A 108,021-nucleotide genomic window follows, 5' to 3' on the forward strand; every position below is an offset into this window, starting at 1 on the left:
AAGCCATCGACCAGCGGCGGCACCTCCGATGGTCGGTTTATTGCCACCCTCGGCACCCAGGTGGTCGAGCTCGGCCCGGTCAACGCCACGATTCACCAGGTCGACGAGCGCGTACTGGCCAGTGATCTGGATGTGCTCACCGAAATCTATTATCAAACCCTGGTGAACCTGCTCGCATGAGCCTGACCTGCCCTATCTGCCAAGGTGCACTGAGCCTGGTTGAAAATGGCGTGGCCTGCCCGGCCAACCATCGTTTCGACCGTGCACGCCAGGGCTACCTGAACCTGTTGCCAGTGCAGCATAAAAACAGCCGCGACCCTGGCGACAATGCCGCCATGGTCGAAGCACGCCGGCGCTTCCTCGACGGCGGCCATTACGCACCATTGGCCAAGCGCCTGGCAGAGCTAGCAGCGAGCTATAACCCGAGCCGCTGGCTGGATATCGGTTGCGGCGAGGGCTACTACACCACGCAGCTTGCAGATGCCCTACCGCAAGCCGACGGCTACGCCCTGGACATCTCCCGCGAGGCGGTCAAGCGCGCCTGCAAACGTTCGCCCCAGCTGACCTGCCTGGTGGCGAGCATGGCCCGCGTACCGCTGAGTGATGCCAGCTGCCAGCTGCTCGCCAGTGTTTTCAGCCCGCTAGACTGGCAGGAAGCCAAACGCCTGCTCACCCCCGGCGGTGGCCTGCTGCGCATGGGCCCGACCCGCGAACACCTGATGCAGCTACGACAGAAGCTGTATGACGAAGTGCGTGACTACGATGATCAGAAACACCTGGAGCTGATCCCCGAAGGCATGCGCCTGGCCCACAGCGAAACCCTGACGTTCAACCTGCAATTGGATAGCAGTGAAGCCCGCGCCGACCTGCTGGCTATGACCCCACACGGCTGGCGCGCCAGTGCCGAACGCCGTGCGGCAGTCATTGCCGAACCGTGTGAAGTGACCGTTGCCATCCGCTACGACTGGATCGAGAAGCTATGACCATGCGCCAACCGGATATCGAGATTTACCTGAAAGACGCCGACCACAACGCTATCGGTGAGTGGCTGAGCAGCGCACTGGGCAGCTGCACGCCCTGGCAGCAGAAAGGCCAGACCTACAAATGCATGGCCGGCAACGTACCCATCACCTGGCTGCCCAAGGCAGTCGGCAAATGGCACAGCCTGTTCCTGGAAAGCGACGCCACCCCATGGGCCGATGACCTGGCTTGTGCTCAGGCCGCCTTCGCTGCGCTGAATGTCGAAGTACGCTGCGCACCGGGCGGCTGGCAGGAAGAAGAAAGTGACGAGCAAGCCGACCGCTGGATGCGCATCAGCGCCGATGGCGTTGAGGAAATTACCTGGCGCACCGCTTAACCGACCGCCGAAAACTACTGTACTCGGCTATTCAGCGCTGGAAGCAGCCTCAAAATGCTCATGTACAGACGTACACTCCGCTTTTTCGGCTACTTCCGCCTTGCCTAGCCATCGCTCGCTACGTTTTCAACGACCGGTTTATAGACGAGCATAAAAAACCCCGCCTAGGCGGGGTTTTGTTTAACCGGACGTTTACTTCTTGCCCAGTTTCTTCAACTCTTCATCACGCAGCTCGCGGCGCAAGATCTTGCCTACGTTGGTAGTCGGCAGCACATCGCGGAACTCGACAGCTTTCGGCACCTTGTAACCGGTGACGTTGGCACGCATGTGCTCCATGACCTGCTCTTTGCTCAGGGTTTCACCCGGCTTGACCACCACGAATATCTTGATCGCCTCGCCCGACTTCTCATCCGGCACACCAATCGCGGCGCATTGCAGCACGCCTGGCAGCGTGGCCAGCACGTCTTCCAGCTCGTTCGGATAGACGTTGAAGCCGGACACCAGAATCATGTCTTTCTTGCGGTCGACGATGCGCATGTAACCGTCTTCCTGGATCACCGCAATATCACCGGTCTTCAACCAGCCTTCGGCGTCGAGGATTTCGTCGGTGGCCTCCTGGCGCTGCCAGTAGCCCTTCATCACCTGCGGACCTTTCACACACAGCTCACCAATCGACCCCAGCGGCTGCTCGACACCTTCATCGTCGATCACCTTGCACACTGTCGAGGGAACCGGGATGCCAATGGTACCGATCTGGATATTGCTGAACGGGTTAACCGAGGCCACAGGGCTGGTTTCGGTCATACCGAAGCCTTCGCAGATCGAACAACCCGTGACCTGCTTCCAGCGCTCGGCGGTCGCCAGCTGCAGAGCCATACCACCGGAGAAGGTGGCCTTCAGGGTGGAGAAGTCCAGCTTGCGGAAGTCCTCGTTGTTGCACAGGGCAACGAACAAGGTGTTAAGACCGACAAAACCGGTGAACTTGTACTTGGCCAGGTCCTTGGTCATGGCTGGCAGATCACGCGGGTTGGTGATCAGCACGTTGTGCCCACCAATCAGCATCATCGCCATGCAATGGAAGGTGAATGCGTAGATGTGATACAGCGGCAACGGCGCGATCAGCACTTCACTGCCTTCGCTCATTTCCGCGCCCATCAGCGCTTTGACCTGCAGCATGTTGGCGATCAGGTTGCGATGGGTCAGCATCGCGCCCTTGGCCACGCCGGTGGTGCCACCGGTGTATTGCAGCACGGCGATATCGCCATTGTTCGGCGCGGCGTCCTTGGACGCCTGATCGCGGCCCTTGGCCATGGCGGCAGTGAACTTGACGGCGTTCGGCAGGCTATAGGCCGGCACCATTTTCTTCACGTGCTTAACCACGCTGTTAACCAGCAGGCGCTTGAGTGGCGACAGCATGTCACCGACTTCAGTGATGATGACCGTCTTGATTGCGGTTTTCGGCAGTACTTGCTCAACCAAATGAGCCATGTTGGCCAGGCTGACCAGGGCCTTGGCACCGGAGTCATTGAATTGGTGTTCCAGTTCGCGGGCGGTGTACAGCGGGTTGGTGTTGACCACCACCAAGCCGGCACGCAGGGCACCAAAGACCACTACTGGATACTGCAGCACGTTAGGCAGTTGCACGGCGATGCGGTCGCCGGGCTGCAGATCAGTGTTTTGCTGTAGGTAGGCGGCAAAGTTGCCGGACAACTCGTACAGCTCACCGTAGGTAATGGTTTTACCCATGTTGCTGAAAGCTGGCTTGTCGGCGAAACGTTGGCAGGACTCTTTCAGTACCGCCTGGATGTTCGGGTACTGGTCAGGATTGATTTCGGCAGCAATCCCAACGGGATACTTATCCTTCCAAAAGTTTTCGGTCATGGAAGCCCACTCCTCAGCAACAGCTTGATCTTCACCGCGCGTAGACGGTTGTTTATTGTAGATTTGCGTGTTTTCTGCGACTTGAACGGCAAAAAAATTGCCGGGAGCAATTTTTGACGTCGCACAGCGACGGCCTGAAAGGATGGTCACTATGGATGGCGGATCACAAAAAAGCCGCCCGAGAGTAGCAGCTTTGCCAAACAGCGACTAGCACCAATAAGCGCCGCAGCAGTCACAAAAGTGACCCGCGCTAACAATCTGGTCACCTTCGTGATTTCGCTGAAAGTAGCGGGCTATAGGCGTTGCGTAGGGCTTGCAGAGACTTCAGCGCAGCCGCAGTTGGTCTGCGGCATGCGCTGAAACAGTCACGGTCTTCAATCGATCAGGCGATATCGCGCAGCTCGCGACGCAGGATCTTGCCGACGGGGGTCATTGGCAGCGAATCACGGAAGACAATCTGCTTGGGCACCTTGTAGCCGGTGAAGTTTTCCTTGCAGTAGGCCTTCAGCTCATCGGCGCTGAGGCTGCTGTCGCGGGCCACGACGAACAGCTTGACCACTTCCCCGGACTTCTCGTCTGGCACGCCGATGGCCGCGCAGCTGGCGACTTTCGGGTGGGCCATGACCACATCTTCGATCTCGTTGGGGTACACGTTGAAACCGGAGACGATGATCATGTCCTTTTTGCGGTCGACAATACGCACGAAACCATCTGGGTCGATCACCGCCACGTCACCACTCTTGAACCAGCCCTCGGCGTCTAGCACCTCGGCGGTGGCTTCTTCGCGGTTCCAGTAGCCCTTCATCACTTGTGGGCCCTTGATGCACAGCTCGCCGCGCTCGCCCAGCGCTTGCTCAACGCCATCATCATCAATGACCTTGAACGCTGTGCCCGGCACCGGAATGCCTACCGTGCCCAGACGCGCCTGGTCGCCATAGGGATTGGTACTGGCCACCGGTGAGGTTTCGGTCAGGCCATAGCCTTCGGTCACGGGGCAGCCGGTCATCGCCTGCCAACGCTCAGCAGTGGCTTTGACCAGTGCTGTACCGCCTGAGTTAGTCAGCTTGAAATGAGAGAAGTCCAAGTTCTTGAACTCGGGGTTATCCATCAGCGCAACGAACAACGTGTTGAGCCCGAGCAATGCGGAGAACTGCCACTTGCCCAGCTCCTTGACGAAACCGGGGATATCACGCGGGTTGGTGATCAGCACGTTGTGGTTGCCATTGACCATCATGCACATGCAGTTCGCGGTAAACGCATAGATATGGTAGAGCGGCAGCGGCGCAATCATGATTTCCTGGCCCTGCTTCATCAGCGGGGTGCCATCGTTGCCCAGCTGCGACAGGCAGGCATCCACCTGCAGCATATTGGCCACCAGGTTGCCGTGGGTGAGCATCGCGCCCTTGGCCACGCCCGTAGTGCCGCCGGTGTATTGCAGCACTGCGATGTCTTCCTGGCCGACCTTGACCGGTTTCAGCGCGTTGCCATGACCCTGCTTGAGCACATCCTTGAACGACACCGCCTGCGGCAGGTGGTAGTCGGGCACCATCTTCTTGACCTTCTTCACCACGGTGTTGACCAGCCAGCCCTTGAGGCTTGGCAGCAGGTCGCCCATCTTGGCTTCGATCAGGTAGTCGATCTCGGTATCCGGCAGCACGTCCTGCACCAGCTTGCCGAACATGTTCAGGTACACCAGCGCGCGTACGCCGGCATCCTTGAACTGGTGACGCATCTCGCGGGCGGTGTACAACGGGTTGGTGTTGACCACAATCAGCCCGGCGCGCATGGCACCAAACACGGCAATCGGGTACTGCAGCACGTTGGGCATCTGCACGGCGATGCGGTCACCTGGTTGCAGGCCTGTGTGCTTTTGCAGGTAAGCGGCAAAGGCCGCCGAGAGCCGATCAAGCTCGGCATAGGTCAGGGTTACGCCCAGGTTGCTGAAAGCGGGCCGGTCAGCGAACTTCTTGCACGAGCGCTCGAACACCTCGATCACCGACTTGTAAGCACCCAGGTCGATGTCATTGGGGACGCCGGCCGGGCGTTTGTCGCTCCAGAAATCAGGCTGCATTATTTTTATCCTCTTGCCCTGAGATGGTCTGATCCGCGCTGCGGAGTTGGCTGGAAGTTAACAGCTAACGCCAAACAGGCAAATAGCCGGGCAGCTTCATTGACGCACTGAATCTTGCCGCTCTGTGTGGAACTATCCAGCTGCGCCACCTATAACCAATCTGCACCCTGCACTTGCGGCATACCATGCCTATCGTTCTATTCGCTGCGACACTGCTATTTCTCTTCGCGCAATTGGCGCAGGCCGAACCACAGCTGCGCATGGCTACCCTGGAATACCCGCCCTACAGCTCTGAACACCTGCCGGATGGCGGCAGCATTGTCGCCCTGACCCGCCGTGCCTTTGCCGTACGCGGCTATCCGGTGCAGATCGACTTTCTACCCTGGGCGCGCTGGCGCTGTGGCCCAAGGAGATCAATGAGGAAGGCCTACAGCCCTCACGCCCGCTGTTCTACAGCGAGCTGGGGTTGTTTATCCGCAACGACTACCCGCTGCAGTTCAGCCAACTACAGGAGCTGCGCGGCAAAACGCTGGGCATCCTGCGCGGTTATGGCTACCCCCAGCACCTTCTCGACGCAGGGCTGATACTCGAATACGCCGTGGACGACACCAGCAACCTGCGCAAACTCAATGCTCGGCGCTTCGACATGGTCCTGCTTGAGCGCATCGTCGGTAACCACCTGATCGCCAACGATGAGCAGCTACGCGGCAAGCTCAGCTGGCACGGCAATGTGCTGGAACGCATTCCGCTGCTGGTCGGCTTTGTCCCGGCCAAAGCCGGCGAGCCGGACTGGAGCGCAGTGTTTGAGCAGGGCCTGCGTGATCTGCACAGCAGCGGCGAATATATGCGGATACTGCGCAGCCATAACCCTTAAATTCGCGCGGACTTTGCGCCGCGCCGCGCGGGGTGCACAATGCGCAGCTTCTGCAGGCTTAAGGGATTCGCCATGCTCCACCAAGCGTTCTGGCTCAATAGCACCGATGCAGCGCCCCTCTTTGTCAACCGCTGGTACGCCGAACAGCCGCCGAAAGCGTTGCTGATGGTCGCTCACGGCATGGCCGAACACAGCGGACGCTATGCCCGCCTGGCTGAAGCGCTGGTGGCGCAGGGCTTTGAGCTATATGCACATGACCAGCGCGGGCATGGCAAGACGGCTGAACACGGCCTGCTCGGCCACTACGCCGACAGCAAAGGTTGGGAACTGGTGGTCAACGACCTGGCCAACCTCAACCACCATATGCGCCAGACTCACCCGCAAACCCCAATCTTTTTGCTCGGTCACAGCATGGGCAGCTACATCGCTCAGGCCTACCTGATGCAACGCAGCTGCAGCCTGCAGGGGGCGATTCTTTCTGGCTCCAACTACCAGCCTGTGGCGCTGTACCGCGTCGGCCAGCTGCTGGCGCGCTTCGAGCGCTGGCGACAAGGCCCGCAGGGGCGTAGCGCCCTGCTCGAATTTGCTTCGTTCGGTTCGTTCAACAAGACCTTCAAGCCCAATCGCACTGCCTTCGACTGGCTGAGCCGCGACCCACAGGAAGTCGATAAGTACATCAATGACCCGCTGTGCGGCTTCCGCTGCAGCAACCAGTTGTGGGTCGACCTGCTCGGCGGCCTGCAACAGATCACCCCACTGCACAGCCTGGCGCAGGTCGACAGCAGCCTGCCATTGCTGGTGATTGGCGGCGCCTGTGACCCGGTCAGTGACGGCCATCGTCAGCAAGACCTGGGCAATGCCCTGCAAGCTGCCGGCAACCCGCATGTGCAGGTAAAAATCTACCCGGACGCCCGTCATGAGCTGCTCAACGAAAGCAACCGCGACGAAGTGACCGCCTACATCATCGACTGGTTGCAACAAGCCCTTAGCCAACCGCGCCAGCGCCACCTCCAGAGCCAAGAGAGTCATCCATGAGCCAAAGCAGCAACACGCCCTACGACGTTCTTGAAGTAGGCCAGACCGCCAGCTACAGCAAAACCGTCAGCGAACGCGATATCCAGCTGTTTGCCGAGGTGTCCGGCGACCACAACCCGGTGCACCTGGATGCCGAATACGCCGCCACCACCATGTTCAAGGAGCGTATCGCCCACGGTATGTTCAGTGGCGCATTGATCAGCGCCGCCGTGGCCTGCGAACTGCCTGGCCCAGGCACCATCTACATCGGCCAGAGCATGCGCTTTACCGCACCGGTAAAACTCGGCGACACCCTGACTGTGCGCCTGGAAATTCTCGAAAAGCTGCCGAAATTCCGCGTACGCGTGGCCACTCGCGTGTTCAACCAGAACGATGAACTGGTGGTCGATGGCGAAGCAGAAATCCTCGCCCCGCGCAAAGCGCAGACCGTCGAGCTGACCAAGCTGCCGCCGATCACCATCGGCTAAGCTTGCGCCTTCAAGTCACCGCTGCCGACTGCGGCGGTGCACTGCCCTTCTACCTAATCGCGTCCGGGCAATCCGTTTCGGCGCTGCTGGAGATATTCATGTCCATGTACCAAACATCCATCCCAGTCTTCACCCGTCAGCTCAACAACCTGTCGACCATCCTCGGCATCGCCGCCGCCTACGCCGAAGAGAAGAAGATCGAGCAGAGCGTATTTCTCAACGCGCGCCTGGCTCCCGATATGTTCCCGCTGAGCCGTCAGGTGCAGATCGCCTGTGATGGCGCCAAGGCCGGCGCGGCACTGCTCGCGGAGGTGGAAGCACCGAGCCACGCCGACGACGAAACCAGCTTTGCCGAACTGCAAGCACGTATCGCCAAGACCTTGAGCTTTCTCGCCAGCCTAAATGCTGCGCAGATCGACGGCAGCGAGGCACGCACCGTAACCCTCAAGCGCCGCGACAAGGAAACCCACTTCCAGGGCCAGGCTTTCCTGCTTGACCACGTCATGCCGAACTTCTATTTCCACTACACGACCGCCTACGCCATCCTGCGCCACAACGGCGTGGCCATTGGCAAGCGTGACTTCCTCGGCACCCGCTAAGCCGACGACCGCTAGTCGGCCACGCGCACGCTGGCAGTCATTCCCGCACTAAGTAACAACCCCGGTGGCACATCCCGAAGCTTGATCCGCACCGGGATGCGCTGTGCCAGGCGCACCCAGTTGAAGGTCGGCTCGACATTGGCCAACAACTGGCCGTCTGGGCTGGCGTTGCGGTCGGTGATACCGCGACTGATGCTCTCCACCTCCCCCTCCAGCGGCTCACCCGCGCTCATCAACCAGACCTCGACCGGCGCACCGATGCGAATCTGCGGCAGCTTGGTTTCCTCGAAGTAGGCCTGCACGTAGAAGGATGCGTCATCCACCAGAGCCATCACGGGTTGCCCGGCACTGACGTAGTTGCCCTGAGCCAGGCGCAGGTTGGTGATCTGCCCAGCACGCGGTGCACGCAACTCGCTGCGCGCCAGATTGAGCTCAGCCAGACGCTCCATTGCCTGGGCCTCGCGGTACTGACCACGAGCAATCTGCGCAGTGATCTGTGCGTTCTCGCGGCTTTCCGCACTGATCGCCTGCGGCCCGAGACGGGCCCGGCGCGAAGCCTCATGCTCGCGCAAACGCAACTCCTGCTGGCGAGTCTCGGTCACGGCCCTGGCTTGCTGCAAAGCCGCCTCAAAGCGCTCTGGATCAATGCTCACGAGCAGATCACCACGCTTGACCTGCTGATTGTCCTTTACCGCCAGGGCCACCACTGCACCCGAAACATCCGGGGCAATGGTCACCACGTCGGCGCGAATCCGCGCATCACGGGTCCAGGGCGAATACAGGTAATGGCGCCATAACCAGGAACCGGCCAGCAACGCCAGCACAACCATGGCCAGGGTGACGCCGACGCGAATGGTCGAACGCATAGAGTTCCCTCCTCAATGTCCCAGCAGCGCCACAACAGCGGCCAGGACGCAAACAAACAAGGCACAGTCGAACAGCGCTTCGTGCCATATCCAGCGAGATAGCCCGGCTCGCTGCAAACCCAGGCGCAGCAAGCCCGTCAGGCACAGCGCCAACAATCCATAGATCAACATCGGACTGAGCAGAACCCCGCCCAGCGACCATTCACGCAATGCCATAATCATCTCCCTGCTGCAGGCACCAGTACCGCCAGCCGTTTTGCAGTTGCAGCAGCGCCGCCTGCGCCAGCCGCCGATCAATGCTTTGCGCCGACTCGCGCAGCGCCTGCAATAGCTGCGCGACAGCCGAGTCCAAGGCGTCAGCCTGTTCAGGCGCGGGCCCCAGCAGCAGGAGCTGCTCGAAACGGCGTAAAAACCGCTCCTCAGCCGCGCCCAGTGGTGAGTCAGCGGCGGCCAAGCAAGCACGCAGGTGCAGTAGTTCGTCGCCCAGATCTAGGCTGGCGATACCGTCGTCCCAGCGGCTACGCGCCGGACTCGGCAGCGCTGGGTAATGACGCGCCAATAGCAGCAAACGGTCGGCGATGCGTCCGCCAAACCAGTTCTCGGCACCGGAAAGACTCCGCCGGGTAAGGCGTGCGAGGTCGCCAAGGGTCGCCTTAAGTAAGCGCCGCCCGTGCCACACAGGATCGCGCAGACCGATCAGATGAAAGGCCATCACCGCACAGCCGACACCGATCAGCATGGCCTGCGCCTCATTGAAGAAGAAAGCGGCGTCATAGCGCATGCTGTTCTGCGGCGCACAGAGCACGATGAAATGCAGGCTGAAGGACGTCGCCGTCGCCCCCAGTGCCGGACTGGCCATGCCCAGCGCGGCGAAGAACAGCGGCACGCCGAGCGCCAGGCAAAGCATGGCAAAACTGCTGAGTTGCGGCAGCACGATCTGGCCGACGAAGAATCCCACGGGCAAGGCAACGAATATCCCGCGCAAAAACATCATGCCGATCTGCGCCGCATTTTCGCGGCTAGCGAACAGGCTGCAAACCACACTCGCGAGCAGCAAGGCGCCGCTGGCAGCGGTCCAGCCCGTGGCCAGCCAGAATGCCGACAGCGCGAGAAAAGTCAGTGCACTGCGCGCACCGTAGACCACAGCCGTCTGCCAGTCGCGGTGCCAGGACAGTGCAGACGGTGCATCGACCGGTGCCTCACCGCGCTCCACCGCACGCAGCGCCTGGCTGGCCATCTGCACACGCACTAAAAGCAGCGCTAGCCGTTCCAGGCAGAACTGCTGCTCGGCCGACAATTGCGGCTCATGGGCAGCCTCGCGCAGTTGCTCGATGAGTACCGACAAATCGTCAGGCAACTCGCCTTTCAGGCACTCGCGCACGGTCTCCAGCCAAGGCAGCAACGTACGGGCGGCATCCGCATCAAGCTGGCGCCATTGTCGCTCCACCCCGCGCGCCAGGCGCAACACACTGAGCAGATCACGGCTCAGTACGCGCAGCGCCAGCGCCCGCTGACGGCCGCGATCACCTTCGAACCAGGCGTGCTCACGTTGCGCATCCACCGCAACGATGCGCCCGAGCACCTCCAACAATCCCTGCCTGGCCGCCGTCTCGCCGCGCAACGCCTGATTTGCCGCCTTGATCCCCGCCTGCCAAGCAACCCGAGCTTGTTGCGCCAGCTGGCGTTCGACCCGCTGCGGCCAAAGCAGCGCACTAACTAGCGTGGCGCAGAGGATACCTAGGGATATTTCTGTGCAGCGCGCCACGGCCTGATCAAACACCGTCAGCGGCTGGTCGATTGCCGGCAGGCCGATGATCGCCACCGTGTAACCCGCCAAGACAAATGAGTAGGCCCATGCACTGCGCAACATGGTCGAGGCCGCCGTACACACACCCAACCACAGCGCCACGGCACCGAGAAATAGCCAGGGAGCCTGGGCAAACAGGCCCATCAGCAGCACCGCCATGACTGTGCCGATAAGCGTGCCAAGTAACCGTGCCAAGCCCTTCTGCACCACCATGCCGGACAGCGGCTGGGCGACGATAAAGGCGGTCATCAGCGCCCATTGCGGTTGTTCCAGACCGAAGCGCAAGGCGCACCAAAGCGCCAGACCACCGCCCAGCAGGGTCTTAATGGCGAACTGAACGGCATGGGGGCTAGGCGCAACAATGGCCAGCAGAGACGCGCGCATGGCGGTTACCGGTGAGTGCTCAATTAAACAGTAGCGGAATATCAATGGCGAGCCTGAGAGCAGGCTAACTATTAGCCTGCTAACAATAATCCATCCCCATCATGGACGCTATCCCATCGCTTGCCCATTAATTAAATATATGTTTAATTAATATCTATGACGACTACCAAACCTCAATCCCGTACTCCTGGCCGCCCAACTGGCGACTCCCCCTTACAACGCGAACGCCTGCTCGATATCGCCGTGCAAGCCTTTGCCCACGACGGGATCAAGGCCTCCAGCTTGCGCGCCATCGCTCAACAGGCTGGGGTTACCCCCGCGCTGGTCAACTATTACTTCGGCAATAAACCCAAGCTGCTCGAAGCCGTGGTCAAGGAACGCCTGGTGCCGCTACTGATGGGGCTTGCGCAGAACCTGCGCCAGGTTGGCGATGAACCCCTAGCGTTGGTCACCGGTTTTATCCAGGGCATGCGCCGCATCGTCCAGGACCACCCCTGGCTGCCGCCGCTGTGGGTGCGCGAGGTGCTGTGTGAAGGCGGCGGTCTGCGCGACATGCTGATGGGCCGCGTAGGCCCGCTGGTGGCGCAGATGCTGGCCGAGCGGTTCGCCAGCGCACAACGCCGCGGCGCGCTTAACCCCGACCTCGACCCACGCCTGATGGTGGTTTCACTGATCGGCCTGACTCTATTCCCCTATGCCGCCGCCCCAATTTGGCGCGGCCTGTTCACCGCCCCAGAGCTGGACGACGAGGCGTTGACCCGCCACACCATCGCCTTGCTTGAGCGCGGAATGGAGACGCCTCGTGTGCCTTGACCGTCAATTACTCACGTTATTAGTCGTGCTCTGTTCCGGCTGCGGTCAACAGACGCCCGAAAGCCTACCCGGCACCCTGGAATGGGACCGTATCGCTTTACCTGCCGAAGCGTCAGAACCCGTTCTGCGCTGGGCCGTGACCGAAGGCGAACAGGTCGCTGCAGGTGCTTTGCTCCTCGAACTCGACCCGCGCCGTCAGGACGCCCGCGTCGCCCAAGCGCAAGCCGAGGTCGAGCAATCAGCCGCGCGCCTGCGCGAACTGAGCAACGGCGCGCGCCTGGAGAGCATCGAAGCCGCTCAGGCCGTACTGGCACGCAGCCAGGCGCAACTGAACGAAGCCGAGCGCAACTTTCAACGCATCGCAGCCCTGCAGCGCAGGCGCATGGTGCCCATGGCCGAGTTGGACCTGGCCCGCGCCAGCCGCGACAGCGCCAGCGCCGATCGCAACAAGGCAAGCGCACAACTGCAGGAGCTGACCTCTGGCACCCGCCCAGAACAACTCGAACAAGCCAGTGCCACGCTAACTGGGGCCCGCGCGGCGCTGCTCCAGCAGCAGCTCAACCGCGAGCGCTTAAGCCTGCGTGCGCCGCGGGCCGGGCGGGTCGATTCGCTGCCATTCAAACCCGGTGATCAGCCACCCATGGGGGCCACTGTGGTCAGCCTGTTGAGCGGTGAGGCACCTTATGCGCGGCTGTACGTCGCGGCCTCGCAGCGCGCCACGCTGAACATCGACGATCGCCTGCTGGTGCATGTCGAAGGCATCGCCCAACCATTCCAGGGACATATCCGCAGCATCGCCAGCGAAGCCAGCTTTACCCCCTACTACGCCCTGGTGGGCGATGATGCCAGCCGCCTGAGCTATCGCGCCGAAGTGGTTCTGGAAGGCGCTGCGGCGCAGCAACTGCCTGCAGGCTTACCGCTGCACGCCGAGCGGCCCGACCATGCCCAGTAATGATGTGGTGATCCGCGCTGAAGGCCTCAGCAAGCGCTTCGGCGACCTGCTGGCGGTTGACCAGCTCAACCTGACAGTGCGCCGCGCCGAGGTGTTTGGTTTTCTCGGGCCCAATGGCTGCGGCAAGTCCACTACCATCCGCATGCTCTGCGGCCTGCTGCTGCCCAGCGCCGGGACCATCGAAGTGCTCGGCAGCCAGATCCCCCGCGATGCCGAGGCGCTGAAGCGGCGTATCGGCTATATGACGCAGAAATTCTCGCTGTATGAAGACCTGACTATCGGTGAAAACCTAGAGTTTCTCGCCACCATCCAGGGCCTGAATCGGCGCCAGGCGCGCCAGCGCATTGAGGAACTGCTTGAGCGTTACTGGCTGGCCGACCGCCGCCAGCAACTGGCTGGCACCCTCAGCGGCGGACAGAAGCAACGCCTGGCCCTGGCCGGCGCGGTGCTGCATAAGCCGGACTTGCTGCTCCTGGACGAACCGACCAGCGCCGTCGACCCACAGTCACGGCGCGAGTTCTGGGAATCGCTGTTCGAGCTGGCCGATGCCGGCACGACCCTACTGGTGTCCACCCACTACATGGATGAAGCCGAGCGCTGCACCCGCCTGGGCATCCTCGACGCCGGACGCCTAGTCGCCGACGGCAGTCCCAGCGAACTGATGGCGGCACTACCCGGCCAGCCCCTGCTGGTTGAATGCAGTCAGCCGCGCCAGGCGCAGAAAGCCCTGCAAGGCTTGCCTGGAATATTGGCGCTGACCCAGATCGGTGCCTCGCTGCGCGTGCTGACCACCCGCGACGCCGATACGAGTGGCGAGCCAAGCGAGCTGATTCGCCGGCACCTGGCCGCCGCTGGTATCAGCGCCCAGGTCGAAAGTACCACGGCAAACCTGGAGGATGTGTTCGTCAGCGCCACCCAGCGGCCCGCCCACAGCCCGGTACATACCAAGGAGCAGCCGGTATGAACCTGCGGCGCCTCGGTGCCATCGTGGTCAAGGAGCTGCGCCAGCTACGCCGCGACCGCCTAACGTTTGCCATGATCATCGGCATCCCGACCCTGCAACTGGTGCTGTTCGGTTATGCCATCAACATGGACGTACGCAACCTCGACGCCGCCGTGTTGGACCAGGCCAACACAGCGCGCTCACGTGAAGTGATCGCCGAGATGGGGGCCAGCCAGGTGCTCAACCTGCGCTACTCGTTAAGCACACAGAAGCAGCTGCAAGACCTGCTGCGCGAAGGCAAGATCAGCATCGCTCTAGTTGTCCCGGCGGACTTCGAAGCCCGTCTGGAGCGTGCCGACCGCCCGGCGCTGCAGCTAGTGGTCGATGGTTCCGACCAGGTGGTGCAGTCCGCGGCGCGCCAGCTGGCGGCATTCCCCTTACCAGGACGCAGCAGCGCCAGCCCGGCCGGGGTCGAAGTACTAAACCTTTACAACCCGCAGCGCCTCGCCCCGTTCAACACGGTGCCAGGGCTGATTGGGGTGATTTTGACCATGACCATGGTGATGTTCACCGCCATCGCCCTGGTACGCGAGCGCGAACGCGGCAATATGGAAATGCTGATCACCACGCCCATGTCGCCCTGGGAGCTGACCATAGGCAAGGTCTTGCCATTCGTTGGCATCGGCCTGATTCAGGCCAGCCTGGTGCTGCTACTCGGCAAACTGCTGTTTAACGTGCCGATGCGCGGCTCGCTGGCTGAACTGTACCTGGCGATTCTGGTGTTTATCTGCGCCAGCCTGGCCCTTGGCGTCCTGGTTTCGACCCTGGCACGTAGCCAGTTCCAGGCCATGCAGATGGCCTTCTTCAGCTTTCTGCCGCAGATCTTGCTGTCCGGCTTTATGTTCCCCTTCGCTGGCATGCCGAAAGCTGCTCAGTGGCTGGCGGAACTACTGCCGTTGACGCACTTCCTGCGTCTGGTACGCGGCATCATGCTGCGCGGCGCCGGACTCATCGAACTCTGGCCAGCATTGGCAGCCCTACTTCTGTTTACCCTACTAACGCTTAGCCTGGCCGTTACTCGGGTACACAAGCGCCTCGATTGAAGTCATTTAGATCAACTACAGCTGAGCCCAATGCCCATCCTGACGATGCGCTTGTAAGTGCGGCAACACCGCGGCCAACAACGGCTCCTTGAAGGCCTCCTGAAAGCGATGAGCCAGACCCGGAATCAAACGCAACTCGCTGCCTTTGATATGCGCCGCCACATGCACACCGTGCATCACTGGCAGCAGCGGATCAGCCGTACCATGCACCACCAGGGTCGGCACACGTAGGCGGTTGAGCAGCTCAACCCGGCTCGGCTCAGCCAGGATCGCCAGCAGCTGGCGCTGAACACCCTCCGGGTTGAAGGCGCGGTCGTAGGCGATCTGCGCCTGTTGCAGCAATAACTGCCGGTCATCGCTGACCGTGGGGCTGCCCAGTGCCGCCAGCAGGTCGGCCTGCTGTTCCAGGGCGACTGCACGGTTGGGCGCTTCACGTTTGGCCAGCAGGCTCAGCAGCGCGCTGCTTGGCGCTGGTAGGCCTTGGGCACCGGAGCTGGTCATGATCAAGGTCAGGCTCTGCACCCGTTCAGGCGCAAGGTCGGCCATATGCTGGGCAATCATCCCGCCCATGCTCGCCCCGAGTACGTGCACCTGATCCACCGCCAAGGCATCCAGCAGCCCCAGAGCATCACGGGCCATGTCACGCAAACCATAAGGCGCCGCCACCGACAGCCCCAGTCGATAGCGCAGCGCTTCATAAGTCAGATTGATAGCCGGAGGCGTGCCAGCCCAACTGCTCAGGCCGACATCACGGTTATCAAAGCGGATTACCCGAAAACCCTGCTGACACAGGCGTTCGACCACTTCATCCGGCCAGTGAATCAGTTGGCCGCCAAGGCCCATTACCAGCAGCAGCGCCGGATCACTGTCATGGCCAATGCTCTGATACGCCAGACGTACCTCACCCACGTCAGCCGTGTGCGTCGGCACCTGAACATCACACCGCTGCGCCGCAAAAACCGGCAGGCCGCACAACAGTGCAGCGAGAAGAATCAACCCACGCATAACATCACCCAGCCCCGGGACAGCAGAACGCAGCACCCCATTAAGACGCGAGTGTGATGATGTTTGTACGGGCGCGCTGCCACACAAGCGTGACAGTTTGATGAAGGGAGACGAGCGGTCTCCCGCTGCCACAACAAATGCGAGCTAAGCCCCTGCCACAGCCGATTAGGACAGTGGCAGAGTTTTAGCTGCGACTACCCAGCAATCAGGCCAGCTCGGTACGTAGCTGACGTGCGGCAGAGACCATATTGATCAACGCTGCCTCGGTCTCCGGCCAGGCGCGGGTTTTCAGGCCGCAGTCCGGGTTGACCCACAGCCGCTCGACGGGGATACGCTGAGCGGCCTTACGCAGCAAATTGACCATGTCGCTGCTGTCCGGCACCCGTGGCGAGTGGATGTCGTATACACCCGGGCCGATGTCGTTGGGGTAGTCGAAACGTTCGAAGGCCTCCAGCAACTCCATGTCCGAGCGCGAGGTCTCGATGGTGATGACGTCGGCATCCATGGCAGCAATGGACTCGATCACATCGTTGAACTCGCTGTAGCACATATGGGTGTGGATCTGCGTTTCGTCGCGCACGCCCGAGGCGCACAGGCGGAAGGCCTCGGTGGCCCAGTTCAGGTAACTCTGCCACTGCGCCTGACGCAGCGGCAGGCCTTCACGGAAGGCAGCTTCGTCGACCTGGATGATCTTGATGCCGGCCGTTTCCAGGTCCACCACTTCGTCACGAATCGCCAGGGCCAACTGACGCGCCTGCTGCTCGCGAGAGATATCATCACGCGGGAAGGACCACATCAGCATGGTCACCGGACCGGTCAGCATGCCCTTCATCACTTTTTTGGTGAGGGTTTGCGCATAGCCGATCCAAGCCACGGTCATGGCCTTGGGACGGCTCAGGTCACCATAGATCACCGCCGGTTTAACGCAGCGCGAACCATAGCTCTGCACCCAACCGAAACGGGTGAAGGCATAGCCGTCGAGTTGCTCGGCGAAGTACTCGACCATGTCATTGCGCTCAGCTTCGCCGTGCACCAGCACATCCAGGCCGAGGTTTTCCTGTACCTCGACGGCATGGCGGATCTCGCTGTGCATGGCCTCGGTGTATTCAACGGCAGACAGCTTGCCAGCCTTGAACGATTGGCGCGCCAGACGGATCGAAGCTGTCTGCGGGAACGAGCCGATGGTGGTCGTAGGGAATGCAGGCAACTGCAGACGCGCGCGCTGCTGCTCGATACGTGTGGCAAATGGCGATTGGCGCTGGCTGTCGGCGGCAGTAATCGCGGCCAGACGTGCCTGCACCGCGGGTTTGTGGATACGCGGCGATTGCGCGCGGCGGGCCTGCACGGCATTGCTGGCCGCCAATGCGGCTTGCACTCGGGCATCCTGCGGGTCATTCAGGGCCGTCGTCAGCAGCGCGACTTCCTCGCACTTCTGCACGGCGAAGGCCAGCCAGCTTTTCAGCTCGCTATCCAGTTTGTCTTCACGGTGCAGATCGACCGGACTGTGCAGCAGCGAGCAGCTCGGCGCCACCCACAGGCGCTCACCCAAGCGCTCCTGAGCCTGCTGCAGAATCTGCAGAACCGGCTGCAGATCAGTGCGCCAGACGTTACGGCCGTTGACCACACCCAGCGACAGCACCTTGTAGGCCGGCAGGCGGTCGAGAATGGTCGGGAACTGCTCGGGAGCACGCACCAGGTCGATATGCAGACCATCCACCGGCAGGCTCGCGGCCAGACCGAGGTTGTCCTCAAGGCCGGCGAAATAGGTGGCGATCAGCTTCTTGCCCGGTTCACGCTGCAGCAGGTTGTAGGCGCGTTCGAAGGCATTCTTCCAGGCTTGCGGCAGGTCCAGCACCAGAATCGGCTCATCGATCTGCACCCATTCCACACCCTGGGCGGCCAAGCGCTGCAAGATCTCGCCGTAGACCGGCAACAACCGCTCCAGCAGGTCGAGACGATCGAACTCGCTACCCTTGGCCTTGCCCAGCCACAGATAGGTCAACGGGCCGATCAACACCGGTTTGATGGTGTGGCCCAGGGCGTGCGCTTCCTCTACTTCATCAAACAGTTGCTCCCAGCTCAGCTGGAACTGCTGATCGGCCGTGAACTCGGGGACCAGGTAGTGGTAGTTGGTGTCGAACCATTTGGTTAGCTCTTGTGCAGACGCGGGCTGCGCATGCGCACCAGCGCAGCAGCTGTTGCCACTCGTGTTTGCAACGGCACCACGCGCCATGCCGAACAAGGTATCCAGGGTTGGCTTACCGTTTGCCGGGCGGAAACGCTCGGGGATGACGCCGAAAGTCAGCGAGTGGCTCAGCACCTGGTCGTACCAGGCGAAATCACCGACTGGCAGCAGGTCGATGCCGGCGTCCTTCTGCAGCTGCCAGTGAGCCGCGCGCAGCTCGCGGCCAACCGCCTGCAGGCCGGCTTCATCCAGCTCGCCCTTCCAGAAGGCCTCCAGGGCTTTTTTCAGTTCACGGTCGCGGCCGATACGCGGAAAACCAAGGGAATGGGACAGGGCCATGTCAGAACGCTCCAGCAGATAAACAAGATGGTGGCTATTCTCGGCACCGCCTCTGCTTGAGACAAACTCAATCTATTCGCCTTGAACTATAGTTTTACTCATGTTCTGCTAGCCCATATTTTGCGGGAGCCGACCATGCACTCGATGTGTTGTGCGGGCATTGCCCGCTCCTGCGTAAAGAAGATTTTCGAAATATCCTGGAGCCCGTCATGCTCGAATTACGCCACCTGAAAACCCTGCATGCCCTACGCGAAAGCGAAAGCCTGGTGGATGCCGCCGAGCGCCTGCACCTGACTCAATCGGCACTGTCTCACCAGTTCAAAGAGTTGGAAGAACGCTTGGGCATGCAGCTGTTTGTACGCAAGACCAAGCCGGTGCGTTTTACCAGCGCTGGCCTGCGCCTACTGCAACTGTCCGACACGGTATTGCCACTGTTGCGCGGTGCCGAGCGGGATCTGGCGCGCCTGGCCGGTGGCACTGCCGGACGTCTGCATATGGCCATCGAATGCCACAGCTGCTTCCAGTGGCTGATGCCGACCATCGACCAGTTCCGCGATGCCTGGCCGGAGGTGGAGCTGGACCTGGCCTCGGGCTTCTCCTTTGCCCCACTGCCAGCCTTGGCCCGTGGCGATCTGGACCTGGTGGTAACCAGCGATCCGCTGGAACTGGCCGGTATCACCTATGTGCCGCTGTTTACCTACGAAGCCATGCTGGCAGTGGCCAACCAGCACCCGCTGGCGAGCAAACCCAGCATCAAACCGCAGGACCTGGCCACAGAAACCCTGATCACCTACCCGGTGGAACGCGACCGCCTGGATATCTTCACCCGCTTCCTGGAACCAGCGGATGTTGAGCCCGCTCAGGTACGCACCTCCGAGTTGACGGTGATGATGATGCAGCTGGTGGCCAGCGGCCGTGGCGTTTGCGGCCTACCCAACTGGGCACTGCATGAATACAGCTCGCGCGGTTACGTAACAGCCAAGCGCCTGGGCGACAAAGGCCTGTTCGCCACCCTGTATGCCGGCATCCGTACCGATATGCTCGATGCGCCGTTTATGCGCGACTTCCTGCTAACGGCCAAGGACACCTCATTCGCCAACTTGGAAGGCGTCAGCGTGGCGCGCGGCTAAGCTTGTATATCCCGCCGCCTGAATATCGAGCACTGTATGCGCCGTTTGCTCACCACTCTGCTGCTCTGCGCCGGCCTCTGCCAGCCTGCACAAAGCCAGGAACAGATCCGCATCGCCATCGGCGAATGGCCACCCTTTATCGGTGAGGCGCTGCCGCACTATGGCGTGGTGCCGCAGTTGCTCAACGAAGCCTTCGCCACCCAAGGCGTGAGTGTGGAATATGGCTTCTTCCCCTGGAAGCGCGCCTACACGGAGGTCAAGAAAGGACGCTGGCAAGCCTCGGCCATCTGGGGCCGCACGCCTGAGCGCGAGGCCGACTGCCTGTTCTCGGCAGTGGTCTATCGCGATGAAGTGGTGCTGTTTTATCGCCGCGATAAGCCCATCAGCTGGGACGGCAGTCTAGCCGGGGCCGAGCAGCTCAACGGCCTGCGCATCGGCATTCCGCTGGGCTCGGCAAAGATGCCGGTACTGGAACAAGCCGAACAGCGCGGCTGGGTACAGTACGAGGCCAGCGGAGATGAGCTGATCAACCTGCGTAAGCTGGCCGCTGGACGCATCGATGCCGTGGATATCGTAAAAGGCTCAGGTAGCCATCTACTCAGCCAACTCAGCGCCAAGGAGCGCGCAAAACTGACCACCACGCAAAGCTACGAGACCTGGGACTACCACCTGATTTTCTCCCGCCGGCTACCTGAAAGTGAACGCTTGCAGCAGCTGTTCGACCAAGGCCTGCGTGAACTCAAGGACAGCGGCCGTTACGCGCAGATCTGGCATCAGTTCAACTCACCCATCGCCCCCTGACAGCCCTAGCAGGTTGTTGAAAAACGGCCTGCGCTGCCTTCCCCTAGACTTTCCAACGATCTACTGACGAGCCGAGCCCCGGCAAAGCCTGTTACATCTGCTGGCTTGCTCATCGTGACCAACAGTCATAGCATGACCACCGGTCACAGCCTTTGATAAATGCCCATGCGCTACCAAGATCAACTCTTTGAACAACGCGAGCACGCCCTCCTCGCCGCCGCCCGTCAGCTGTTTGCCGAGCAGCCCTGGGACCGCGTGACCATTGCCGAAGTGGCGATTGCCGCAGGCATCGGCAAAGGCACGGTGTACAAGCACTTCCCCAGCAAGGAAGCACTGTATGCACGCTTGGTACTCGACCTCAGCCGCGAAAATCTCTTGGAACTGCGCGAGCTGCATGCCGCCAGCCCAGCGCAGGATGCTATGCGCCGAGTGATCCGCCGCGCTTTCGAGCAGATGCTGGCCAATCCGATCCAGGCGCAACTATGCCTGCACTGCGATCGCCCAGAGTTTCAGGAACGCCTGGAAGCTCCGTACCGCCAGCAGTTCCTCGAGATCGAGTACGAATATCAGCTGTTTTTCGGCGACATGCTCAACGTCACCCTGAACAACCAGGCCCTTAGCCAGAGCGATTGTCAGAACCTGTTATGGGGCGTCGAGGCCTGCGTTAACGGGGTGATGGCGCGCATCGCCTCCGGTGGCTTCGCCCACTGGGCGGAGCCAATTGCCCTGGATGACTACTTCGCCCGCGTCACCGACTTCATCATTGCCGGCCTGTGCGCCCAGGCAACCGCCCTACTTGCCACCTCTAATAGTCACGAGTAACCGCCATGTTCACTCAGCTGTCCAAACGTCCCTGGTTGATCGCCATCGCCATCAGTCTATTGCTCGTGCTCTGGCTGCTCAGCGGCTCGCTGTTCAAGGCGCAGGAAACTGCCTCAGCCGATGCGCCTGCAGAGGTAAAGGGCCTGACCAAGGTTGAAGTGCAGTGGCTGGAAGCCAGCCCAATGCAGCGCCAGCATGTGGTACAGGGGCAGATCGAAGCCTGGCGACGGGTCGAGTTACGCTCGCAGATCAGTGGCACGGTGATTCGTCTGGATCAGGACAAGGGCAGCCCGGTCAAGCAAGGCCAACTGCTGCTCAGCCTGTCCACGGATAACCGCCCAGCCCAGGTGGCCAAGGGTGAGGCCGATGTACGTCAGCGCGCCGCCGATGCCAGCGCCGCCGACCGCCTGCGTGAACGCAACATGATTTCCACCAACGAGCTGATTCGCCTGCAGAGCGAGTTGGCCAAGGCCCGCGCCGAGCTGGACCTGGCGCGCATTCAGCTGGGCAATACACAAATCAGCGCGCCCTTTGCCGGGGTGTATGACCAGCGCATGGTCGAGCTCGGCGATTTTGTTCAGCCAGGGCAAAGCTTGCTGACCCTGGTCGACATCAGCCAGCTCAAGGTCAGCGCGCAGATCGCTCAGCAGGAAGTCACCCAGCTCAAGCTTGGTCAGCCGGTTAAGGTCGAACTACTCGACGGCCGCGAATTACAGGGTGAGCTGCATTTTATAGCCGCAGCCGCCGACCCCGGCTCACGCAGCTTCCGCATTGAGGTCAAGGTCGATAACCCGCAGGCCCTACGCCTGGCGGGTGCCAGCGCGACCCTGCATGTACAAACCGGCGAAGCCCTGGCCCATCGCCTGTCGCCTGCCTTGCTGAGCCTGGATAAAGCCGGCCGGCATGGCGTCAAGTGGGTCGATGACGAGCAAACGGTGCAGTTCACCCCGGTGCAGTTGATCAGCGTCGACAACCAGGGCGCCTGGGTCAGCGGCCTGCCGCACAAAGTGGCCTTGATTACCCTCGGCCAGGGCTTTGTCGAGCCGGGTCAGCAGGTGATCAGCCAGCTGGCCAAAGGGGGCAGCTGATATGCATAGCCTGATCGCTGCGGCGCTGGACCGTAGCCGCACCAGCCTGCTGGTCTTGCTGTTTCTGATGCTTGGGGGCATAGCAGCCTATTTCGCCATTCCCAAGGAAGCCAACCCGGACGTCAGCATTCCAATCATCTATGTATCGGTGAGCCTTGAAGGGATCAGCCCGGAAGACGCCGAACGCCTGCTAGTACGCCCCCTGGAACAGGAGCTGCGCAGCCTGGAAGGCGTCAAGGAAATGCGTTCCATGGCCAGCGAGGGCCATGCCTCGGTGACTCTGGAATTTGATGCCGGCTTCAACGCCAAGCTGGCACTGGCCGATGTACGTGAGAAGGTCGATACCGCCCGCAGCAAGCTGCCGGAAGAAGCCGATGAGCCCACGGTCAATGAGGTCAACGTGGCACTGTTTCCGGTGCTATCGATTGGCCTGTCCGGGCCAATTGCCGAAACCGAACTGGTGTACATCGCCCGTCGCCTGAAAGAGAACGTCGAAGGCATCGCCGAAGTACTGTCGGTTGAAATTGGTGGCGATCGCGAAGACCTGTTGGAAATCGTCGTCGACCCGCAGGTGCTCGACAGCTACGGCATCGATTACAACGAGCTGTTCAACCTGGTTAGCCGCAACAACCGCCTGGTCGCCGCCGGCAGCCTGGACACCGGCGCCGGGCGCATGAGCATGAAAGTGCCCGGGGTGATCGAAAATCTCGAAGACGTGCTGTCCATGCCGATCAAGGTAGTGGGCAACAGCGTGGTGACCTTCGGCGATGTCGCCACCATTCACCGCACCTTCAAGGACCCCACCGGCTACGCGCGGATCAATGGCCAGCCAGCGGTGGTGCTGGAGGTTTCCAAGCGCAGCGGCGCGAACATCATCGACACCATCGAGCAGGTCAAGGCGCTGATGGTCAAAGCCCAGCCGCTGCTGCCTGAGGGACTCAAGGTCAGCTACATCATGGATCAGTCGCAGCAGGTAAAAACCATGCTCAGCGACCTGCTCAACAACGTAATAACCGCCATCGTTCTGGTGCTGATTCTGGTGGTGGCGAGCATGGGCATGCGCTCGGCATTGCTGGTTGGGCTGACGATTCCGGGGGCTTTTCTGACGGGCATCCTGCTGATCTGGATGCTCGGTTTCACCCTCAACATCGTTGTGCTATTCAGCCTGATTCTGGTCGCCGGCATGCTGGTGGACGGCGCCATCGTGGTCTCCGAGCTGGCCGACCGCTACCTGCATCAGGGGCAAACGCCGCGCCAGGCCTGGGCCAACGCCGCCATGCGGATGGCCTGGCCGGTAATCGCGTCCACCGCCACCACCTTGGTGGTGTTCCTGCCGCTGCTGTTCTGGCCAGGCGTGGTCGGCCAGTTTATGAAATACCTGCCGGCCACGGTGATCGTCTGTCTGCTCGCCTCGTTGGCCATGGCCCTGGTGTTTCTGCCGGTACTTGGTGCGGTCACTGGCGGCCAACCGCTGCCGCAATCGACTCAGCCGGGCCGAGGTGCCGTGGGTTATCGCAAGCTGCTAGGCACCTTGCTGAAACGACCTGGCCTGACCTTGCTGGGTATTCTCGCGGTCATTGCGCTGATCTATACCGCCTACGGCCGCTTCAATCATGGCGTGGAATTCTTCCCCGAAACCGAGCCGGAAAGTGCGCAGATCTGGCTGCGTGCTCGTGGTGATTTATCAGTGCAGGAGAAGGACGCCCTACTGCAACAGGTGGAAAAACGCCTGCTCGGCATGAGCGAGGTTAAGGCGCTGTATGCTCGTTCCCTGGCACAGCCGGACGGCCAGCTCGGTGCAGATGTAATCGGCACCCTGCAATTCCAGTTCGTCGAATGGCACGATCGACGTTCGGCCAGCAAGATTCTCGCAGACATGAGCACGCGTACAGCCGACATCCCCGGCATTGTTCTGGAGTTCCGCAAACAGGAGGAAGGCCCGAGCAGCGGTAAACCACTCAAGCTGCAAATCAGCTCCCATGATTTCCAGCAGGCTGACCTGTATGTAGATACGCTGCGCGAAACCATGCAGCGCATTGGCGGCTTCAAGGATATTGAAGATGACCGCGCATTGCCGGGCATCGAGTGGCGGATCAAGGTCGACCGCGAAGCCGCCGCACGCTTCGGCGCCGATGTGCTGAGCGTGGGTAATGCGGTGCAGATGGTCACCAACGGTCTCAAGCTAGCGACTTATCGCCCAGAGGACGCCACCGACGAAGTCGATATCCGCGTGCGTCTGCCCGCCAACTGGCGCTCCCTCGACCAGCTCGGCCGCCTGACCCTGAATACACCGGCCGGGCAGATCCCGCTGAGCAACTTCGTCTCATTAGAGCAGGCACCCAAAGTCGGCACCCTGCGCCGGGTCGATGGCAACCGCACCATCACCCTGCAGGCAGATTTGGCCGAAGGCGCTCAATTGGCAGAACGCCAAAGCGCACTGGAAAAAGCCATGGGCACGCCCCCCAGTGATGTGCAGCTTAAAGTGGCCGGCGAAGGCGCAGACCAAAAACAGGCGGCGACCTTCCTTGGTACCGCCTTTGCGGTGGCGATCTTCCTGATGTTTATCATCCTGGTGACCCAGTTCAACAGCATTTATCAGTCACTGCTGGTGCTCTCAGCCATCGTCCTGTCGACGGCCGGGGTGCTGATGGGGCTGCTGGTTAACGGGCAGTCCTTTGGCGTCGTCATGGTCGGCATGGGTCTGATTGCCCTGGCCGGGATTGTGGTGAACAACAACATCATCCTGATCGATACTTACAACCAGCTGCGTCGTCAGGGCCTAGAGCCGCGCGCCGCGGCGCTGGAAACCGGCAGTCTGCGCCTGCGTCCAGTGCTCCTCACTGCGGTGACCACTGTACTGGGGCTGGTGCCAATGGTGGTGGGGGTCAACGTCGACTTGCTCACCCCGAGCCTGGGCCTTGGCGCACCGTCGACGCAATGGTGGACCCAGCTATCCAGCGCCATCGCCGGCGGCCTGACTTTCGCCACCGTCCTGACCCTGTTGCTGACGCCTTGCCTGTTGGTTCTCGGCTCGCGTTTCGAACGTCGCCCGCCACCGCTGGAGACCTTCGACGATGACCTGCTCGACCTGCCAGAACACCTGCTGGCCAGTGCGACAGGTAAGACCGAGCTGCAACGCACGCCATAGAACCTATTTACGATCTGCTGCGCGTCGGTCCTGCCGCGTTAAAAACAGGCTCGGAAAGCCGCTAGCGGTTAACGCACTTTAGTGCGGCCCGAAGGGCGAGCGAAGCGAGTAATGCTTATGTACAAAAGTACACTCCGCTTCCTCGCCCGCTTTGACCAGCCGAAGGCTGTTACTAACGTAGAGCCTTGCAGGGCTCTAGCTCCCTAGATGTAAGCGCGCGCCGGTTTTGGCACCGGTTCGCGCGGTATTTGGCATAGAGCAAACCGCGCTCGGGGCCATATTTTAGCGCGAGTTTTGGCACAAAACTTTACCACCTCCACCGCACCTGGCCTCAAGGCGCTGGTTCGGCAGTTGCCAAAGCTGTCCATGCCCAATACTCGCCATTACGAAAGACTGCCACCCATGCACCGAATGGGCTGATCGATGACACGTATATCGATGGCCCTACTGGTGGATCAGTGGGCTCTCCAAAGCCGTGTATATGACGCATCTGCTCTTGCCATTCTCCAGTGCTAACGGCGATCCAGTGCCGTCCAGATGCGGTGTCGATGTAATGTGCGCCGATACTTGGCGGAGTGCCCTGTGGTGGTGTTTCACCGTGGAGCACATGGGGTACGGTTGTCATAGGGTTTCTCCATAGGTAAGGATTGCACCCGACTGGTGCGTCAGAATTGTGCCGGCCTGATCGACCAAAGCACCGTTAGGGGTGCTGCCCCCTTCAAGAGCGACTACTCGCGCTTGTAGGTCAGCCATAGCGCTCACAAGCGCTTCAAACATTCCTGCCGTGAGGCCCGCACGGATCACGCTGCCTGCGGGCCAGTCTTGCTGGCTAGTTCCCTCTAGCGCCCGCTCAAGCGTTGCAACACCAGCGGAAACGGCTGCGTCGATGATTTCCCAGCGCTGTGCCGAAACCTGTGCATCACTTAAGGTCAGGCGGTACTCGCCATCTGGAAGGTCTAGAGCCAAACTCAGCTCCTGTTCACCAAGCACAACAGGCTGCTGCCAGTTGTTCACATAACGCCGCATGCTGCTGCTCCTTAAACCCAGGTATGGATAAAGCCGGGAACGGCCCTGATCGTTTCCCCGGTGACGGGGTTGTGAGAGCCGCTAAACCAACCAAACGGAATAGCGACCCCATTGCTGTACTCTCTGGAGTGGCGTGCCTCATCTACCCCGTCCGGATGAATCGCTTGAGCTTGCTCAAGAACAACACGAGTACCGGGATACAAAAAGCTAGGGCCTCCATCCAGAGCACCATAAAGCGCATCACCAAAGACACTGGTAGAGAGCAATGCCAGCATCTTGTTGCAGAGGCGCAAAACGGTCACTGAGCGCCGGTAGATGAAGGTGTGACGGCGGTCGTCATCCATCACTAACTGCGGAATTGGATAGGCCGTGCGGCTGATCGCCACAAGCGGCCCGAGCAGGTACTCACGTACAAGGCCGTCAGGGAGGTCTACGGTGACCGGTTCAGAGGCGGTGCCATTGATTAATTCTGTGGTGATTGTGCGTGAGTACCAGGAGCCTGTTGCATCCCCTACAGGGATGTACTCAACGCTTTGCTCGAAAAGAAAGTCATGGGCTTTAATGCCATCCAGCCACCACTCGCGGCGCTCGGACAGTTCTTTGTACTCCATGGTTATCAAATTACGGCGAGTAGTTGAGCGCTTCGCCAATTTGATCAACCGTACAGAACCATCGGCGCTGTACCAGGCATGGATAACCCGCTCGATTTCATACGATGCTGTGTAATCGCCAAGGGTGTAGCCGATGTAGTCATGCTCGGGAACGCCTGATGGGGGCGGGTCGCCTTCCCTTACATCTACAGGCATACCGCCAACGCTATACCGACGCCATTGCTGAGGCTCAATCGAGTCTTGTTCATTAACCAGGCTCCCGACGAAGCATTGCTCAAAGTCGGCTACAACGTGGACGCTGACTGTTTCGGTGATCGGGTTATATGCCAGCTCAACAATCGCAATCTGCTTGGGGTATCCGTCGCGGTTATCCACCACCTTCAAGGCGTACAGCCACTTATCACCCAGTTTCGAACAATCAATTTTGCCGTACTGAAAGCCCCAGAAGCTTGGCGTCCCCTCAGGCCACAGGCGTGATGTATCAACACCTAAGCCAGTCAACGTAATGGTCTTTTGATCGACCGTAAGCCATACCCCCTCGACCCGACGCCTCACAATAACGGTGAGCGCCTCAGTGCTAGAACCGAACACCTCGATCTCTTCTGGATATGGCTTGCCGCCAATGACGCACCCCTTAAACACACCCACACCGCCCCAAATCATTGACCCTTCATAGCCACGGCGAATGCCTACATTCCAGTAGTCATGCTCTGGCGGCGAAGGAATGTCTGGTAGTGGCATGTCCGCATCAAACAGATAGGTTTCAGGGCCACCAAACGCATCCTCATCCAGCGCCTTGACACCTCCGCTATTCAAAATCAATTCAGTGGTGCCGGCCTCACTCTTCCTGATCAACCCATGCCAGGGCCAGCCGAATGCCAAAGGGCGCGCTAATGGGCTAAACATTGTCATTCACCCAGTTCCTTTCTTCTGTCGCACCATTTGCATCGGTGAACTCAGTTTTCTTGATGACTTTCCATAAAATCCACGCCATACCGTCAGTGGAGGGCAGCAACACTGGGTCGTAATACTCGCGAGAGCCTTCAACCTCATTGAGAGGGCTGGCAATACCTCCGCCTTTTGACACCGGGGTGTAATCCACTGCGACGCGATTACCACGGATCGGACCGCGCGGTTCACCCGCTTTGAGCGTTTTACGGCGGCGCGGATCGACCAACAGGTTTAGCGTTTTAACCAGGCTCTGATCGCTCATAGAACCTCCACCAATAGAAGGTCGGTGGGAATGTTTACCTGGAATGCAGCCACGGCCTCGGCCTCTACCGGGTCGCGATAGCGGCCTTCAATATCCGGCGTATCAAACTGCAAACGGCGCGGATACTTTTCAACGAAGTCGGCCGACCAGCTGTAGTTACCGGAAAAGCTGGCTAGTTCTTCATCGTATTCAGGCGCGCCCACACGGCCACCCAACTGGGTGGCCAACACGGTGCTGCCACTCGGCGCAGGGCCAAGATCAAAGACAGGTCTGCCTGGGGGGCTAATGACGCTATCAATCACGGGCATTCCGCCCCGGCTGATGGCCAGTTCTATAGTGGCAATCTCAGTGCCTGCATCCATATCCCAGGCCTCTTGCACGCGCGCTGCTTTGCCTTGAACCGTTAAACCGCTGGCCACTGCACGGAAGGTATGTGTTGTGTCGTAAACCGCGTCAGTTATCGGTGTTTGGAAGTCGTATCGAGCCAGGCGGTGCGAGGCCAGCATCCGCACGCGCTCAGCGTGCATTGCTGTTCTTAAGGCATTTTCACGGCGGCCGGGTTCGTCTTTGTCGATAACCGCGTCGCCAGAACCATCACTGGTTGCGCCATCTGGCGAGCTTGTTGGCGGAAGGTCTTCCCAGCTACCCGCATCAAACTCAACATCGTCGCTGTAGCGCTCCCGGCTTGGCTGGATGCCAAAAGACACAACTGAACCGGACGCTGTAAGCGTGAGCCGGTAGCGCTCTGTAAACGTTTGAGAGGTGCGTTTGGCGACCGTGGCAATGAAGCTCAGCAAGTGAGGATCATCAGTAAAACGGTTGATCCATGCGCCGCCTGAACCACAAGGATCAGGCATCGACGGAGGGAGAACGGTCAGCATGGGCGCTCCGATAACAGCCCAGCCACCTTGCTCCAAGGCCTCAACCAGCATGCTTTGCGTCGGCAGCTCTGTACTTTCCGCCAACCACTCGCAAAAGCTCGATGTAGGGTGCGTCCACGACAACGTATGCGAACGATGGCGCAGCCGCGTGTACCGATACTCCAACTCAATCTCAATATGGTTGATCAGCTGCGAAGCATCAGCGGGACGCAGGCTCATACTGCCGTCAATAATTTCATCTGCGCTAAGGCTAAAATGCGGCACGCTGGAGGCCTGCCACGGGGTATAGCGCAGGCTTCCATTAGGGGCGCTATCGAGGTTGCCAGGCATGGTTGAGCAGCGATCTTTGCAATACTGCCAGTGCTTCTCTAGCTCACCGAAAACTGCAGCAGACCAGTAGCCTGTTGGCAGAAGTGCATTGATTGCCTCAATGCTCATCAGCTCTATGCGCTTTTGCAGCACGCATGACGCAGTGACACTGACCACCTTAGTGAATGCATCAATTCCCGGCCGCAGTGTTTCGCCCGTGAATCGAAGGGTTTCACTCTCAATCACCCCACCATCAAGACGCTGCCTAGTAATAAAGAGCGCTTTGCCTGTCAGCGTATCCACGTCGAACTCGCCAGGAGGCGGTAGTAGGTTGAGCTTGGCCATACGCGCACCACCTTCCTCACGGTCAATCGACACTACCCCCGTCAACCGCTCGGAAACATCAACGCCGCCCAGTACCACCCGCAGGCGCCAACGGACACCATCGGCCAGCTCTACAACAACTGTCTCTTGCTGCTCGACGCCCTCCCAGCCGTTGAACTCAACGCTGTTAAATGCGGTGCTATTGAACTGCATCAGCGCTCCCTCGCCTCTAAGCTCCAGTCGTACTGGCCGCGCGACTCATCAAAATCACTGACAACACCGTCGGTCAAAACCAGATAGCGTGGATACCAACTGACCCGGTAAAGCGCGGCACCTGGAACAGCTGTTACAGAGGCAATTGCACCCTCCATAGTCAACGCAGTTTCCAACCAACTACCGTTTGCCCAGGCCCAAGCCCATGGAGAAACATCCGGGCGGCGCGCGGACTCAAGAGGCAACTCGTAATTGAGCGCGGAACCACTGACTGATAGTGGCTTGATGCACCACAACTCCAGCGGTTTCGAGTAATCCAGCTGTGTAAGCGCAGGATCGAGCGGGCCACTGCCTGATGAGCTGATCTGCATCTTTCGCCAATGGCTTTGCTTCATACCTCGACCACTAGCCATACGCAGCTCACTGCTGCCGCCAAACGGTTGGTAGCGCTGACGAATTGGCCCGCATGCTGGCGGAATAGGTACATCTCCCAGCACGAGAGGCAGGATGTAATTGGTCATTGAGTACCCCCAAACTTCACCCGAGCGCGTTCCAGGTCTTCTTGGAATCTCTGCACTTCGGACGGAGCACCTTGCAGTGCGTAGCTGCCTCCCCAGGGCATCGCTAGATTGAGCGGCTGACGCTCACCGACAGGATCGAGGGAGGGCATGTCGGGGAACTCTGGAATGAATGGCTCACGCCCTGGCAGCTCACCAGTACGGTTCATGTAGTCGAGGTTTGTCGCGCCCAAGCGCTGAGCCGAACGGGCGTTGAGCATGAATTCTTTACGCGACGCTGCAACCAACACACTGTCGCTTACCGTGCTGCCTGGCCCCTCAATCCAACCACCAGTAGCGCGTTTAATAGGCTCGGGGTTAAGGATGTCGCCCGCCCCCTTATTGGCCGCCGCCGCTGCTGCCGCCTGGTCAGCCCCGGCCCCGATGTAATTGACGGGGATTACCATGTATTTTTTAAGCCGGTCAGCCAGCTCTTTGGCTTGCTGCTCCAGCTGCTCCGCAGACTGTTCAAAACCGCTAAATTCGATGTTGATACGCTTGAACGCCTCGGCCTGCGCCAACAGCTCATCCATGCGCGCCTTGATCTCATCTACGCGACCCATTGCATCAATGCGCTCAACATCTGCCTTCAGTTCATCCAGCCTGGCAGCCTCATCGGCAATTAACGCCAACTCACCTGCCAGCCCGGCAAAGCCATAGCTATTGGCACCGCTTTCTTTCAGCTCGCGCAGTACCTCAGCCGCCTCGCGGGCCTGCCGGATAGCCGCTTCTGAGTCGCCGGCCTGGAGCGATTGTCGAGCACCTGCTTTAAGGGCAGTAACATCACCGAAGGTGGCAGGGCCTTCGGTGGAGGGGGCGCTCATGTCTTTGACAAGCTGAGCGAATTCCTTAGCCAGGGAGGCGCGAGCCTTCATAGCCGCCTGCGCTTTCTGGTTGGCAGCTTCTAACTTTTTGTTCGCGGACTCATATGCCAGGATTTCACCGCCGAGCGCTTCCTGGATGCTCTTGAGGTTGTCGGCTTTGATCTTGGCAACAGCGGCAGAGTGGCGGCTTTCAGCGGCCTCGCGCTGGGCATGCTCATCCTTAACGGCGTTCTGCATTGCGGTCAGTGCGCTACGGTACTCACCGGCCCGACGTTGTGCCGCTAAGGCGTCCTGGTTAATTTGCTCACCAGGGTTCTGCCGATTGATCAACTCACCCTGCGCTCGGTAATGCTCATTTGCCAGACGCAGGCGCTCGGCATATGCCTTGCGTTCTGCGTCAGTCATCCGAGCAAGGGACTCAGCCGGCAAAATCACCGCATCGGCATACTCAGTGGTTTTCGCGACGGTAGCTTGCAGGCTTGCCTGATAGTCGGCCTGGCTCTTTTGCAGGTCGCGGATGGCGTCAATGGTGTCGTACAGCTCAACCAGCTTGCCGCCCGTCCAGGCGACCACACCTAGCGCCAAAGCGCCCTTGGCTAGCTTGGCCACGTCCGCCAGGTTCTTCAGCTTGGGGATCAGGTTACCGGCCGCGCTGCCGATGCTGCCCATGCCGCTGGCGGCTCCGGCTGCTGCACCAGGAGTTGCGGCCATGTGACCGAGGAACAGGCCGAATGGGTTACGCAGAGCGAGATAAATTGCACGCAGCGCAAGCAAACTACCTGTGAGGAAAATCACCCCGGCAGCGAGGTTTTTAACAGGCCCTGGTAGCCCGTTAAAAATCGTAATGGCTTCCCGCGCACCATCAACCAAGGGTAAGAAGGCAGTTGCGGCCTCCCCAATTTGCAAACGCATTTCATCCCAAGTGGCGTTGAACTTGTCCAGCTCGGCCTGGGGCGTGTTGGCCATCTTGGCGTAGGCGGCGTCCAGTGCACCGCTGGCATCGCCCATGGCAACGACCTGGCCCTTGAGTCCGGCCATATTCTGCGTCAGGGCCAGCACGGCGGTGCGTGCCTCAACATCCGGCAGAATCTCGCTCAAGGCGACCAGCCCCAGGTTACGGCTGGCGATGTCTTCAAGGGTGGCGGTCAGGCCGCGCCATTCAATACCCAGTTCGGCCATTGCGTTTTTTGCTGCATTGCCCGGCGCGGCCAAGGCGTTGATCGCGCCCTTGAGTGCCGTGGCAGCCTGAGGTGTGCGAATACCGGCCTTAGTCATCAGCGCAATAGCGGCGGCAACTTCACCGAACTCAACCTGGGCAGCCTTGGCTGTGGGCAATACGTCGCCGATGTAATTGGCCAGCTCGGGAAAGGTGGTCACACCGTCGCGCACGGCCAGGAACAGTTGATCATAACGCATGCCAAGGTTGTCGATACCCTCACCGTAGGCATTGACCACCGCCAGGCCACCACGCACGGCCGTGGCGGTGTCGGTTACCCCGGCGACTGCCGCCTTGGTGGCCAGCGCAAGGGTGGTGATGCTGTTCTCCGGGTTAACCCCAGACGACAAAATGTCGTACAACGCAGCAGCCGACTGGGTCGCTTCCTTGCCCATGTTCTGGCTCAACTGCCGCACGTCTGTGGACAACTTCTGGAACTCGCCCTGGCTCAGGCTGGTGATGCTGTTCACCTCGGCCATACGCTGGGCGTATTGGGCGTAAAACTTCAGCAGCGAACCGCCTGCGTACACCATAGCGCCCATACCTGCGGCGGCTGCACCCACCTGCAGGCGAGTTTGGCTCAGGCTCTGCGCCCAACCGTTGGTGCCAACCTCCAGTTCGGCCACGCGCTCGCGCAAGCGCACCTTGGCCTGGGCCAGCTCGGCCGTGGTCAGGGTTCCGGTACGTTGCAGCATCTGGTATTGGCGCTGCAGCTGGACGATCTCGCCACGGATCTCGCGATGCGGGCGAACGCCCAGTGCATCACGCGCCCCGGCAATACGCGCCTGCTGGTCAGCGGCCTTGCTGGCTTGTGCCAAATCAGCCGCTAAACGCTTCTGCTCATTGCTCAGGTGGTTGGTATCTACCCCGGCGCTTTTCAGTGCGCCGGACAACTGGGCGAGCTGGCTTTTTTGCCCGGCAATGGCTTGTTCCATTGCCCGCGCTTCACCTGTCAGCGCGCGGTATGCCTGCTGCTGCGCCTTGGTTGGCTTCTCTGTGCGGATCAATTCGTCGGCAAGCTCACGAATGCGCGCACGGGTAGCGTTGAGCTGGGCTTCGTTCTCGACTAGGCTTGACTGCAAGTCACGAAACGCCGAGAGCTGCCCCAGGGGCGCACTCAGCTGCTCGACCAAGGCTTTGTAACCAGCGCGGAATTCCTGCAGCTGGCGACGGCCTTGGTTGGCATCAACGGAAATTGAGAGACGGACATCAGACATGAGACTTCACCACATTATTTTCCTAGTGCTTATTGCCTCGGCGTTGCTGTTTCCGAAGCTCATCTGGTGGATAGGCGGCGTGATCTTTTTAGCGGCGGTTGTAATGTTGCTCATGGGCGGGCCAGTAATGCTTGCCAACCTCTTTGCAACGCGGCCACCAAAGCGCTAACCCTTGAAAACCATCCTGCTAGCCACCGGCCTGCTGCTCTGCCTGGCGATGTTTCCGCGCTTTGTCGCGTCAGCTGTCGCCCTGGTAGTGATTGCCGGGCTACTGGTCGCCACCACCTCCCTGTGCCTCAGCGTCCTTTTTGCGCCGCCTCGGCCGCGCTAGTCGCTTCATCCAACGCAGCAAGCCAAGTGCCCCAGGGGTAACTCCATAACTGGGTATGGCCGTGCCTGATTAGGGCGCTGGCGTTTCGTTCAAGTCGCTTGAGAGCCGATCCAGGAGCCGTTTTCCGGTCTCTGTGATTCGCTCCCTTAGGCCGAAAAAATCCTTGTTTACCTCCCGGCAAGCATCGAACAGCTCGCGCACCTGGTTGGGCGTCAGGTTGTCCAGGTCGCCGGGCTGCACATCAGTCATGGCCATCAGGTCGGCCAGGCTGATTTCTGCAATTAAGGTGTCGCCCACTAGGTCGTCACCTGCGCCATCGGCGGTGCGCTTCAACCAGGCACGAATCTCACCCACGGTCAGCTCTCGAACAGTCACGTTCAGCGCGCCGAGGGGAATGGTCTTAGTCAGGGTCATGCTCATTGCGAAAGGCTCCAATGCCGGGCCTGAATGGCCCGGCGTTGTCGGTGGGGTTAGAGGAAGGTGGCGCGCCAGAACGGCGACTCACCAGGCTTGCGGGTCGAATCGGCCAACACTTCACCCTTGGCCAGCAACTTGCCTGGGTTCTCGCCATCGATCAGCGCCAGTTCCTCGGCTGGTGGTGCCTTCCAGCGCCATACCTCGACAATCACCGGGCGACCGCTTTCGGCTTCGTTGAGGCCGTCGAATACCAGGCGGTACTCGGCCCCGGCCTCCACTAGCGGCTCAATGCGTGTGGCCTGGGTGCTGGTGTAGGCGATGGTGGCCTGGGTCGGCGCGGTGATGACCGCGCTGTCCTTCGGTACGCTCAGGCCTGCCGCCGAAACATTCACCGCAGCCAATGCAATCGGGGTGCTGTCGCTGGTTTTGGTCAGGGTGATCGTCTTAGGGCCAGGGAACTCGGTCATGCTCAAGCTGCCCGGTTGCAGCACGATAGCCTCACCAGTCACCGTTTCGGGCGGCAGATCAACAATCAGCCCTTGAAGCACCATGGCGAGGTTTTCCTCGGTCCATTCCTGCATCTGGACGTCGAGCGTGATGCCGTCCAGGTTGTCCATGGTGGCGAGGTTCCCACCACCTGGCTTGCGGTGTTGCTTCCATGCCATCTGGTTGGAGCGGTTGGCGAATTTCAGGGTTTCAACGTCGCCCAGGTCGCGCAGCGGTGCATCCGTAACGCCGAGGCGCTGGGCGTGAACAACGCCAACGCCCTTGAATACTTTTGGCTGTGCCATGGTCACTTGCCCTCTACGAGTTCGCCGACCTTGAAGGTTTCGACGATGAGTTTTGCGTCAGCCTCGGACACGCTGATTACCTTGTCCTTGGGGTGTTTCTCGCCGGCATGGCGGTGGCCGTTCTTGCTGGTGATCTTGACCTTCACCTTGGCTGGCTCGGCTTGTTTCGCCTTTTCTGCGACTTTTGCTTCGGTTGTCATGTGCCCCTCCTAGCGGGTGCGCGGGTGTTCAAATTTCACCGGCCAGGTGATCACCCAGGCGGCGGTGCCGGCTTTATCCAGCCCAGCGTGGTAAAGGTTGGCGGCGCGCACGTCCTTGGCATTGAGACTGTCCTCAAGTGCCAGGCCGCATCGGCTGCCCGGCAACGCCGCCTGTAGGGTGCTGGCCACCTGCAGCACGTTCAGGGCACGGGGCTTGTCTTTGGCATCGCCGGCCAGCACCACCACAACGGCATGCCCGTGGGTGATTAGCTGGCCACGGCCATTGACCTCAAACTTCAAGCCCTCCAGGGCAATGCGGCAGGCACGGGCCTTGGTCGCGTAGCGCTCCAGGTCGGCCGGACTGAACCGGCCGCCGTGCAGCGCGACTTCAACCTTCGGCTTTACGTCCTGGAACAACCCAGCAGCCCATGTCTCGATGCCTTGCAGCACCTGGTCAGCGGTTAACTCAGTCATTAGCCAGGCTCTCCAGGTAGTCCTCAATCAAACCCACAACGTCATCGCGGTCTTGGCCTTCAAGGCCCAGGAACTCGCGCTGCTCGATCCCTCGATCTGGGTCGCCGTACTGATGCGTCGCTGCATAAATCAGCGGGCTACCCACCAACACGTTGTCGCCCTGCACCTCATAAGTGATGCTGTCCAGCAGGTGGCCATTGCCTTGCAGCAGGCTCTGGCCGCTGTGCCGGGTCTCGGCGTATTCGGCCGACCAGTCCGGCCATCCCTGGCCGCCTGGGCTGGCTTTATCAATCGCAATGCGCCGCCGCGTTTGGCTCTCGACCTCCGCGCCGATCCCTTCCAGGAGCGGCGCAGTGTCCAGTTGTGCCAAGCGCTCCAGCCGGCCCGCCAGGCGTGCTTCAAACGCCAGGTTGGTGCTGATGGCGGCCCCAGTCACAGCAGGTCACCAAAGCGTTTTGGCTGGCTTTCAAACCAGGCCTCGCCGCTGCTTTCCTGATCGGGCGGGGTTGGCAGGCCAAGGCCTGCGTCACCCGATGCCACCCGACGCAGGTAGCTAATGGCGTCCTCATAGCGTTTGCGCTTGTCCTCGGTCAGCGAACCGCCCTCGCTCGAAAGCAGGTACAGAGCGATGTCGCCGGCCAGGCCGGGGAAGCGTTCAGGCACCACTGGCAACGGCAAGCGGTGCTTGGCGCTGACGTAGCTGTCGATTTCGGCACTGGCGCGGGCCAGTGCGTCCTCAACCACCAGGGCATCAATCACCCCGTCATCATCGCGGTCAGCTACCAGCAGCACGGCGTTCTCGCCGTACTGCTTGATAAAGCCCGCCAGGGTTGCGTAGGCCATGGGTTAAGCCTCGCCGCCCTGTGGATCAGCTGGCGGCGTGGCATCTTTCTGCTCGCCGTCCTGGGCAGCAGGTTGAGGCGCAGTAGCGGGTGCTGCTGCGGCTTTAGCTGCTGGTTTGGCAGCCGGTTTTTTCGCGGCGGCTTTGGCACTGCCTCCAGCCTTGGCCGCTTTCGCGGCTGGGGCCTTCACGGACTTTGGCGCTGCCGCTGGTTTGGCATCCTTGCCAGGGTCAGCCGAGGTAGAGCCACCACCTGCGCCCGGATCGGCCAGCTCGCCATCGAGCAGTTCGACGGTAAGCACCGGGTCGGCCTGCAAAAGCTCCAGCTCGGCCTCGGTAAAGCGGTCGGCCGGGTGGTCGGTGGCGACCTTGGTGTGGGCGATGCCACAGCGGCGGTAAACGGGCCGCTTGGACTTGATGCGAACGATCATTGCGGTGCTCCCCAGTTAGACCAGTTCGTCGCATACAAACAGCTCGGCAGTGCCGGCCCATTCGTTGCCGCCGTTTTCGTCCTTAACCAGCAGCTTGCGGGCCTGGGCTTCCAGTTGCGGCGGCACCACCAGCAGAGTCGGCTTGATCTTCATCGGACGGCCGCCGTCAGCAACGAAGCTCTGCATCGCGGCCCGAGCCTTGCCGTAGAACTCACCCGTCAACGGCTGGCGAGAGGCGTAGGCCATCTGCCAGAAACCAAAGCCCGCGTTGCAGCGATAGCGCACGCCGTGAACGAATTCGTCATGGGTGAACACGTGGTCGCTGTTATTCGGATCGGTCTTGCTGGTGATTTCGGGCTTGGTGCGTTCCTGGAAGATGAGCGGCTTAATGGCCCGCGAGGTATCGAGCAAGAACCAGGTCGGGCCAGGGTTGCTACCTGGAACGTCCAAGTTACTAACCAGCTGAGCAACCCCGGTGCCGTCGACGTTCGGATAAACCGGGTGCTCGGTGTCGAAGTAGTTCTGGCCGTCATAGCACTCGGTGGTCAAACCGGCCTTGAGCAATTCGAATACCAGGGACTCGGGGTGGTAAGCAGCAGCGCGGCCCATTTCATTGAACATCGGCAGGAATACACCGGCCTGATCGTCCTCGACCAAGGTGCGGCCGATGGTTACGGTGCCTTCATACTTCTTGTTTTCGATGGTGTAGCCATGGGCGGCCATGTTCTTCAACAGGCGCTCGCCGATCCATTCGCGCAAACCTGGGAATTGGCCCAGCCATGGGTAGATATTCCCAGCCGTGCCGCTTGGCACCAGTGTGGCGACTTTCTTCCACTGGGTTTCTTGAAGGGCAGCATCGAGCGCCTTCTGGTACTCAGCGCGATAACCTTTGAACAGTGCGGCCAGCAGTGCTGGGCTGATTGTGACGGCCATTAGTTGCCCCCTTCGGTGTGTTTTATGTACTGGTCATCGCTCATGCCAAGCATCCGGGCAGCTTGCTGTTGCTCGGAGTTGAGAGCGGTGGTGGTTTTTGGCAGCTCATCACTGATCACCTGGCCCGTAACGGACGGCGCGGCTTTCACAAACTCGCGGAAGCGCTCCAAACCGCCTTTTTCCTGGCAGGCCGCAACGTGGTAATCCTTGGTGGCTGGGGTGATCTTGCCGGCCTTGAGTGCGGCGGTGATCTCGCTGTTGATGGCGGTTTCCAGTTCCTTTTCGTCGCGCTTTGCCAGGGCCTGCTCGGCGTTCTGGGCGCGCTGTTCCAGGGCGTTGTAATCGTCACGCGGCACGAACAGTCGCAGGGACGGGGGTTTCTCGCTGTTCAATGCCGTTTTCTCGGCCTCTTTCAGCGCGTTAATTGCCGCCACGGCTTGTTCCTCAGTGGCGTTTTCAGGCAAGCCGAGGGCTGCCCGGATGGCTTCTGCGAGCATCGGGGGGTTCTCCATTGATGGGACTTGTTCGGCGTTTAGCGCCTTGATCAACAGGTTCGGCTTGTTGGTCAGGCCGAAGCTGGAGAAGCGGTGAATGCGCCCGGTGTCGTCATAGGTGAAGACGGGCGACAGATAGCGGTATTCGCGTTCGCTGATGGAATTGCGGGCTTTAGCCGTCCAGTCCACGCGGGCTTCAAGCGCGCCGCGCTCGTTTACCCGGTACTCCCGCGCCCAGCCGGATGCAGGGGCGTCATCGCCCAGGGGGGCTTTCAGCTCAGTGGCGTGCAGGTAGTCAAACGGTAGGTCAGCACCCTTGCTGTGCGCCTGGGTGTTGGCCATAACTTCGGCGGGGTCATAAGACCAGGTGCGGCCATCACGGCCAACCACGGACGGGCCAGGTGGAAGCACCTCGACCCATTCAGGAACATCAGCGCTCAGCTCAAAGCAGAGTGCTGTGGAGGTGGTGCGATTGTGTGAGGCGTTTTGTGTGTTCATGCCGCCAGTTTCGGCGGCATGACGGGGGCGGGATTAGAGGACGGGGGTCAGTAACTAGTCTTCTAGATTACAGCGCTTTTGATTAAGCCAATCGCCAGTTCTTTGATGACTTCAAATGTCAGCGCGCCGCCTTTGTCGACAGTCTTTGCTTGAATCTGGTTCCAGACTTGCTCACTTCTAATGGAGTCCAGAAACTCGTGTCCCCGCCAGGTTAATCTGGTCGGCCGTATTACATCGAATCTCTTTCTAGAGCCGTCTAATATGTAGGTTCCTCCGTTAGTTCCTTCGATCAAACCGGCTTCAACTAGCAGAGCGACATGCTCGTAGTGCTTAAAGAAGCGAGATTCATCCTCTTTGGAGGTGGCGCGCTGTATGCCTGCGGGTAGATCATCCGGCACATACACCGAAGAAATATCATTCAGTTCCTCAACTCCGAACAAAATCGTTCGAACCAGCTCCCAGTCTCTACGCATGATGTCTCCATTGCTTCAAATACTCCCCCTGAGTTTGCGCCGATCTGGCAGAGCTTGACCAGGCTTCGGAAACGGCAGCGGTGCCTTCTTAAACCTTGTCCGCCAGCTTGGCTTGATCAGATAGATGTAGCGGAACTGCAACAGGCTGCGTTTGGTCGCCCGATGTTTGTTAGCTCGCAGGTATTCCCCGCGCTGGCCTGCCTTCTTATGGGCCGTGAGCAGCATCGGGTGGTAGGCCTCGCCATCCAGCTCATAGAAGCTGGTGCGGTGGTGGCCCAGATACAGGAAATTGGCCGCCTGATACACCACGCCCCAGCCCCCGCAACGCTCATCTGCAAATGACTGCACCCAGGCCACCTTCGGGCAAGCCCGCTTAATGAACTTGAACGCATAGCTCAGGGCGCGGCTTTCGCTGTTGCGTGGAGCTATGTCATCCAGCCACATGCGGTTTAGCTCCAGGTATTGATCAACCTGGGTGCCTGCCACGATCTTCTGCGCGCCTGCCACCGGGTTGAGCGCATAGCCAAACTGCAAGACGCCACGCATCACACCCTCGACCCACACCCCTAAGTGGATATAGGAGTTCATTACGATGCGGCCTGAGTAGTGGTTGGCAATTATGATGCGGTTTGCCTCGGTGCGTGGGATCAACGCGATATAGAAGGCGCTGCACCCAAAGCCTGCAAGCGCCAACTGGCCATTGAAATAGCCAACCTGGTCAGTGGTCGGCGGTGTGTACTCACCCGGCTGGGCTGGGTGGTGGTCTTTCTTTGTCGCCATGAGCTACCTCGGATCGAGGCGCTCCAAGGCGCTCAGGATTCGGGCAGCTCACGGCTGTCTGACTGTTGATGACCCGGCAACGCGGGCACTTGATTTGCAACTGGGTGAAACCGGCAGCTTTGGCCAATAAGCGGCCACAACCACCACAACGAATATCAATCACGGCAAGCCTTTAACTGTATGTGTGAACAGTGTTAATTTGCCCGCGCTTCGTCGACGAGGCGGGGGCCTTAGCTGGGCTTGCAGGCTGGTTCTGCGGTTCGGCGGCCGGTCAGGGTGGTGGAACACCCTGGCCGGCCGGCCCTTTCTTTTTGCTCTACCAAAGAAACGATGCTGGTATGGTTGCTGATCGAACGCTCAATTATTAGAGGACGTATGTCAGCGGTCTTACTAGGCATGGGAAGTCAAACGTACTACTCCATTCAACACATCCAGTCGGCCGCTTATTTCGCCAAGCAAACCGCCCGACTACAGCGGCGTGCTTTGAATAACCCTCTTAACCCCTCATTGAAAGTGCACGTCCAATCTAATTTCGCTGCCACGATATTTACCTCCGTGGCTTTCCTCGAAGCGCTGTTAAACGAGCTGTGGGCAGATTGTGAGCAACAAGATGGAGGGCATTTAAAAGATCTTCCGCAAGATGCACGACACAAGATTGTCGATGCGCTACAGAGGGCTGAAAAGAGTGCGATAACCCAAAAATATAAGGCCCTGCTTAAGGCCGCAGACAAGCCCCAAATACCGTGCGGTAACAGACCCCTCCAAGATATGAAGCACTTAGTTGACATCAGAAACAACATGGTCCACTACAACGCCGCGTGGCTTGATACGGGCACACCAGGAATGTGCCGTCCGGGCTACTTGGAGGAAACCGAGCTCGGAGCCTTCATTGGTAGGCACCTCGCCCATACTCCTGGTCTTGGTTGGATGAACTCTGCCAACGCAGAGTGGGCAGTCCGGCTGGTTCTTCTTTATGCAGAGGCGGCAGCGGAGAATCTCGGGATAACGTCGCTGCATGACCATATCCGTTCAGAGCTACAACCGTTCACCACCCCACAGCCCCGTTAGACCCCCGTTAGAAACGCAAAACACACCCAGCCCTACACCATGGTGGCACCCACACTGCCAAACAGCGCTTAGAAGGCGTTTTAGGCGGTGTCACTTTCTGGCTGTTTCTCTTCCAGGAGCTGCTGTGCCCTGGCCTTCCTGGAAACGGCTCCGGGGTTGTAGTTCCAGCCAGGTTCGATGCCCTTGGGCACGCTTACTATCTGGCCGGTGCGTTGGTTGATGTATTCCTGCATGCCCAGGTCAGGGGCATCGGTCATGTACTGGCCCGTTGCGGTCAGCCGCTCGGCCTCGCGCTTGCTGATCTGGCGCACCCAGCACTTACAGCCCCAGCCGTTGGGTGGAAAGTGCGACTGCCACCATGAATGGTCAGCTGGCAGGATGATGCCGGCCCAGCCCACATGCTCCGGCCGGTGTTCGCGGCTTGGCCCCAGCTGGTACAGCAAATAGGGTTGTGTCGCTCTGGTGCGCTCGATGCGCTGCCACTGCCCGGCCGCATGAGCCTGGCGCAGGTTCACGTCATAGATGGTGCGCAGGCGGCGCGGACTGCCCAGCTGCACCTCGCGGGTTTCGCCGCTCAGCGGATCGAGCAGTTCGCCACGCCCCCACCACCCCAACTTCTCCAGGAGCGGCTGCAACTCGCGCTTGAACTGGGCAAAGGTTTGACCCGACTCGATCATTTCATCGACGTGCGAGCGGATCGCTTCCAGGATGTCCAGGCGCATGGCCTTGGCCACCGTCCAGGACGTGGCGTGTTCCTCGGCCCACACTTCGCGGTAATCAAAGCCGACCTTGATACCCTTGGCGCGGAAGTACTCCAGCGCATCCTTTGGCACTGGTACGGGCACATGCTCCGTGGTTGGGCCAGTCACAGCGCGTCGCCTGCATCACCTTGGCCGCGCGCCTTGAAAGCTGCGCGGGCGAGCTGCTCGATCAAGGCGCTATCGTCCATTTGTTCAAGCAAGCCGGTCAGGCCAGCCCGGAAGGTGTCGAAGTCGTCGGAGTCCTTCGCTAACTGCAACACCGGATCGAGCACCGGCCGCATCACGGGCACCCAGTCGGCGGCGGCTTCATCAACCAGCGTGTCCAGGCTGTCGCGGGTCTTCTGTTCCTGGTTGAGTGCCTGACGGTGGCCACCGCACCCCGGACAGCTGCAACGCTGCTCAGTATTGAGGGCCGGCCCGGCAACTGGCTGCTGGCCTGTTGGCTTGAGCAACTGCGCGCCCTCGGCCGGGGCGGATAGGCCGAACCGCTCCAGAATTGCCGACTGCTCGACTTGCAGGCCACGATCAATAAACGGCGTCAGAGCATCGGCCAGGGCCTTCAAGTCCTCAGGCTCAGTAACCTGGAATGCAACGCTCGGGTAGTTTTCCTGAGGGCCGAAGTTGTAATCGACAAACACGCGCACCAGGTCGCGGTTGATCGTTGCAGCCAGTTGCTTGGCGTCGGCCTTGAGAATGTCGAGGCGCACATCGTTATGCACGGTGGCCTGGCTCTGGCTCGACCCATCGTCGGTGGTCATGGTCTGGCCGAGTACGGCCTTGCTGACTTGCCTGTCCAGCCACTCAGCCAGGCGCGCGAACAGTTCGGCACCACCTGTTGAGTCGGCGATTTTCTGGAACTCGATCAGCATATCCTTGGGTAGGATTGCCGCTGCATCAGCCGCCAGCTGCGCAACCGCCCGGCGCAGAACAGCAATATCGTCCGGCTTCGCTCCAGGGCCATAGCGGCCAATACGCATTGGCTGGCCGTACAACTCGGCATAACGCATCCAGTCCTTAATGCTGAACGCCTTGCACATATACGACACGGCCACCAGGCGCGCCAAACCGCCACGGATCGGAAGGCCCGACTTCAACTTGGGGATATGGATAATCATCCGGCCGGGCGGAATCTCGCGACCTTCACCGGCTTCCTCACGGATCAGCAGCTTACGGCCGGTCAGCTTGTCGAACTGGAACCAGCGCGGGTCGCGGTGATCGTACTTCACCGGCCAAAGCTGCTCGCCTTTCAGCTCCCAGCCAGGCTCAACAGCCGAGAAGCCTTTACCCAAACCATCGAGCAGATCGCTCACCAGGTCGGAAAACTCCGGGGCCTCGACCAGCTTGCGCACTGCGTCGGCGATTTCCTCCGCGCGGGCATCCTCGCCACCGGCCTCAACACTAACTGGCACGCCCGCTACAGCGCGCTTACGAGTGCCCAGCACCGAGGCATAGTGCAGGTCTTTCTCTTCCATTTCCTCGGCGAGTACCAGGTACTCCAAGATGTCGCCGGTAGCCGCGTTCTGCAGGATGGTGCGCAGGCGCGCCGGATCGAGCGAGGACGATACCGAGTCAACGCCCCAGGCCTGGTGAACGCCGGTTGTAGTGGCCTGGATCACCTCTTGCAGCATGGACTTCTTGAGGAACGGTTTACCGCTCGCGTCCAGGATTGGCGACTCATCCATTACAGAACACCTCCAGCCGCCCAGGTATTCACTGGGTCGGCATAATCATCATCAAAACCAAGTTTGTTGTTTCGGTCAGGGCGAACTGCCTCATAGGCGAACTGCTCTATTTCCATCCGGCTAGCGAAGCGAGCCAGGGCAATGGAGATAGCCGCGTCACCGTGGCGCTTTCCCCCGTCCTTGTCGGTGGACCGGCTCTCGGGAACACGGGCCACGCCTTTAACCATTTTTAGGCTGCGAAGATCAGCGATCACATCACGGTCGGCCGGGAGGTCAGACAGGGTGCCGTCCTCAAGGTCTGCCTTCAGGCCCGGCATGTTGTCTCGATACCAACCCTCAGTGAGCATCACCTGGCTAATGCGGTGGTGCCCGTACTTCACTGCGGCGGCCTCGGCCAGAGCTTGGCCATTGCCTCGCGCGTCGTGAGCGCCGGCTATGAAATTGGGCAGACGATCCGCCACATAGAACAGAATCTGTTCCTGTTGGGCGAAAGGCACATTGCGCAGCTCGATCATAAAAGCGACCCGTTTGCGGCCGTCCTGATCTTGCAAAAGGATGGTGAGCACCGACAGGTCGCCATTTCGGGCGAAGTCCATGCCGTAGGAACTCCACGCCCCTGGTGGCAGCAGTGCCAAAAGCGGCGCTAATTCACGCTCACACCACCCCAGGCTGTCAGCTAGTCGCAGATGCTCGGCAATAGTTTCGTAGCCCTGCGGGTAGGCCAGCCGGAACACGGGAACACCCTGGCGGCTGCGCTGCTCCAGCAAGGCCAGACTGAGGAAAGCCCCACCGCCATGACTTGGGATACAGTCCAGTTCCTCGTTGGCTGCATCGCCGTAGAAGTCATAAACGCCCTGTACCCATGCGGCTTGCTCTTCGGCGTTCCAGGTGATGCCTTTGCGCAGGCAGACGCGCTGGTATAAGCCTTGCTCAACAGCCTGCTTGAAGGTGCAGCGGAATAGCAGCCCCTTGCGTTTGCCGGCGCGTATTTCTTCGATCAGCTCGTTGAATGGGTTGTCGGTGCCGTTGTGGGTGCTAATCACATGCACCTCACCGCCCCAGATCAGCAGAGCAAGCGCAGCTTTAAGCAGCTCTGAAAGGTCGGCATGGAATGCGGCCTCATCAATTACCACGACGCCCTGGCGGCCGCGCAGGTTGGACGGCCGGCTGGTAAGGGCAACAATTCGGAAGCCTGAGGGAAAGCTGATGGTGAATGTTTTGATGTGTTTATCTGGGGCTTCATCAGGCCAGATACCTTCTTGAATTTCACCAGCTGCGTAGTTAAAGGCCCGCGCCCACATGGCGCAGGCCTGGATATACTCGACCGTCATGTCCTGGTTGTAGCCCAGGTAATAGACTGTCTGGCCGCCCGCGTTGCGCGCGCTGGCTGCGACCAACACGTTGTCAGCCGCCTCGGCCCAGGTGAGACCAATACGGCGGGATTTTTCGCCCACCTTGAGTGGTGAGCGCAGGCCGATCCAGTCTTTCTGGTAGTCGAGCAGTACGGCTGGTACGTCGATGGCGACGGTGCTTTCCAGGACGACGGAGATATTCATACCGGCCACCGGCTGGTGATACGCTCGCAGTGCCAAATATCGTGCAAAGGAGTGTTGAAATGCTTGATTGGTTTGCCGGTGCGGTTGCTAGTGCGAATGCTGCTAAAGAGATCAGTCAGAGCCTGATGACTTTGCGCGACGAAGAGTTGATCCGCAGCAAGGTTTTTGACCTGACCAACAGTCTGATGGATTTGCAACAGCAGTTGATGACTGCACAAATTCAACAAATGGAACTGGTGAGGAAGGTTACAGAGCTTGAAAGTGAATTGGATACTCTGCAGCTGAAGAGCCAGGACAGGGATAAGTACAAGCTGCATCGATTTTTCACGGGTACCTACGCATATGTAATGGCGGAAGCATTCCGAGGGAGCGAACCTGATCACTTTATTTGCAGCCACTGCTTTGAGAAAGGCAAGCGAGTTACTTTGCAGACCTCGTATAAATCCTTCGCCTCTACCCTTGAATGCCCCGACTGCAAAACACAGATACTGTGTGATCCGCCTGATAATAAATTGTCCATAATCTCTGGTGACTGACGAAGTATTTATTGCCGCTCTAGTCACCGCGCCACCCCCAGAATCTCTCGGCGAATTTCGGCCACGGTGTCTGCATCGAGGCCGCCTTTCTTAGCGATTTTCTCTACCTGGCTGGCGGCCGCTTCGGCTTTAGTACGCACCTCGCTTTGCCACTTTTTCTGCACAACAGATGCACGGCCCAGCTCGGCCACGGCCTTGGCTACCTTGGGCAGGTCGATTTGTCCGCCCTCGCTCATCAACAGCTTGAACAGATGCTCTTGCACCAGGCGCATCAGTGCTTCATTGACAGCGCCTTCCTCATCAGGGGAGGCAGCAACCACCGCGCGGGCCTGTTCGCTGGCCATCTTGAGGGCAGATAAGCGTTCCTCGAAGTTCTGGCCATAGCGGTGCAAGGCAGACTTGCTGATAGCAAAGCCGCGCCCAGATAACTCATCAGCGAGCGCTTCGTAGTCGCTGAAATTGTTATCGGCCAAGGCTTTGTCCAGCCAGGCTTTGACCTCGGCGGGGAGTGAGGCGACCTTACTGCGCTGCACCATCTCATACCCCCTGAGCTGGGCGGGCAATACCGGGGTTGCAGGCAATGGTGTACTCGGCGACATCCACCCCGTAATGGGTCAAGCCAGCAATCCAGACGCCGCTGGGTTGTTTATCCAGGGTTACTAGGCTGCGGTCTTTCAGGTAGTCCAGCTCGCGGCGAACCTCATGCTGGGTGGCGTCGGTATAGATGCCCTGGATGGTGGAAAGCACCAGGGCCTCATGCGGGTCTACCGGGCGAGCATTGTTGAGGGTGAGCAGGATGTACCAGCGCATGGACTCCCGGCGAACCTTGGCTACGTCGATTGGGATCATTGTTTGTTGCTCCGTTCCTGGATGAATTCAAGCTTGGTGAATACGCGGTCGATCTTGGCTTCCAGTACCGTTTGGTTGCGCACGTAGTCCTCGCGGCGCACGTATTGCAGGGGTAGCTCGGCCTGAAAACGCAGGAAGGAATGTTCAAGGCTCTTGAGCGCATCGGCGTCCTTTTCCTGCCGTTCTAGAACCTTGGCGAAGTTGTCCTCCCAGTGCTTACCCGCTTCCTGGCGGGCTTTGTCTTGTGCGGCAAATCGCTCGGCCAGGCGCTTCTCGAACTGCGCGAGCAATAGCTTTACCAAGCCGAAAACCAGCGTGGTGAAGATGCCAAGCAGGGTTAATGCCCAGCCGACTGCCTCGGCAAAGTCCATCTGCATCAGTGCGTCCCCTGTACGGCATCAATCAGAAGGTCAAGCTGCGCGCCGGTGTTGCGGCACTGCTCGGCGTAGCGGGTGTGATGTTCCAGGACGTCGCGCTGGCTGATGCCTGAATCGAGTTGCTCAGCGGCTCGGCCTTCGGTGCTTTGCGCAGCAGCTCGGTCGGTATCTGTGGCCGTGGGCATTCCGGCTGCGACTGCTCCGGTTGCTTCGTCATAAACGCGCACCCAACCAGCAGTGAACACGCAAGCAGGCAGAGGCTTAGGCGGCGCGTCGAGGGCGTCGCGATAGAGGTCGTTAACACGGGCAATCTCCCCTGTGAGGCGGTCGATGGTTTGGCGGTTGCTGCGCTGCTGGTCGGCCAGATCGGCGGCCAACTTGTAGTTGCGGGCTTGCTCATCAAGAAGCTTTTTAGCGGCGGCTTTGGCACTGGCTTCGCGTGCTTCGGCTCGCTCCAGGTCGAGCTGGACATGCTCACGGCGCAGCTTTTCTAGGGCCAAGTCGCCATCGCTTTGGGCTTGGGCAAAACCGGCGTCGCGGGCGTTCTGAAGCATTGAGTCATGCAGCCAGAACAAAGCGCCGATCAGCAGCAACGGCACCAGCGGCCGGAGCAGGCTTAACCAGTTCATAAGGCCGCCTCGCAAAGCTGGCGCTCTGCTGCACGACGACGCTCAAGCCCACGAAACTTGCGACCGCCCGCGCTCACCCAGTAGCTGAGTTGTGCGCAGGCCGGCTGAATTCGCCCGGCCTGGAGGTGCAGCAGCATGGTCGAGTGGCGGCCATTCTTGAGCCAGACAAAGCCGTCTTTTACGCCCGGTTTGCCGGGGCCGACGTTGTAGATAAAGGATAGAAAGGCCGCGATGCTTTTGGTGTCCATGCCGCCGATAACCTTGGCAGGCACCCAACGCTCGAAAACGTCCGCCGCTTCCTGGAGGGCGAGCTGGGTTTTCTGGTCACACTCGGCATCCGTCGCAACATCACCAAGGCGCACGCCTCGCGTCCACCCCTCGCAGATGGTCGGAATACCAACAGGGTCGAGGTGGGCCAGCAGATCGCGTCCTTCATAGAGGGCGACAACAGGTGTGGCGGCAACGATTGCCAACGCGATACGGGATTTAATGCCCACGGGGTACACCTCTGATCAACGCGCGCAGTTCGGCCAGGCGCTGGTTGCCGAACTCAGGCGCGGAACTGGTGTGGTGGATGACGCTGTTTTTGGCTTCGCGACGGGGTGCCGCTGGTGGGGTTTCGCGGGCGCTTTGCGCGCGGCCAACGATGTGCGAGCGGTAGCTTTTGACCTTATCAAAACCCATCTGCACGTATTCCTTTACCAGCGGCAGCAGCTCTGCCGGGCAGCGTGCAAGCATCAACGGGCGCTGTTCCAGCGATGGCTCAGCCAGAATGGCTGCGGCCAGGTCGCGTGGGTTCGCTTGGGATACGGGGGCTTGATTGTTCATGCCGCTATGGTCAGCGGCAGCGTGTTGCGGGGATTAAGGAACGGGTGTCAGTAACTTAGCTGAACAGGTCGCGGATCGGCTGGGCCAGCTCAGGCAGGCGCTTGAGAATGCGCCAGACGTGACGGTCACTGAGCTTGTATGTGCGGGCCAGCTCGGCAACAACCGTATTGGCACTGACACCCTCGCGCGTCGCTTGTTCAAACTGGCGGTGAATCTCGGCATCGCGCAGCGCCTGCAATGCTGCATCGCACTTAGGTATGTAGATCGTTTCACGCTCGCTGGCATAGCGCCCAAGCTTCTCGGCTGCTTCCTCGCCAACAATCTCGGCCAGTGCTGCAACGCGGGCCTGGCCATTGCGGCCAACGCCCTGGGCGAAGAACCAGGATGTACCGCCCAACTCGGCAACCAGTTTCATAGTGGCAGGCAGGCCCACCACCTCGGCGATACGCTGCACAGTAGGCGGCAACAGATCCCGCGCTTGTTCAATCCTCACTGCACAGGCCTCCCGTGGCGTTTGGCATCGTAAGTCAACGCAGCAATCAGGCGGCGCAGCTGGTCGGCGTCGCACCACTCGACACGCTTGACCTTGAACATGCGCAGCGCCATGGCATCGGCATAACTCCAGGGGCGTTTGGCTTCGGCAAGGAAGGCCTCGATCTTGGCTACCTGGGCGGAGCGGTCAGGCGCTGGCTTTGGGGCTGCGCGGCTGGTTTTCTTCGCCGGTTTTGGCTTAAACCCCAGGCGCTCAAGCTCGATCAGGACACGGCTGATTTGACCCGGCGTCAGGTCTTTGGAGCTTTTCGCGCCAGCAACGCGGGCCAGGATTGCGTAATAGGCATCATCGTCCAGGCCAAGCTGGCGGCGGGCGATCTGGATTTTCTGTTTGCCTGCGCTCATACCGGGTTCCTCGGGTTCATGGCATCGCGGAATGCCTGCGGGTCGCGACGGGCGAGGCCTGCCATGTAGCGAACAGCCAGGGTCAAACCTTCCTCAACCGTTGTCAGGTCGCCGGCCAGGCGGATGCCCTCCATGTCGGCCATGGTTCCAGCGCCCAACTCAGCCTTGAACTTAACGGCCTTGATCACTTGCTTCTGCTTGCGCTTGGCTGCGCGATAACGTGCGGAACGGGCGCGGCTTAGGCGGCGTCGGCGTTCACTTTTGCTTTCACTCATCTTGGCTGCTCATCAGTACCGGGCAACCACACCCGGCAGACCGTCGCCCTGTTGGGCGAGGTTTCGCTTAGTGGATGCGTTCGATGCTGGTGTTGTTGGATATCAGGTGCCTTTTCAGGCTGTTGAAGCTGCTCCAGGTCGGCAAGAAGTAGACGTGTCGTTTTGCCGCTACCTCGTTTGCCCGGCGTTTCCCCAGGGCTTTTCGGTACTGCTCAACTTCTTTGGCTGTGAATACTGCTTTGCTAACTTTGCGCAGGAAGCGGCGGGCCTCTTCGTGTTCTGGCTCGCCCTCTTTGGTTGCGCTTGTCCAGGCTCCTTTAAAGAACCCGTCGACGTAGACGGCTGTAACCCACTTTCTGCTCTTTGAATCGACCGCCTGTTGCAGTGCCAGCTCGAACTGGTCGCACTGAAACCGCATGCTCCCGTAAGGGCTGGCCATCTGCTCTTTAAGCTCGTCCCAGTCTTCTTGCTGCATATCGTCCTCGGCTGCTCATCAGTGCCCAGCAACCACGCTGGGCAGACCACCACCGGCCAGGCCGGGGCGGTTTCGCTTAGTGAATGGTCATGTTCGATGGCTGGCGGGCGCAGGCCGGTAACCGGGTGAGCTTGGCGTCTACTGCTGCCAGATCGAACAGCGTTTGTGACATCTGCACAGCCCGCGTTGGTTGTGGCATGCCCAGCAAATTGGTCGGAGCGCCTGCCATATCCATAGATACGGTTACGCGGTCGGTGTTGTCTTCCAGGGTGATGGTGACCTTGGCCATTGATGCTCCTAACGCTGTGCACGAAAGCTGATGTGGTAGTCGCGGGCCAGTTGGCGCACGCGTTTTTCGGTCATGTGCAGTTGCTTGGCGATCCACTTCGGCGGCTCGCCCAGGGCTGCGCGCGCCATGATCTGCGCGGCCTGCTTGGCTTCCAGATCGCTAGCTGGCTCTGCCTGTGGCGCATCAACCTCACCAGCCGGGGCCTGGAACAGGTGTGCATAGACCGGCGTTCTCTCCGGGTTAATCACAAAGGTCGTTGGCGCATCGCTCATTTGGTAGCCGACCTGCTCAATCTCCCCACCACCGGCCAGGAAAGCCTGGGCGGCTAGCTCGATGCGCCGCGCCTCAGCCTCTAGGTGCGCTGAACGGGTAGGAAGCGGGTTAACGCGTGGGACGTGGTATTGCGGCATCACTTACTCTCCGCTGCGATGCGCCACTTGCTGTGCAAACGGCCAATTGGGGTAATTGGCACACGCACAATCGTGGTGGCCTGGTCGGGAAACAGCTTCTCGGCCAAACGCTCGACGGCGTACAAATCCGAGTGCGTACAAGAGGTACGCTTACCGCGCACGGTGTTGGTGGTGTAGCCGGCGTGGGTTGACCGCACTGAAATTTCTACGGTGTCCATTCACGCCCCCAGCGCCCGGAAGCCGGGCGAGTTGTGCTTGTCTAGGACTTGGATATAACGGGCTATTGCACTCAGGTTGTCGCGATCAGTAGCGTCATCGAGCACACCTGGAACAACAGCAACGGCATAGCCACCACTTGTCTTGGTGATGGTGTCGACCACCTCATCAAATTCACCTATGGCTAGGGCAAACTGACCCTCACCTGGCTTTTCGTCAGTAACGACGATTTGTCCTTTGATGTTGCAAAGAGCGAAGAACTTGCCCATCTCACACCCCCGCAATATCAAGAATGATCGTTTCGTAGGAGTCGTCGGCCTGGCGTTCCTGGATGCGGATATAGACCGCTTTGCCAGCCACGCTAAGGCTGTCCTTGACCGCCTCCATAGCCTTACGCCACTCGGGGTCGTCAATCTCAATACGCATCAGCTCGGCAACACGCGCGACGCTGATTTCACCCTGGCGGTTGAGGCGAAAAGCATTGCTAGCGATGGTGACCAGGTGCTTATGCGAAACATCGCTCCAGGAGCGGATGCACTCGAATACCTTGGCCTTCGCAACTTCCATTTCTTCGGTGTAAGTGATCCGGTCAGCGCACACCCGCTGCACCCTGTAGCCGCCGTCAAAGCTGGTCAGCGTGACATTGCCCTTCGGCCCGCCCAGCTTCATGTCGTACTTCTCGCCGGCAATGCTGATCAGGTCAGCAATATCGGCCAGGGCTTTCTCTTTCAGCGACTTGAGCGCGGCGTTCAGCTCAACTGCTTTTTTGGCAATCTCGGTCACGACGCCATCGCGCAGCTTGTCCTGTTCGCGAATCTCAGTTTCATGCACCAGGTTGCCAATGGCGTTGCGCACCCAGCCCTCAGGAATCACGATTTGTTGTGCTTGCTGCATGTCTGTTGTCCTCAGTGAAAAGTCAGGTCGGGGCTGACCGGGGCCTGGTAAGCCAGGTCGCGGTAGCTAATCGGTTCGCGCCACTCCAGGGACACGCCCTGGAACATCACGGTGTAACGGGTGCTGCCAGCAGACGGGTGGCGCTGGTAACCCTCAGTCAGGCGGTCACGCACCAGGCGCTGGCCGTCTTCGGGGCCGACCACCAGCAGGTTCGCTACTGGGTCAATGCGGTGCAGGCGAATACCCATGGCCTGCAAGGTGCGGCTGGCGCTGTTGAACACGCGCAAGCGGTCTGCCAGTTGCGGGGTAAGCACTTTCAACGGTCGTTCAGTGGATGCGTGCATGAGCTTTCTCCTGAGCGTTGCAGTTGGGGTTGTTTGGGCAATGCTGGCAGGCGCGCCAATGCTGCATAGCCATCGGGTTGTGCGTTGGCGCTGCTTTTTCGCGGTAGCTTTGGCACTCCGAGGCGGTAACCACTTCGCCCAGGGCGACGCACTCCAGGCGGCCCAGCACATCCATCACGCGGCGTTCAACGCCGGCCGTGCTGGGTGACGGGTAACGGTTCGCGAGCACCAGGCTCACAGCTGTGCGGCTCATGCCAATGCGCTGGCCGGTTTTGGTCATGTTGCTACGGGCCACTTCGGCACCCAGCAGCTGCACAAACAGCGGGGGCTGCTCGCCCCAGGCTTCCAGGCGGGCGGCGTTCATTCGTCCACCTCGGCAGGCTGGCGATACACGACTTCACCCAGGTTGGGGTCGAACACCTGACCCACACGCTGGATCATCGGCGGGCGTGGGCCAGTGTCGGCACCATGGGCCAGGCGGTAGCGCGCCATGGTGGCGGGAGTGCCCGGCTTGCCGACCACGACCATTACCAGGTACTCGGCTTTGTGCAGCCACTGTAGGTACGACCTGGCCGTACTCAGGCTAACGGCCTCACCACAGGCAGCGGTGCTTTGCACCAGATCGCGTGCGTCCACTTCACGCAAAATGCGCAGGCCGCGCCACATGGCCTCAACGCCCTGGCCTTGAGTATTGAGCGTGCCGTCGCGGTTGAGCTTTGGCGCTTCTGCCCCTACGTCCTTTTGCAAGGTGTAAGTAGCAGCCGCGTAGGTTTTGCCGTTTTTCAGCACGTAGCCACCGGCAATCAGGCAGCGCAGGAAGGTCAGAACGGTGTCGTCTTCAACCTTCGCGGCGCGGGCCAGGCTGTACACGCTGGCACCATCACGGCGCTCGCGCAGGGCTTCCCAAATACGCTGGCGGTTGCTTTTGCCTCCAAGCATTTGCAGGTCAGCCGGCTTGCGTCCTGTAGCCATCAAGCAGCCCTCCGAGTCGGGGCTTGGCCGGTAAACCAATCGCGCTTACCCCAGGTGGCAAGGTCGATGCTGTCCAGCCCCATGGCCTGGGCTTCGTTGTGGACGCGGTACAGGTTGACCGCTACGCGGCGTAGGCAGCCTTTAACTTCACGTTGCAGCGCGGCTAGCAGGTCGTCGGCCATGGTTACGTGCGGGTAACTGGCGCGGGCAAGCTGCTGCATGTCTTCAACGGTAGCGGGCTGCGCTGGCACCCATTCCAGCACCCGATTGTCTAGGCGCTCCAGTTTGGACAGGCTGGCGGGCACACGCTCTTCACCAATCAGCACAATGGTGCCCTGGCTGGCGTTGTACAGATCGGTCAGTACGTTGGCGGCTGCTTTGTCGAGCAGGTACTGCACGTCATCAACAATTAGTGGGCGACCACTGCGGCTGAGCTGCTCGGCGATCTGGTCAACCATTTCACTCAGGGTGCGGCCTGGCACGATGCCCATGTCGCGCAGGATGGCCAGCAGAAAGGCTTTTTTCGTCCAGGTATCGCGGCACTCGACGTAGTAGGCGCGGTGCATGTTGGCGGCATAGGCCGCCGCCACGCTTTTGCCCAAGCCTGTTGGGCCATACATCACAACCAAACCAGGCAGGCCGCGTGGACGCTGCACAGCACGGTCGATGGCGCTGGCCAGCAGGCCCACATTGGTCAAAGGTACGATTTTAGAGTTGCTCATTTTTTGTAGCTCCCTTGGTCAAGCGCGGGCCTGTTCGTCCGCGAATTCATACATGCGTTGAATGGATGCAAAGTCCGGGTGGCTCGGGTAGCGCCCGTGCCACTTGGCTTCGTCTTCGGTGAGGTGGTCTCCAGCGGCCTGGCGGCCATCGAGTTTTTCCCAGAGGCGGTAACGGGCCATGGCGTCGCCGGGAATCACGAACTGTTCGCCCTGGTCGGTCATGAGTTGCTCGGCGTAGCGCTGGGCGCTTTGCAGCTGTGCTGGCTCCAGGTTCGCGTTCGGTGCTGTGGTCGGTGCGATCATTTCCACGCGGGCACCGGTCAGCGTTTCGATCTTGTCGATGGTGCGCTTGATCTGGCCTTGCGCTCGTTTCTCGCGGGCTTGCTCGACGCGGTTTAGCGGTATGTAGTCGCTGGCGTTGCCATCCAGCAGTGCTTCGCCGATCAGCTCACCGGCAAGCGTGCGAACCCACACGCGGGAGGCGTCGCGCACGTCATAGGCCACGCGGACTGTCTCGCCGTGCAGGTTGCGTAGTTCGTCCAGAAAGTAGCGGTGGCCATCCCAGGCAATCTCGCCCCGGTGGGTTTTGCGCTCTACCTGCGGGCGCATCAGGTCGCCCACCAGTTCGGCCGGGGCAATCATCGGCTCCCAGCCTCTGCCGCGAGCGGCTTCCCAGGCTTCGTTGGGGCTTGGGTAGCGCATGCGGCCAGTAACCGGGTCACGCACCTTGTCCAGGCCACGGTGCGGCCGGTTGTTGTAGTCCTCGATCTCGATTTCAGCGGCGGCCATAAACTCGGCGTGAGTCGGCAGCAGCCGAGTGGTGCCGGTGTCGCGCAGTTGCTGGCGGCTAATGCGGTGCACCTTGGTGCCAGCGTGTTTGTCCATGTCCGCACCCATAAAGCTGGTCAGCTTCTTGGCCGCTTGCACCCAAATACTCTGGTGGCTGCGCTCGATTAGGCCCCGCGCCTGGCTGTTGTATGGCAGTGCGTGGGTCATGGTGCCGCCCAGACGGTCAACCACCTCACGCACCATGTCGTTGGCAAAGCCGCTACCGTTGTCCACATAGAAGAAGGCGAACATGCCGCCACGGGTGACTGCATCGCGCAGGGCAAACATCACGTCGATGGAGTTCTCAGCCTCACCAATCGACACACCCAGTACGCGGCGGGTGGCAACGTCTATGACCGTGGTGATTTCTGGCCGATACGGTTTGCCAGTGTGCGGGTTGATCACCTCGGCGTCGAACTTGTGGCCGTCTGCGGTATACACATCACCTGGCAGCAGGTTGCGGGTAGTACGGCGCTTGAAGGGTTGCAGCGCCTTGAGTTCCTGCGGACTGCGGCGGCCAGTCTCGCGGGCCTCCGGGCTCAGTTTGTTGAGGAAGCGACGCACCGCATGAATGCTCGGGCGGTCGCCTTGGCACTTCGCGGCATATTCGGCATAAGCCGACTCAACGCTGGGCTTGGTCGGGCGTTGGTAGCAACGCAGGAAGTCCGTGGCCCAGGCCGGAACGCTCATGTCTTTTTTGATGCGAACGGGCGCAAGGCCGGTTTCACCATTGGCGCGGTAGTCGGCCAGCCAGCGCTTTAAGGTGCGCTCGGACAAGGTACGGTCACTGGACTTGCGGTCGTTGGCGCGGGCTACCCGCTCTTCCAAGTAGGGACTGAGCTGTCCATCGCGTGCCAGACCTACCAGCGTCATGATGGCCCGTTGTTGGGTGACCATTTCGCACAGGCGCTCAATTTCACGCACAAAAGACAGACGTGCCGTCATCACTGAGCGCTGCTCATCGGTCAAGCGTGACGCTGAAACGGCGTCACGCTTTGCGTCTTTTTGCACAGGTGCGGGGATGGTTTCTGCTGGCTCAGCATTGACCGAGGTGGCAATCAGTGCGGCCTGGGTCTGCTCAGGCAGAACGGCAAAGGCGTATTCGATGGCCTTGCTACCAAGGCGGCGCTGGCCTTCCCAGCCTTCGCGGGTGGCGAGCTTGCGGACACCTTGGACGGTGCCAGGCATTCCCTGCAGTCCAACGAGCTCTTGGGGGCTAAACCAGTTATGCATCGGAGCCACCCATCAGTTGCTTGAGAGCCCGCACTTTGCGTGAAGCGTCATCCCGCAACCGTTCAAGACGGCCTAGTTCAGCATCCAGAGCTTCGCGGCCATAAGCCACGCGGCCACCGCGAAGATTCACCAGCCAATTGGTCAGCGCATGGCTCGCGCACACCTCTTCAAGCAAGGCGACCCTATAAAGTGGCAGGTTGTGATCGGTACGGGCCGTGCTGGACCAAGCGTCAAGCATGCCTTTGCTAACGTCATCGCCAGACAGGCGTGACATTTGTGCGGCCACTTCAAACCGATCCATATCGCCAGTGCCCTTGAGCATTTGGGCTACAAGCTCACTGACCTGAACGGAGTAGTTGCCACAACCAGGAACAGCGAGGCGCGGTTGTGGAACCTCGAAGATGTCTAAAGTGCGGTCGTCTTTTCCGTGACGCATGTCTAGGCCTCCGTGCCGGTTTTACGGTGCGAAACAGGACAGTAACGGCTATTCTTGGCCGTCGACCTTTGGCGGTGTTCCGCGCTGTTTGGGCGCTGACGCAGTGGCGAACCATCCGCATTCCATCGCTCTGGCCAGATAACAGCGGGCAGGACTTCCAGAGTCTCTGCAATCGCCCGCTCAATGCGTGGGTATGGGTGCGACTTGGTTGCACGAATAGCGCGGTCGGTGACCTTTAGCACTTGGGCCAGTTTTGCGGCGGAGCTGCCACGGATGCGCAGCTGATATTTGATCCACTCCCAGCGGGCTTCTGGGGTGGTAGGTATGTCAGCCGATATAACGGCGGGTATGTCGGTAGCACTCATCGCAACAACCATCTTGGCGGGTGGTTTTTTTAGGCTGTCTAACTGCCTGTTGCGGATAAACATAACCCGAAAACGGGAACCGGTAAACCGTATTTGAGAGTTTCCATTCCTGTTTTTGATTGTTTGATCCCGAAAAGTAGATTTGAGGCTTCAAAATCAATGACTTACAAAGAAAAGAAACCGGCTGAAGAAACCGAAAGTGAAGTTTCTTTTCCATATTCGGGAATGGAAACCCGAATCGCGGCAGTAGCCGACCTTTATGAGTCCCGAAAACAGGCCGCAGCTACGGCGCGAGCCGGCCTTTCATCCTTGCAGCGCTGGATTGCGGGAGAAGGCATGCCAGCATTTGACTCCGTAGCCCTGCTGGCTGCGGGAAAAGGGGTATCGCTGGACTGGATTGCGACTGGCAAGGGAGAAATGTTTGCAGCTGCAAAGGGGGCCGAGCCTTTGCAGGCCCCGGATGATGTCTATGTACAGATTCCGCTCTATGACGCCAGGGTGAGCGCAGGGCACGGCGCTTGGAACGACAGCGCCAAGGTGTTGGCCATGCTGGCATTCACGCGCTATAGCGTCCGTAAGCAGGGCCTTGAGCCTGCCCAGTTGGCAGCTTTCCGGGTTGATGGCGACTCAAATGAGCCGATCTTGAGTGATGGCGATACGGTCATGGTCGATTTGCGTCGTAAGGAAATGCGCGGTGACGCCATGTACGTCATCAGCATGGGCGGGCACCTGTTTGCCAAACGCTTGCAGCTCCAGCTGGACGGGGGCTTTCAGGTAATCAGCGCGAACTCTGCTTACCCGCCAGTGCTAGTGCCCAAGGGGCAGCTGGATGAGCTAGAAATTATCGGCCGCGTGGTTTGGGCTGGCGGCTGGATGTAGGTGCCAAAGAGCCCGCTAAAAAGCGGGCTCTGGTAGGATTTCGCGTTTCTATGGCTTTGCACGGCTTCGGCACTAACCAGGGCCACCCCGGAACCTTGAACCCTGCGCCGGGCTTGGCTTTCCCGGCCTATCCCGCATCGTCCCGGCTCATCCCACCGGTTTCCTTCCCTGTGCCAAATACCTCACTAACTCACACTAGATCGTAAACAGATTCTTCCTTGTACTACCCGGATCAGTACTGCCCCCCAACGAAAGCCTGGACTGCCGGTTACGACTGGGTAGTCGGCATAACAGCCCGTACACTCGGCGCACCATTGCCGAGGGCCGACCATGCGCACGCTTTATCAGTTTCCGATTTCCCACTACTGCGAAAAAACTCGCTGGCACCTGGATCACAAGGGCCTCGACTTTCAGGTGGACAACCTCTTCCCCGGCCTGCATCGGCTGAAGAGCAAGCGCCTGGCCGGCATCGTTACCCTGCCGATCCTCAAGGATGGCGAACAGGTAATCGGTGACTCCACGCAAATCGCCCTCTATCTGGAACAGCGCTACCCGGAACGCCCACTGCTGCCGGCTGATGCCGCACAACGCGCCGAAGTACTGGAGCTGGAGGAACAGTTCGACCGCCTGGGCGTGCACGTACGGCGCTGGCTATATGGCCAGATCAAGCAGTGGGATTCGGTGATGCACGCCATGCTCAAGGTCTACCGCCCGCTGCTGGGCCTGCGCGACCTGATGAAACCGGTGCTGATCCAGGGTGTGCAGCGCCTGTATGGCGTAACCCCACCGCGCGTGGCGAAATCCCAGGCCGAATTGCTTGAAGGCCTGGCGCTGATCGAATCGCGCATCCACGGCGACCCATCACGCTACCTGGTCGGTGAGCAACTGAGCCTGGCCGACATCAGCGCCGCCGCCCTGTTCGCCCCGCTGTTCACGCCGGCAGGTACCCCGTGGCAAGGCATCGCCGGGCATGATGCAAAAACCCAGGCCTTTCTTGATGAGCTGCACGCCCACCCGGCCGGCCAGTGGGTGATGCGCCGCTATACCGAAGACCGTCAGCGCCGCAACTGATTGACCCGATTAAAGGATGAGCACATGAACATCAGCGATATTCCCTTTGGCATCACCGACTGGAGCCAGGTCGAGCGTAGCGAACATGCTGGCGAAACCGGCATGGCCTATTGGCGCACCCAGGTGTTTGGCAGCATCCGCGTGCGCATGGTCGAGTACAGCGCCGGCTACCTGGCCGATCACTGGTGCCAGAAGGGCCATATTCTGTTGTGCCTGGAAGGCGAACTACACACTGAACTGGATGATGGTCGACGCTTTGTGATGACCGCGGGCATGAGCTATCAGGTCGCTGATCAGGGCGAGGCGCACCGCTCATCCACCATCAACGGGGCGCGGCTGTTTATCGTCGACTGAAGGCTTTATCAGTTGCGCTCGGAGCTCAGCAGCATCAACAACGACACCGGCTGCTCGCTCTCTGGGTGCAATGGTTCCTGCAACCATTGCAGGCGCCAGCCAGTTTCGCTGAACAGCCCAAGCCAGGACTCGAGCGTGCGGAAGAACCAAGGCATCGGCTGAGCAAAGCCCTCACCAAAGCCGGCAAAGGTTTCCACCCGCCAACCGTCGCGATAACCCGCATCATTGCAGGCTCGCCAGGGGTGCAGAGTCTGGATCAGCAACCGGCCATCCTCTGCCAGCAAGCCATGCAGAGCATTCAGGGTTGGCGCCAGCGGCTCTTCCAACAAGGCGAAATTGCCCACCAGCGTATCGAAACGCCCCAGCTGCGCGGCCTGGCTTTCCAGCTCGGCATAACCGCACACGCGATACTGCGATGCGTCGCCGGCCGCCTGTTGCGCCACGGCAATCAGCGGCGCGGAGGCATCCACGCCGACCGCCTCAATGCCATGCTCGACCAGCCCACGGCACAACCAGCCTTCGCCACAGCCCAGATCCAGCACACGCTTGGGCGCCAGGGCAAGAATCGCCTGGACGATCGCCGCATCAGTCACCAGCCGCCGGCTTTCGATACGCTGCTCGCGCACCGCCGCCGTCCAGGCATCGGCATTGGCCTGCCAGCTGAGGTTAAGTTGCTCCCGGTGGTCGCGTTGCATAGCTCACTCGTCGCCTGTTCCGTCACGGCAAAATCCTAGCGCTCTGCAGGTACCCGCAGCGCCAGGGACAATCCTGCGCCAGTTACCGCACATCCGTGTTGCCGCTGATCACTTAATCAACGTGCCAGCGTATAAAAGTCCGCAAAAAAATCCTCTGCCTGCCAAGCCCATCCCTGCCGGCCCATGGACCAGCGACTAAACTGCAGACAGTGGCCAGCTGAGAGGAGCTCAGTGTTTAAGCCCGCTGATGTTATTCAGCAACCTGTCAAACCTATGGATGAGTACATCAGGCTAAATGAATATGGGCGCACCATGGCAACTCGACATAACCACCCTGCCAGCCGGAGAGCAAACCAACCGGCCCAAGCGCACCAGTAAGCTGAAAGTCACTTTCTGGCTGCTGGTTCTGTTGCTGTGCATCGCCGCCGGCTTTTTGCTTGCCGAAGAAGTGCGCACCTCACGCTTTCAGGCTCAGGAACTCAGCCGTTATGCGCAAACCCTCAGCTACAGGGTCAAGCCAGGCCCCAGCCCGTCGATCATCTACCCCAGGGAAGGCCCCTTCGATAAGCGCCAGGGCTACACCTACCTACCCTTGATGCTGGAGCGTCTCAACCAGCGAAATTTTATTGTGCAACAACAGGCGCAATTTTCCCCTGCCCTGCTCGACTACGCCCAGCGCGGCCTGTTTGTGCCTTACCCGGAAAAAATCCAGAGCGGCTTGAGTATCAATGATTGCAGCGGCACGCCGTTCTATGAATTCCGCTACCCGCAACAGCGCTACCCAAGCTTCAACACCATCCCACCGCTGGTAGCCGACAGCCTGCTATTTATCGAAAACCGCAAGCTGCTCGACCCCGAGCAGCCACTGGCCAACCCCGCGGTGGACTGGCCACGCTTTGTCATGGCGGCCATCTCCCAGGTCGGCAAGCTGCTGGATATGCAGGATCAATCGGCAGGCGGCAGCACCCTGGCCACCCAGCTGGAAAAATACCGCCATTCCCCGGACGGTCTGACCCTGTCGGCCACGGAGAAGCTGCGGCAGATGCTATCCGCCAGCGTGCGCGCCTACCAGAGCGGCCCACAGACACTGGCCGCGCGGGAAAATATCGTGCGCGACTACCTCAATAGCGTGCCGCTGTCTGCCGCCCCTGGGCATGGCGAAGTGCATGGCCTGGCCGATGGCCTGCGCATCTGGTTCGGCGCGGATTTCGCCCAAGTCAATTTGCTGCTCGACCCCGCACGTTCACCGGATGCCAGCCTGGCCGAGCGCGGCCTGGCCCTACGCCAAGTGCTAGCCCTGATGATTGCCCAGCGCCGCCCGTCCTATTACCTGGCTCAGGGCCGCAATGACCTGGCCGAGCTGACCGATAGCCATATCCGCCTGCTGGCTGGCGGCGGTCTGATTGACGCATCGCTGCGTGATGCCGCGCTGAACCAGCCACTGGTCTACCGCGACTGGGCCCTAGAGCCCAACCTGCAGGTGGTGGACGGCAACAAGGGTATCAGCGTTTCGCGGGCGCGGCTTTCAGCCATGCTCAACATGCCACTGTATGACCTCGACCGCCTCGACCTGAGTGCCACCAGCACGCTGAACAATGAGCTGCAACAAGCCGCCAGCCACTATCTTCAGCAATTGGCCGACCCAGAGTTTGCCGGACAGGTTGGCCTGTTTGGCGAGCGCCTGCTGTCGCCGGAAAAAACCGCCGACGTGCGCTACAGCTTCACCCTGTTCGAACGCACTAGTAACGGCAGTGTCGTGCGTGTGCAAACCGACAGCACCGACCAGCCGTTCGACATCAACGAAGGCAGCAAGCTGGAGCTGGGCTCTACCGCCAAGCTCAGGGTGCTGGCCACCTACCTGGAAATCATTGCCGAGCTGCACCAGCGCCATGCAGGCCAAAGCGCTAGCGAATTGCGCGCAGTCAACGCCCAGGACAACCTCACCCGCTGGGCCATCGGCTATCTGCAGAGCACCCCCAACGCCAGCCTGCCAGATATGCTGGATGCGGCGCTTGAGCGCAAATATTCCGCCAGCCCGGGTGAGCGTTTCTTTACCGGCGGCGGCATTCACACCTTCGCCAACTTCCGCCGTGAGGATAACCAGCGCATCGCTAGCATGCGTGAAGCCTTGCGCGAGTCGCTCAACCTGCCGTTTATCCGCCTGATGCGTGATCTGGTGCGTTACAGCACCTATCAGGGCCCGAACAACAGTGCCGAACTGCTCAAGGACGACAAAGACCCACGCCGCCAGGCCTATCTGCAAGACTTCGCCGACCGCGAAGGCACCACCTTTTTGCTGCGCTTCTGGCGCAAATACCAGGACCAGCCTGAACAACAACGCCTGGATACCTTTCTCAACGGCCTGCGCCACACCTCAGTACGGCTCGCCGCCGTGCACCGCTACCTGATGCCACATGCAGATGAAGCCAGCTTCGCCGCCTTCCTGCGCAAGTACCTGCCCCAGGAAAAACTCAGCGATAAGCGCATCGCAGAGCTCTATAAGAGCTACGGTCCCGGCACCTACAGCCTGCCGGATCAGGGCTATATCGCCCGCGTCCACCCGCTTGAGCTGTGGCTCTTGGGCTACCTGATCGAACAACCACAAGCCACCTTCAGCAATGCGGTGGCCGCCAGCCGGGACGAACGCCAGGAAGTCTACGGCTGGCTGTTCCGCAGCCGGCACAAGAGCGCCCGCGACAGTCGCATCCGCATCATGCTAGAGGTAGAGGCCTTCCTCGATATTCACCGGCGCTGGCAAAACCTTGGCTATCCTTTCGCCCACCTGGTGCCGTCACTGGCCACCGCCATCGGCAGCTCCGGCGACCGTCCGGCTGCGCTGGCCGAGCTGGTCGGGATTATTCAGAACGATGGTATTCGGCAACCTACTGCACGCATCGACAGCCTGCATTTTGCCGCTGATACGCCCTACGACACCCTGGTGGTGCGCGACCATACCGAGGGCAAGCGCGTCATGGCCTCGGAGGTCGCGGCCGCGCTGCGCAGCGCCCTCGCCGATGTGGTTGAAGCCGGCACTGCGCGGCGCTTGCTCGGCAGTTTTACTCAGGCTAACGGCCAACCGCTGAAGGTCGGCGGTAAAACCGGTACTGGCGATAACCGCATTGAAACCGTCGGAGCTGGTGGCCGGGTACTCAGCTCAAGGGCAATGAACCGCACCGCAACCTTTGTCTTCTACCTCGGCTCGCGCCACTACGGCACCCTCACCGCCTTCGTCCCCGGCCGCGCCGCAGAGAGATTCCGCTTTACCTCAGCGCTACCGGTGCAGGTGCTCAAAGGTATGGCGCCCATTCTTCAGCCTTACCTTGAGCCGGACGCCCACAGCAAATGCCTACCGCCCATACCCGCAGCACAGGTCAGCACGCTGTAAGCGTCGGCACCAAAAACTGCCGACAATGAAAAACGGGAGGCCAATGGCCTCCCGTTTTTTGAACCCTGTGACTATTACTTCGCCTTGTAGATAATTCCAGGGCTGCACTGCACCATCTGGTAATGATTAGGCAGGCCATTGAGTGCTTCAGAAGCCCCCAAAAACAGATAACCGCCCGGTTTCAACATCGCATGAATGCGCGTGAGGATGTCTTTCTTCACTTCAGCCGAGAAGTAGATCAGCACGTTACGGCAGAACACCACATCGAACTTGCCCAGGCTGGCGTAACTGTCCAAAAGGTTCAGCGGGCGGAACTCAATACGGCTCCGAATCGCCGGTTTGACCACCCAGCGCCCCGGCCCCTTGGGGTCGAAATAGCGTTGCAGACGCTCCTGGGAAAGCCCACGGCCCATCGCTAGGCTGTCGTACTCACCGGATTTGCAGTTGATCAACATGGTTGGCGAAAGGTCAGTTGCAACAATCTGCAAGCCGCCCTTGAGTTGACCGATATTGGTCTTCTCGAACTCGTCGATGGTCATCGACAGCGAATAGGGCTCCTGACCCGATGAACAAGCCGCCGACCAGATGCGCAGACGCTGACCCGGGCTGGCCTTGATCATCTCAGGCAGCACACGGTTCTTCAGCACCTCGAACGGATAGGTATCGCGAAACCAGAGGGTTTCGTTGGTGGTCATGGCATCTACCACCTGCTCACGCAAGCCACTGCGTGGCTGACTCTGCATGCGCTGCACCAGCTCACCCAGGGTCTTGATGCTGTTCTGCTCCATCAACTTGTTGAGCCGACTGGAAACCAGATACTGCTTGTTGGTGCCAAGCAGAATGCCGCAGGCTTTTTCCAGGAAAGTCCGGAACTGCTCGAAATCCAAATTACCTGTAGACACTCGCGAGGCCTCGACAAACATATGATTCACTGAGGGCCAAGCCCTCAGTCCCCTGCCGCAATATTGATGCGGTCAGCTACCCGTGCCGCCAGGTCATCCGGGCGAAACTTGGCGAGAAAATCATCCGCGCCCACCTTTTTCACCATGGCCTGGTTAAATACGCCAGATAACGAAGTATGCAGGATGATGTGCAGCTTTTGCATGCGCGGATCGGCGCGGATCTCTGCGGTCAGCGTATAACCATCCATTTCCGGCATCTCGATGTCGGAAATCAGCATCAAAAACTCATCTGCAGGATTTTTGCCCTCTTCAACCATCGCCTTCAAATAGTCCAGCGCCTGACGCCCGTCGTTCAGCGCCACTACCTCCACACCAACAGTCTCTAGGCAACGGGTTACCTGCTTACGCGCAACCGATGAGTCATCGCAAGTCAGCACACGCTTGCTTACCGCACGCGCCTGGGTTTCGGCATTCAGAACGCCTTCAGAAATAACTTCCGATGTCGGTGCCACCTCGGCAAGAATCTTTTCGACATCAATGATCTCGACCATTTTGTCGTCAAGGTGGGTAACCGCCGTCAGGTAATGGTCACGCCCAGTGCCCTTGGGTGGCGGATGAATCGACTCCCAATTCATGTTGACGATGCGCTCGACCGACTGCACCAGAAAGCCCTGAACCTTGGTGTTGTATTCAGTGATGATGACGAAGCTGTTGTCGATATTGGCCAGCGGCGCACTGCCAGTAGCCATGGACAAATCAAGAATCGGAATAGTGCCACCACGAATATTGGCGACACCGCGAACAACCGGACTGGATTTCGGCATGATGGTGAGCTTGGGGCATTGCAGCACCTCTTTCACCTTGAATACGTTGATCCCATACAGCTGGTTGCTGTTCAGACGAAACAGCAACAACTCCAAACGATTCTGTCCAACCAACTGAGTTCGCTGGTTAACCGAATCCATCACACCGGCCATACCCAAACTCCTTATTTGAGTAACAGATTGCTGTCAGCGTAGCAGGCGGCACGCGCCTTGCTACCCAACCCACATGAACACTGAAACGACAACTAACCGACACTCACTGGCAAAATGCCGCTACTGGCTGGCAGTTGTACCCGCTTTGCTGGCACTCGGCTATAGCGTCTTGGCAACAGCCAACTCCACGCGGCCTGAACAACTTATCGGCGCTGGCGAAGTTTTTCTTGAGCAAGCGGTGAGCGATTATTTACAGCGTAGCAACATCGCTGGCCGCCATGAGATTCAAATCAACCGGCTCGACCCACGCCTGCGCCTGCCGCTGTGCCCGCAGCCATTAACCACGACCCTGGAAAGCCCTGCCGAACCTATTGGCCGCGTAACCCTGCGTGTACGCTGTGAAGGCGCCGCCCCCTGGACAGTGTTTGTGCCTGGGCAAGTGCGCCTGTACCGCGAAGTAGTGATCGCCAGTCGCCCGCTAAAACGCGACAATCTGCTGACGGATATGGATGTAGTTCTAGCCGAACGGGATGTCGGCCTGCTCAACCAGGGCTATCTCACGGCCCTCAAGCAAGCAATCGGCAAAAAATTGACGCGACCACTGTTGCCCGACCAAGTGCTTGCGCCAATTCATGTGCAAATGGCCGAAGCCATACGCAAAGGTGATCAGGTCGTGATCAGCGCCCACAGTGGTGGTATCAGTGTACGCATGCCGGGCGAAGCCTTGTCAGATGGCATAGTCGGCAAGCAGATCAGCGTGCGTAACCAGCGCTCCAATCGGGTGATCAGAGCCCGTGTAATCGGGCCTGGACAAGTTGAAGTAGCGATGTAGGCATGATTCTTGTTTTAACTTTGTGCACTCGGTGAGCTGACGATTATCCACACTGTGTTTAGACTGTTACCTGACGCACACTTTTTTGCCCTAAAGTTTTTCAGGGCAATGCCGACAAGCTAGGCAAGCGTCCAAACACTGTTCGAGGTTTTGCATCATGGTCATTGACATCAACCGGCTCAACAATGCCGCATCGCCAGCCAATTCGGGGCGGACCGGCAGTGCGCAGGCAGGTGGCCAGAACGAAGCCATCAGCGGTAAACAACCCGGCAACGTACCCAGCCCCGTCGAGCAAGCGAAGCAAGCCGGCAAGAGCGGCGAGTCGGTACAGCTGAGCCGCGAGGCCCAACAGTTGCAAAAAGTCAGCGAAAAGCTGCGCGATCAGCCAACCGTCAATAAAGAACGTGTCGCCCAGCTCAAGCAGGCGATCGAAGACGGCAGCTACCAAGTCGATAGCCAGCGCGTCGCCAGCAAACTGCTTAATTTCGAATCCCAGCGCTAGTCACCGGGCTACGCTGGGGTAATTGGCCGCCCAATAGACACTGCATGCCACTCACTGCAGCGTCTGTTACCCCGAAGAGCCCGCAATGCACGACACCAGCCTGCTTGAACTGTTCACCAACGATATCGGCACCGCCGAGCTGTTGCTTGAATTGATCGACACCGAATTCCAAGCCCTCAGTGACCGCGACCTCCCTCGCCTGCAGAGCATTCTGACGGAAAAACTGCCGCTGCTAACGCTACTCGACCAGCACAGCAAGGAACGCAGCCAACTACTCGCAAACCTCAACCTCAGCACCGACCGCACTGGCCTGCAAGCGCTTGCCGCACAGTCCAGTCTCGGCGAACTGCTGCTTGAGCGCGGGGATCAGCTCAACGCCCTGCTTGAACGCTGCCAAGCGGCCAACCTGCGCAATGGCAGGCTGATTCGCTCCAGCCAGGCTTCGGCCCACAGCATGCTCGGCATTCTGCGCGGCAACGAGACGCCAAGCCTCTATGACAGCCGCGGCAGTGCCGCTAGAATCGCCCAGCAGCGCCCGCTCAGCCAGGCCTGAAACCTATAAAAGGCACAGGGGACATACTGTCATATAGCCAGTATGCTAGTGCCATAGCATTTGCTCGGAGAGTTATGGACCGTGTCCAGTCCTTTTAGCCAGGAAGATGGCCCGCAGCCACCCAAGGTGCTCAAGGCACCGGTGGAAATAGTTGCCAACCTGCGCCAACTGCAACAGAACCATGACCCACTGATCATCACCTTCCACGAACGCAACCAACGCTTCCAGAGCTACGTGATCAACGTTGATCGCGACAAAGACCTGTTGATTCTCGATGAGTTAGTGCCGAATGATGGCGAGCGCTACTTGGCTAATGGCGAGGCGTTCAGTGTTGAAGCCTTCCATGACGGCGTGCGCGTGGCCTGGAAATGCGAACAGAGCGTGCGTATCACCGAGCATGAGGGCGCGCGCTGCTACTTCAGTCCGATGCCACTTGAGGTGATCTACCACCAACGACGCAGCGCCTTCCGCGCCCCACTCAAGCAAAGCGAACTGATCAAGATCGAGTTGGCTGGCGATAAATTGCGTACGGCCATACCTGGGCATTTGCTTGATATCTCTGCCACCGGCTGCAAATTGCGCTTTCCTGGCAATATCAGTAGCAGCCTGCAAGCCGGCCAGGTGTACGAGCGCTTTACCGCGCGGTTTCCTTTCGGCGCCATGACCACCGCCATTGAGATGCGTCATGTGCAGTACGAAGAGAAGCTCGACACCACCTTTGTCGGCGCACGCTTCCACCGCATTAATGGCCAGGAGCAGCGCCTGGTCGAACGCTTCGTTTACCAGCTGCAGCGTGAAGCGCGTCGCTTTGAAAGTGACGGTCTGTTCTAGATCAAGATATTCAACGCCGCCAGGCGCGACAGATCTTCAGGCCGATCCACATCCCACAACGCAGGCAGCAGCGCCGGACGCCAGTCCAGCTGCTGCAGGCGCTGCAGCGTCATATCGAAGACCCGCTCAGTACCCCACGGCATATCGCTGAACAAAGCCGCGTCTATGCAGCGCAACCCTAGCAGCACATAACCGCCATCTTCTGCCGGCCCGATTACCACGGACTGTTCCTGCAGTGCATCACAAGCTGCCTGCAGATAACCGCCATCGAGCGCCGGGCAGTCATTGCCGATCAGGATCACGGCATCACTTTCCGCCAGGCCTAGGGCGGCAATACGGCGCATGCGCTCCCCCAGATCGCCAGCCGGTTGCTCGACCAGCGTCCAGCCAAGGCTTTGCGCCAGCTGCTGCAAATCAGCACCGGGCAAATCATCCAGCCACAGAAAGCGCTCAGCAAAGCCGCGAGCCGGCAATTGCAAGGCGCGCTCCAGCAGCAACTGCTGCAAATCACAGGCGCCCTGAGCCCCAAGAGCCGGGATCAGGCGCGTTTTCACCCGCCCCGCCACAGGTGCGCGAGCAAGCAGGTGCAATGAAATCGATAGGTTCATAGCAGCGACCCTCGACGGTACTGACGAGCTAGTTTTTCCGGGCTGGCGCCACAGTAGTAGGCCAGCCGCAGGCACCACATCAGCACCACGGTACGCCAGATCCCGCGCTGCTCCCAGCGCCGACTGGACGTCGACAACGGCGGGCGCAGACAACGCGGGCGGGCCAGCGCCCTCAAACGGCGGCACAACTGCAGATCCTCCATCAGCGGAATCGGCGCGTAACCACCCAAGACTTCGAAATGCCGGCGAGCAACAAAAATCCCCTGATCACCCGAAGCAATGCCACTCAGGCGCGAGCGCAGGCTGATCATCACGCCAATCAGGCGCAATGCCAGGCCAGGACCGGAGAGACGCACATCAAAACGCCCCCACAGCGGCCGCTCGCTCAGCGCCTCCTGCAGACTTCTGAGCGACTCGGCACTGACTCGTGTATCGGCATGCACAAACCACAGGTACTCGCCACGCGCCGCCGCCGCACCGGCATTCATCTGCAGCGCACGGCCAGAGGCAGTTCTCAGCAATTGGTCAACCCGCCCCAGAGCCAGCTCACAGGTGCCATCGCTGCTGCCGCCATCGACTAGGATCAACTCGGCAGAGGAGGCGCGCAGATCTGCAAGATCATTCAGCAAACACGGCAACGCCTGAGCCTCATTGCGCACCGGAATCACCACGCTAAGCAGCGGCGTCATCCGCGCGTCTCTGTTTGATTGGGCGGCTCTCCTGCTGGTTCGGTACCCGGCTCTTGCACTGCGCTGTTGTCGTGCATCTGCTCATGCACCACCTGCTCATCAACACGCGGGTCGAGAGCTGCCGTCAGCGGCGAGCTGGTGGTGCTGTCCGGCATGGGGATGTGGTGCAGCGGTGCATCGTCGACCTGATGCAGATGGGTAACGCGCTCCGGCCGGATACGCAGTACCAGAATCAGGGCGCAGCCGCAGACGAAGACATACAGCATGTTCGCGCCGAGAAAACGCATCAGCACACCTGCCAACAATGGCCCAATACTGGCGCCGACACCGAAGGTCACCAGCAACATGGCCGTCAGTGATACCCGACGTTCGGCCTCGACATGGTCATTGGCCAACGCCACTGCCAGCGGGTAAAGGCTGAACTGCAAGGCACATACCGCAAAGCCGCCGGCAAACAACAGTGGCAAACTGGCCTGCTGCAGAATCGCCAGGGGCAACGCAGCCAACGCCAGCAACGCGGCACAGCCGCGAATAAGCTGCACGCGGTCATGCCGATCAGACAGCCAGCCCAACGGCCACTGCACTACCAGCCCGGCGATGATGCAGCAGCCCATAAACAGACCAATCTGCTCTGTGGATAAGCCCATGCGCGTGCCATACAGCGGCGCCAAGCCGTAGAACGAACCAATCAGCAAGCCCGACACCACAATGGTGGTCAGCGACAACGGCACGCGATCGATAAAAAAGCGCATTTCCAGCGGTGCCGGATGCAAGGGCGCCGGGTGCAGTTTGCGGGTCAAGGCCACCGGTACCAGGCACAAGGCAAAGCACAGCGCCACCAGCATCAGTAGCTCAAGCCCGAGCGTCGGATGCACCACCAGCACCAGCTGGCCAAGGATCAGCCCGAGGTAAGAGGCTCCCATATAGCCGGCAAACACCTGACCGCGCTGGCTGGTTTCCGCCTGCTCATTAAGCCAGCTCTCGATCACCATGTACTGGCACATCATGCCCAGGCCGACCAGCATCCGCAGCAGCAACCAGCTGGGCAGCCAGTCGCTAAGTCCATGCCCGAGGACTGCCGCAGTGACCACGCCGGCGCAGGCAACATAGGCGCGGATATGGCCGACCCGGGCAATCAAACGATGGCCAATCTTGCCGCCCAGCACCAAGCCCAGGTAGTTGGCCGCCATCAGCGCGCCTACCCACAGCCCATCGGCCGTTTCCGCCAGCCGCAACGCCAGGTAAGTACTCAACAAACCCGAGCCCAACAGCATCAACAGGGTGGCGAAATACAGCGAACTGAATGACTTGAGGATCACAGACATGGGGCGACACATGGCTCCAGAAAGGCCGCCGAAACCATGCTCGGCGGTCAGGTTTTAGAGCCTGTTTATGATCTCAAGAGCTGAGGTGCAGCAGATCGTAAACAGGCTCTTAGGCGTGGGCTGCCAGTACACGGCGCTCCCACGGGGTAATTTCGTCAAAGAAGCTGGTGAGTTCCAACGTCTTGCTGGCAATGTAGCCTTCGATGAACTCTGAGCCGAACAGTTCCAGCGCCAACGTACTGCGTTTGAGACGCTCAATCGCGGCATGCATGGTACAGGGTAGCGCCAATTCATCCGGCACTTCGAACTCACCCTGGATCGGTGCACTGGGTTGCAGCTGCTGCTCAATCCCATACAGACCTGCCGCAAGGCTCGCCGCCAAGGCCAGATAAGGGTTGGCATCAGCACCCGGCAAGCGGTTCTCTACCCGCCTTGCCACTGGCGCACTGGCTGGAATACGCAGGCCAGCGGCGCGATTATCCTCCGACCAGCAGGCGTTGTTCGGCGACGCATAAGGATGACAAAGGCGCTGATAGGAATTCACGTGCGGGGCAAACAGCAGGGTGAAGTCGGCCATGGCCGCCTGCTGACCGGCAATAAACTGATAAAACGCCGGCGTTGCCTGACCATCGGCCGCGCTGAAGATATTCTGCCCACTGCCCTGCTCCACCACGCTCTGATGAATATGCATGGAGCTGCCCGGCGTATGCGCCAATGGTTTGGCCATGCACACCACAGTAAGCCCGTGCTTGAGCGCGACCTCCTTGAGCAGGTGCTTGAACAGAAAGGTCTGATCCGCCAGCAGCAGCGGATCGCCGTGCAGCAGGTTGATCTCGAACTGGCTGACACCCATCTCATGCATAAAGGTATCGCGCGGCAAGCCCAGGGCCGCCATGCATTGATAGACCTCCTGAAAGAACGGACGCAGGCCGTTGTTGGAACTCACACTGAAGGCCGAGCCGCCGTCTTCACGCCGGCCATCCAGACCCAGCGGCGGCTGAAACGACTGCAGCGGGTCGGTATTGCGGGCAAACACGAAAAACTCCAGTTCGGTCGCCACCACCGGCTGCCAGCCATGGCGGGCGTAACGCGCAATAACCTGCTTGAGCAGGCCGCGGGTGGACAAGCCGGAGCTGCGTCCATCGAACTCATCGGCATCGCAGATGGCCAGCGCGCGCGGCGTTTCACTCCAGGGCAGCCGATGAATCTGCGTCGGCTCGGCATTCAAGGCCAGGTCACCATCATCACTGCCGTAATAACACGGTGCCGGGTAGCCACCCATGATGCATTGCAGCAACACCCCACGCGCCAACTGCAAGCGCCGCCCCTCCAGAAAACCCTCAGCTGTCATCACCTTGCCGCGCGGCACACCATTGAGATCGGGTGTCACGCATTCGATTTCATCAACACCACGCAGCAGTTCAGCCAAGGTGGTGCGGTCGAGGGTACTCATTTGCTGTTGTCCTTATTGAGCAAGAGGCCGTAGTCGAACGGCGAGGCGAACAAAATACGCACCAGCCGTTCGATATTTCAAGCAAAGCCACACCCGATACCTGAAGCACAGACTCTAGCGCCAAATACATCGATTAATTAGATATTAATGATCATGTACATTCGCTTCAAAAAACCATTTAACAGACGTCAATAAAAAACCTAACTTCATGATTAATAAATAATTAAACCGACTATCGATACCATCGATGATTACCATGCTCAGCCTGCACTTCTTCATCAAATTTTCATCCGTATCATTGGCTCCGTACTCACTTACTACCCGCCCTTACGAGGAGCCTGAACATGAAAAAGCAAATTCTCACCGCCGTAATCCTGAGCAGCCTGTCCATCAGTGCCTTTGCCCTGCCACAGAACAACCCACAGCCACTGCTGGGTGAAATGCAAGACAGCAGCTTAGAAACCCTGATGGGCTTTGGTAGCAACCTGCAAACTGAAGGTGGTGCTGATCGCACTGGCGTCAACCGCGTTGCTGAAGGCGGTGCCGACCGTACTGGCGTCAACCGCGTTGCTGAAGGCGGTGCCGACCGCACTGGCGCTAACCGCGTTGCTGAAGGCGGTGCCGAACGCACTGGCGCTAACCGCGTTGCTGAAGGCGGTGCCGAACGCACTGGCGCGAACCGCATCGCTGAAGGTGGCGCTGATCGCACTGGCGCGAACCGCGTAGCCGAAGGCGGTGCCGACCGTACTGGCGCTAACCGCGTTGCTGAAGGCGGTGCCGACCGCACTGGCGAGAACCGCATCGCTGAAGGTGGCGCCGACCGCACCGGCGCTAACCGCGTTGCTGAAGGCGGTGCCGAACGCACTGGCGAGAACCGCATCGCTGAAGGTGGCGCCGACCGCACCGGCGCTAACCGCGTTGCTGAAGGCGGTGCCGAACGCACTGGCGCTAACCGCATCGCTGAAGGCGGTGCCGAACGCACGCCAGGGCTGCGTTACAGCTGATCAGCGATAATCGACAACACAAAAGGTGCTCATACGAGCACCTTTGTTGTTTATTGCGCAGGTGATTCCAACTGAGCCAAGCGCTCCTCAAGCGCAGCAATGCGCGCCTCCAGAGCGTCTAGCCGTTCATCCTGCAGACCACTCGCAGTAGCGCGCTGCGGCTCACTGGCTCTGGACGCCAATGCCGCCTGCAAATCCGCCGGGTCACCCAGCATGTGCATATAACGGTCTTCACGCTGCCCGGACTGACGCGGCAACAGGCAGGCCAGTTCGCGGCTGATCAGGCGTTCAAGGTGATGTTGCACCTGCTCGGCATCATCAAAATCATGCATGCGACTGCTACGAGTAAGCAGTTCGTTGATGGTCTGCGGCCCGCGCAGCAGCAACAGACCGAGCAACACCACCTGCGCCGCCACCAGTTCCAGTGCTTTGTCGGAGCGGTGCTCCCAGCGATCCGCCCGGCTGCCCATCACCAGGCGCGCCATTTCTCGCCCTTCCAGGCTGCGCAGGGCCTGTCCAACCTGGCCGGCGGTAAGGTTGAGCACCGGCTCGCGGCTGCTTTTCTGATTACAGGCCAACACTAGCGCATTCAGTGTCAGGGGATAGGCTTCGGGGGTGGTCAGCTGTTTTTCAATCAGGCAGCCCAACACCCGCGCCTCACTGATCGTCAGGGTTTCAACCGCCGGTGCGCTCGCATCTTCGTTGGACATAACAACCTCATGGCCTCGCAAAGGCCCTAGCCTAGCCCGCCTGACGGCCGGTTAATAGGCATAACCGCCGCTGGGCGGGGCTGGCGCTACAACTGCGCGTAACAGCGGGTCACTGTGATAGAGTCGCGCGCTATTTTTCAGCGTGGCCTTGTTTCATCCCCCGCGAAAAGCCTCATAACGCGCACCGCAGCCATGCATCCAGCCCCCGGCGCTCTGAGCCCGGCAGGCAATAGGAAGAGATCGCAGGCCTGCCCGCCAAGTAGAGATGCATGTCATGACCACTGCCCAACACCCGCTTTTACAACTGCTCAACCGCACCAGCCTGGTGCTGCAAATCGCTATCGGCCTGGTGGCCGGAATCGCCTTGGCGCTGTTCCTGCCTGAAGCCGCGGCAAGCGTCAGCTTCCTCGGTACGGTGTTCGTCTCGGCGCTGAAAGCCGTGGCTCCGGTGCTGGTATTCGTACTGGTGGCGGCGTCGATTGCCAACCATCAACAAGGCCAGCAGACGCATATCAAACCGATTCTGCTGCTGTACCTAATCGGCACCTTCAGCGCAGCGCTGATCGCGGTAGCTGCCAGCTTTGCCTTCCCATCCAGCCTAACCCTGGTGAGCAACAGCGCCGAGCTATCGCCACCCGGCGGCATCAGCGAAGTGCTGAAAACCCTGCTGCTGAATGTGGTAGATAACCCGATCAATGCCCTGCTCAAAGGCAACTTTATCGGCATCCTGGCCTGGGCCATCGCTCTGGGCTTTGCCTTCCGTCACGCCAGCCCGAGCAGCAAGCAGATGCTCGCCGACCTTTCTAGTGGAGTAACCAGTATCGTCAAACTGGTAATTCGCCTGGCACCGCTCGGGATCTTCGGCTTGGTTGCGGCAACGTTGGCCGAATCAGGCATGTCGGCCCTGCTTGATTACCTGCACCTGTTGCTAGTGCTAGTAGGCTGCATGCTGTTTGTCGCACTGGTGACCAACCCGGCGATTGTTTACTTCAAGACCCGTCGCAACCCTTACCCGCTGGTACTGACCTGCCTGCGCGAAAGCGGCCTGACGGCGTTCTTTACCCGCAGCTCGGCGGCCAATATCCCGGTCAACCTGCAACTCTGCCAACGCCTGGGCCTGCATGAAGAAACCTACTCGGTGTCGATCCCACTGGGCGCGACCATCAACATGGCCGGCGCGGCGATCACCATCACCGTACTCACCCTGGCCGCGGTGCACACCCTGGGCATCGCCGTCGATCTGCCGACCGCCCTGCTGCTCAGCCTGCTCGCTTCGATCAGCGCCTGTGGCGCGTCGGGCGTGGCCGGTGGCTCGCTGCTGCTGATTCCGCTGGCTTGCAGCCTGTTCGGCATTCCCAATGAGGTGGCCATGCAGGTAGTCGCCGTCGGCTTTATCATCGGCATCGTGCAGGACTCTGCGGAAACCGCGTTGAACTCCTCTACCGACGTGCTGTTCACCGCAGCTGCCTGCCAGGCCGAACAACACGCCTAAACGCCTGCTGAAACAGCAAAAGGCTTACCCCGTGGGTAGGCCTTTTTTATGATTCAACCGATAAACGTCGCATGCACAGCGTTTGAATAGCCGAATGATTCCGGTAGGCTTTGCCGCTTCTTTATAAGGAGTAATTCTCATGGCCCGCGCCACTGCCCGTCACATCCTGGTTGCCAGCGAAGACAAGTGCAACGAACTGAAAGCCGCAATTGAAGGCGGTGCCGACTTCGCCCAAGTCGCCAAAGACAACTCCAGCTGCCCGTCCAGCCGCAGCGGCGGCGACCTCGGCTCGTTTGGCCCAGGCCAGATGGTCAAGGAATTCGACACCGTCGTGTTCAGTGCACCGGTCAACGTGGTGCAAGGTCCAGTGAAGACCCAGTTCGGTTATCACCTGCTGGAAGTGACCAGCCGTCAGGACTGATCCTGCCTGCTCGCTGGGCCACCCAGGCCCGGCGAACCCCTTCGTTGCTCACTGCACCGCCAGGTACAGCGCCTCTGACCAACAACCGCAAACCTCGGGCAATAGCCAGGTATACTCGCCGGCCTTTTCCTCTCGCACCCGCGGACCTTGCCATGACCCAAACTCCAGCAGCTGAACCCACCCTCGCCGTTCAGCCTGCCGACAGCGCCGCGCCGTCCGCTAGCGAAAACACCGCAACTAGCTCACCTAAAACCGCCGGCTTTGCCTCACTGTTCGGTGCAGCCAAGGCTGCTTCAGGCAAGCAGGACGACCAGCCCTGGCACCAGAAGGGCAATAAGTCGACCCACGAAAAGAAAATTGGCCCAGCGCCAAGTGGTACTCGCCGCGCCATGGGTAAACGTTAAAAACCTCCTCACGATCTGCTGCGCGTCGGCCCTGCTGCGTTAAAAACAGACTCAGAATGCTCATGTACAACAGTACACTCCGCCTCCTCGCCTGTTTTTGCCTTGCAGGACTCTAGCTCGCAAGCTCGTAAACAGGTTTTATAAGGTCTAGGCCAAGCGCGCGCGCAAACGCTCCTGCAACCAGCCGCCGCAAAAATTCAGCAGCAAGCCGAGCATTACCAGCAGCGCACCGACTAACTGCAGGCTGCTCAGGCGCTCATCAAGCAGCAATGCCGAAGAAGTCAGCCCGACGACGGGCACCAGCAACGAGAACGGTGCTACCTGGCTGGCCGGATAGCGCGACAGCAAGCGACTCCACAGACCATAACCGAGGATGGTCGCGCCAAACGCCAGGTAGACCAGCACCAGCAGCGTATCCAGAGTGAAGCCGCGCAGCGCCGACTCGATCACCTCGGGACCTTCCAGCAGCCAGGACAGCGCAAAGAACGGCAACGGCGGCACCAGACTGCCCCACACCACCAAGCCCACCAAATTCACCTTACCCAGCTTGCGCGTGACGATATTGCCCAGCGCCCACATGGCGGCGGCGCACAGCGTCAGAAGAAAGCCAGCCAGCGTCATCAAGCCATTGCCCTGCGAGCCGATCAGCAGCAAACCGCCGGCCGCCACCAGTAACCCGAAAAGGTTGGCCAGGCGAAAGCGCTCCCCCAGCAACAGCACAGCAAATAGCAGGGTAAACATCGCCTGTGACTGCAGCACCAGCGACGCCAGGCCGGCCGGCATACCGACGGACATGGCAGAAAACAGAAAGGCAAACTGCCCCAGCGAGATGGTCAGGCCATAGGCCAGAAGCCAACGCAGGGGAATCTGTGGACGCTTGATAAACAGAACCGCAGGAAAGGCCGCCAGCAGAAAACGCAACGCACCCAGGAGCATCGGCGGCATTTCGTGCAGGCCGACCTTGATCACCACAAAATTCATGCCCCAGACGATGATCACCACCAGGGCCAGTAGTAAATCCTTGGGTTGCATGGGTACTCCAGATAAATCAATCAACGCTTATTAAAGCGGCCCACAGCGCCATAGCGCCCATACAGAAACCCAGCAAATAAGCCGTACAGCGCAACACTGATCGGCAGATTGCAGCGCCACAGGTGCCGCCAGCGCCTCGAAGGGCTAGAATCGCAGCCTTTAGCATTTGTTTCGGATCTTGCGCAGCTCGAGCGAGGCCATTTTTAACGCCGTATCGCCGACGCGCAGCAGATCCGAGATACACCCATTAACCCGCAACGACGAGAGACCCCATGGGCGCCCAGTGGAAAGCCAAACCTAAAGAAGCCGCCGCCAACGCCAGAGGCAAGATCTTCGGCCGCTTGGTCAAGGAAATCATGATCTCCGCCCGTAACGGCGCCGACCCGGACCTGAACCCCAAACTGCGCTTGGCGATCCATCAGGCGAAAAAAGCCTCGATGCCCAAGGAAACCCTCGACCGGGCGATCAAGAAAGGCGCCGGCCTGCTGGGCGACACCGTGACCTTTCACTCCGCTACCTATGAGGGTTTTGCCCCGCATCAGGTGCCCGTAATCATCGAGTGCCTGACCGACAACATCAACCGTACAGTGGCAGAAGTCCGCGTGCTGTTCCGCAAGGGCCAGATGGGCGCCTCCGGCTCGGTAACCTGGGATTTCGACCATGTGGGCATGATCGAAGCCAGCACCGAGAGCGATGCCGACCCGGAAATGGCCGCCATCGAAGCTGGCGCTCAGGATTTCGAGCCAGCCGAAGACGGCAACACTCTGTTCATCACCGAACCAACCGACCTCGACGCCGTGTGCCGAGCGCTGCCGGAACAGGGTTTCAGCGTCAACTCGGCGAAGATCGGCTATATCCCGAAAAACCCGGTGAGCAGCCTGACAGCCGAACAACTCGAAGAAGTCGAAGCCTTCCTCGAGGCGCTCGACGCTCATGATGACGTGCAGAACGTCTATGTCGGGCTTTCCGGCTAACTACAGGCTGACCAGGCCCGCCGCGCAGGATGCGCCGCGGGCCCACGAGCGGCATAGATTAACGTGCGCAGTTCGTCGTACTGGCAGATTGACCACTCCGCGCATCGCACAAAGCGAGTAGAATACGCGCCCGCCGCGCCACCAGCGCCCGGCGTGTACACAAGGACGTTGTCACACAGGAGTTTCACCGTGCACAAGTTTCTGATTCTGGCCGCCTGCCTGCTGCTCGGCGCCTGCGCCAGCAACCCGCAGACGACCTACCAGCAAGAGGTCAAGGCGGGCAACAGCCCGATGGCCAAGAGCGCCCTTGAGGCCATCCACAACACCCAGGCCATCCCGCTGCCACTCAACCCTGGTCTGCTGGCCCCACAATGGCCGATCAGTGCAGATGAGCCGCGCCTGGATTTCGGCAGTTCGATTTCCAACTACCGGATCTTTTCCCTGCAGCTGAAAAAAGGCGAGCGCTACACCCTCAATGTGCATTCACTGTGCAACGAGCCGTGCATGGGCGTCAGCAAATACGCGCTGAAGCCCCGCGCCATGCTGCTGGACGCCTACGGTGCAGTGATTGCCGACAAGCCCTCGCATGCCGAAGCCGTGATTGGGCAGCTCAGCCTGAGCTGGGATGGTGAAGCCACCGAAGACGGCACCTACTACCTGCTGGTAGCCGCGGACAACGACGACCTCGGTCAGACCATCGTGATCGACGACGTATGGGTCAATAATTCGCCGCTGATGGCGGTCAAGGTTGATATGCAGAGCTCACCGTTTGGCAAGATCAGCGCCTTCTCCAGCACCCGTTAGTCCCTCCCCCGCTTTCCCGCTACGCCAGGCAGCAACCATGTGCTGCCTGGCGTAGCCTATCGCCGTGCAACACCCAATCAAGGATGAGCCATGAAAACTCTGCATTACCTTGTAGCCGCGCTGTTCAGCCTTAGCCTGACCGGCTGCGTATCCTTCACCCCAGCCGGCCCGATTGGCGACCCCAAGCAGCCCGCCAATTACACCCAGCCCCTCGCCGTGATGGTCGATGACGTACAGATCGCCGACAACAAAATCAACGACAACCTGCGCAAAACCCTGAGCAGCCAGTTCACCGAACAACTGAGTAACCGCATCGCGCGGGGAGAGTACTTCGCCAAGGTGATCAGCTTCCCCGCCACCCTCGGCGAACAGGATCTGCTGCTCAAACTCAACCTGACTTCGCTCAAAGGCAAGCGCACACCGCATCCAGCCTATTTCCCCGGGGCCCTGCTGACACTGACCATGTGGATCTGGGTCAACGGCCCCATCTATGTCGACAAATACGACCTGGCCGGCGAACTGTCGATCACCGACGTCCAGGGCAAGCTGCTCGCCAGCAGCCGTCAGCAGGTCAAGCTCGACCAGAACACGGGCCTCTGGGACAACGACTATTTCAACATGTCGCTCGGTTCAGATCAGCTGAACCAACTGGTTGAACAACTGCTGCAGGACAGCACCCGTCAACTCGCTCGCCCCTAACAAGGATGTCACGCATGAAAGCCATCTTTACCGCCCTACTCGCCGCTGCCCTACTTTCGCTAACGGGCTGTCTGTCCTACTCGCACCACGACCTGGCCCAGGTTGAACAGTGGCCGCTGACCGCCAGTGAGCAACCTACACAGTCGGCCTACGTCAAAGTTGATAGCCAATACCTGTTCAATGATCAGACTCGCGCAGGGGGCTTCAACCAGGCCAATCTGGAAAAGCTGGTCGTTACCCAGTACCAGGACAGCAAGCGTTTCAGCAACGTCACCACGGCCAAGCAGAAAGCCGACATTTATATCAGCGTACGCGTCAGCAACCATGAGCGCGGCAGCCTGGCCAGCGCCTTTATCACCGGCTTCACCCTGTTTGTAATACCGGGCAAGTTCAGCAATGAACTGAGCATGGAAACCACCTTCAAGGATGGTGACGGCAAGGTGCTCGGGCGCATCGAGAAACGCGAAACCATCACCACCTGGATGCAACTGCTGCTGATCGTGGCGGTGCCCTTCAACGAGTCGATTGACCCCATCCTCAACCAGCTGACCCAGAGCAGCCTGGAAGAAGCCGCACGGCAGAAGTTGATCTAGCCACACCGCACCAGGCATCACGACCGCAATGGTCGTGGTGCCCAACAGCCCATCCGCCCACTTATTGATCCATCGCAAGATGCACTGCTCATAGCGCTTTAGCCTATGCCGATGACATCCATTGCCATCGACGAGGGTCCCATGAGCATCACCTCTGCCAGCATCTGCGCGGCTGCCGACCAACTACAGGGTTTTGTCGGTTTCAATGCCAAGACCGGGCGCTATATCGTGCGTTTTTCCGAAGACTCTTTTGGCCTCGACGTGCTCGAACAGAGCATCACGCCTACCTGCGAATTCGTCTGGCGTGCCTTTGACGGCGATCTGATGAGCCTCGACCGCGCGCGCCTGCAACTGCTGCTGGAACAGAACATCGATGACCGCCTTGCGATCAGCGAACCGCTGCGGGCCTATATGCGGCGTACCGATATGCCGGAAATCAGCGCCGAACGCCGTCGCCTTAACGCTTGAGCAGCTTGGCGAGGTGGCCGAATTGACCGAGGGTTGTTCACTTACACCCTCACAACAACGGCGTACGGCAGACTAAGCTCGACGAGTCAGAATCACTCGCCAAGGAGCTTGCCGATGTTCGATGTGCTGATCAAAAACGCGCTGTTTTTCGATGGCAGCGGCGCGCCCGGCGTCGTGCGTCACCTTGGCATCCGTGACGGAAAGCTGGCCTGCATCAGCGCCAGCGCCCTGGATGAAAATGGCTGCGGCCAGGTGATTGATGCACAAAACCGCTGGGTGACACCCGGTTTTATCGACATGCACACCCATTACGACGCCGAACTGGTGGCCGCCCCTGCGCTCAAGGAATCGGTGCGCCATGGTGTGACCACCGTGATGATCGGCAGTTGCTCGATCAGCATGGTGTTGTCCAGCCCCGAGGATTGCTCGGACCTGTTCACCCGCGTCGAATCGGTGCCGCGTGAACATGTGCTACCGCTGCTGCAGGCGCGCAAGACCTGGAACAGCGCCAGCGAATTCGCCGCCTTTCTCGATCAGCATCCACTGGGGCCGAACATCTGCTCCTTCCTCGGCCACTCTGATTTACGCGTTGCCGTGCTTGGCCTGGAACGCGCCGTAGACGCCAACGTACGCCCCACCGAGGGTGAATTACAGCAGATGGAACGCCTGCTGGGAGAAGCGTTGGACGCCGGTTTGCTCGGCCTGTCGAGCATGACCAACCCTTGGGACAAGCTCGATGGCGACCGCCAGCGCTCGAAATCTCTGCCGTCGGTGTATGCACCCTGGGCCGAGTACGCGCGGCTGAACAAGATCCTGCGCCGGCGCGAACGCATCCATCAGGGCGCGCCGAACCTGGTGACCAAACTCAACGTGCTGGCCTTTCTCTGGGACAGCATCGGCGGTTGGTGGCGCAAGCCGCTGAAGACCACCCTGATCACCCTGATGGATGTCAAAGCCGACCCGTGGCTCGCCCCGGTACTTGGCCCACTGACCCGCTGGATCAATCGCCTTACCCATGCCGACTTCCGTTGGCAAACCCTACCGGTGCCGTTTGAAACCTATGCCGACGGCATGGAGTTTGTAGTTTTCGAGGAGTTTCCCGCTGGCCAAGCCGCCCTGCACCTGGCCAACCACGACATGCGCAGTCAACTGTTCCAGGACCCGGCCTACCGCCTGCGCTTTCGCCAGGACGTGGAGAAGAAATTCGGCCCACGGGTATGGCACCGCGACTTCGACGATGCCTGGATTGTTGATTGCCCGGACGCCAGCGTGGTCGGCAAAAGCGTCGGCGAACTGGCCAAAGCGCGCGACGAACACCCCGCCGATCTGTTTCTCGACCTGCTGGTGGCCCACGGCCCGCGCCTGCGCTGGCGCACCCTGATCGCCAACCATCGCCCCGAGGTGGTGGAGAAACTGGTGTGCGAGCCCAGCACCCTGATCGGCTTTGCCGATTCCGGCGCACATATCCGCAATATGGCCTTCTACAACTTCGGTGTGCGCTTGCTCAAACTGGTGCGCGACGCCGAGTTACGCGGCCAACCGGTAATGCCGATTGAAACCGCGATCTGGCGCCTGACAGGCGAGCTGGGTGAATGGTTCGATATCGATGCCGGCAGGCTTTACGAAGGCGCTCGGGCCGATCTGGTGATCATCAACCCAAGCGCACTGGATGAATCCCTGGCCAGTTATCAAGAGGCTCCCATGGAGGCCTTTGGCGGCCTGCAGCGCATGGTCAACCGCGGTGCAGCGGTGGACGCCGTGCTAATCAACGGGCGCATCGCCTTTCAGCAGGGCGAGTTCGCCAGCGAACTGGGGCATGTACGCGGCTACGGACAGTTTTTACGCAGCAGCACGTAGCCTGACTTCAGGGCATGCGACCTACGGCATAACGGCGGCGCTCCAGGCTGGCATAATGCGCGCCGCACAGCCCGGCAACATAACGTCCGGCCGCGATTGAAAGGACTCTAACCGAAATGCCCCGCACGCTTTCGCAGGTGGCCTGGCGCTGGCTTTGCGGCCTGCTGCTGGCCAGCCTGCTACCCCATCTTCAAGCCGATGACAGCGGCACCCTGCGCTACCCGCGCAGGGCCGATGGCGATGAATTTCGCTCCATCTATGCCCTGGCGCAGCTGCAACTGGCACTGGATAAAGCCGGCAGCCCGCTGCGTCTTGAGCCTTCGCACTACAGCATGGAGCAGGAACGCGCGCTGGTTAATCTGGAGCACAACGACCGCCTTGACGTGGCCTGGAGCATGACCAGCATCGAGCGCGAACAGCGCCTGCTGCCGGTGCGTATTCCACTGGACAAGGGCCTGTTCGGCTGGCGCATTGCCCTGCTGCCCAAAAGCCGTGCGCAGCTGCTCAAGGATGTACGCAACCTTGATGACCTGCGCCAGTTCTCCGCAGGCCAAGGCCATGACTGGCCTGACAGCGCAATCCTTCGCAGCCATGGTTTGCCGATCAAGGTTTCATCCAATTACGGCAGTCTGTTTCACATGCTGCAGGCGCAGCGCTTCGACTATTTCCCGCGTTCGGTGATCGAAATCTGGGACGAACTGGAACACCCGCGCGCAAGACAACTGATCGTTGATCCGCATGTACTGCTGCACTACCCCACGGCGATGTATTTCTTCTTCTCGCGCAAACGCCCGGAACTAGCAGAAACCGTGCGCACAGGCATGGAGAAGGCGATTGCCGATGGTTCATTCGAGCGCCTGTTCCAACAGCACTTCGCCGCCAGCCTGCAGCGTGCGCAACTCGATCAGCGCCAGCTGATCGAGTTGCATAACCCGCTGCTGCCCAGCGCCACGCCTTTGCAGCGGCGCGAGTTGTGGTTCACTGCACCACCGGTACGCTAGGCGCTGGCTGCGCCAGGGTGGTTTGCACAAGGTTACGACTGTGTGCGCCGAAGCGCTTGAACAACTCCACCAGCAACTGCTCCAGTAACGGGTCAGCTTGCACCTGAGCCAGCTGATTACCACCGCTAAACCCTGGCGCTGCGGAAGGCTTGCGTGCCAGCCACTGGCCGATCAACTCATCCAAGGCATCGGCACTGGCATAGGATTCGGCCGCCACCACCTGCTGCGCGTAGTCCACCGAATAAGCCGGATAGCTGCCTTGCGGGTTCTGCGTATAGGCCTGTAGCAGGGGTGACGGCGTCTGCTCGTCCATCAGTTGCTGCATGCGCTCAAGCTGATACTCCTCGATGGCCGTGTGCCGATCCGCAACACGGGCAATCGCCGCCAGGCGATCTTCGGGATAACCAGCGGCGCCTTTGAGCGCGATCAGCATCAGCTCAGCCGTGGCAAAGCCCGGCACGGTCTTGGCGTGGTAGGGCTGGGTCAGGTCCTGCATGTAGTGCAGTGCCCAGCCAAGAAAACGGTAGCCCCAGTAATCATGCCCACTTTCCAGAGCCAACCGAGCCAAGCCGGTGTACTGGTAGATGCGCCAATGCGGCAGGGTGCGGCGCAGATAGGGCGCGGCCTGCAACACCAGTTCTGGCTCGTGGTAATAGCCGATATGAAATGGCGCTTGAGAGGAATACTCGAAGCGCGCATCACCAAAGGGTTGCACACCAAAGTTGTACTGCCCGCCGACGTCGCCTGGGTTGTCGCTGAACAGGTTGATGTCGTGACCATAATCCGGTTCATCGGCCGCACTGCTGAGTACCTGCACAGCACTCACCGCCTCACCTGGCTGCAAGGCCAGATAACGCCAGTGACTCCAGGGGCCGATTTTGCGAAACACCAGCACCTGCTCGGCAGCCAGACGCGGCCGACCGTCATCGGCCTGCCCCGGCAGTTGCTGCACGAAACCGGCCAGGCGAATCTGCGGATTGACCCGTAGCGCCTGCAGAAACGCGCGGCGTCTGTTATCCGCAGTTACTGTCGCAGCGCTAAAGCGCAAGGCATCCGGACGCGCCGGGTAATCCGCAAAATGTGCGCGGGCAAAGGCTTCCTGCTGATCCAGCAACTGCTCGATGGCCGGGGCCTGAGCGTCGAGAAAAGCCTCCAGCGGCTCGTAACTCAACGTACGCTGCAGTTCGGGCAGCGCCTGCAGCGCCAACTGACTACCCAGCGAGTGATTGGACCAGGCCAACGCGCTTAACGGTTGGCACGCCAGGCAACAGGCAGATAGCAATAGAAACAATGGCTTCACGGCAACTCCGGCAACAGATGGCAATGCAAAGACGCGTAGCCTAACGCCAAAGCAGTCACCTGGCACTGTCGTATCAAGTCAGCCCATTCACTAATCGAGCAGCACGCTGCCTGCCCAACCAGTGCGGGCTAAAGCGCAAGCACCGCAGCCGCCACCAGCAGCCCAATCACCATCAACAACGCCAGAGCCAGCAGAGGTTTATTCAGGCTGCTTGGTGCACTGACAGGCGCCGCCGCAGCGCGCATCGGATTGGCCTGCGCGGCTGTGCGCAGCGGGTTGGCCTGGCTGCTTGGCGAGCTGGACGGAGCCGCCGGCTTGAGTGGTTTGGGCAGGTCCACGGCGCGCATAAACAGCGTGGCATCTTCATCCTCACTCGGCGCCACGGTGCTTTTCGGGCCGATTACCAGAAGGCTGACCGAGCCCATCTTCAGCTGGTCGCCAGGCTGCAACACCGCCGTCGAGACCTTCTGCTGATTGACCAACATACCGTTGGCTGAGGCCAGGTCCTTGACCTCCAGCACGTCATCCTTGAGGTAGAACTCACAGTGCCGGCGCGACAATTCCTGATCGCTGAAGCACAGCTCGCACTTCACCGAGCGGCCAAAGGTCATGGAACCATTGATATGGAATTTCTTACCTTCGTGCTCGCCCTGAATCACCTGCAAATACCAGCGTGCGGCCTGTTCGGCCTTGGTTTTGCCGCGCGCCGGGTCGACCAGCAGCAGCTCTACCGAGCCCAGGCGCACACGGTCGTCAGCACGTAGCTGAAAGCGCGTATTGATCCGCTCGTCATTGACGAAGGAGCCGTTCGGGCTGCCGACATCGGTCAGGTAGTAAAAGCCATGGTCCTGGCGAATTTCCGCGTGAAACGGAGCGATGCTCGGGTCCACCAGTACCAGGCTGTTGCGGCTGTCCTGGCCGATGGTGAATCGCTCGTCGACCAGCCAAATTGGCGCCTGACGATTATCACTGAAGTGAATTCTGAGCATCTGCGTACTCCGGCAAAATCAGTTAGCCAACCACCAGGAACTCGCCACAACTCTGCATCAACTGCCGGCGTAATAAGCGAGGCGCGCATGCTGCCTGCCAATCAGCCAAGTAGCAATACGCCAGCATGACGACTTAATCAAATAGGTTGTTCCACAGCCGCTTGACCGGATTAACCGGTGCCGACTGTCCGGACGCTGCCGGCCGGCGCCGAGGTGTTTGGGCCAGGCGTACACGTTGCTCGTGACCATCCAGCAACTGCAACAACTGCTCGTTGGCCGGCTCCACTTCGAGGCCCTGCTGCACCAGCGCCAAGGCCAGAGCAAACTCGCGGCGCTTGTAGGCGTCCTCACTTTGCTCGATATAGCGCTGCGCCACCCGATTGATCCCGGCCAAAGCCAACAGATTGTCCGGTTCCCAGGCCAGCACCTGGCGGAAGTAGTGGGTGGCGCTGTCATCTTCAGGCAGTAGCAACTGCTGATCGGCCAGGCGCTGTTCGGCCAGCTGCAGATACTGATTGATCCGCGCCTGCAGCACCCGCGCCAGGCCATCCAGAGCCGCTGGGTTGTCCGCATCGAGCGCCAGCACCTGGCGGAACAGGTAATCGGCGTTGTCCTGCTGCGGCTCCAGCAGGCTGCCGTTTTGCAGGCGCAGTTCAGCGCGCGCCAGGTAGTCGCTGATCTGCTTCTGCTGATACAGGTAATAACCACCGCCGGCCGCCCCAGCCAGCAACACGATGCCCGCCAGCAGCCAGACCCACAGCGTACTGCGCGCAGTTTTGCCTCTGGCCGACTTGCCCAGGCTCAGCGCCGGGGCGATGCGCGTGCTGTCCGGGTCATCGCGGGTCAGCTCATCAAGGCTGGCCAGCAGCACTTTGCAGTCAGCAAAACGCTCATCCGGCTCTTTCGCCAGCATGCGGTCGAGCAACCACTGGTAGTTCTGCAAATGCGCCGGCAGTTGCGGCACGTCCATCTGCAGGTGGTTCATCACCGTTTGGGGGTAGTTGGTGGCTCGGTAGGGATTACTGCCGGTGAGCATCTCCAGCAGGATCACTCCGAGGCTGTAGATATCACTGCGCGCATCCAGCGCCTGGCACTGCGCCTGCTCGGGGCTGCTGTAGGACGGGCTGCCGACGGCGATGCCGAACTGGGTCAGGTCATGGTCCAGCTCGACTTCCTTGGCTACGCCAAAATCGGTGATTACCGCCGTGCCATCGCTGCGGAAGAGAATGTTGGCTGGTTTGATATCGCGGTGTACCAGGCCTTTGCCATGCACCACGGCCAGGCCGCTGGCCACCTGCTGAACGATACTCAAGGCACGTGGCAGGTCGAACACCTCCCCCTTGTGCTGCGCCAGATCGCCACCCGGGACGAATTCCATGGTCAAGTAGTGGCGACCATCGGCCAGTTGGTCGATGTCATAGATGGTGATGATCGAGGGATGATGCAGGGACGCCACGATGTGGCCTTCCTTGAGAAAGCGCTGGCTGAACGCCTGATCATCCGCGCTCAGCAACACCTTGATCGCCACCTTGCGCTGCAGCGACGCCTGAGTGGCCAGGTAAACCTCGGCCATGCCGCCTTTACCCAGGCGCCCATGCACTTGATAACCGGGGATTTCGAGCAATTGTTCAGTCATGGGAGTCAGTGCGCACCGGCAGATTAGGGCTTACGAGAGGTAAACAGACGGCTGAGCAAACCGCGCGGTTTGGCCGGGGCGCTGGGCGCAGCCGCATCAAGGCCGAGCACGATACAGGAGATATTATCCTTGCCACCCATTGCGTTGGCCTGCGCCAGCAACTGGTCCACCAGTTCATCGAGGGTCTGGGCGCTGCTACACAGCTGCTGGATCTGCGCGTCTTCCAACTCGCCAGTCAGGCCGTCACTGCAGAGCAGCAACAACTCCTGTTCTCCTAGCGAGCCGTGCTGCAAACCCACCTGCAACGGCTGATCATCGCGGCCCAGGCACTGCAAAATGACATTGCGCTGTGGATGGCTACGCGCCGCCTCGGCGCTCATCTGCCCAGCATCGATCATCGTTTGCACCCAACTGTGGTCGTGGGTCAGGCGCTCGATATGCCCGGCACTCACTCGATAGGCGCGGCTGTCTCCGACCCAGGCAATGCTGAACGCGGCGCCAGCGAAGCGAACCGCCACCAGGGTTGTGCCCATGCCACGCTGCTCATCGGCGCGCGCCACAGCGAGAATCTCCCGATTGGCTGCATGCACCGCTTCAACTAATTCCTGGCCATCGGCGCAGGCCGCCTGCAGGGTCTGCAGCGCCAGCGCGCTGGCCACTTCGCCGCATTGGTGGCCGCCCATGCCGTCGGCAATTGCCCAGAGACTCAGCTGCGGGCAGCACAACAAGGCATCTTCGTTGTGCCCACGCACCCGTCCAGGCACGCTGTGGCCGGCGTAAATCAGTGCTTGTTCCATCACCGTCTCGACATAGGGGTTCAACAAGCGCACAGCCGCCAGGCTGCACGCGGCGCAAGGTGGCCCATGATGCGGCGGCGCAATCAAACTGTCACCGCCAGCCGCCGGGTTTGCCGGTGAACTGTTAACCAGTCGAACCCAGGCGACACTCTCGCAGGCCGGATAACTCCCCAGCTATTCGCCCAGCATGGGCGTAGACTCGTAACACCAGCCTCGCTCACCGCGAGGGGATGGCCCGCTCCAGAATGTTCAACCACGACATTGTCAGAGGTGAAGATCATGAGCAAAGGTATGGATTCGAAGAAACAAGTGAAGAAAAAGCCGCTGAAAACCGCCAGCGAAAAACGCATGGACAAGAAAGACAAGCAAGGTGCTAAAACCCTGCTCGGCAGCCACGCCGCCAACGTCTGAGCCACCGGTCTGAGGCAAGCATCGCGCTTGCGCTCAGACATTCAATCAGCCGCATGACAACTACCCGCTATGCACTACCGCCTACTCCCCGCCCCGCTCAAACCACTTGCCGACAAGTTCTACCGCAGCCAACGCTCAGCCATGCGCGCCACTGCCGGCGCACAGCTATGGGTGGCAGAAGATCAGGAAATCGTCGCCGCGCTATGCCTGCACACCCTCGCCCACGGTCATTGGCTGACCAGCCTGCTGGTCGACAGCACGCGGCGTGGGCAAGGCGTAGCACGCCAGTTGATCGAAACCGCGCTCGCTGATTGCGCCACGCCGGTCTGGCTGTTCTGCCACCCGCAGCTAAGCGACTTCTATCTGCGCCTGGGCTTTGCAGCTTGCGCTGACCTGCCTCAGCCGCTGGCTGAGCGCCTGAGCCGCTATCAGCGCAGCAAAAGCCTGCTGGCATTTTCCCGTACATCTTGCGCAGGCCTTACGGCACAAGGGCTGGAACCGTAGTACCGGATCATACGAACACCATTCGGCAGATAGCACCCCATACTGGCACTTTGCTCAATTTTACTATTGCCATCGCCAGGGCAAGCTCTGCATGCTTAGCTCATAACAACGACAACAATGGCCTTTACCTATGCGGATATCGCGGTTGCTCAGGCGTCTGCGTAACGACTTCCAGTTGTCCATCATTACCTTGATGGGCCTGTTTGGCGTGATTGGCATTACCCCCTATGCCGCCTACCGGCTAGCCACCGGTAACTACCTGGTGGGCTCCGCCGACACCGTGATTGTCGTCTCCACCGTGCTTGCCGTGCTGTATTCCTGGCGTACGGGCGACACGATTAAACCCGGCATTTACCTGGCCTCCATCTTCTCAGCCGGCGCAACCCTGATCGCTATCAACCTGGGGGTCAACGGCCTGTTCTGGATCTACCCGCTGATCCTTTTCAACTTCTTTATGGTGTCGCCCGCCAAGGCCTTACTGGCCACTATTTTGGTGCTCACCACCCTGGTCGGTTACGGCCAGCTGAACCCTGGTGCGGTGTTTGAAAGCGACTACCAGATGGTTTCATTCCTGGTCACCAGCATGATGGCCAGCATCCTCAGCTTCGTATTTGCCTACCGCACCAGCAGCCAACGCGACCAACTGCAACAACTGGCCATCCATGACCCGCTGACCGGCGCCCGCAATCGCCGGGCGATGAATGAAGAGCTGAAGATTGCCGCCTCTATTTACCGTCGCCACGGCAACAGCTATGGCGTACTGGTAATGGACCTGGATCATTTCAAACGGATCAACGACAACCACGGCCACCAGGCCGGCGACCAGGTGCTGGTGGATTTTGTCGAACTGATCAAAAGCTCCTCGCGCAAGGAAGACCGGCTGTTCCGCTTCGGCGGCGAGGAGTTCCTCCTGCTGTTGCCCAACACCGAGCGTGCTGGCCTGCTGGCGGCCGCGCAACACCTGCAGCAACAAGTGGCGCAGCACCTGCGTGGACCTGGCGGAGCGGTGACCATGTCGGTCGGTGGGGCCATCCTGCGCCGCGACGAACATTGGGAAAGCATGCTGCAGCGCGCCGATGAACGCCTGTATCGCGCCAAGAATGCCGGGCGTGACTGTATCGTTATTGATGACAGCGTCGACAAAAACAGCACCCAGCCTATTACCTGACCGCGCGGTTTACCTTTGCTTACAACTTGCGCGGGAAAATTCTCGCGCGTAGCAGGCAAGGCTGTAACAACTCGGCTTTGTCTCTGTCTATTGGGCACACCTCACACAGAGCACCGCTATGAAAAGACGCTCCCTGCTCAAGGGGATGGCCCTGCTGCCAGCCCTACCCCTATTCGGCCACGCCCCGCTCAGCCTGGCGCAAGCCATTGCCAGCAGCGTGACGCCTCTGGATAAACCCCATGATGACTGGCGCGCACTACTGACGCCCGAAGCCTATGCCGTACTCTTCGACGAAGACACCGAAGCTCCTGGCAGCAGCCCGCTAAATAAGGAAAAACGCGACGGCACCTACCTCTGCGCCGCCTGCTATCTGCCGCTGTTCGCCAGCCAGGACAAATATGAAAGCGGCACCGGCTGGCCCAGCTTTACCCAGCCGATTGCTGGCCATATGGGCACCAAGCGCGACTTCAAGCTGTTTTTCCCACGCACCGAATACCACTGTGCACGCTGCGGCGGGCATCAGGGCCATGTCTTCGATGACGGCCCGAAACCGCGCGGCGAACGCTGGTGCAACAACGGCGTAGCCTTGCGTTTTATTCCCGAAGGCGAAGCCCTACCTGAGCTGCGGAGCTGAACATGACTGCTATCACCTCTACCTGGCGCCGTCATCTACTGGCCAGCAGCATGCTCATTCTGGGCGGTCTGCTGGCTGCCTGTGAACCTACCGCCGCACAGGCGCCACAACCACAAGTCAGTACGACAGCAGTGGAAAACCCTGGCGTGGCGATCTTTGCCGGCGGCTGTTTCTGGTGCACCGAGTCGGATTTCGACAAAGTCCCTGGAGTGATTGAAACCACCTCCGGCTATATCGGTGGGCATGTCGACAACCCGACCTACGAGCAGGTCTCGGCCGGCAGCAGCGGGCATATCGAAGCGGTGCGGGTGCGCTTCGATCCGAGCAAGACCAGCTACGCCAAGTTGCTGGAAGCCTTCTGGCCAACCATCGACCCGGTGACCGCCAACGCCCAATTCTGCGACCGCGGCTCGCAATACCGCAGCGCGATCTTCTACAGCAACGCAGAAGAACAGCAACTGGCCGAGGCCTCCAAGAATGCTCTGGAAAAGTCCGGGCGTTTGCCGGCTCCAGTAGTCACGGAAATCCTCGCTGCCAGCACCTTTTACCCGGCCGAGGACTATCACCAGGACTACTACCAACGTAACCCGCTGCGCTACAACTACTACCGCAATGGCTGCGGCCGCGACCAACGCCTGCAACAGCTGTGGGGCAAGAAACAGTAAACCACGCCCATCAGCTGGCCCTCGTGCCAGCTGATGGCATTGTATTCAGCCGCTGATACCAGGCGGCGACAATCGCCGTATCCGCTATGGTTGAGCTCACACATTGCCCAGTGAGCACGCCATGGCCCCGCTAAAACCACTGTTCAAACTCACCTCGCTGATCGCCCTGAGCGGCTGGCTGATGCTGGTCTGTCTGCCGTTCTGGCCCTATACCGACGAACTGGTACTGGGCCTCAGCGTGGTACTGCTGGCAATCGTCTATAGCTGGTTGCTGTTTGTCGCGATGCGCCAACGTCCCGAGCCTGGAAGCGGCAGGCCCGGATTCTTCAGCCTGGGCGGGGTGCTCTCACTGCTACGCCAACCCACAGCTGCGCTGGCAGCCTGGATTCATATCCTGGCATTCGATCTGATGGTCGGGTTGTATATACGCCACGAAGGCGCCATTGCAGGCATCAGCCACTGGGCACTGCTGCCCTGTTATGTGCTAACGCTGATGTTCGGCCCGCTGGGCCTGCTGGCGTTTCTGGCGCTGCGCTGGGGTCTGGTGATGGCGGCCTGAGCTAACGGCTGCGCTCGAAGTATTCAGTGCTTTGCCCCGGATACTGCTGCACCCGGTAACCATTGGGGTATTCAATCGTTTGCTTGATCGTCCCGCGACTTTCTATCGACTGGCTACCGTAGCGCTGCTCATGGCGCTGCAAGCCATCGGGTAGGCGCTGTCCGCCGTAGAGGTTATGACTTTCGATGGTCTGCGAACTGCCGATACTGCCGCTGGCACCGGGGCTGATATAGGTTTTCGGAATGACCCGCAGCGTCTGCGGTGCTTGTTGCTCGGCATACAGCGGAGTCACCAGCAGCACCCCCAGCAGACTGACCACATACCTGCACATCGTCATAACAACCTCTGCGCCATCGGCGCGAAACGAACCTGAATGTATGGCAACAGGAACACGCCTGCGGTTTCGAGCATTGATCCAGGCGGCGCTTCCACGAGCGGCTGAATCGCTCAAATAGTGATCAATCATCACTCGACTCTCTGGAAAGCACAAGCAACCCCAGGCGCCCACTTTGTATAGCTGCCGTACTGTTTCGCGATACCCGTCCCGCTTCGTCTGGCCTGCATTCATTACTATCGACGGTTATACATTTGCCTGAGTACTTCCAACCAGATGACTATCCGCATCGCTCTATTGCTCCTTATCAGCCTGCCCGGCCTGGCACTTGCTGATCAATTCAGCTGCCGAGCCGTGGCCATCAGCGAAGGCGACACCTTTAGCTGCCTAACCACTGAGCACAAGCGGCTGCGGGTGCGCCTTGCAGAAATCGACGCGCCGGAAAGAAAGCAGCCCTATGGTGCCGAAGCCAAGCAGGCGTTATCTGATCTGGTGTTGGAAAAGCAGGTTGTGCTGCATGTGCAGGAATTAGATCGTTACGGCAGAACGCTGGCGCGCGCTTACGTCGGCGGCGTTGATGTGAATTACACCTTAGTCGCACAAGGCGCAGCCTGGGCTTATACCAAACAGCTGAAGGATCACCGGCTCAAGGATGCCGAGACCCTGGCCAGAAATATGGGCAAAGGCCTCTGGCAGCTTCCCGCCGAATCTATAGTCGCGCCCTGGGACTGGCGCTACGCCGGCAGAATTGCGGTGCCGCAAAAAACCAAGCCCAGCCGAACGGCGTCATTCTCCCAGTTTGGTGGCGGCTAACCGATTGGTTTGATGGTGCCGGAGATAGGAATCGAACCTGAACCATCTAGACCATTAATAATAAGAGACAACCTTGATCAGAATTGTTAAAGGGCACTTAAATAGGTACTTGCATCATTGCCGCCTTCCCGCCGTCGGCACAGCTCTGTTTAACAGAATCTATTCGACTTGTTACAGGTCAGACGGCTATTCGCACTATCCGCAGTGATGTGATCCTCTAAACGAATCTCAATGCCATGCCCAACCGGTTAGAAGCAATCATTTACTTCATGCACTAACACGATCACTTGACCGGCTTCACTCCGCCGCGCCTCCCTAGACCAAACCCAACTCGATATAGGTCAGGTAAATTCACCCGTCCATCTTTCATCGTCTCGAAAATCCCAAGTCGTTCCAAATCGCTGCGCACGCCTGACCACCCCCGTTCCGCATGCTGAGGTGGAAGTCGTTGTTCCGATAAGTCCGAAAAACCTAAAGGAAGATGCAATTTCCACCGCTCTTCAACAGAATCGAATTGGCAAGGAACAGTCAATCCACGAAGCGGGTCCATGACTTTTGGCACCCAAGGATAGTCCTCAGCCATTTCAAGAACTCTTATCTGAGAAGCTTTTTGAACCCCGCGTTTGATGCTTTCGAAATGAAGGGGCTGATCGTAACTTGGATAAGTTTCCAGCGAGTCTTCAGCTGCCTGACGAATCGCAGCGAGGAAAGATCTAGGGGATGTTCGTCCCCGCCCGTCAGCGAGGTGACTGACCGACCAGATATAGGGAACACCTCGGCGGCGATCTCTTCCCATCCACGGCCCCGCAAGAGCGTTAAATAATTCACGTTGCTTGGTGCTTTCACGTTTGACATCTTCGGCAATCAACCAGACGCTGTTCTCCGAGCGTGGTGCGGCACCAATCACAGCGGCATATAGAGCTCGTAGATTGTCACCGTCGTCTCCCGGAGAGTTACAAAGCGTCTGCCACAGCAAACCGTGCAGATCGTGTGATGCCCAAGTCAGCTCTGCCTTTGTGGCAAGTAATTTCGATGCGTCAGGGAAGTCGGTGATCGTTCGATCAGACTGATCCTCACGCAGGAAGACCTTAGCGTGAAGGCGCGGGTATGACTTCAACCAAAGAACGACTCTCAACAGATCCTTTACGATCCGATCCATCATCCCCCAGTCATTACTAGTTCGATCAAGCGCATCGAATAAGATGAGGCCAAACCGGCCCTTGTTAGATAGTGCGCTATTAGTGTCCTGAACGACCCTCGCTAATAACTCGGGATTGTCCCTGACCCAATGGATTGTTTGCTCCCATGTTCCAGCTGGGATCGTTACTGGCTCAAGCTTAGAAAGCCAACGCGCGACCACCCCCTTCCATATCTCAAAAGGTTCATAGCCATTGTCGATTAGCTGAGCAAAGACCTCCATATCTGGAAATGCATCAATATCTGGCGCAACCCCGAAACCCACATGAACATCTGTGGCTTGTAGCTCTTTTACGGATTTTCCAAGTGTTTGCCGCAGATCTGGTGCGCGGAGCGCTGCTGTCCAAAAGGACTTACCCACTCCCCTAGCACCGATCACAAGGTTGCACTCAAGCCTCAAGGCTTTCGCATGACCTGGAGGCATGTAAAGGTGCCGCCTATCGGGCGCCTCACCATGAGATGAGGTAGTCAGAGGGATCGCTTGCACAAGCGACTCTCTGATCTGTTCATGTGAAATCACGAGTGTTCCTCACTTTGCAAAACGCCAGAAATACCTTCGATCACTGGCCCAAAGACCGCCGAGACCTCAGCGGCATCGATGTCGTCCAGTCTCGAATGGACGGCACGAAGGGAATTAAAACCACGATTCCAGCGGACAGCCCAAGCGAAATGAGGACCACCTTCGTCAGCGCTGTCGAAGCTCCAAGTATCCCCAATCACTGCGGTACCAGCTGGTACCTCGTCATACAGTTCGTCTGCGAATAAGCTCCAGGCTTCTTCACGCAAACCAATCGTGTAGTCAACACTGTTTAACTCAGGAATTAACGCGCCAACGATCTGAAGACGCTCCCTAATTTCTCGAACCACACCGGTAGTTCGCCAGTGGCGGAAAAGTATCTTGTAGCCAGACCAGGTTTGATCCCCATCTAGCGCGAACAAGAGCACCAGATTAGCGCCTAAATCAGTGACGCACGCAGACGCCACTTCATCTATTCCCGCTCGTGAGTCAATCAAAATGACGTCAGGTGCCCAGCGCTCTTCAAGAGCCGAAATGAGCCTTTGCAGACGTTTCGACCAAGGTTCCTGGCCTTCCACCGATACTTTTGGCATCCAGACTCGGCCCAGCTTAGAGACGTATTCTCCCGATTTATCACCATGAGCAGGGACGACATAAATGTCTCCGTCATGTGATAACCCGCTAGAAGCGACCATGTTTTCGAAAACCTCATCTCCATTATCGACAAGGTCCTCTACCAACCAATCGGTAATGCCAAACTTCGGACGGCGGTCTAATGGAAGCAGAGACGTAGAAAGGCCTGGCGACTCGAGATCCAGGTCTAGAACCAAAACTCGTTTACCGCTCTGTGCCAATGACCATGCCGTTGCGGCTATCGCCGTTGAACGCCCAACGCCGCCTTTGATAGAGAAAAACACAATTCGAGCGGCCCCGGTCGAGGGACGCGTAATCATCGACCAATTACCCTGCGTAGCTAACCGATCAATCAGCAAAACGTCGGCGACCCCCTCAAGTACATAAACTGGTGAACCAAACGCAACAGTTTCAGGATTTTCTTCGAAAAGAACGGCCTGTTCAGAAGGAAATGCATGCCTACCGATTTTTCCAAGTATCTGGTGAGAGATGGCTTCAAGCTGATCCAGCGCACTCTGTTCTCTCTCCCATTTCGCCGAAACGATCAGCCGAATTCGTCCATTCAGATCTCTGTTGACGTACACAGGGCCAACCTGATGAAGGAAATCAGTATGGTTGGCAAGGATTTCCCGCAGCGCAGGAATAATCTCGTCAAATGTACTCATATCAATCCCTCTAACTGGGCTTTCCTGACCATAGCTGCGACAGTCTCAGCAGCGCCTTTATGAGCCTGAACGCTTGGGAGCAAGATGTCGTTGCTATTAGCGTATCTCTGCGACGCCTCCCAATCATGGAAGGGATTTGGACTAGGTAGGACGTAATTCGCACCACTGAGGTTGTTGAAACGATAGGTTTCGTAACGACCCCATACTTTATCTGCATGCACGCGATCTAGTCTGTCAGTTGGCGAACCGTCGGGCGTGACTAGCATTCCAAATCCGCTCATGAGTTTTTTTAGGCCGCATTCAGCTGCGAAGCTATAAAGCTGATCTGCATTAGCAAGCCGGGAAGCCTGAAAAAGGGTTTCAGCGTCAACCATGTGCCTGCGATGGGCATCTAGAAAATCTGCATTCATGTGTTGCTGCCCGTCCTTTAATTTCTGCGCAAAGCATTTGGTCGATAGCTCCCCGAGCTCTTAGCTCTCGTCACCTTAGGCAAAAGCGATCCGACATTCTGGCGATTATGCCCGTTCGCTCACTGTGGAGACTATTCTTGAATAAATTGCTCAGAAACCGTCACCACTCCACCTACCTGAACATAGATCGTAGAAACTCGCGTAAGGCTTGACAGCCAGAGCAGATGAGAGAATGAACGACGAAGTAGCGCTCTGCGGTAGCTCAACTGCCGGGCGCTAGGTGTTTGTTTCTGACATGCGCGTTCATCTGAAAGGGGACTGAAGTGTGCTGCCAGTCTTTTCGTCCAAGATGCGATACCTAGCTCAAGGCCTCCTCGATGACGGCGATGACTTCCTGCGGTGACATCTCAAAATAGTACTTGGACGGGGTCCCGCTGTTTGCAAAGAACAGTACGTCCCCCTGAGGCCGAAAAACATGTCCACCCAAAGCGATTGTTTTGGTTGAACCCGCTTGGAGATGTGCCCTGAGCTTGAAGAGCTGGGTTTCACTCATCGAAAGCTTCATCCAATCGCCCCAGTAAGTGCGCAACGCAATGGATCGGGTCATAAAAGTCCAGTATGCCGTATGTGTGGGGGGGGGGGTAACGGCGGCACCAAGCTACGCACCCCACTGAACTGACAGCAAGCTGCTCAAAACCAAGTGCTCTTTTTGCTCCCTGTTGGATACAAGAACCTGCCGCCCCGTCCGCCCAAACGCAGCGAGATCCGCTCGGTTTCCAGCCGATGCAACCTGTGCGGCAAAACCTACACTACCAGTCACTTAGGTAGCTTCAGCGCACACCCAAGCATCAACAAACGCCTTTGCTTTTTGCTTGTCAATCAACGGAGACGAATGGGGCCGAGGGGTAATTATTGATCGCAACTGATCTGGTGTAATGCACCTGAACGTCCCGCCAAGACTCAGCCCATTTCCCTTCTCTAACTCCAACTTCATAGACCTCACTACACTGCAACAACCCATGCAGATATGCCGTATCCGCCCCCATGCTGGACTTCGCCGATCTGGAGCATCAGTCAGAAAGCTAACCTTGCCCTTTATAAATGTAACAATCTCAAATTTAGATCGATCGCATATTGGGCACTTCCAAGTGGAGTCCAATTCATTCCACATTCTTGCACACCCTGGCAACGACAATAAGATCGCAGTGTAGTTATCCGGAGGAGCCCCCCCTGCTGGCTTATTCTCAGTGCGCCATCTGGTCAGGTTGGCTTGGTGGGCAATAGTATTTCTGGTCATCTCATGCCCAAATGCCTCAGCATTCACCAACTCTAGCCCACCGTGCCTGCCATACCCATTGGTTAGCGTTGGAACCGCGACCATCCCTACCGGATATTTTTCATACCAGTAATCCTGCAAAACAGCTGCCTTAGCAACTTGATAGATCAGATTCATCCTTGCCACATAAGCTGGCCGAATCACTTGCCAGAGTGATTTTACCTTGGCCTCATCCATTTCATGCGAAGCATGCTTACTTACACTAATGAATTGGCGAATTTGACCTATTGAGAACGACTGCCACTCAACATTACACCCTTGCTCCGATAAAACCCTCTTTGCTACAGCATCAGAATTATTGCAGTCCTCGCAAATTAACACAGGCGCATATGCCGAGAAGGCTGGAGACATGCGCTCAACCATTGCCAACCCAGTTTTAGTTGGAACTCTTGTACAACTCTCAACGAAGACCTTATTAAACGCCGCTTTAAGGGCATCACTCATATGGTCGTGATGCTCAACTAACTTTGCAAGTATCTGCCCTTTATTCCCAACTCTAGATATTTCTATCTTACTTCTATCACAGCAAGGACACCTCCAGTACTGCGAGGTCTCTACCCAGTTACTATTCATTTCAAACAGTTCAACACCATGAACTTCCATTATCTTTTTAGACAAGGGAGAGCCAACGCCATCAAGCGAGTCTAAAGTTCCATCATTAACACACTCGACAGCCAACCGTAGCGCGGTTTCTCTTTTCTCCACAATTGACTCATATGAATCGACCTTTCGTGCCCAAACCGCTAAAGCATTACCTTGATGATCACTACTAGTATGATTTTTCATCACTACTCCGGCCATTTAACCAAACCTACTACCTAGCAAAAACGCACTCCACCTGGCTTATTTTTGCTAATTTCTTGATCTATGAGACCGAACTTTTTAGGCGGAAAAACTCGCAAGAAAGAGTTGTCTTGATAAAGTAACGCCGTATCTTTTTACCACCGGGTTCAAGCGTGAGGACGCCATTGCCAGGAGTTCCCAGTAGCAGGGACTCCTACGAGGATGAGGCGCTAGTTACGTACTAAATCGCGCAGATTACTAATAATCTGCGCGGCTGCTTGCTCTGGCGATTGCTCTCGAAGCGTTGCCAGCGCTCGCACAGTTTTCGGAATATCTGTAGCAGGCCTGGTTGACCGCCCCTCGCTTTGCACGAACGGGCCATCGGTCTCTGTGAGGATTCGATCAGGAGGCAGTGAGGCAACTAGATTGCGATGTTTAGCTGAAGTCAGCATCTGGGAATTGATCGAAAAATAGCACCCAAGCTCCACAGCCCTCCTGGCTTCGCTGGGGGAGCCAGTGAACCAGTGGAGCACCACCGTTCCCCGGTCAATCGGAAGCAGGCGCTCGATATGGGACAGCACCTTTTCCACACTGCGTACGCTGTGGACAGTGAGGATTTTCCCGCCCTGCTCCGAGCAAGCATCGAGCACCCTTTTGAACACCCGCTCCTGGGCCTCAAAACTTCGATAGAACTGGGGCCCGGCATCAAGCCCAACTTCTCCAACGTATCGAGTCTCCTCAAGCAGTCGCTCCAGGAGCGGCAGCTCCGATTCACGCTCTGCCACCAGTTGGGGATGCAGTCCCAATGCAACACGGACATGTCGAGAGGATGCCGCAAGTTCACGATTGCGCCGCCATGCTTTCGGTGTCGTGGTCACGGCCAAGGTGGCAACCTCTGCCTGATCGCACTCCAAGATGAGGCTCTCATGATCGGGATACAGGTCGAGATGGCAGTGGAAATCCACCCACTTTGGAATCGAGCTTTTTTGCGGTTTCATAGAGGTACGGCTGTGACACCCTCGAGATAGTCGTCGACCTCCAGCAGCCCATTTCGATAGACCTGTTCGAAGTCACCTAAACGGTCAGGATGGTCGATCAACGGCCCCGGCTCATGAATTGCGAACTTGGCTCGGTGAGGCGCACGCTTGAGACGAGCGATGGCGAGTTGGAAGGAACGTACATGTTCGCCGTCAGACTTGTTAGTGTCCAGCGCCTGCGCATGCAGATCTGGGATGACATATCGGGTCTGATCGGGGCCACACCCACGGAGAATAGCTGCTCGCCTGATGATGCAAGGGACGCAGAACCCACAGTGCTTGGGTGATCGATTCGAGGGGTCGGGATGGTACCTGGCCTTTCCAGGCGAGGAGCATGACATCGTTAGATGCACATAAGCCGCTAGGAACTCAGGGGCAGAGCACTGCTCTGCCATTTGACCCTTTGTGAGATGGCTGAACATGTTGAACAGCCTCGTGCTCAGGCCCAAACGCCCAAAGAGCTCATTCATCCGCGCCATGTAGTATGGATGCGTCGTGCGCGTGCTACATGCACCCAGGCGGCGTGGGTCTAAGGGGACGTTCAGAGAGATCAAGCCATTTTCAGGCACATGTATGGTAACCGAGTCGCCGATCGCTTCCGCAGCCATGGCCGCCAGCGCGAAGAACAAGAATGAGCGCGCTCGAAGTGTATCTTCACTACCTCCACCCTCCACGAGGTCGTGAGGGAACCCCACACGGGCCTGAACGTGGTTGATCGACGTCTCGGAAAACCTCTCCTGCAGCGCTGCCCGGCAGTCATTCTGGTAGGTACTGGTGCTGTTGGTATCCCAGTAATGGCTCACAAGCAATGGCTTACCGCCGCCACTGAGTAGATCGATCGCCCCAATGAAGCTGTCCATGCCCCCTGAGAACAGGCAGACGCTGTCCGACTCGTCTGTTCTCAAGCTCTCCGGAGCGGGAGATAGCTCATCGATATCTTTGGGCCGCTCGCGGAAGACCAGACGCCAGCGATCACCAGTAAGAAATTTCAATGTCGAGGCCAACATGTCGGACGTTGCTGTCCACAGTGCGGGGTCTGCGACGGGGACGTAGAGGTCGATCTCTCTCGTCCATGCGTTTTCCGACTCGGTGTCCCGTGAGACTCTGGTGTCCGCCGCCGTAAGAGTCGCTGCCAGAAGCGCTAGGTCGATGGCAGTTTCTCCTGGGCTCATACCCAGTTCAGCCAGTTGCTGAATGGCTTGACCAATCCCAAACTGCAGTCGCCCAAGTCCGTTAAGAAACTGGATTTCGGTAATGACGCTGCTTGGCTCCAGCAGAGCCAGATCCTGGTCATCCGTCTGGCCAAGCCGGCAAATAATGCTGTGGTGCCTCATTCCATCCCCTCCGCTGCAGTGGCGATAAGATCGAATGCCGCTTCATAGATCGCAGAGGTGACCTGATTGACCTCCTGGTCTGTGGGTGCCGGCCATTGCTCCATCCGATTGGCGAGCTGACCCCGCGTACAGCCCGTGATGAAGGAGCTCAGCTGAGATTGGATGCGCTCAACTGCATCCACATCATCCGGCATGGTGATTCCCCGGCCGCCCAAGTCCGCCATGATCATGCTCTCAATCGAGTTCGCTACGAAGTCGAGGAAGAAGTTCTGCCTATCAGCTTGGGTCATGTCTTCGAAGCTACCGCTGCCTGCCTCGTCCAGTTCGGCGATCGTATTCAACGCAGCCTGGCGAGCAACACCTTCGTCAATCGCGCCGCCAGGCGGGCAAATGAACTCAAGCAGCGTGAGCAGAACCTGTGAGGCCGGTTGCCCTGGTGCCACGGTGAGCTGCAAACGCCGCAGTGTTTCCGCTGCTCCATCGCGCTGAACATCTCCGAAGATACTGAGCAACTTTGCCGCAGTAGCGCGGGATGTCCCCATGCGGCGCGCTCCTCTCGACGATCCCCCTACGCCTTTACGCACATATGAAGACAGGGCGTTCCCCAAATCGCTGGGGCTTCCAGTGCGGGCGAACCGGGTGAAGCTGCTGCGAGCCCCCCGAAGGGAGCCAGTGCCGTCATTGTTTACCGGCCCTGACGGAGCTGAGCCAGGCTGAGATGGCGCAGAGCCAGGCGGAGATGGATTAGCTTGGCCTGGCTCGTTCGGTTGAGCAGCCGGTGCGGCTGGCTGCGCCACATCATCAATCCAGGAGGGCACCAAGCCGGAGCTTGGGCCTCCATATCCTTTGGAGGTACCCATATCAATCCTTATGATTTCCCGCTGAGCGTAAGTACGCGCTTGGCTGCCTTCTGAAGATTCCCGTTCTCGACCTGCTGACTCCAACCTCTCAGAATTGCATCGAGACCCTGGATGGCATTTGTATCCTTGAGGCACTCATGCCATGGGGCAGGAGCCCACATCCCGAGTTTTGACGTGGGCAGAGATCCGATAAATTCGATCAGGCGCTTTTGCAGCGCGGGGCGTTGTTTGACAAGCTCGATCAACCCCGCGACACCTTTGGGTTGATCCGAAAAATCGTCCGCCTGGATTATCTGATCGCGGAGTGCGTCAAAAACATTCTCGGCATCAACCTCAGCCAATCCCACAATTTCTTTCTTCGTGGTCGCTTGCCGGATCTGTAATGGTGGGCCCATGAGCTTGTCGACAAGCGCCTCGAGATGACTCACCGCGACCTGCCCCATCAAGGAACTGCGTTTGTCGCGAGTCACGAAGATGTAGGGGCGCAGATCCACGCCAGTCAGCGCGGGATCGATCGCCGCCCATTTGCTGATCCAATCACTCTTCTCCCAATCGTTCACATCGCCAGAGTTGGCCACTGCCTTGAGCTTCCCAGAGCCCTTCCCTTCATTCAGCTCTGAATCGGTTCCATTGGACTTCTTGGCCCGCTTTTCCAGTTCGGCGATGGCAGGCACCGTACCGCCCGCATCCAGGCTCGCGATCCGGGCCAACTGCTCGTAAAAATCAGGGTGGAAACGCTCCGCCAGCATGATTTTCGCAAGTATCGGACGCCGGATGTCGTCAGCAAATCCACGAGCTTCGGCGATGGCGTAACGCAGCATCATGGAGTTCAGGAAGCGTTTGATCTGCCGGGGGTTGCCCCTGGTACCTTCGCTCAAGATTCGGGCCAACAAGGCACTGGTATCCAATGCTTCCTGGGCATAGTCGGGAAGCGGGTTGCCGAAAGCGCCAGCTACGGCTTTGCGGTCGAGGCCGCTGCTCTTCCAGGGACGGAGCATGTCCTGCTGGGCGGTATTCAAGAGCGCCTTGAATCGATCGTCATCCGTTTTGACGAAGCTCTCCAACTGCAGCAGCGTGATGTAACTACGGGTTTCCGCCAGCCCTAGGGCCGGGATGCGGAACGGTACTTGAATGAGCTTTTCGAGGTAGTTACGCGCGTACGTCACAGGTCCCGCGCCTTGAGGGAGGTCTGGGAAGTGCTCGCGTACCGCGTACTCGATCATGGCCTCATCAGCACCGATTACGAATGCTGTTCGATTTACGAAGAGGAAAAGGCGAATGGCCTCAAGCGTGGCGATTGCTGTCTTCGGCAAGCATCGATCAAGGTCATCAACGATGACCACCAACTGGTCAATGTCGGCAGCCGTTAAGAGCTCTTCGAACTCGGCCCTGAATTCATGCATGTGCTCGGGAAGCTGCTCAGACTCGGTATCAGCATCTTTGATGAAGCCGCCAGCCTCTTTAGCAAGGTCATTGAGCCTTTCAAGGCTCAGATGTTCACCGGGGTTCTGCACGAAGGAAGAAATCGACTCCACAGCCCCCCTTAACTGATCGAGGTTGGGGATGCCTGTGAACGCAGTAATACCTAACCCACCTGCTTGCTTGGCCAGCTTGAACCAATCAACTCGGCGTAAGACCTTCTTTGCAGCCTCAGCAACCTTCACTGAGCCAGGGCGCGCACGCCTCAATTCGTCGACAATCGTTTGGATGACGACAGTTTTCGCGTCCTCAAAACCTTCGAACGTCCACCCGTTGAACCAGATACAGCAGACGCGATCATCAGAATTGAGGATCTGCTGGGTCATTTTCAGAACGCTGGATTTACCTGCCCCCCAGTCACCGTGAACGCCAATGGTGACCGGTGCCCCTCGTGATTCGCGAAGTAGACGCTCTACTGTTTTGGCGATGGGGGTGTAATACAGCAGGTCAGTAGCCGTTTCCTGGTCGTTCAGGAACATGCAAAGAACTCCCTTCCTAGCATTTTAGATCTACCCCATTGAAGTGAATTCAGCGCTGAAAGACGGCTGTTTCCACATTACCTGATAGGCATACATAGATGTTATGAGTAGGCCAAAGCCGGCGCGCTGATGTCAATACGCCATTCTGATGCGTTCGCGCTCGGCTGCCTCTCGTACTGTGCGACCATCACGCCTCCTTGCCCGCCCTCGCAATATCTGACAAAACCTAATGAGTGAGCCAGTTTTGCGCTGCCCCTCCGAAGGATCACTCTCATGAACTAGGCCGTGAAGAGCAGGCAGGATGAAGACGGCAGCATGAGCGTCCCGCTGCCTGGCCGGCCACTGGCTCAGCTTAGTGTGGGGATCGATGACTCGCGTTACCTAGTCGATAGTTCTGGGGCCTGGCGAGGTGCCGAGACGGCCGAGAGTTTGCGAAAGTGGATAAACAGCGCAATCGTCAGCAAGGGTTCATCACATGACAAACGACCTTGAAGGTAGTTATGCGGCCACTGATACCCCATATGCGGGCAAAGTAGCATTGTCGTTCTTCTTTAGCTTGATGGATAAGTGGGGCTGCTCAGCAGCCGAGCAAAAGGTACTGCTCGGGTCGGTTGGCAACACCACCTATCACAAGTTCAAGAGCCTGCCTGAGGTGAACCTGAGCCATGACCTGATGGAGCGAATTTCCTACCTGATGGGTATCCATAAATCGCTACGGATCATCTTCAGCAACCAAGTGGAGAATGCTTATGACTGGATAAGCAAGCCAAACCAGGCCACACCATTCAACGGACAAAGCGCGCTGCAGTTCATGCTTTCTGGTCGAATGGCCGAGCTGTCTGATGTGCGGCGCTACCTCGACAGGGAGGTACGTGAGTTGTCGAACCCTACAGTGGGTTGAATCGCCCCTGGTTTCTCAGACACTTTCCAGGCTCTGGAAATAACGCTTTTCAAACTCTATCGGCGACAGCTGATTGTTGAAACCATGCCGGCGTTTTGGGTTATAGAACATCTCGATGTAATCGAATACATCCGCGCGGGCATCCTGCCTGGTGCTGTAGATCTTTCGCCTGATCCGCTCCCGTTTCAGCAGTTGGAAAAAGCTTTCCGCTACCGCATTGTCATGGCAGTTGCCACGTCGACTCATGCTGCCAAGTAAGTTGTTGGCTTTCAGGAAGCTCTGCCAGTCACCGCTGCTGAACTGACTGCCTTGGTCTGAGTGAATCATCACTTCCTGTTTTGGCTTACGCCGCCAAACCGCCATCAGCAATGCATCAATAGCCAAATCGCTGGTCATCTGTGGCTTCATCGACCAACCGATTACCTGCCGCGAAAACAGATCGAGCACCACCGCCAAAAATAACCAACCCTCATAGGTGCGGATGTAGGTAATGTCCGTAACCCAGATTTTGTTGGGCTCGGTGACATTGAATCGACGCTCAAGATGATTCGGTGAGGCCGCTGAAGGCTTGCCGCCATAACGTCCTGGACGCCGCCGATATCCCGTCTGCGAACGCAGGCCTTCCTGGCGCATTAGTCGAGCAACGCGATGCCTGCCGCACTTTTCTCCAAGCTCACGCAGGTCGTCATGGATTTTGCGGTAGCCATAGACTCCACCGCTCTCTAACCAGGAGTGCTTGATCAAACTCAGCAGCCGCTGATCATCCTTAGCTCGTGCCGAGTTCGGCTCTGCCAGCCAAGCGTAGTAACCGCTGGCATGTACTTTCAGGGTCAGGCACAGGCGGCGAACCGAATAGTCTGCGGATAGCTGATTGATGAAGGCGTACTTCAGCCGCACTCCTTGGCAAAGTACGCGGCGGCCTTTTTTAGGATGTCTCGCTCTTCAGTCACACGCTTGAGTTCAGCGCGCAAACGACGCAGCTCAGCATGCTGGTCGTCTTCTTGCGCTCGCTGCTCTTGAGGCTTGCTGTAGCGCTTCACCCAGGCATAAAGGCTGTGTGTCGACATGCCCAAACGAGCAGCTACCTCAGCCACCGGCAGACCTCGCTCGGTCACCTGTTTGACTGCTTCGATTTTGAATTCTTCGGGATAACGCGGGTTGCTCATGGCACCTCCTAATGGGCCGTATTATGAGGCCTAGAGGTGTCTACGAAACCAGGGGCGATTCAGCAAACGAAAAACTAGACGCCTTTGCCTCGGCCGTAGAGCTTTCATCGGTAGGTGTGGAAGTCTGCCCGCCCTGGTCGAAGGTGCCAATGCAGGATACGCAACAGGGTTGCGCGCTGGCATTAATCCGAACCGGCAAGCTCGGTGCTGCTGAGTCGAAGTCGGGGCATATGCAGCTATACATTGGCCGGGAAAACGCCGGCAAGCTGCGCTACAGGTTGGTTAACGCCTGGCTGCTCTACATCGTAGTGGTTGTATCTGCCGTGCTACTGGTCTGGCTAGGTCGCCAAGAGACGATGCTTTGCAACCTAGTCGGCGGTCTGCTTTCTACAGCGCTAGCGCTCTACTTCGCGCCTCACGCAATTTCGTATTTCCGATTCGCTCATCTATGGGTGAGGGCGATCCGATTGGGCCAGCAAACCCGGCTAGGGTGTTGCGCTCTGGGGTTCTTTATAGCTCTGGGTGGAATGTTCGAATTTTTCTCTCGAATCGTAGGGGGTGTGTAATGACCGGATGGACAATTGTTGGCCTGGTCACTGTCCTTTTCATGCCAGCTGTTTTCGGGCTGCTTCTGCTAACCATGGCCGGTAGTGAACAGTCAGAAAAGCTACTGCGGGAAGCCGGTGGTGTGTACGAGAAATGCGCGGACTTTGACGTGAGTGGCGTGAACTCGAAGGCGACTACTTTCAGCCTTCTGGTTATCGCTGCAGCTCTTTGCGCCGTCCCATATTTAGCCTGATGCAATGGCCATGGTCGAGTTAGCGCCAACCACTGTTGCAGCCTTCAAACAAATCGTACACGCGCACCTGGTCACGCTCGATAGCGCTGAGTTCGAACAACTTCGTCGTTATGCAGAAGGGCCTGCGCTGAGCTGTAGCGAGCTGATTGCCTGCGCGGCGGCTAGCTCTGGCATGTCTGTAAATGATGTGCTGGGCGAGCAGGCGGGCACACCCAAGACAATCGCGATACTCGATGACGCGCCGGTTTACTACCTGGACGGTTTCTATCTGTGGGGCCGCACCCCTGACAGCCTGCCGACGCTCGATATGTGGGTGACTTGGCCTGCATATCCGCCGACCTGGTGAGTGCCTGTGATCCTCTTTCTAGATGTTGATGGTGTTCTACACCCACTCCTTGAGCACGAGCGTAAGCCTCTATGCTGCCTGCCCAGGCTGGCCAATGTCCTGCAGGACTTCCCAGAGGTTCTGATCGTCATCAGCTCGACATGGCGGCTCACGCGTAGCCTAGAAGATATGCGTGCCATTTTCCCAGTCGGCCTGCGCGACCGAGTTATTGGCGCTACCGCTGTGCCGGGCTATGAGCCCCGTCCTGGCGCTCGCCAATACGAGGCGTTGGCCTGGCTTGATGGCTACGATCCAGCAGCACAGTGGATCGCCCTGGACGACTACGCACCGCACTATTTTTCGCCGTCCAGGTTAGTGCTGTGCGACCACACGACAGGTTTCGCCTACG

The 108,021-nt window shown here is 59.2% G+C and carries 123 protein-coding genes and 2 other RNA genes (2 of these 125 only partly in view); 49 read left to right on the forward strand and 76 right to left on the reverse strand.

The genetic code is table 11. The annotated features are described in order from the left end of the window. The 3 genes in view from dapE to ACIGEK_RS17150 are tightly spaced (at most 2 nt apart) and all read left to right on the forward strand, a layout consistent with a single transcriptional unit that may run on beyond the window. A protein-coding gene (dapE, locus tag ACIGEK_RS17140; protein ID WP_397494479.1) for a succinyl-diaminopimelate desuccinylase crosses the window boundary here: on the forward strand, window positions 1-180 show its final stretch. 975 nt of this gene lie to the left of the window's left edge; the window shows 180 of its 1,155 coding nt (coding positions 976-1,155); its start codon lies beyond the left edge, outside the window; it ends in the stop codon at window positions 178-180. Beyond that, window positions 177-983 carry a putative RNA methyltransferase gene (locus ACIGEK_RS17145; RefSeq protein ID WP_397494480.1) on the forward strand — a complete coding sequence of 269 codons (807 nt, stop codon included), beginning with the start codon at window positions 177-179 and terminating at the stop codon, window positions 981-983. The genes dapE and ACIGEK_RS17145 overlap by 4 nt, the downstream gene beginning before the upstream one ends. Window positions 984-985: 2 nt before the next feature. After that, entirely contained in the window at window positions 986-1,357 is a 372-nt protein-coding gene (locus ACIGEK_RS17150) for a hypothetical protein (RefSeq protein WP_397494640.1), read from the forward strand. Window positions 1,358-1,549: 192 nt separating this feature from the next. Here the strand turns inward: ACIGEK_RS17150 and fadD1 are convergent, their stop codons facing one another. Beyond that, window positions 1,550-3,238, reverse strand: coding sequence for a long-chain-fatty-acid--CoA ligase FadD1 (gene fadD1, locus ACIGEK_RS17155; RefSeq protein ID WP_397494481.1), 1,689 nt, complete (start codon window positions 3,236-3,238; stop codon window positions 1,550-1,552). Window positions 3,239-3,620: 382 nt separating this feature from the next. Beyond that, window positions 3,621-5,309 (reverse strand): long-chain-fatty-acid--CoA ligase FadD2, encoded by a 1,689-nt coding sequence (gene fadD2, locus ACIGEK_RS17160; protein WP_397494482.1) that lies wholly within the window; start codon window positions 5,307-5,309, stop codon window positions 3,621-3,623. Window positions 5,310-5,775: 466 nt separating this feature from the next. On the opposite strand from fadD2, the gene ACIGEK_RS17165 reads away from it, so the two are divergent. The 4 genes from ACIGEK_RS17165 (at window position 5,776) to ACIGEK_RS17180 (ending at window position 8,284) form a co-directional block, all read left to right on the forward strand. After that, entirely contained in the window at window positions 5,776-6,183 is a 408-nt protein-coding gene (locus ACIGEK_RS17165; RefSeq protein WP_397494483.1) for a substrate-binding periplasmic protein, read from the forward strand. A 72-nt stretch (window positions 6,184-6,255) separates the two neighbouring features. Next, complete coding sequence (locus tag ACIGEK_RS17170; RefSeq protein WP_397494484.1) at window positions 6,256-7,218, forward strand: lysophospholipase; 963 nt, start codon at window positions 6,256-6,258, stop codon at window positions 7,216-7,218. After that, window positions 7,215-7,685, forward strand: coding sequence for a MaoC family dehydratase (locus ACIGEK_RS17175; protein WP_275961166.1), 471 nt, complete (start codon window positions 7,215-7,217; stop codon window positions 7,683-7,685). The genes ACIGEK_RS17170 and ACIGEK_RS17175 overlap by 4 nt, the downstream gene beginning before the upstream one ends. A gap of 98 nt (window positions 7,686-7,783) precedes the next feature. Continuing rightward, window positions 7,784-8,284 (forward strand): DUF1993 family protein, encoded by a 501-nt coding sequence (locus ACIGEK_RS17180; protein WP_397494485.1) that lies wholly within the window; start codon window positions 7,784-7,786, stop codon window positions 8,282-8,284. A gap of 11 nt (window positions 8,285-8,295) precedes the next feature. On the opposite strand, the gene ACIGEK_RS17185 is transcribed toward ACIGEK_RS17180, so the two are convergent. The 3 genes from ACIGEK_RS17185 to ACIGEK_RS17195 are packed head-to-tail and all read right to left on the reverse strand — an operon-like array spanning window position 8,296 to window position 11,341. Next, a complete protein-coding gene (locus ACIGEK_RS17185; protein ID WP_397494486.1) occupies window positions 8,296-9,150 on the reverse strand; it encodes an efflux RND transporter periplasmic adaptor subunit in 855 nt (284 codons plus the stop codon). 12 nt (window positions 9,151-9,162) lie between these two features. Beyond that, a complete protein-coding gene (locus ACIGEK_RS17190; RefSeq protein ID WP_397494487.1) occupies window positions 9,163-9,366 on the reverse strand; it encodes a DUF1656 domain-containing protein in 204 nt (67 codons plus the stop codon). Then, complete coding sequence (locus ACIGEK_RS17195) at window positions 9,353-11,341, reverse strand: FUSC family protein (RefSeq protein WP_397494488.1); 1,989 nt, start codon at window positions 11,339-11,341, stop codon at window positions 9,353-9,355. Before ACIGEK_RS17195 ends, ACIGEK_RS17190 begins: the two co-directional genes overlap by 14 nt. 156 nt (window positions 11,342-11,497) lie before the next feature. On the opposite strand from ACIGEK_RS17195, the gene ACIGEK_RS17200 reads away from it, so the two are divergent. From ACIGEK_RS17200 to ACIGEK_RS17215, 4 genes are read left to right on the forward strand one after another with little or no spacing between them, the layout of a single operon-like run. Then, the gene (locus ACIGEK_RS17200; protein WP_397494489.1) at window positions 11,498-12,154 is read left to right on the forward strand and encodes a TetR/AcrR family transcriptional regulator; all 657 of its coding nucleotides are present in this window, start codon (window positions 11,498-11,500) and stop codon (window positions 12,152-12,154) included. Next, window positions 12,144-13,106 carry an HlyD family secretion protein gene (locus tag ACIGEK_RS17205; protein WP_397494490.1) on the forward strand — a complete coding sequence of 321 codons (963 nt, stop codon included), beginning with the start codon at window positions 12,144-12,146 and terminating at the stop codon, window positions 13,104-13,106. Before ACIGEK_RS17200 ends, ACIGEK_RS17205 begins: the two co-directional genes overlap by 11 nt. Continuing rightward, window positions 13,096-14,070 (forward strand): ABC transporter ATP-binding protein, encoded by a 975-nt coding sequence (locus ACIGEK_RS17210; protein ID WP_397494491.1) that lies wholly within the window; start codon window positions 13,096-13,098, stop codon window positions 14,068-14,070. The genes ACIGEK_RS17205 and ACIGEK_RS17210 overlap by 11 nt, the downstream gene beginning before the upstream one ends. Beyond that, window positions 14,067-15,152, forward strand: a complete 1,086-nt coding sequence (locus ACIGEK_RS17215; RefSeq protein ID WP_397494492.1) for an ABC transporter permease — start codon at window positions 14,067-14,069, stop codon at window positions 15,150-15,152. Before ACIGEK_RS17210 ends, ACIGEK_RS17215 begins: the two co-directional genes overlap by 4 nt. A gap of 15 nt (window positions 15,153-15,167) precedes the next feature. On the opposite strand, the gene ACIGEK_RS17220 is transcribed toward ACIGEK_RS17215, so the two are convergent. Beyond that, the gene (locus ACIGEK_RS17220) at window positions 15,168-16,157 is read right to left on the reverse strand and encodes an alpha/beta fold hydrolase (RefSeq protein ID WP_397494493.1); all 990 of its coding nucleotides are present in this window, start codon (window positions 16,155-16,157) and stop codon (window positions 15,168-15,170) included. A gap of 205 nt (window positions 16,158-16,362) precedes the next feature. After that, on the reverse strand, window positions 16,363-18,681 hold the full coding sequence (gene metE, locus ACIGEK_RS17225) for a 5-methyltetrahydropteroyltriglutamate--homocysteine S-methyltransferase (RefSeq protein WP_397494494.1): 2,319 nt from the start codon (window positions 18,679-18,681) through the stop codon (window positions 16,363-16,365). Between the two features lie 209 nt (window positions 18,682-18,890). On the opposite strand from metE, the gene metR reads away from it, so the two are divergent. The 5 genes from metR (at window position 18,891) to ACIGEK_RS17250 (ending at window position 25,670) form a co-directional block, all read left to right on the forward strand. Beyond that, a complete protein-coding gene (gene metR, locus ACIGEK_RS17230) occupies window positions 18,891-19,811 on the forward strand; it encodes a transcriptional regulator MetR (RefSeq protein ID WP_397494495.1) in 921 nt (306 codons plus the stop codon). Window positions 19,812-19,847: 36 nt separating this feature from the next. After that, window positions 19,848-20,612: a substrate-binding periplasmic protein gene (locus ACIGEK_RS17235; RefSeq protein ID WP_397494496.1), complete on the forward strand. Its 765-nt coding sequence runs from the start codon at window positions 19,848-19,850 to the stop codon at window positions 20,610-20,612. 165 nt (window positions 20,613-20,777) lie between these two features. Next, window positions 20,778-21,434 (forward strand): TetR/AcrR family transcriptional regulator, encoded by a 657-nt coding sequence (locus ACIGEK_RS17240; protein WP_397494497.1) that lies wholly within the window; start codon window positions 20,778-20,780, stop codon window positions 21,432-21,434. Window positions 21,435-21,439: 5 nt separating this feature from the next. After that, on the forward strand, window positions 21,440-22,522 hold the full coding sequence (locus ACIGEK_RS17245) for an efflux RND transporter periplasmic adaptor subunit (RefSeq protein ID WP_397494498.1): 1,083 nt from the start codon (window positions 21,440-21,442) through the stop codon (window positions 22,520-22,522). Between the two features lies 1 nt (window position 22,523). Beyond that, window positions 22,524-25,670, forward strand: coding sequence for an efflux RND transporter permease subunit (locus ACIGEK_RS17250; RefSeq protein ID WP_397494499.1), 3,147 nt, complete (start codon window positions 22,524-22,526; stop codon window positions 25,668-25,670). 621 nt (window positions 25,671-26,291) lie between these two features. Here ACIGEK_RS17250 and ACIGEK_RS17255 read toward each other — a convergent pair. The 6 genes from ACIGEK_RS17255 to ACIGEK_RS17280 are packed head-to-tail and all read right to left on the reverse strand — an operon-like array spanning window position 26,292 to window position 34,061. Beyond that, window positions 26,292-26,696 carry a hypothetical protein gene (locus ACIGEK_RS17255; RefSeq protein WP_397494500.1) on the reverse strand — a complete coding sequence of 135 codons (405 nt, stop codon included), beginning with the start codon at window positions 26,694-26,696 and terminating at the stop codon, window positions 26,292-26,294. A gap of 11 nt (window positions 26,697-26,707) precedes the next feature. After that, window positions 26,708-28,219 carry a hypothetical protein gene (locus ACIGEK_RS17260; protein WP_397494501.1) on the reverse strand — a complete coding sequence of 504 codons (1,512 nt, stop codon included), beginning with the start codon at window positions 28,217-28,219 and terminating at the stop codon, window positions 26,708-26,710. Beyond that, entirely contained in the window at window positions 28,206-28,520 is a 315-nt protein-coding gene (locus ACIGEK_RS17265) for a hypothetical protein (protein WP_397494502.1), read from the reverse strand. The genes ACIGEK_RS17260 and ACIGEK_RS17265 overlap by 14 nt, the downstream gene beginning before the upstream one ends. Then, entirely contained in the window at window positions 28,517-30,247 is a 1,731-nt protein-coding gene (locus ACIGEK_RS17270) for a hypothetical protein (RefSeq protein ID WP_397494503.1), read from the reverse strand. Before ACIGEK_RS17270 ends, ACIGEK_RS17265 begins: the two co-directional genes overlap by 4 nt. Then, window positions 30,247-30,768 (reverse strand): hypothetical protein, encoded by a 522-nt coding sequence (locus tag ACIGEK_RS17275; RefSeq protein ID WP_397494504.1) that lies wholly within the window; start codon window positions 30,766-30,768, stop codon window positions 30,247-30,249. The genes ACIGEK_RS17270 and ACIGEK_RS17275 overlap by 1 nt, the downstream gene beginning before the upstream one ends. Then, entirely contained in the window at window positions 30,765-34,061 is a 3,297-nt protein-coding gene (locus ACIGEK_RS17280; RefSeq protein ID WP_397494505.1) for a phage tail tape measure protein, read from the reverse strand. The genes ACIGEK_RS17275 and ACIGEK_RS17280 overlap by 4 nt, the downstream gene beginning before the upstream one ends. Between ACIGEK_RS17280 and ACIGEK_RS17285 the strand changes: the two genes are divergently transcribed. Together ACIGEK_RS17285 and ACIGEK_RS17290 are read left to right on the forward strand one after the other, a co-directional pair. Continuing rightward, window positions 34,060-34,230 carry a hypothetical protein gene (locus ACIGEK_RS17285; protein ID WP_397494506.1) on the forward strand — a complete coding sequence of 57 codons (171 nt, stop codon included), beginning with the start codon at window positions 34,060-34,062 and terminating at the stop codon, window positions 34,228-34,230. The two genes, ACIGEK_RS17280 and ACIGEK_RS17285, sit on opposite strands and share 2 nt — an antisense overlap. A 3-nt stretch (window positions 34,231-34,233) precedes the next feature. Beyond that, a complete protein-coding gene (locus ACIGEK_RS17290; protein ID WP_397494507.1) occupies window positions 34,234-34,392 on the forward strand; it encodes a hypothetical protein in 159 nt (52 codons plus the stop codon). Between the two features lie 69 nt (window positions 34,393-34,461). Here the strand turns inward: ACIGEK_RS17290 and ACIGEK_RS17295 are convergent, their stop codons facing one another. The 12 genes from ACIGEK_RS17295 to ACIGEK_RS17350 all read right to left on the reverse strand — a co-directional run bounded on the left by ACIGEK_RS17295 (window position 34,462) and on the right by ACIGEK_RS17350 (window position 40,887). Beyond that, the gene (locus tag ACIGEK_RS17295) at window positions 34,462-34,812 is read right to left on the reverse strand and encodes a hypothetical protein (RefSeq protein WP_397494508.1); all 351 of its coding nucleotides are present in this window, start codon (window positions 34,810-34,812) and stop codon (window positions 34,462-34,464) included. Window positions 34,813-34,862: 50 nt separating this feature from the next. Next, window positions 34,863-35,600 carry a hypothetical protein gene (locus ACIGEK_RS17300; RefSeq protein ID WP_397494509.1) on the reverse strand — a complete coding sequence of 246 codons (738 nt, stop codon included), beginning with the start codon at window positions 35,598-35,600 and terminating at the stop codon, window positions 34,863-34,865. 2 nt (window positions 35,601-35,602) lie between these two features. After that, on the reverse strand, window positions 35,603-35,800 hold the full coding sequence (locus ACIGEK_RS17305; protein WP_397494510.1) for a hypothetical protein: 198 nt from the start codon (window positions 35,798-35,800) through the stop codon (window positions 35,603-35,605). 9 nt (window positions 35,801-35,809) lie between these two features. Further along, window positions 35,810-36,274: a hypothetical protein gene (locus ACIGEK_RS17310; RefSeq protein ID WP_397494511.1), complete on the reverse strand. Its 465-nt coding sequence runs from the start codon at window positions 36,272-36,274 to the stop codon at window positions 35,810-35,812. Then, the gene (locus tag ACIGEK_RS17315; protein ID WP_397494512.1) at window positions 36,267-36,710 is read right to left on the reverse strand and encodes a phage virion morphogenesis protein; all 444 of its coding nucleotides are present in this window, start codon (window positions 36,708-36,710) and stop codon (window positions 36,267-36,269) included. The genes ACIGEK_RS17310 and ACIGEK_RS17315 overlap by 8 nt, the downstream gene beginning before the upstream one ends. Then, window positions 36,707-37,117 (reverse strand): gp436 family protein, encoded by a 411-nt coding sequence (locus tag ACIGEK_RS17320; RefSeq protein ID WP_397494513.1) that lies wholly within the window; start codon window positions 37,115-37,117, stop codon window positions 36,707-36,709. The genes ACIGEK_RS17315 and ACIGEK_RS17320 overlap by 4 nt, the downstream gene beginning before the upstream one ends. Before the next feature lie 3 nt (window positions 37,118-37,120). Beyond that, complete coding sequence (locus ACIGEK_RS17325; protein WP_397494514.1) at window positions 37,121-37,546, reverse strand: HI1506-related protein; 426 nt, start codon at window positions 37,544-37,546, stop codon at window positions 37,121-37,123. 15 nt (window positions 37,547-37,561) lie between these two features. Beyond that, window positions 37,562-38,479 (reverse strand): Mu-like prophage major head subunit gpT family protein, encoded by a 918-nt coding sequence (locus tag ACIGEK_RS17330; protein ID WP_397494515.1) that lies wholly within the window; start codon window positions 38,477-38,479, stop codon window positions 37,562-37,564. Then, on the reverse strand, window positions 38,479-39,471 hold the full coding sequence (locus ACIGEK_RS17335; RefSeq protein WP_397494516.1) for a phage protease: 993 nt from the start codon (window positions 39,469-39,471) through the stop codon (window positions 38,479-38,481). Before ACIGEK_RS17335 ends, ACIGEK_RS17330 begins: the two co-directional genes overlap by 1 nt. Window positions 39,472-39,533: 62 nt before the next feature. Then, window positions 39,534-39,944, reverse strand: a complete 411-nt coding sequence (locus tag ACIGEK_RS17340) for a DUF2513 domain-containing protein (protein ID WP_397494517.1) — start codon at window positions 39,942-39,944, stop codon at window positions 39,534-39,536. Between the two features lie 15 nt (window positions 39,945-39,959). Further along, entirely contained in the window at window positions 39,960-40,532 is a 573-nt protein-coding gene (locus ACIGEK_RS17345) for a hypothetical protein (RefSeq protein WP_397494518.1), read from the reverse strand. A 151-nt stretch (window positions 40,533-40,683) separates the two neighbouring features. Continuing rightward, window positions 40,684-40,887: a Com family DNA-binding transcriptional regulator gene (locus ACIGEK_RS17350; protein ID WP_397494519.1), complete on the reverse strand. Its 204-nt coding sequence runs from the start codon at window positions 40,885-40,887 to the stop codon at window positions 40,684-40,686. Between the two features lie 179 nt (window positions 40,888-41,066). On the opposite strand from ACIGEK_RS17350, the gene ACIGEK_RS17355 reads away from it, so the two are divergent. Next, entirely contained in the window at window positions 41,067-41,792 is a 726-nt protein-coding gene (locus ACIGEK_RS17355) for a hypothetical protein (protein ID WP_397494520.1), read from the forward strand. 80 nt (window positions 41,793-41,872) lie between these two features. Here ACIGEK_RS17355 and ACIGEK_RS17360 read toward each other — a convergent pair whose 3' ends face one another. From ACIGEK_RS17360 to ACIGEK_RS17370, 3 genes are read right to left on the reverse strand one after another with little or no spacing between them, the layout of a single operon-like run. Then, complete coding sequence (locus ACIGEK_RS17360; RefSeq protein ID WP_397494521.1) at window positions 41,873-42,661, reverse strand: phage minor head protein; 789 nt, start codon at window positions 42,659-42,661, stop codon at window positions 41,873-41,875. Beyond that, on the reverse strand, window positions 42,658-44,235 hold the full coding sequence (locus ACIGEK_RS17365; RefSeq protein ID WP_397494522.1) for a DUF935 domain-containing protein: 1,578 nt from the start codon (window positions 44,233-44,235) through the stop codon (window positions 42,658-42,660). Before ACIGEK_RS17365 ends, ACIGEK_RS17360 begins: the two co-directional genes overlap by 4 nt. Next, window positions 44,235-45,791 (reverse strand): hypothetical protein, encoded by a 1,557-nt coding sequence (locus tag ACIGEK_RS17370; RefSeq protein WP_397494523.1) that lies wholly within the window; start codon window positions 45,789-45,791, stop codon window positions 44,235-44,237. Before ACIGEK_RS17370 ends, ACIGEK_RS17365 begins: the two co-directional genes overlap by 1 nt. 59 nt (window positions 45,792-45,850) lie before the next feature. On the opposite strand from ACIGEK_RS17370, the gene ACIGEK_RS17375 reads away from it, so the two are divergent. Next, entirely contained in the window at window positions 45,851-46,327 is a 477-nt protein-coding gene (locus ACIGEK_RS17375; RefSeq protein ID WP_397494524.1) for a hypothetical protein, read from the forward strand. A gap of 23 nt (window positions 46,328-46,350) precedes the next feature. Here ACIGEK_RS17375 and ACIGEK_RS17380 read toward each other — a convergent pair whose 3' ends face one another. The 24 genes from ACIGEK_RS17380 to ACIGEK_RS17495 form a co-directional block, all read right to left on the reverse strand. Next, a complete protein-coding gene (locus ACIGEK_RS17380) occupies window positions 46,351-46,863 on the reverse strand; it encodes a DUF3486 family protein (RefSeq protein WP_397494525.1) in 513 nt (170 codons plus the stop codon). Between the two features lies 1 nt (window position 46,864). Next, window positions 46,865-47,176, reverse strand: coding sequence for a hypothetical protein (locus ACIGEK_RS17385; protein WP_397494526.1), 312 nt, complete (start codon window positions 47,174-47,176; stop codon window positions 46,865-46,867). Then, the gene (locus ACIGEK_RS17390; RefSeq protein WP_397494527.1) at window positions 47,173-47,553 is read right to left on the reverse strand and encodes a hypothetical protein; all 381 of its coding nucleotides are present in this window, start codon (window positions 47,551-47,553) and stop codon (window positions 47,173-47,175) included. Before ACIGEK_RS17390 ends, ACIGEK_RS17385 begins: the two co-directional genes overlap by 4 nt. Further along, window positions 47,553-48,182 carry a hypothetical protein gene (locus tag ACIGEK_RS17395; protein WP_397494528.1) on the reverse strand — a complete coding sequence of 210 codons (630 nt, stop codon included), beginning with the start codon at window positions 48,180-48,182 and terminating at the stop codon, window positions 47,553-47,555. Before ACIGEK_RS17395 ends, ACIGEK_RS17390 begins: the two co-directional genes overlap by 1 nt. Beyond that, the gene (locus ACIGEK_RS17400; protein WP_397494529.1) at window positions 48,179-48,679 is read right to left on the reverse strand and encodes a lysozyme; all 501 of its coding nucleotides are present in this window, start codon (window positions 48,677-48,679) and stop codon (window positions 48,179-48,181) included. The genes ACIGEK_RS17395 and ACIGEK_RS17400 overlap by 4 nt, the downstream gene beginning before the upstream one ends. Beyond that, window positions 48,669-49,010 carry a hypothetical protein gene (locus tag ACIGEK_RS17405; protein WP_397494530.1) on the reverse strand — a complete coding sequence of 114 codons (342 nt, stop codon included), beginning with the start codon at window positions 49,008-49,010 and terminating at the stop codon, window positions 48,669-48,671. The genes ACIGEK_RS17400 and ACIGEK_RS17405 overlap by 11 nt, the downstream gene beginning before the upstream one ends. A gap of 55 nt (window positions 49,011-49,065) precedes the next feature. Beyond that, window positions 49,066-49,503 carry a Mor transcription activator family protein gene (locus ACIGEK_RS17410; RefSeq protein WP_397494531.1) on the reverse strand — a complete coding sequence of 146 codons (438 nt, stop codon included), beginning with the start codon at window positions 49,501-49,503 and terminating at the stop codon, window positions 49,066-49,068. Next, window positions 49,500-49,907, reverse strand: coding sequence for a gp16 family protein (locus tag ACIGEK_RS17415; protein WP_397494532.1), 408 nt, complete (start codon window positions 49,905-49,907; stop codon window positions 49,500-49,502). Before ACIGEK_RS17415 ends, ACIGEK_RS17410 begins: the two co-directional genes overlap by 4 nt. After that, complete coding sequence (locus ACIGEK_RS17420; RefSeq protein ID WP_397494533.1) at window positions 49,904-50,182, reverse strand: hypothetical protein; 279 nt, start codon at window positions 50,180-50,182, stop codon at window positions 49,904-49,906. Before ACIGEK_RS17420 ends, ACIGEK_RS17415 begins: the two co-directional genes overlap by 4 nt. Further along, window positions 50,182-50,251, reverse strand: an RNA gene (locus ACIGEK_RS17425) — hammerhead ribozyme type II. Before ACIGEK_RS17425 ends, ACIGEK_RS17420 begins: the two co-directional genes overlap by 1 nt. Beyond that, complete coding sequence (locus ACIGEK_RS17430) at window positions 50,250-50,657, reverse strand: hypothetical protein (RefSeq protein ID WP_397494534.1); 408 nt, start codon at window positions 50,655-50,657, stop codon at window positions 50,250-50,252. The genes ACIGEK_RS17425 and ACIGEK_RS17430 overlap by 2 nt, the downstream gene beginning before the upstream one ends. 5 nt (window positions 50,658-50,662) lie before the next feature. Then, window positions 50,663-50,735: hammerhead ribozyme type II (locus tag ACIGEK_RS17435), an RNA gene on the reverse strand. Continuing rightward, entirely contained in the window at window positions 50,734-50,946 is a 213-nt protein-coding gene (locus ACIGEK_RS17440) for a hypothetical protein (RefSeq protein ID WP_397494535.1), read from the reverse strand. The genes ACIGEK_RS17435 and ACIGEK_RS17440 overlap by 2 nt, the downstream gene beginning before the upstream one ends. 8 nt (window positions 50,947-50,954) lie before the next feature. Further along, window positions 50,955-51,356 carry a hypothetical protein gene (locus ACIGEK_RS17445; protein WP_397494536.1) on the reverse strand — a complete coding sequence of 134 codons (402 nt, stop codon included), beginning with the start codon at window positions 51,354-51,356 and terminating at the stop codon, window positions 50,955-50,957. After that, window positions 51,356-51,574 (reverse strand): hypothetical protein, encoded by a 219-nt coding sequence (locus ACIGEK_RS17450; RefSeq protein WP_397494537.1) that lies wholly within the window; start codon window positions 51,572-51,574, stop codon window positions 51,356-51,358. Before ACIGEK_RS17450 ends, ACIGEK_RS17445 begins: the two co-directional genes overlap by 1 nt. After that, complete coding sequence (locus ACIGEK_RS17455; RefSeq protein ID WP_397494538.1) at window positions 51,575-51,841, reverse strand: hypothetical protein; 267 nt, start codon at window positions 51,839-51,841, stop codon at window positions 51,575-51,577. Window position 51,842: 1 nt separating this feature from the next. Next, complete coding sequence (locus ACIGEK_RS17460) at window positions 51,843-52,466, reverse strand: DUF3164 family protein (protein ID WP_397494539.1); 624 nt, start codon at window positions 52,464-52,466, stop codon at window positions 51,843-51,845. A gap of 11 nt (window positions 52,467-52,477) precedes the next feature. Further along, entirely contained in the window at window positions 52,478-52,810 is a 333-nt protein-coding gene (locus ACIGEK_RS17465; protein WP_397494540.1) for a hypothetical protein, read from the reverse strand. Further along, entirely contained in the window at window positions 52,794-53,174 is a 381-nt protein-coding gene (locus ACIGEK_RS17470; RefSeq protein ID WP_397494541.1) for a hypothetical protein, read from the reverse strand. The genes ACIGEK_RS17465 and ACIGEK_RS17470 overlap by 17 nt, the downstream gene beginning before the upstream one ends. Beyond that, entirely contained in the window at window positions 53,171-53,782 is a 612-nt protein-coding gene (locus ACIGEK_RS17475; RefSeq protein ID WP_397494542.1) for a hypothetical protein, read from the reverse strand. The genes ACIGEK_RS17470 and ACIGEK_RS17475 overlap by 4 nt, the downstream gene beginning before the upstream one ends. Next, entirely contained in the window at window positions 53,782-54,504 is a 723-nt protein-coding gene (locus ACIGEK_RS17480; protein ID WP_397494543.1) for an AAA family ATPase, read from the reverse strand. The genes ACIGEK_RS17475 and ACIGEK_RS17480 overlap by 1 nt, the downstream gene beginning before the upstream one ends. An 18-nt stretch (window positions 54,505-54,522) precedes the next feature. After that, on the reverse strand, window positions 54,523-56,565 hold the full coding sequence (locus tag ACIGEK_RS17485) for a Mu transposase C-terminal domain-containing protein (protein WP_397494544.1): 2,043 nt from the start codon (window positions 56,563-56,565) through the stop codon (window positions 54,523-54,525). Further along, window positions 56,558-57,001 (reverse strand): hypothetical protein, encoded by a 444-nt coding sequence (locus ACIGEK_RS17490; protein WP_397494545.1) that lies wholly within the window; start codon window positions 56,999-57,001, stop codon window positions 56,558-56,560. Before ACIGEK_RS17490 ends, ACIGEK_RS17485 begins: the two co-directional genes overlap by 8 nt. 2 nt (window positions 57,002-57,003) lie before the next feature. Beyond that, window positions 57,004-57,429: a transcriptional regulator gene (locus tag ACIGEK_RS17495; RefSeq protein ID WP_397494546.1), complete on the reverse strand. Its 426-nt coding sequence runs from the start codon at window positions 57,427-57,429 to the stop codon at window positions 57,004-57,006. A 96-nt stretch (window positions 57,430-57,525) separates the two neighbouring features. Here ACIGEK_RS17495 and ACIGEK_RS17500 point away from each other — a divergent pair, with 96 nt between their 5' ends. The 3 genes from ACIGEK_RS17500 (at window position 57,526) to ACIGEK_RS17510 (ending at window position 59,670) form a co-directional block, all read left to right on the forward strand. Continuing rightward, window positions 57,526-58,245, forward strand: coding sequence for a S24 family peptidase (locus tag ACIGEK_RS17500; RefSeq protein ID WP_397494547.1), 720 nt, complete (start codon window positions 57,526-57,528; stop codon window positions 58,243-58,245). A 330-nt stretch (window positions 58,246-58,575) separates the two neighbouring features. Further along, on the forward strand, window positions 58,576-59,316 hold the full coding sequence (locus ACIGEK_RS17505) for a glutathione S-transferase family protein (protein ID WP_397494548.1): 741 nt from the start codon (window positions 58,576-58,578) through the stop codon (window positions 59,314-59,316). A 24-nt stretch (window positions 59,317-59,340) separates the two neighbouring features. Beyond that, a complete protein-coding gene (locus ACIGEK_RS17510; protein WP_397494549.1) occupies window positions 59,341-59,670 on the forward strand; it encodes a DHCW motif cupin fold protein in 330 nt (109 codons plus the stop codon). Between the two features lie 8 nt (window positions 59,671-59,678). Here the strand turns inward: ACIGEK_RS17510 and ACIGEK_RS17515 are convergent, their stop codons facing one another. After that, window positions 59,679-60,365, reverse strand: a complete 687-nt coding sequence (locus ACIGEK_RS17515; RefSeq protein WP_397494550.1) for a class I SAM-dependent methyltransferase — start codon at window positions 60,363-60,365, stop codon at window positions 59,679-59,681. A 301-nt stretch (window positions 60,366-60,666) separates the two neighbouring features. Between ACIGEK_RS17515 and ACIGEK_RS17520 the strand changes: the two genes are divergently transcribed. After that, window positions 60,667-63,750, forward strand: coding sequence for a transglycosylase domain-containing protein (locus ACIGEK_RS17520; RefSeq protein ID WP_397494551.1), 3,084 nt, complete (start codon window positions 60,667-60,669; stop codon window positions 63,748-63,750). Window positions 63,751-63,824: 74 nt separating this feature from the next. Here ACIGEK_RS17520 and cheR read toward each other — a convergent pair whose 3' ends face one another. Both cheR and ACIGEK_RS17530 read right to left on the reverse strand, forming a co-directional pair. Continuing rightward, window positions 63,825-64,652 (reverse strand): protein-glutamate O-methyltransferase CheR, encoded by an 828-nt coding sequence (gene cheR, locus ACIGEK_RS17525; RefSeq protein ID WP_160015726.1) that lies wholly within the window; start codon window positions 64,650-64,652, stop codon window positions 63,825-63,827. Between the two features lie 44 nt (window positions 64,653-64,696). After that, window positions 64,697-65,629, reverse strand: a complete 933-nt coding sequence (locus ACIGEK_RS17530) for a chemotaxis protein CheV (protein ID WP_397494552.1) — start codon at window positions 65,627-65,629, stop codon at window positions 64,697-64,699. 73 nt (window positions 65,630-65,702) lie between these two features. Between ACIGEK_RS17530 and flgA the strand changes: the two genes are divergently transcribed. The 4 genes from flgA (at window position 65,703) to ACIGEK_RS17550 (ending at window position 68,347) form a co-directional block, all read left to right on the forward strand. Next, complete coding sequence (flgA, locus tag ACIGEK_RS17535) at window positions 65,703-66,461, forward strand: flagellar basal body P-ring formation chaperone FlgA (RefSeq protein WP_397494553.1); 759 nt, start codon at window positions 65,703-65,705, stop codon at window positions 66,459-66,461. A 157-nt stretch (window positions 66,462-66,618) separates the two neighbouring features. Continuing rightward, window positions 66,619-66,963 carry a flagellar biosynthesis anti-sigma factor FlgM gene (gene flgM / locus ACIGEK_RS17540; RefSeq protein WP_397494554.1) on the forward strand — a complete coding sequence of 115 codons (345 nt, stop codon included), beginning with the start codon at window positions 66,619-66,621 and terminating at the stop codon, window positions 66,961-66,963. 85 nt (window positions 66,964-67,048) lie between these two features. Next, the gene (locus tag ACIGEK_RS17545; protein WP_397494555.1) at window positions 67,049-67,516 is read left to right on the forward strand and encodes a flagella synthesis protein FlgN; all 468 of its coding nucleotides are present in this window, start codon (window positions 67,049-67,051) and stop codon (window positions 67,514-67,516) included. Window positions 67,517-67,597: 81 nt separating this feature from the next. Next, the gene (locus tag ACIGEK_RS17550) at window positions 67,598-68,347 is read left to right on the forward strand and encodes a flagellar brake protein (RefSeq protein ID WP_397494556.1); all 750 of its coding nucleotides are present in this window, start codon (window positions 67,598-67,600) and stop codon (window positions 68,345-68,347) included. On the opposite strand, the gene ACIGEK_RS17555 is transcribed toward ACIGEK_RS17550, so the two are convergent. The 4 genes from ACIGEK_RS17555 to ACIGEK_RS17570 form a co-directional block, all read right to left on the reverse strand. Beyond that, window positions 68,344-68,955 (reverse strand): TIGR04282 family arsenosugar biosynthesis glycosyltransferase, encoded by a 612-nt coding sequence (locus tag ACIGEK_RS17555; protein WP_397494557.1) that lies wholly within the window; start codon window positions 68,953-68,955, stop codon window positions 68,344-68,346. The genes ACIGEK_RS17550 and ACIGEK_RS17555 overlap by 4 nt on opposite strands. Beyond that, window positions 68,952-69,644 carry a TIGR04283 family arsenosugar biosynthesis glycosyltransferase gene (locus tag ACIGEK_RS17560; RefSeq protein WP_397494558.1) on the reverse strand — a complete coding sequence of 231 codons (693 nt, stop codon included), beginning with the start codon at window positions 69,642-69,644 and terminating at the stop codon, window positions 68,952-68,954. Before ACIGEK_RS17560 ends, ACIGEK_RS17555 begins: the two co-directional genes overlap by 4 nt. Next, window positions 69,641-70,969: an MFS transporter gene (locus tag ACIGEK_RS17565; RefSeq protein WP_397494559.1), complete on the reverse strand. Its 1,329-nt coding sequence runs from the start codon at window positions 70,967-70,969 to the stop codon at window positions 69,641-69,643. The genes ACIGEK_RS17560 and ACIGEK_RS17565 overlap by 4 nt, the downstream gene beginning before the upstream one ends. Before the next feature lie 109 nt (window positions 70,970-71,078). Further along, window positions 71,079-72,320: a glutamine synthetase family protein gene (locus ACIGEK_RS17570; protein WP_397494641.1), complete on the reverse strand. Its 1,242-nt coding sequence runs from the start codon at window positions 72,318-72,320 to the stop codon at window positions 71,079-71,081. A gap of 446 nt (window positions 72,321-72,766) precedes the next feature. Between ACIGEK_RS17570 and ACIGEK_RS17575 the strand changes: the two genes are divergently transcribed. Continuing rightward, window positions 72,767-73,426, forward strand: coding sequence for a hypothetical protein (locus ACIGEK_RS17575; RefSeq protein WP_397494560.1), 660 nt, complete (start codon window positions 72,767-72,769; stop codon window positions 73,424-73,426). A gap of 50 nt (window positions 73,427-73,476) precedes the next feature. On the opposite strand, the gene ACIGEK_RS17580 is transcribed toward ACIGEK_RS17575, so the two are convergent. Beyond that, complete coding sequence (locus ACIGEK_RS17580; protein WP_397494561.1) at window positions 73,477-74,136, reverse strand: YceH family protein; 660 nt, start codon at window positions 74,134-74,136, stop codon at window positions 73,477-73,479. A gap of 274 nt (window positions 74,137-74,410) precedes the next feature. On the opposite strand from ACIGEK_RS17580, the gene sstT reads away from it, so the two are divergent. The 3 genes from sstT to ACIGEK_RS17595 all read left to right on the forward strand — a co-directional run bounded on the left by sstT (window position 74,411) and on the right by ACIGEK_RS17595 (window position 76,453). Then, window positions 74,411-75,628 (forward strand): serine/threonine transporter SstT, encoded by a 1,218-nt coding sequence (sstT, locus tag ACIGEK_RS17585; protein ID WP_397494562.1) that lies wholly within the window; start codon window positions 74,411-74,413, stop codon window positions 75,626-75,628. A 139-nt stretch (window positions 75,629-75,767) separates the two neighbouring features. Beyond that, window positions 75,768-76,049 (forward strand): peptidylprolyl isomerase, encoded by a 282-nt coding sequence (locus tag ACIGEK_RS17590; RefSeq protein ID WP_274086841.1) that lies wholly within the window; start codon window positions 75,768-75,770, stop codon window positions 76,047-76,049. Window positions 76,050-76,201: 152 nt separating this feature from the next. Continuing rightward, on the forward strand, window positions 76,202-76,453 hold the full coding sequence (locus tag ACIGEK_RS17595) for a hypothetical protein (RefSeq protein WP_397494563.1): 252 nt from the start codon (window positions 76,202-76,204) through the stop codon (window positions 76,451-76,453). A gap of 147 nt (window positions 76,454-76,600) precedes the next feature. On the opposite strand, the gene ACIGEK_RS17600 is transcribed toward ACIGEK_RS17595, so the two are convergent. Then, window positions 76,601-77,485 carry an EamA family transporter gene (locus tag ACIGEK_RS17600; RefSeq protein WP_397494564.1) on the reverse strand — a complete coding sequence of 295 codons (885 nt, stop codon included), beginning with the start codon at window positions 77,483-77,485 and terminating at the stop codon, window positions 76,601-76,603. Between the two features lie 272 nt (window positions 77,486-77,757). Between ACIGEK_RS17600 and ACIGEK_RS17605 the strand changes: the two genes are divergently transcribed. The 7 genes from ACIGEK_RS17605 (at window position 77,758) to ACIGEK_RS17635 (ending at window position 83,881) form a co-directional block, all read left to right on the forward strand. Next, window positions 77,758-78,459, forward strand: a complete 702-nt coding sequence (locus ACIGEK_RS17605) for a YebC/PmpR family DNA-binding transcriptional regulator (protein WP_397494565.1) — start codon at window positions 77,758-77,760, stop codon at window positions 78,457-78,459. Window positions 78,460-78,648: 189 nt separating this feature from the next. Further along, on the forward strand, window positions 78,649-79,263 hold the full coding sequence (locus ACIGEK_RS17610) for a hypothetical protein (protein WP_397494566.1): 615 nt from the start codon (window positions 78,649-78,651) through the stop codon (window positions 79,261-79,263). A 90-nt stretch (window positions 79,264-79,353) separates the two neighbouring features. Further along, window positions 79,354-79,962, forward strand: a complete 609-nt coding sequence (locus tag ACIGEK_RS17615; RefSeq protein WP_397494567.1) for a hypothetical protein — start codon at window positions 79,354-79,356, stop codon at window positions 79,960-79,962. Between the two features lie 14 nt (window positions 79,963-79,976). Further along, window positions 79,977-80,555 carry a hypothetical protein gene (locus tag ACIGEK_RS17620; RefSeq protein ID WP_397494568.1) on the forward strand — a complete coding sequence of 193 codons (579 nt, stop codon included), beginning with the start codon at window positions 79,977-79,979 and terminating at the stop codon, window positions 80,553-80,555. Between the two features lie 141 nt (window positions 80,556-80,696). After that, window positions 80,697-81,023, forward strand: a complete 327-nt coding sequence (locus tag ACIGEK_RS17625; RefSeq protein WP_397494569.1) for a DUF2025 family protein — start codon at window positions 80,697-80,699, stop codon at window positions 81,021-81,023. A 114-nt stretch (window positions 81,024-81,137) separates the two neighbouring features. Further along, window positions 81,138-82,880, forward strand: coding sequence for an amidohydrolase family protein (locus ACIGEK_RS17630; protein WP_397494570.1), 1,743 nt, complete (start codon window positions 81,138-81,140; stop codon window positions 82,878-82,880). A gap of 116 nt (window positions 82,881-82,996) precedes the next feature. Beyond that, window positions 82,997-83,881 carry a hypothetical protein gene (locus tag ACIGEK_RS17635; RefSeq protein ID WP_397494571.1) on the forward strand — a complete coding sequence of 295 codons (885 nt, stop codon included), beginning with the start codon at window positions 82,997-82,999 and terminating at the stop codon, window positions 83,879-83,881. Here ACIGEK_RS17635 and ACIGEK_RS17640 read toward each other — a convergent pair. From ACIGEK_RS17640 to ACIGEK_RS17655, 4 genes are all read right to left on the reverse strand, one after another. Beyond that, window positions 83,859-85,181, reverse strand: a complete 1,323-nt coding sequence (locus tag ACIGEK_RS17640; protein ID WP_397494572.1) for a phospholipase — start codon at window positions 85,179-85,181, stop codon at window positions 83,859-83,861. The two genes, ACIGEK_RS17635 and ACIGEK_RS17640, sit on opposite strands and share 23 nt — an antisense overlap. Window positions 85,182-85,309: 128 nt before the next feature. Then, window positions 85,310-86,170: an FHA domain-containing protein gene (locus ACIGEK_RS17645; protein ID WP_397494573.1), complete on the reverse strand. Its 861-nt coding sequence runs from the start codon at window positions 86,168-86,170 to the stop codon at window positions 85,310-85,312. Between the two features lie 133 nt (window positions 86,171-86,303). Next, window positions 86,304-87,806: a protein kinase gene (locus tag ACIGEK_RS17650; RefSeq protein WP_397494574.1), complete on the reverse strand. Its 1,503-nt coding sequence runs from the start codon at window positions 87,804-87,806 to the stop codon at window positions 86,304-86,306. Between the two features lie 23 nt (window positions 87,807-87,829). Continuing rightward, the gene (locus ACIGEK_RS17655) at window positions 87,830-88,603 is read right to left on the reverse strand and encodes a PP2C family protein-serine/threonine phosphatase (RefSeq protein ID WP_397494642.1); all 774 of its coding nucleotides are present in this window, start codon (window positions 88,601-88,603) and stop codon (window positions 87,830-87,832) included. Between the two features lie 279 nt (window positions 88,604-88,882). Between ACIGEK_RS17655 and ACIGEK_RS17660 the strand changes: the two genes are divergently transcribed. From ACIGEK_RS17660 to ACIGEK_RS17685, 6 genes are all read left to right on the forward strand, one after another. Then, window positions 88,883-89,014: a hypothetical protein gene (locus ACIGEK_RS17660; protein ID WP_397494645.1), complete on the forward strand. Its 132-nt coding sequence runs from the start codon at window positions 88,883-88,885 to the stop codon at window positions 89,012-89,014. A gap of 69 nt (window positions 89,015-89,083) precedes the next feature. Further along, window positions 89,084-89,518, forward strand: coding sequence for a GNAT family N-acetyltransferase (locus ACIGEK_RS17665; RefSeq protein WP_397494575.1), 435 nt, complete (start codon window positions 89,084-89,086; stop codon window positions 89,516-89,518). Between the two features lie 130 nt (window positions 89,519-89,648). Continuing rightward, window positions 89,649-90,686: a GGDEF domain-containing protein gene (locus tag ACIGEK_RS17670; protein ID WP_397494576.1), complete on the forward strand. Its 1,038-nt coding sequence runs from the start codon at window positions 89,649-89,651 to the stop codon at window positions 90,684-90,686. Between the two features lie 118 nt (window positions 90,687-90,804). Next, window positions 90,805-91,320: a peptide-methionine (R)-S-oxide reductase MsrB gene (gene msrB / locus ACIGEK_RS17675; RefSeq protein WP_397494577.1), complete on the forward strand. Its 516-nt coding sequence runs from the start codon at window positions 90,805-90,807 to the stop codon at window positions 91,318-91,320. Window positions 91,321-91,322: 2 nt separating this feature from the next. Then, the gene (gene msrA, locus ACIGEK_RS17680; protein WP_397494578.1) at window positions 91,323-91,985 is read left to right on the forward strand and encodes a peptide-methionine (S)-S-oxide reductase MsrA; all 663 of its coding nucleotides are present in this window, start codon (window positions 91,323-91,325) and stop codon (window positions 91,983-91,985) included. 121 nt (window positions 91,986-92,106) lie between these two features. Beyond that, the gene (locus tag ACIGEK_RS17685; RefSeq protein ID WP_397494579.1) at window positions 92,107-92,544 is read left to right on the forward strand and encodes an ABA4-like family protein; all 438 of its coding nucleotides are present in this window, start codon (window positions 92,107-92,109) and stop codon (window positions 92,542-92,544) included. 1 nt (window position 92,545) lies between these two features. On the opposite strand, the gene ACIGEK_RS17690 is transcribed toward ACIGEK_RS17685, so the two are convergent. Continuing rightward, window positions 92,546-92,881: a hypothetical protein gene (locus ACIGEK_RS17690; RefSeq protein WP_397494580.1), complete on the reverse strand. Its 336-nt coding sequence runs from the start codon at window positions 92,879-92,881 to the stop codon at window positions 92,546-92,548. Between the two features lie 351 nt (window positions 92,882-93,232). Here ACIGEK_RS17690 and ACIGEK_RS17695 point away from each other — a divergent pair, with 351 nt between their 5' ends. Continuing rightward, on the forward strand, window positions 93,233-93,691 hold the full coding sequence (locus ACIGEK_RS17695) for a thermonuclease family protein (protein WP_397494581.1): 459 nt from the start codon (window positions 93,233-93,235) through the stop codon (window positions 93,689-93,691). 283 nt (window positions 93,692-93,974) lie between these two features. On the opposite strand, the gene ACIGEK_RS17700 is transcribed toward ACIGEK_RS17695, so the two are convergent. From ACIGEK_RS17700 to qatA, 9 genes are all read right to left on the reverse strand, one after another. Then, on the reverse strand, window positions 93,975-95,249 hold the full coding sequence (locus ACIGEK_RS17700; RefSeq protein ID WP_397494582.1) for a hypothetical protein: 1,275 nt from the start codon (window positions 95,247-95,249) through the stop codon (window positions 93,975-93,977). 155 nt (window positions 95,250-95,404) lie between these two features. Further along, a complete protein-coding gene (locus ACIGEK_RS17705) occupies window positions 95,405-96,703 on the reverse strand; it encodes a ParA family protein (protein ID WP_339410177.1) in 1,299 nt (432 codons plus the stop codon). Then, window positions 96,700-97,113 (reverse strand): SAM-dependent methyltransferase, encoded by a 414-nt coding sequence (locus ACIGEK_RS17710; RefSeq protein WP_339410178.1) that lies wholly within the window; start codon window positions 97,111-97,113, stop codon window positions 96,700-96,702. Before ACIGEK_RS17710 ends, ACIGEK_RS17705 begins: the two co-directional genes overlap by 4 nt. A gap of 358 nt (window positions 97,114-97,471) precedes the next feature. Beyond that, complete coding sequence (locus tag ACIGEK_RS17715; RefSeq protein WP_397494583.1) at window positions 97,472-97,720, reverse strand: hypothetical protein; 249 nt, start codon at window positions 97,718-97,720, stop codon at window positions 97,472-97,474. A gap of 213 nt (window positions 97,721-97,933) precedes the next feature. Beyond that, the gene (locus ACIGEK_RS17720) at window positions 97,934-99,235 is read right to left on the reverse strand and encodes a hypothetical protein (protein ID WP_397494584.1); all 1,302 of its coding nucleotides are present in this window, start codon (window positions 99,233-99,235) and stop codon (window positions 97,934-97,936) included. A gap of 227 nt (window positions 99,236-99,462) precedes the next feature. Then, on the reverse strand, window positions 99,463-100,230 hold the full coding sequence (gene qatD, locus ACIGEK_RS17725) for a Qat anti-phage system TatD family nuclease QatD (protein WP_397494585.1): 768 nt from the start codon (window positions 100,228-100,230) through the stop codon (window positions 99,463-99,465). Next, window positions 100,227-101,603: a Qat anti-phage system QueC-like protein QatC gene (gene qatC, locus ACIGEK_RS17730; RefSeq protein ID WP_397494586.1), complete on the reverse strand. Its 1,377-nt coding sequence runs from the start codon at window positions 101,601-101,603 to the stop codon at window positions 100,227-100,229. Before qatC ends, qatD begins: the two co-directional genes overlap by 4 nt. Next, on the reverse strand, window positions 101,600-102,463 hold the full coding sequence (qatB, locus tag ACIGEK_RS17735) for a Qat anti-phage system associated protein QatB (RefSeq protein WP_397494587.1): 864 nt from the start codon (window positions 102,461-102,463) through the stop codon (window positions 101,600-101,602). The genes qatC and qatB overlap by 4 nt, the downstream gene beginning before the upstream one ends. 8 nt (window positions 102,464-102,471) lie before the next feature. Next, window positions 102,472-104,421 carry a Qat anti-phage system ATPase QatA gene (gene qatA / locus ACIGEK_RS17740; RefSeq protein ID WP_339410190.1) on the reverse strand — a complete coding sequence of 650 codons (1,950 nt, stop codon included), beginning with the start codon at window positions 104,419-104,421 and terminating at the stop codon, window positions 102,472-102,474. A gap of 475 nt (window positions 104,422-104,896) precedes the next feature. On the opposite strand from qatA, the gene ACIGEK_RS17745 reads away from it, so the two are divergent. Continuing rightward, the gene (locus ACIGEK_RS17745; RefSeq protein WP_397494588.1) at window positions 104,897-105,322 is read left to right on the forward strand and encodes an antitoxin Xre/MbcA/ParS toxin-binding domain-containing protein; all 426 of its coding nucleotides are present in this window, start codon (window positions 104,897-104,899) and stop codon (window positions 105,320-105,322) included. Window positions 105,323-105,337: 15 nt separating this feature from the next. Here ACIGEK_RS17745 and ACIGEK_RS17750 read toward each other — a convergent pair. Next, a protein-coding gene (locus ACIGEK_RS17750) for an IS3 family transposase (protein WP_397494589.1) occupies window positions 105,338-106,488 on the reverse strand; the annotation gives its coding sequence in 2 pieces (ribosomal slippage) (window positions 105,338-106,245 and window positions 106,245-106,488; 1,152 coding nt in all). An 803-nt stretch (window positions 106,489-107,291) separates the two neighbouring features. Here ACIGEK_RS17750 and ACIGEK_RS17755 point away from each other — a divergent pair. Then, window positions 107,292-107,633 carry a hypothetical protein gene (locus tag ACIGEK_RS17755; RefSeq protein ID WP_397494590.1) on the forward strand — a complete coding sequence of 114 codons (342 nt, stop codon included), beginning with the start codon at window positions 107,292-107,294 and terminating at the stop codon, window positions 107,631-107,633. Window positions 107,634-107,639: 6 nt separating this feature from the next. After that, window positions 107,640-108,021, forward strand: the 5' portion of a protein-coding gene (locus ACIGEK_RS17760) for an HAD domain-containing protein (protein ID WP_397494591.1). The gene runs 233 nt beyond the window's last position; the window shows 382 of its 615 coding nt (coding positions 1-382); the start codon lies at window positions 107,640-107,642; its stop codon lies beyond the right edge, outside the window.

Source organism: Pseudomonas sp. NPDC079086 (assembly GCF_044542155.1).
Lineage (GTDB): Bacteria > Pseudomonadota > Gammaproteobacteria > Pseudomonadales > Pseudomonadaceae > Aquipseudomonas.

Excerpts from the sequence above, each read along its gene's own strand:
- ACIGEK_RS17145 (WP_397494480.1), top strand. The coding sequence starts at position 177 with ATGAGCCTGACCTGCCCTATCTGCCAAGGTGCACTGAGCCTGGTTGAA.
- ACIGEK_RS17150 (WP_397494640.1), top strand. The coding sequence starts at position 986 with ATGCGCCAACCGGATATCGAGATTTACCTGAAAGACGCCGACCACAAC.
- fadD1 (WP_397494481.1), bottom strand. The coding sequence starts at position 3,238 with ATGACCGAAAACTTTTGGAAGGATAAGTATCCCGTTGGGATTGCTGCC.
- fadD2 (WP_397494482.1), bottom strand. The coding sequence starts at position 5,309 with ATGCAGCCTGATTTCTGGAGCGACAAACGCCCGGCCGGCGTCCCCAAT.
- ACIGEK_RS17170 (WP_397494484.1), top strand. The coding sequence starts at position 6,256 with ATGCTCCACCAAGCGTTCTGGCTCAATAGCACCGATGCAGCGCCCCTC.
- ACIGEK_RS17175 (WP_275961166.1), top strand. The coding sequence starts at position 7,215 with ATGAGCCAAAGCAGCAACACGCCCTACGACGTTCTTGAAGTAGGCCAG.
- ACIGEK_RS17180 (WP_397494485.1), top strand. The coding sequence starts at position 7,784 with ATGTCCATGTACCAAACATCCATCCCAGTCTTCACCCGTCAGCTCAAC.
- ACIGEK_RS17185 (WP_397494486.1), bottom strand. The coding sequence starts at position 9,150 with ATGCGTTCGACCATTCGCGTCGGCGTCACCCTGGCCATGGTTGTGCTG.
- ACIGEK_RS17190 (WP_397494487.1), bottom strand. The coding sequence starts at position 9,366 with ATGGCATTGCGTGAATGGTCGCTGGGCGGGGTTCTGCTCAGTCCGATG.
- ACIGEK_RS17195 (WP_397494488.1), bottom strand. The coding sequence starts at position 11,341 with ATGCGCGCGTCTCTGCTGGCCATTGTTGCGCCTAGCCCCCATGCCGTT.
- ACIGEK_RS17200 (WP_397494489.1), top strand. The coding sequence starts at position 11,498 with ATGACGACTACCAAACCTCAATCCCGTACTCCTGGCCGCCCAACTGGC.
- ACIGEK_RS17210 (WP_397494491.1), top strand. The coding sequence starts at position 13,096 with ATGCCCAGTAATGATGTGGTGATCCGCGCTGAAGGCCTCAGCAAGCGC.
- ACIGEK_RS17215 (WP_397494492.1), top strand. The coding sequence starts at position 14,067 with ATGAACCTGCGGCGCCTCGGTGCCATCGTGGTCAAGGAGCTGCGCCAG.
- ACIGEK_RS17220 (WP_397494493.1), bottom strand. The coding sequence starts at position 16,157 with ATGCGTGGGTTGATTCTTCTCGCTGCACTGTTGTGCGGCCTGCCGGTT.
- metE (WP_397494494.1), bottom strand. The coding sequence starts at position 18,681 with ATGGCCCTGTCCCATTCCCTTGGTTTTCCGCGTATCGGCCGCGACCGT.
- metR (WP_397494495.1), top strand. The coding sequence starts at position 18,891 with ATGCTCGAATTACGCCACCTGAAAACCCTGCATGCCCTACGCGAAAGC.
- ACIGEK_RS17235 (WP_397494496.1), top strand. The coding sequence starts at position 19,848 with ATGCGCCGTTTGCTCACCACTCTGCTGCTCTGCGCCGGCCTCTGCCAG.
- ACIGEK_RS17240 (WP_397494497.1), top strand. The coding sequence starts at position 20,778 with ATGCGCTACCAAGATCAACTCTTTGAACAACGCGAGCACGCCCTCCTC.
- ACIGEK_RS17245 (WP_397494498.1), top strand. The coding sequence starts at position 21,440 with ATGTTCACTCAGCTGTCCAAACGTCCCTGGTTGATCGCCATCGCCATC.
- ACIGEK_RS17250 (WP_397494499.1), top strand. The coding sequence starts at position 22,524 with ATGCATAGCCTGATCGCTGCGGCGCTGGACCGTAGCCGCACCAGCCTG.
- ACIGEK_RS17255 (WP_397494500.1), bottom strand. The coding sequence starts at position 26,696 with ATGCGGCGTTATGTGAACAACTGGCAGCAGCCTGTTGTGCTTGGTGAA.
- ACIGEK_RS17260 (WP_397494501.1), bottom strand. The coding sequence starts at position 28,219 with ATGACAATGTTTAGCCCATTAGCGCGCCCTTTGGCATTCGGCTGGCCC.
- ACIGEK_RS17265 (WP_397494502.1), bottom strand. The coding sequence starts at position 28,520 with ATGAGCGATCAGAGCCTGGTTAAAACGCTAAACCTGTTGGTCGATCCG.
- ACIGEK_RS17270 (WP_397494503.1), bottom strand. The coding sequence starts at position 30,247 with ATGCAGTTCAATAGCACCGCATTTAACAGCGTTGAGTTCAACGGCTGG.
- ACIGEK_RS17275 (WP_397494504.1), bottom strand. The coding sequence starts at position 30,768 with ATGACCAATTACATCCTGCCTCTCGTGCTGGGAGATGTACCTATTCCG.
- ACIGEK_RS17285 (WP_397494506.1), top strand. The coding sequence starts at position 34,060 with ATGAGACTTCACCACATTATTTTCCTAGTGCTTATTGCCTCGGCGTTG.
- ACIGEK_RS17280 (WP_397494505.1), bottom strand. The coding sequence starts at position 34,061 with ATGTCTGATGTCCGTCTCTCAATTTCCGTTGATGCCAACCAAGGCCGT.
- ACIGEK_RS17295 (WP_397494508.1), bottom strand. The coding sequence starts at position 34,812 with ATGAGCATGACCCTGACTAAGACCATTCCCCTCGGCGCGCTGAACGTG.
- ACIGEK_RS17300 (WP_397494509.1), bottom strand. The coding sequence starts at position 35,600 with ATGGCACAGCCAAAAGTATTCAAGGGCGTTGGCGTTGTTCACGCCCAG.
- ACIGEK_RS17305 (WP_397494510.1), bottom strand. The coding sequence starts at position 35,800 with ATGACAACCGAAGCAAAAGTCGCAGAAAAGGCGAAACAAGCCGAGCCA.
- ACIGEK_RS17310 (WP_397494511.1), bottom strand. The coding sequence starts at position 36,274 with ATGACTGAGTTAACCGCTGACCAGGTGCTGCAAGGCATCGAGACATGG.
- ACIGEK_RS17320 (WP_397494513.1), bottom strand. The coding sequence starts at position 37,117 with ATGGCCTACGCAACCCTGGCGGGCTTTATCAAGCAGTACGGCGAGAAC.
- ACIGEK_RS17325 (WP_397494514.1), bottom strand. The coding sequence starts at position 37,546 with ATGATCGTTCGCATCAAGTCCAAGCGGCCCGTTTACCGCCGCTGTGGC.
- ACIGEK_RS17330 (WP_397494515.1), bottom strand. The coding sequence starts at position 38,479 with ATGGCCGTCACAATCAGCCCAGCACTGCTGGCCGCACTGTTCAAAGGT.
- ACIGEK_RS17335 (WP_397494516.1), bottom strand. The coding sequence starts at position 39,471 with ATGAACACACAAAACGCCTCACACAATCGCACCACCTCCACAGCACTC.
- ACIGEK_RS17340 (WP_397494517.1), bottom strand. The coding sequence starts at position 39,944 with ATGCGTAGAGACTGGGAGCTGGTTCGAACGATTTTGTTCGGAGTTGAG.
- ACIGEK_RS17345 (WP_397494518.1), bottom strand. The coding sequence starts at position 40,532 with ATGAACTCCTATATCCACTTAGGGGTGTGGGTCGAGGGTGTGATGCGT.
- ACIGEK_RS17365 (WP_397494522.1), bottom strand. The coding sequence starts at position 44,235 with ATGGATGAGTCGCCAATCCTGGACGCGAGCGGTAAACCGTTCCTCAAG.
- ACIGEK_RS17370 (WP_397494523.1), bottom strand. The coding sequence starts at position 45,791 with ATGAATATCTCCGTCGTCCTGGAAAGCACCGTCGCCATCGACGTACCA.
- ACIGEK_RS17375 (WP_397494524.1), top strand. The coding sequence starts at position 45,851 with ATGCTTGATTGGTTTGCCGGTGCGGTTGCTAGTGCGAATGCTGCTAAA.
- ACIGEK_RS17380 (WP_397494525.1), bottom strand. The coding sequence starts at position 46,863 with ATGGTGCAGCGCAGTAAGGTCGCCTCACTCCCCGCCGAGGTCAAAGCC.
- ACIGEK_RS17385 (WP_397494526.1), bottom strand. The coding sequence starts at position 47,176 with ATGATCCCAATCGACGTAGCCAAGGTTCGCCGGGAGTCCATGCGCTGG.
- ACIGEK_RS17390 (WP_397494527.1), bottom strand. The coding sequence starts at position 47,553 with ATGCAGATGGACTTTGCCGAGGCAGTCGGCTGGGCATTAACCCTGCTT.
- ACIGEK_RS17395 (WP_397494528.1), bottom strand. The coding sequence starts at position 48,182 with ATGAACTGGTTAAGCCTGCTCCGGCCGCTGGTGCCGTTGCTGCTGATC.
- ACIGEK_RS17405 (WP_397494530.1), bottom strand. The coding sequence starts at position 49,010 with ATGAACAATCAAGCCCCCGTATCCCAAGCGAACCCACGCGACCTGGCC.
- ACIGEK_RS17415 (WP_397494532.1), bottom strand. The coding sequence starts at position 49,907 with ATGAGCGCAGGCAAACAGAAAATCCAGATCGCCCGCCGCCAGCTTGGC.
- ACIGEK_RS17420 (WP_397494533.1), bottom strand. The coding sequence starts at position 50,182 with ATGAGTGAAAGCAAAAGTGAACGCCGACGCCGCCTAAGCCGCGCCCGT.
- ACIGEK_RS17430 (WP_397494534.1), bottom strand. The coding sequence starts at position 50,657 with ATGCAGCAAGAAGACTGGGACGAGCTTAAAGAGCAGATGGCCAGCCCT.
- ACIGEK_RS17440 (WP_397494535.1), bottom strand. The coding sequence starts at position 50,946 with ATGGCCAAGGTCACCATCACCCTGGAAGACAACACCGACCGCGTAACC.
- ACIGEK_RS17445 (WP_397494536.1), bottom strand. The coding sequence starts at position 51,356 with ATGCCGCAATACCACGTCCCACGCGTTAACCCGCTTCCTACCCGTTCA.
- ACIGEK_RS17450 (WP_397494537.1), bottom strand. The coding sequence starts at position 51,574 with ATGGACACCGTAGAAATTTCAGTGCGGTCAACCCACGCCGGCTACACC.
- ACIGEK_RS17455 (WP_397494538.1), bottom strand. The coding sequence starts at position 51,841 with ATGGGCAAGTTCTTCGCTCTTTGCAACATCAAAGGACAAATCGTCGTT.
- ACIGEK_RS17460 (WP_397494539.1), bottom strand. The coding sequence starts at position 52,466 with ATGCAGCAAGCACAACAAATCGTGATTCCTGAGGGCTGGGTGCGCAAC.
- ACIGEK_RS17465 (WP_397494540.1), bottom strand. The coding sequence starts at position 52,810 with ATGCACGCATCCACTGAACGACCGTTGAAAGTGCTTACCCCGCAACTG.
- ACIGEK_RS17470 (WP_397494541.1), bottom strand. The coding sequence starts at position 53,174 with ATGAACGCCGCCCGCCTGGAAGCCTGGGGCGAGCAGCCCCCGCTGTTT.
- ACIGEK_RS17475 (WP_397494542.1), bottom strand. The coding sequence starts at position 53,782 with ATGGCTACAGGACGCAAGCCGGCTGACCTGCAAATGCTTGGAGGCAAA.
- ACIGEK_RS17480 (WP_397494543.1), bottom strand. The coding sequence starts at position 54,504 with ATGAGCAACTCTAAAATCGTACCTTTGACCAATGTGGGCCTGCTGGCC.
- ACIGEK_RS17485 (WP_397494544.1), bottom strand. The coding sequence starts at position 56,565 with ATGCATAACTGGTTTAGCCCCCAAGAGCTCGTTGGACTGCAGGGAATG.
- ACIGEK_RS17490 (WP_397494545.1), bottom strand. The coding sequence starts at position 57,001 with ATGCGTCACGGAAAAGACGACCGCACTTTAGACATCTTCGAGGTTCCA.
- ACIGEK_RS17495 (WP_397494546.1), bottom strand. The coding sequence starts at position 57,429 with ATGTTTATCCGCAACAGGCAGTTAGACAGCCTAAAAAAACCACCCGCC.
- ACIGEK_RS17500 (WP_397494547.1), top strand. The coding sequence starts at position 57,526 with ATGACTTACAAAGAAAAGAAACCGGCTGAAGAAACCGAAAGTGAAGTT.
- ACIGEK_RS17505 (WP_397494548.1), top strand. The coding sequence starts at position 58,576 with ATGCGCACGCTTTATCAGTTTCCGATTTCCCACTACTGCGAAAAAACT.
- ACIGEK_RS17510 (WP_397494549.1), top strand. The coding sequence starts at position 59,341 with ATGAACATCAGCGATATTCCCTTTGGCATCACCGACTGGAGCCAGGTC.
- ACIGEK_RS17515 (WP_397494550.1), bottom strand. The coding sequence starts at position 60,365 with ATGCAACGCGACCACCGGGAGCAACTTAACCTCAGCTGGCAGGCCAAT.
- ACIGEK_RS17520 (WP_397494551.1), top strand. The coding sequence starts at position 60,667 with ATGGGCGCACCATGGCAACTCGACATAACCACCCTGCCAGCCGGAGAG.
- ACIGEK_RS17530 (WP_397494552.1), bottom strand. The coding sequence starts at position 65,629 with ATGGCCGGTGTGATGGATTCGGTTAACCAGCGAACTCAGTTGGTTGGA.
- flgA (WP_397494553.1), top strand. The coding sequence starts at position 65,703 with ATGAACACTGAAACGACAACTAACCGACACTCACTGGCAAAATGCCGC.
- flgM (WP_397494554.1), top strand. The coding sequence starts at position 66,619 with ATGGTCATTGACATCAACCGGCTCAACAATGCCGCATCGCCAGCCAAT.
- ACIGEK_RS17545 (WP_397494555.1), top strand. The coding sequence starts at position 67,049 with ATGCACGACACCAGCCTGCTTGAACTGTTCACCAACGATATCGGCACC.
- ACIGEK_RS17555 (WP_397494557.1), bottom strand. The coding sequence starts at position 68,955 with ATGAACCTATCGATTTCATTGCACCTGCTTGCTCGCGCACCTGTGGCG.
- ACIGEK_RS17560 (WP_397494558.1), bottom strand. The coding sequence starts at position 69,644 with ATGACGCCGCTGCTTAGCGTGGTGATTCCGGTGCGCAATGAGGCTCAG.
- ACIGEK_RS17565 (WP_397494559.1), bottom strand. The coding sequence starts at position 70,969 with ATGTCTGTGATCCTCAAGTCATTCAGTTCGCTGTATTTCGCCACCCTG.
- ACIGEK_RS17570 (WP_397494641.1), bottom strand. The coding sequence starts at position 72,320 with ATGACAGCTGAGGGTTTTCTGGAGGGGCGGCGCTTGCAGTTGGCGCGT.
- ACIGEK_RS17575 (WP_397494560.1), top strand. The coding sequence starts at position 72,767 with ATGAAAAAGCAAATTCTCACCGCCGTAATCCTGAGCAGCCTGTCCATC.
- ACIGEK_RS17580 (WP_397494561.1), bottom strand. The coding sequence starts at position 74,136 with ATGTCCAACGAAGATGCGAGCGCACCGGCGGTTGAAACCCTGACGATC.
- sstT (WP_397494562.1), top strand. The coding sequence starts at position 74,411 with ATGACCACTGCCCAACACCCGCTTTTACAACTGCTCAACCGCACCAGC.
- ACIGEK_RS17590 (WP_274086841.1), top strand. The coding sequence starts at position 75,768 with ATGGCCCGCGCCACTGCCCGTCACATCCTGGTTGCCAGCGAAGACAAG.
- ACIGEK_RS17595 (WP_397494563.1), top strand. The coding sequence starts at position 76,202 with ATGACCCAAACTCCAGCAGCTGAACCCACCCTCGCCGTTCAGCCTGCC.
- ACIGEK_RS17600 (WP_397494564.1), bottom strand. The coding sequence starts at position 77,485 with ATGCAACCCAAGGATTTACTACTGGCCCTGGTGGTGATCATCGTCTGG.
- ACIGEK_RS17605 (WP_397494565.1), top strand. The coding sequence starts at position 77,758 with ATGGGCGCCCAGTGGAAAGCCAAACCTAAAGAAGCCGCCGCCAACGCC.
- ACIGEK_RS17615 (WP_397494567.1), top strand. The coding sequence starts at position 79,354 with ATGAAAACTCTGCATTACCTTGTAGCCGCGCTGTTCAGCCTTAGCCTG.
- ACIGEK_RS17620 (WP_397494568.1), top strand. The coding sequence starts at position 79,977 with ATGAAAGCCATCTTTACCGCCCTACTCGCCGCTGCCCTACTTTCGCTA.
- ACIGEK_RS17625 (WP_397494569.1), top strand. The coding sequence starts at position 80,697 with ATGAGCATCACCTCTGCCAGCATCTGCGCGGCTGCCGACCAACTACAG.
- ACIGEK_RS17630 (WP_397494570.1), top strand. The coding sequence starts at position 81,138 with ATGTTCGATGTGCTGATCAAAAACGCGCTGTTTTTCGATGGCAGCGGC.
- ACIGEK_RS17635 (WP_397494571.1), top strand. The coding sequence starts at position 82,997 with ATGCCCCGCACGCTTTCGCAGGTGGCCTGGCGCTGGCTTTGCGGCCTG.
- ACIGEK_RS17645 (WP_397494573.1), bottom strand. The coding sequence starts at position 86,170 with ATGCTCAGAATTCACTTCAGTGATAATCGTCAGGCGCCAATTTGGCTG.
- ACIGEK_RS17650 (WP_397494574.1), bottom strand. The coding sequence starts at position 87,806 with ATGACTGAACAATTGCTCGAAATCCCCGGTTATCAAGTGCATGGGCGC.
- ACIGEK_RS17655 (WP_397494642.1), bottom strand. The coding sequence starts at position 88,603 with ATGGAACAAGCACTGATTTACGCCGGCCACAGCGTGCCTGGACGGGTG.
- ACIGEK_RS17660 (WP_397494645.1), top strand. The coding sequence starts at position 88,883 with ATGAGCAAAGGTATGGATTCGAAGAAACAAGTGAAGAAAAAGCCGCTG.
- ACIGEK_RS17665 (WP_397494575.1), top strand. The coding sequence starts at position 89,084 with ATGCACTACCGCCTACTCCCCGCCCCGCTCAAACCACTTGCCGACAAG.
- ACIGEK_RS17670 (WP_397494576.1), top strand. The coding sequence starts at position 89,649 with ATGCGGATATCGCGGTTGCTCAGGCGTCTGCGTAACGACTTCCAGTTG.
- msrB (WP_397494577.1), top strand. The coding sequence starts at position 90,805 with ATGAAAAGACGCTCCCTGCTCAAGGGGATGGCCCTGCTGCCAGCCCTA.
- msrA (WP_397494578.1), top strand. The coding sequence starts at position 91,323 with ATGACTGCTATCACCTCTACCTGGCGCCGTCATCTACTGGCCAGCAGC.
- ACIGEK_RS17685 (WP_397494579.1), top strand. The coding sequence starts at position 92,107 with ATGGCCCCGCTAAAACCACTGTTCAAACTCACCTCGCTGATCGCCCTG.
- ACIGEK_RS17690 (WP_397494580.1), bottom strand. The coding sequence starts at position 92,881 with ATGACGATGTGCAGGTATGTGGTCAGTCTGCTGGGGGTGCTGCTGGTG.
- ACIGEK_RS17705 (WP_339410177.1), bottom strand. The coding sequence starts at position 96,703 with ATGAGTACATTTGACGAGATTATTCCTGCGCTGCGGGAAATCCTTGCC.
- ACIGEK_RS17710 (WP_339410178.1), bottom strand. The coding sequence starts at position 97,113 with ATGAATGCAGATTTTCTAGATGCCCATCGCAGGCACATGGTTGACGCT.
- ACIGEK_RS17715 (WP_397494583.1), bottom strand. The coding sequence starts at position 97,720 with ATGACCCGATCCATTGCGTTGCGCACTTACTGGGGCGATTGGATGAAG.
- ACIGEK_RS17720 (WP_397494584.1), bottom strand. The coding sequence starts at position 99,235 with ATGAAAAATCATACTAGTAGTGATCATCAAGGTAATGCTTTAGCGGTT.
- qatD (WP_397494585.1), bottom strand. The coding sequence starts at position 100,230 with ATGAAACCGCAAAAAAGCTCGATTCCAAAGTGGGTGGATTTCCACTGC.
- qatC (WP_397494586.1), bottom strand. The coding sequence starts at position 101,603 with ATGAGGCACCACAGCATTATTTGCCGGCTTGGCCAGACGGATGACCAG.
- qatB (WP_397494587.1), bottom strand. The coding sequence starts at position 102,463 with ATGGGTACCTCCAAAGGATATGGAGGCCCAAGCTCCGGCTTGGTGCCC.
- qatA (WP_339410190.1), bottom strand. The coding sequence starts at position 104,421 with ATGTTCCTGAACGACCAGGAAACGGCTACTGACCTGCTGTATTACACC.
- ACIGEK_RS17745 (WP_397494588.1), top strand. The coding sequence starts at position 104,897 with ATGACAAACGACCTTGAAGGTAGTTATGCGGCCACTGATACCCCATAT.
- ACIGEK_RS17755 (WP_397494590.1), top strand. The coding sequence starts at position 107,292 with ATGGCCATGGTCGAGTTAGCGCCAACCACTGTTGCAGCCTTCAAACAA.